This window comes from Klebsiella sp. YJ (genome assembly GCF_002108615.1).
GTDB classification, from domain to species: domain Bacteria; phylum Pseudomonadota; class Gammaproteobacteria; order Enterobacterales; family Enterobacteriaceae; genus Klebsiella; species Klebsiella planticola.
The window spans coordinates 53,578-168,920 of the sequence record NZ_MTEG01000002.1; the positions used below are offsets into that span (position 1 = coordinate 53,578).

At 55.8% G+C, this 115,343-nt stretch carries 97 protein-coding genes (2 of these 97 only partly in view); 38 read left to right on the forward strand and 59 right to left on the reverse strand.

Annotated features, from left to right (window positions below):
- The 4 genes in view from mukB to cmoM are tightly spaced (at most 3 nt apart) and all read right to left on the reverse strand, a layout consistent with a single transcriptional unit that may run on beyond the window.
- Nucleotides 1-4,015, reverse strand: the 5' portion of a protein-coding gene (gene mukB, locus BV390_RS02565) for a chromosome partition protein MukB (RefSeq protein WP_032695668.1). 434 nt of this gene lie to the left of the window's left edge; the window shows 4,015 of its 4,449 coding nt (coding positions 1-4,015); its start codon is at nucleotides 4,013-4,015; the stop codon falls past the left edge of the window.
- Nucleotides 4,015-4,719, reverse strand: coding sequence for a chromosome partition protein MukE (gene mukE, locus BV390_RS02570; protein WP_004860098.1), 705 nt, complete (start codon nucleotides 4,717-4,719; stop codon nucleotides 4,015-4,017). The genes mukB and mukE overlap by 1 nt, the downstream gene beginning before the upstream one ends.
- On the reverse strand, nucleotides 4,700-6,022 hold the full coding sequence (gene mukF, locus BV390_RS02575; protein WP_032688584.1) for a chromosome partition protein MukF: 1,323 nt from the start codon (nucleotides 6,020-6,022) through the stop codon (nucleotides 4,700-4,702). The genes mukE and mukF overlap by 20 nt, the downstream gene beginning before the upstream one ends.
- Before the next feature lie 3 nt (nucleotides 6,023-6,025).
- Complete coding sequence (cmoM, locus tag BV390_RS02580; protein WP_032695666.1) at nucleotides 6,026-6,805, reverse strand: tRNA uridine 5-oxyacetic acid(34) methyltransferase CmoM; 780 nt, start codon at nucleotides 6,803-6,805, stop codon at nucleotides 6,026-6,028.
- A 121-nt stretch (nucleotides 6,806-6,926) separates the two neighbouring features.
- Here cmoM and elyC point away from each other — a divergent pair, with 121 nt between their 5' ends.
- Nucleotides 6,927-7,706, forward strand: a complete 780-nt coding sequence (elyC, locus tag BV390_RS02585; RefSeq protein ID WP_032688586.1) for an envelope biogenesis factor ElyC — start codon at nucleotides 6,927-6,929, stop codon at nucleotides 7,704-7,706.
- Here the strand turns inward: elyC and BV390_RS02590 are convergent.
- From BV390_RS02590 to BV390_RS02650, 13 genes are all read right to left on the reverse strand, one after another.
- Nucleotides 7,683-8,576 carry a YcbJ family phosphotransferase gene (locus BV390_RS02590; RefSeq protein WP_085396542.1) on the reverse strand — a complete coding sequence of 298 codons (894 nt, stop codon included), beginning with the start codon at nucleotides 8,574-8,576 and terminating at the stop codon, nucleotides 7,683-7,685. The two genes, elyC and BV390_RS02590, sit on opposite strands and share 24 nt — an antisense overlap.
- 142 nt (nucleotides 8,577-8,718) lie before the next feature.
- Nucleotides 8,719-9,465: a 3-deoxy-manno-octulosonate cytidylyltransferase gene (kdsB, locus tag BV390_RS02595; RefSeq protein WP_032688588.1), complete on the reverse strand. Its 747-nt coding sequence runs from the start codon at nucleotides 9,463-9,465 to the stop codon at nucleotides 8,719-8,721.
- A complete protein-coding gene (locus BV390_RS02600) occupies nucleotides 9,462-9,644 on the reverse strand; it encodes a Trm112 family protein (RefSeq protein WP_004860086.1) in 183 nt (60 codons plus the stop codon). Before BV390_RS02600 ends, kdsB begins: the two co-directional genes overlap by 4 nt.
- A 101-nt stretch (nucleotides 9,645-9,745) precedes the next feature.
- A complete protein-coding gene (locus BV390_RS02605) occupies nucleotides 9,746-10,975 on the reverse strand; it encodes a winged helix-turn-helix domain-containing protein (protein WP_085396543.1) in 1,230 nt (409 codons plus the stop codon).
- Between the two features lie 55 nt (nucleotides 10,976-11,030).
- Nucleotides 11,031-12,011: a tetraacyldisaccharide 4'-kinase gene (gene lpxK, locus BV390_RS02610; protein ID WP_085396544.1), complete on the reverse strand. Its 981-nt coding sequence runs from the start codon at nucleotides 12,009-12,011 to the stop codon at nucleotides 11,031-11,033.
- A complete protein-coding gene (gene msbA / locus BV390_RS02615) occupies nucleotides 12,008-13,756 on the reverse strand; it encodes a lipid A ABC transporter ATP-binding protein/permease MsbA (RefSeq protein WP_032688592.1) in 1,749 nt (582 codons plus the stop codon). The genes lpxK and msbA overlap by 4 nt, the downstream gene beginning before the upstream one ends.
- Nucleotides 13,757-13,792: 36 nt before the next feature.
- The gene (locus tag BV390_RS02620; protein WP_085396545.1) at nucleotides 13,793-16,057 is read right to left on the reverse strand and encodes a ComEC family protein; all 2,265 of its coding nucleotides are present in this window, start codon (nucleotides 16,055-16,057) and stop codon (nucleotides 13,793-13,795) included.
- A gap of 209 nt (nucleotides 16,058-16,266) precedes the next feature.
- The gene (gene ihfB, locus BV390_RS02625) at nucleotides 16,267-16,554 is read right to left on the reverse strand and encodes an integration host factor subunit beta (RefSeq protein WP_004100704.1); all 288 of its coding nucleotides are present in this window, start codon (nucleotides 16,552-16,554) and stop codon (nucleotides 16,267-16,269) included.
- 151 nt (nucleotides 16,555-16,705) lie between these two features.
- Nucleotides 16,706-18,379 (reverse strand): 30S ribosomal protein S1, encoded by a 1,674-nt coding sequence (rpsA, locus tag BV390_RS02630; RefSeq protein WP_004860074.1) that lies wholly within the window; start codon nucleotides 18,377-18,379, stop codon nucleotides 16,706-16,708.
- A 136-nt stretch (nucleotides 18,380-18,515) separates the two neighbouring features.
- Nucleotides 18,516-19,199 (reverse strand): (d)CMP kinase, encoded by a 684-nt coding sequence (gene cmk / locus BV390_RS02635; protein WP_032688594.1) that lies wholly within the window; start codon nucleotides 19,197-19,199, stop codon nucleotides 18,516-18,518.
- A gap of 204 nt (nucleotides 19,200-19,403) precedes the next feature.
- Nucleotides 19,404-20,687 carry a 3-phosphoshikimate 1-carboxyvinyltransferase gene (gene aroA, locus BV390_RS02640; RefSeq protein WP_032688595.1) on the reverse strand — a complete coding sequence of 428 codons (1,284 nt, stop codon included), beginning with the start codon at nucleotides 20,685-20,687 and terminating at the stop codon, nucleotides 19,404-19,406.
- A 72-nt stretch (nucleotides 20,688-20,759) separates the two neighbouring features.
- Nucleotides 20,760-21,848, reverse strand: coding sequence for a 3-phosphoserine/phosphohydroxythreonine transaminase (gene serC / locus BV390_RS02645; protein ID WP_032695660.1), 1,089 nt, complete (start codon nucleotides 21,846-21,848; stop codon nucleotides 20,760-20,762).
- A gap of 187 nt (nucleotides 21,849-22,035) precedes the next feature.
- Nucleotides 22,036-22,728, reverse strand: a complete 693-nt coding sequence (locus BV390_RS02650) for a DUF421 domain-containing protein (protein ID WP_032700446.1) — start codon at nucleotides 22,726-22,728, stop codon at nucleotides 22,036-22,038.
- 115 nt (nucleotides 22,729-22,843) lie between these two features.
- Between BV390_RS02650 and ycaO the strand changes: the two genes are divergently transcribed.
- From ycaO to pflA, 4 genes are all read left to right on the forward strand, one after another.
- Entirely contained in the window at nucleotides 22,844-24,604 is a 1,761-nt protein-coding gene (gene ycaO / locus BV390_RS02655; RefSeq protein WP_004860065.1) for a 30S ribosomal protein S12 methylthiotransferase accessory factor YcaO, read from the forward strand.
- A 385-nt stretch (nucleotides 24,605-24,989) separates the two neighbouring features.
- Nucleotides 24,990-25,847: a formate transporter FocA gene (focA, locus tag BV390_RS02660; RefSeq protein WP_032688598.1), complete on the forward strand. Its 858-nt coding sequence runs from the start codon at nucleotides 24,990-24,992 to the stop codon at nucleotides 25,845-25,847.
- A 51-nt stretch (nucleotides 25,848-25,898) separates the two neighbouring features.
- Nucleotides 25,899-28,181: a formate C-acetyltransferase gene (pflB, locus tag BV390_RS02665; RefSeq protein WP_032688599.1), complete on the forward strand. Its 2,283-nt coding sequence runs from the start codon at nucleotides 25,899-25,901 to the stop codon at nucleotides 28,179-28,181.
- A gap of 201 nt (nucleotides 28,182-28,382) precedes the next feature.
- Nucleotides 28,383-29,123 (forward strand): pyruvate formate lyase 1-activating protein, encoded by a 741-nt coding sequence (pflA, locus tag BV390_RS02670; protein ID WP_032688600.1) that lies wholly within the window; start codon nucleotides 28,383-28,385, stop codon nucleotides 29,121-29,123.
- A gap of 112 nt (nucleotides 29,124-29,235) precedes the next feature.
- On the opposite strand, the gene BV390_RS02675 is transcribed toward pflA, so the two are convergent.
- The 9 genes from BV390_RS02675 to lrp all read right to left on the reverse strand — a co-directional run bounded on the left by BV390_RS02675 (nucleotide 29,236) and on the right by lrp (nucleotide 42,960).
- Nucleotides 29,236-30,384 (reverse strand): MFS transporter, encoded by a 1,149-nt coding sequence (locus tag BV390_RS02675; RefSeq protein WP_032688601.1) that lies wholly within the window; start codon nucleotides 30,382-30,384, stop codon nucleotides 29,236-29,238.
- A gap of 271 nt (nucleotides 30,385-30,655) precedes the next feature.
- Nucleotides 30,656-31,519 carry a dimethyl sulfoxide reductase anchor subunit family protein gene (locus BV390_RS02680; RefSeq protein ID WP_032688602.1) on the reverse strand — a complete coding sequence of 288 codons (864 nt, stop codon included), beginning with the start codon at nucleotides 31,517-31,519 and terminating at the stop codon, nucleotides 30,656-30,658.
- Between the two features lies 1 nt (nucleotide 31,520).
- Nucleotides 31,521-32,138 carry a DMSO/selenate family reductase complex B subunit gene (locus BV390_RS02685; RefSeq protein ID WP_015584801.1) on the reverse strand — a complete coding sequence of 206 codons (618 nt, stop codon included), beginning with the start codon at nucleotides 32,136-32,138 and terminating at the stop codon, nucleotides 31,521-31,523.
- A gap of 10 nt (nucleotides 32,139-32,148) precedes the next feature.
- Entirely contained in the window at nucleotides 32,149-34,587 is a 2,439-nt protein-coding gene (gene dmsA, locus BV390_RS02690) for a dimethylsulfoxide reductase subunit A (protein WP_032688603.1), read from the reverse strand.
- 201 nt (nucleotides 34,588-34,788) lie between these two features.
- Nucleotides 34,789-36,081, reverse strand: coding sequence for a serine--tRNA ligase (serS, locus tag BV390_RS02695; RefSeq protein WP_032688604.1), 1,293 nt, complete (start codon nucleotides 36,079-36,081; stop codon nucleotides 34,789-34,791).
- A gap of 91 nt (nucleotides 36,082-36,172) precedes the next feature.
- Nucleotides 36,173-37,516 (reverse strand): replication-associated recombination protein RarA, encoded by a 1,344-nt coding sequence (gene rarA / locus BV390_RS02700; protein ID WP_015584803.1) that lies wholly within the window; start codon nucleotides 37,514-37,516, stop codon nucleotides 36,173-36,175.
- Between the two features lie 8 nt (nucleotides 37,517-37,524).
- The gene (lolA, locus tag BV390_RS02705; RefSeq protein ID WP_004860037.1) at nucleotides 37,525-38,136 is read right to left on the reverse strand and encodes an outer membrane lipoprotein periplasmic chaperone LolA; all 612 of its coding nucleotides are present in this window, start codon (nucleotides 38,134-38,136) and stop codon (nucleotides 37,525-37,527) included.
- 123 nt (nucleotides 38,137-38,259) lie between these two features.
- Nucleotides 38,260-42,330 carry a DNA translocase FtsK gene (gene ftsK / locus BV390_RS02710; RefSeq protein WP_085396546.1) on the reverse strand — a complete coding sequence of 1,357 codons (4,071 nt, stop codon included), beginning with the start codon at nucleotides 42,328-42,330 and terminating at the stop codon, nucleotides 38,260-38,262.
- Between the two features lie 135 nt (nucleotides 42,331-42,465).
- The gene (lrp, locus tag BV390_RS02715) at nucleotides 42,466-42,960 is read right to left on the reverse strand and encodes a leucine-responsive transcriptional regulator Lrp (RefSeq protein WP_000228469.1); all 495 of its coding nucleotides are present in this window, start codon (nucleotides 42,958-42,960) and stop codon (nucleotides 42,466-42,468) included.
- 535 nt (nucleotides 42,961-43,495) lie between these two features.
- Here lrp and trxB point away from each other — a divergent pair.
- The 5 genes from trxB to infA all read left to right on the forward strand — a co-directional run bounded on the left by trxB (nucleotide 43,496) and on the right by infA (nucleotide 49,534).
- The gene (trxB, locus tag BV390_RS02730) at nucleotides 43,496-44,464 is read left to right on the forward strand and encodes a thioredoxin-disulfide reductase (protein ID WP_004860029.1); all 969 of its coding nucleotides are present in this window, start codon (nucleotides 43,496-43,498) and stop codon (nucleotides 44,462-44,464) included.
- A gap of 114 nt (nucleotides 44,465-44,578) precedes the next feature.
- Nucleotides 44,579-46,345, forward strand: coding sequence for a heme ABC transporter permease/ATP-binding protein CydD (gene cydD / locus BV390_RS02735; RefSeq protein WP_085396548.1), 1,767 nt, complete (start codon nucleotides 44,579-44,581; stop codon nucleotides 46,343-46,345).
- Nucleotides 46,346-48,067 (forward strand): heme ABC transporter ATP-binding protein/permease CydC, encoded by a 1,722-nt coding sequence (cydC, locus tag BV390_RS02740; protein ID WP_032700451.1) that lies wholly within the window; start codon nucleotides 46,346-46,348, stop codon nucleotides 48,065-48,067.
- 159 nt (nucleotides 48,068-48,226) lie between these two features.
- Nucleotides 48,227-48,931: a leucyl/phenylalanyl-tRNA--protein transferase gene (gene aat, locus BV390_RS02745; RefSeq protein WP_032700452.1), complete on the forward strand. Its 705-nt coding sequence runs from the start codon at nucleotides 48,227-48,229 to the stop codon at nucleotides 48,929-48,931.
- A 384-nt stretch (nucleotides 48,932-49,315) separates the two neighbouring features.
- A complete protein-coding gene (gene infA, locus BV390_RS02750; RefSeq protein WP_002211347.1) occupies nucleotides 49,316-49,534 on the forward strand; it encodes a translation initiation factor IF-1 in 219 nt (72 codons plus the stop codon).
- A 130-nt stretch (nucleotides 49,535-49,664) separates the two neighbouring features.
- Here infA and clpA read toward each other — a convergent pair whose 3' ends face one another.
- Both clpA and clpS read right to left on the reverse strand, forming a co-directional pair.
- Nucleotides 49,665-51,944 carry an ATP-dependent Clp protease ATP-binding subunit ClpA gene (gene clpA, locus BV390_RS02755; RefSeq protein WP_032688638.1) on the reverse strand — a complete coding sequence of 760 codons (2,280 nt, stop codon included), beginning with the start codon at nucleotides 51,942-51,944 and terminating at the stop codon, nucleotides 49,665-49,667.
- A 30-nt stretch (nucleotides 51,945-51,974) separates the two neighbouring features.
- On the reverse strand, nucleotides 51,975-52,292 hold the full coding sequence (gene clpS / locus BV390_RS02760) for an ATP-dependent Clp protease adapter ClpS (RefSeq protein ID WP_004860017.1): 318 nt from the start codon (nucleotides 52,290-52,292) through the stop codon (nucleotides 51,975-51,977).
- Between the two features lie 325 nt (nucleotides 52,293-52,617).
- On the opposite strand from clpS, the gene cspD reads away from it, so the two are divergent.
- Nucleotides 52,618-52,839 carry a cold shock-like protein CspD gene (gene cspD, locus BV390_RS02765; protein ID WP_004860015.1) on the forward strand — a complete coding sequence of 74 codons (222 nt, stop codon included), beginning with the start codon at nucleotides 52,618-52,620 and terminating at the stop codon, nucleotides 52,837-52,839.
- Between the two features lie 68 nt (nucleotides 52,840-52,907).
- Here cspD and macB read toward each other — a convergent pair whose 3' ends face one another.
- From macB to BV390_RS02780, 3 genes are all read right to left on the reverse strand, one after another.
- On the reverse strand, nucleotides 52,908-54,854 hold the full coding sequence (gene macB / locus BV390_RS02770) for a macrolide ABC transporter ATP-binding protein/permease MacB (RefSeq protein ID WP_032700453.1): 1,947 nt from the start codon (nucleotides 54,852-54,854) through the stop codon (nucleotides 52,908-52,910).
- Nucleotides 54,851-55,966 (reverse strand): macrolide transporter subunit MacA, encoded by a 1,116-nt coding sequence (macA, locus tag BV390_RS02775; protein ID WP_032688640.1) that lies wholly within the window; start codon nucleotides 55,964-55,966, stop codon nucleotides 54,851-54,853. The genes macB and macA overlap by 4 nt, the downstream gene beginning before the upstream one ends.
- Before the next feature lie 101 nt (nucleotides 55,967-56,067).
- Nucleotides 56,068-57,726: an ATP-dependent endonuclease gene (locus tag BV390_RS02780; RefSeq protein WP_032688641.1), complete on the reverse strand. Its 1,659-nt coding sequence runs from the start codon at nucleotides 57,724-57,726 to the stop codon at nucleotides 56,068-56,070.
- A gap of 394 nt (nucleotides 57,727-58,120) precedes the next feature.
- Here BV390_RS02780 and aqpZ point away from each other — a divergent pair, with 394 nt between their 5' ends.
- The 4 genes from aqpZ (at nucleotide 58,121) to hcr (ending at nucleotide 62,698) form a co-directional block, all read left to right on the forward strand.
- Nucleotides 58,121-58,816 carry an aquaporin Z gene (aqpZ, locus tag BV390_RS02785; RefSeq protein WP_047664489.1) on the forward strand — a complete coding sequence of 232 codons (696 nt, stop codon included), beginning with the start codon at nucleotides 58,121-58,123 and terminating at the stop codon, nucleotides 58,814-58,816.
- Between the two features lie 127 nt (nucleotides 58,817-58,943).
- Nucleotides 58,944-59,843 (forward strand): LysO family transporter, encoded by a 900-nt coding sequence (locus BV390_RS02790; protein ID WP_032688644.1) that lies wholly within the window; start codon nucleotides 58,944-58,946, stop codon nucleotides 59,841-59,843.
- 222 nt (nucleotides 59,844-60,065) lie between these two features.
- The gene (gene hcp / locus BV390_RS02795; RefSeq protein WP_046852925.1) at nucleotides 60,066-61,718 is read left to right on the forward strand and encodes a hydroxylamine reductase; all 1,653 of its coding nucleotides are present in this window, start codon (nucleotides 60,066-60,068) and stop codon (nucleotides 61,716-61,718) included.
- A gap of 11 nt (nucleotides 61,719-61,729) precedes the next feature.
- Complete coding sequence (hcr, locus tag BV390_RS02800) at nucleotides 61,730-62,698, forward strand: NADH oxidoreductase (RefSeq protein WP_032695651.1); 969 nt, start codon at nucleotides 61,730-61,732, stop codon at nucleotides 62,696-62,698.
- Nucleotides 62,699-62,850: 152 nt separating this feature from the next.
- Here the strand turns inward: hcr and BV390_RS02805 are convergent, their stop codons facing one another.
- Nucleotides 62,851-63,285, reverse strand: coding sequence for a DoxX family protein (locus BV390_RS02805; protein ID WP_085396549.1), 435 nt, complete (start codon nucleotides 63,283-63,285; stop codon nucleotides 62,851-62,853).
- Nucleotides 63,286-63,437: 152 nt separating this feature from the next.
- On the opposite strand from BV390_RS02805, the gene poxB reads away from it, so the two are divergent.
- The 4 genes from poxB to BV390_RS02825 all read left to right on the forward strand — a co-directional run bounded on the left by poxB (nucleotide 63,438) and on the right by BV390_RS02825 (nucleotide 68,861).
- Complete coding sequence (gene poxB, locus BV390_RS02810; RefSeq protein WP_032688647.1) at nucleotides 63,438-65,156, forward strand: ubiquinone-dependent pyruvate dehydrogenase; 1,719 nt, start codon at nucleotides 63,438-63,440, stop codon at nucleotides 65,154-65,156.
- Nucleotides 65,157-65,305: 149 nt separating this feature from the next.
- Nucleotides 65,306-66,307, forward strand: coding sequence for a low-specificity L-threonine aldolase (ltaE, locus tag BV390_RS02815; protein ID WP_032688648.1), 1,002 nt, complete (start codon nucleotides 65,306-65,308; stop codon nucleotides 66,305-66,307).
- Nucleotides 66,308-66,317: 10 nt separating this feature from the next.
- Entirely contained in the window at nucleotides 66,318-67,751 is a 1,434-nt protein-coding gene (locus BV390_RS02820) for an SDR family oxidoreductase (protein ID WP_032695648.1), read from the forward strand.
- Between the two features lie 96 nt (nucleotides 67,752-67,847).
- Nucleotides 67,848-68,861, forward strand: a complete 1,014-nt coding sequence (locus BV390_RS02825) for an NAD-dependent epimerase/dehydratase family protein (protein WP_032695647.1) — start codon at nucleotides 67,848-67,850, stop codon at nucleotides 68,859-68,861.
- Nucleotides 68,862-68,868: 7 nt separating this feature from the next.
- Here BV390_RS02825 and BV390_RS02830 read toward each other — a convergent pair whose 3' ends face one another.
- Nucleotides 68,869-69,696 carry an N-acetylmuramoyl-L-alanine amidase gene (locus BV390_RS02830; protein ID WP_046852926.1) on the reverse strand — a complete coding sequence of 276 codons (828 nt, stop codon included), beginning with the start codon at nucleotides 69,694-69,696 and terminating at the stop codon, nucleotides 68,869-68,871.
- A 404-nt stretch (nucleotides 69,697-70,100) separates the two neighbouring features.
- On the opposite strand from BV390_RS02830, the gene yahO reads away from it, so the two are divergent.
- The 6 genes from yahO to artM all read left to right on the forward strand — a co-directional run bounded on the left by yahO (nucleotide 70,101) and on the right by artM (nucleotide 75,405).
- Nucleotides 70,101-70,373, forward strand: coding sequence for a DUF1471 family periplasmic protein YahO (gene yahO, locus BV390_RS02835; protein WP_032688756.1), 273 nt, complete (start codon nucleotides 70,101-70,103; stop codon nucleotides 70,371-70,373).
- Between the two features lie 1,419 nt (nucleotides 70,374-71,792).
- Nucleotides 71,793-72,311, forward strand: coding sequence for a lipoprotein (locus BV390_RS02850; RefSeq protein WP_032688652.1), 519 nt, complete (start codon nucleotides 71,793-71,795; stop codon nucleotides 72,309-72,311).
- Between the two features lie 223 nt (nucleotides 72,312-72,534).
- Nucleotides 72,535-73,263, forward strand: coding sequence for an arginine ABC transporter ATP-binding protein ArtP (gene artP, locus BV390_RS02855; RefSeq protein ID WP_004859977.1), 729 nt, complete (start codon nucleotides 72,535-72,537; stop codon nucleotides 73,261-73,263).
- Nucleotides 73,264-73,282: 19 nt separating this feature from the next.
- Nucleotides 73,283-74,014, forward strand: a complete 732-nt coding sequence (artI, locus tag BV390_RS02860; RefSeq protein WP_032688653.1) for an arginine ABC transporter substrate-binding protein ArtI — start codon at nucleotides 73,283-73,285, stop codon at nucleotides 74,012-74,014.
- A 6-nt stretch (nucleotides 74,015-74,020) separates the two neighbouring features.
- Nucleotides 74,021-74,737: an arginine ABC transporter permease ArtQ gene (gene artQ / locus BV390_RS02865; protein WP_032688654.1), complete on the forward strand. Its 717-nt coding sequence runs from the start codon at nucleotides 74,021-74,023 to the stop codon at nucleotides 74,735-74,737.
- On the forward strand, nucleotides 74,737-75,405 hold the full coding sequence (artM, locus tag BV390_RS02870; protein WP_032688655.1) for an arginine ABC transporter permease ArtM: 669 nt from the start codon (nucleotides 74,737-74,739) through the stop codon (nucleotides 75,403-75,405). The genes artQ and artM overlap by 1 nt, the downstream gene beginning before the upstream one ends.
- Nucleotides 75,406-75,444: 39 nt before the next feature.
- On the opposite strand, the gene BV390_RS02875 is transcribed toward artM, so the two are convergent.
- Genes BV390_RS02875 through BV390_RS02890 form a run of 4 tightly spaced genes read right to left on the reverse strand, consistent with a single transcriptional unit; the run spans nucleotide 75,445 to nucleotide 80,057 of the window.
- On the reverse strand, nucleotides 75,445-76,941 hold the full coding sequence (locus tag BV390_RS02875; protein WP_085396551.1) for a GntP family permease: 1,497 nt from the start codon (nucleotides 76,939-76,941) through the stop codon (nucleotides 75,445-75,447).
- A 48-nt stretch (nucleotides 76,942-76,989) separates the two neighbouring features.
- Nucleotides 76,990-77,985, reverse strand: coding sequence for a 4-hydroxythreonine-4-phosphate dehydrogenase PdxA (pdxA, locus tag BV390_RS02880; protein WP_085396552.1), 996 nt, complete (start codon nucleotides 77,983-77,985; stop codon nucleotides 76,990-76,992).
- Between the two features lie 18 nt (nucleotides 77,986-78,003).
- Complete coding sequence (locus BV390_RS02885) at nucleotides 78,004-79,308, reverse strand: four-carbon acid sugar kinase family protein (protein ID WP_032688659.1); 1,305 nt, start codon at nucleotides 79,306-79,308, stop codon at nucleotides 78,004-78,006.
- A 29-nt stretch (nucleotides 79,309-79,337) separates the two neighbouring features.
- The gene (locus tag BV390_RS02890) at nucleotides 79,338-80,057 is read right to left on the reverse strand and encodes a DeoR/GlpR family DNA-binding transcription regulator (protein ID WP_032700460.1); all 720 of its coding nucleotides are present in this window, start codon (nucleotides 80,055-80,057) and stop codon (nucleotides 79,338-79,340) included.
- Nucleotides 80,058-80,228: 171 nt separating this feature from the next.
- Here BV390_RS02890 and BV390_RS02895 point away from each other — a divergent pair, with 171 nt between their 5' ends.
- Nucleotides 80,229-81,230, forward strand: a complete 1,002-nt coding sequence (locus tag BV390_RS02895) for a KpsF/GutQ family sugar-phosphate isomerase (protein WP_032688660.1) — start codon at nucleotides 80,229-80,231, stop codon at nucleotides 81,228-81,230.
- A 103-nt stretch (nucleotides 81,231-81,333) separates the two neighbouring features.
- Nucleotides 81,334-82,065, forward strand: coding sequence for an arginine ABC transporter substrate-binding protein ArtJ (gene artJ / locus BV390_RS02900; protein WP_032688661.1), 732 nt, complete (start codon nucleotides 81,334-81,336; stop codon nucleotides 82,063-82,065).
- Between the two features lie 80 nt (nucleotides 82,066-82,145).
- Here the strand turns inward: artJ and BV390_RS02905 are convergent, their stop codons facing one another.
- From BV390_RS02905 to BV390_RS02960, 12 genes are all read right to left on the reverse strand, one after another.
- Nucleotides 82,146-83,624 (reverse strand): sensor histidine kinase, encoded by a 1,479-nt coding sequence (locus tag BV390_RS02905; protein WP_085396553.1) that lies wholly within the window; start codon nucleotides 83,622-83,624, stop codon nucleotides 82,146-82,148.
- Complete coding sequence (locus BV390_RS02910; RefSeq protein ID WP_032688664.1) at nucleotides 83,621-84,337, reverse strand: response regulator transcription factor; 717 nt, start codon at nucleotides 84,335-84,337, stop codon at nucleotides 83,621-83,623. The genes BV390_RS02905 and BV390_RS02910 overlap by 4 nt, the downstream gene beginning before the upstream one ends.
- 78 nt (nucleotides 84,338-84,415) lie before the next feature.
- Nucleotides 84,416-85,546, reverse strand: coding sequence for a 23S rRNA (uracil(747)-C(5))-methyltransferase RlmC (gene rlmC, locus BV390_RS02915; RefSeq protein WP_032688665.1), 1,131 nt, complete (start codon nucleotides 85,544-85,546; stop codon nucleotides 84,416-84,418).
- Between the two features lie 42 nt (nucleotides 85,547-85,588).
- Entirely contained in the window at nucleotides 85,589-86,062 is a 474-nt protein-coding gene (locus BV390_RS02920) for a YbjO family protein (RefSeq protein ID WP_032688666.1), read from the reverse strand.
- A gap of 75 nt (nucleotides 86,063-86,137) precedes the next feature.
- Nucleotides 86,138-86,983: a putrescine ABC transporter permease PotI gene (gene potI, locus BV390_RS02925; protein ID WP_004859959.1), complete on the reverse strand. Its 846-nt coding sequence runs from the start codon at nucleotides 86,981-86,983 to the stop codon at nucleotides 86,138-86,140.
- Nucleotides 86,980-87,933, reverse strand: a complete 954-nt coding sequence (potH, locus tag BV390_RS02930; protein WP_032688667.1) for a putrescine ABC transporter permease PotH — start codon at nucleotides 87,931-87,933, stop codon at nucleotides 86,980-86,982. The genes potI and potH overlap by 4 nt, the downstream gene beginning before the upstream one ends.
- Before the next feature lie 10 nt (nucleotides 87,934-87,943).
- Entirely contained in the window at nucleotides 87,944-89,077 is a 1,134-nt protein-coding gene (gene potG, locus BV390_RS02935; RefSeq protein WP_032688668.1) for a putrescine ABC transporter ATP-binding subunit PotG, read from the reverse strand.
- A 186-nt stretch (nucleotides 89,078-89,263) separates the two neighbouring features.
- Nucleotides 89,264-90,376: a spermidine/putrescine ABC transporter substrate-binding protein PotF gene (potF, locus tag BV390_RS02940; protein WP_004859954.1), complete on the reverse strand. Its 1,113-nt coding sequence runs from the start codon at nucleotides 90,374-90,376 to the stop codon at nucleotides 89,264-89,266.
- A 348-nt stretch (nucleotides 90,377-90,724) separates the two neighbouring features.
- Nucleotides 90,725-91,204 (reverse strand): type III secretion system chaperone family protein, encoded by a 480-nt coding sequence (locus tag BV390_RS02945; RefSeq protein ID WP_004859952.1) that lies wholly within the window; start codon nucleotides 91,202-91,204, stop codon nucleotides 90,725-90,727.
- Nucleotides 91,205-91,292: 88 nt separating this feature from the next.
- A complete protein-coding gene (gene rimK, locus BV390_RS02950; RefSeq protein WP_004859950.1) occupies nucleotides 91,293-92,195 on the reverse strand; it encodes a 30S ribosomal protein S6--L-glutamate ligase in 903 nt (300 codons plus the stop codon).
- 113 nt (nucleotides 92,196-92,308) lie between these two features.
- Nucleotides 92,309-93,031, reverse strand: coding sequence for an oxygen-insensitive NADPH nitroreductase (gene nfsA, locus BV390_RS02955; protein ID WP_032688669.1), 723 nt, complete (start codon nucleotides 93,029-93,031; stop codon nucleotides 92,309-92,311).
- Nucleotides 93,015-93,302 (reverse strand): YbjC family protein, encoded by a 288-nt coding sequence (locus BV390_RS02960; protein ID WP_032688670.1) that lies wholly within the window; start codon nucleotides 93,300-93,302, stop codon nucleotides 93,015-93,017. Before BV390_RS02960 ends, nfsA begins: the two co-directional genes overlap by 17 nt.
- A gap of 209 nt (nucleotides 93,303-93,511) precedes the next feature.
- Here BV390_RS02960 and BV390_RS02965 point away from each other — a divergent pair, with 209 nt between their 5' ends.
- Nucleotides 93,512-93,775: a GrxA family glutaredoxin gene (locus tag BV390_RS02965; protein ID WP_004859945.1), complete on the forward strand. Its 264-nt coding sequence runs from the start codon at nucleotides 93,512-93,514 to the stop codon at nucleotides 93,773-93,775.
- A gap of 6 nt (nucleotides 93,776-93,781) precedes the next feature.
- Here the strand turns inward: BV390_RS02965 and BV390_RS02970 are convergent, their stop codons facing one another.
- A complete protein-coding gene (locus BV390_RS02970; RefSeq protein WP_032688671.1) occupies nucleotides 93,782-94,165 on the reverse strand; it encodes an inner membrane protein YbjM in 384 nt (127 codons plus the stop codon).
- Nucleotides 94,166-94,433: 268 nt separating this feature from the next.
- Here BV390_RS02970 and BV390_RS02975 point away from each other — a divergent pair, with 268 nt between their 5' ends.
- The 3 genes from BV390_RS02975 (at nucleotide 94,434) to BV390_RS02985 (ending at nucleotide 98,276) form a co-directional block, all read left to right on the forward strand.
- Nucleotides 94,434-96,119 carry an aspartate:alanine antiporter gene (locus BV390_RS02975; RefSeq protein WP_004859941.1) on the forward strand — a complete coding sequence of 562 codons (1,686 nt, stop codon included), beginning with the start codon at nucleotides 94,434-94,436 and terminating at the stop codon, nucleotides 96,117-96,119.
- A 461-nt stretch (nucleotides 96,120-96,580) separates the two neighbouring features.
- Nucleotides 96,581-97,396: a DUF6216 family protein gene (locus tag BV390_RS02980; protein ID WP_085396554.1), complete on the forward strand. Its 816-nt coding sequence runs from the start codon at nucleotides 96,581-96,583 to the stop codon at nucleotides 97,394-97,396.
- Nucleotides 97,397-97,475: 79 nt separating this feature from the next.
- Nucleotides 97,476-98,276 (forward strand): SDR family NAD(P)-dependent oxidoreductase, encoded by an 801-nt coding sequence (locus BV390_RS02985; protein WP_046852867.1) that lies wholly within the window; start codon nucleotides 97,476-97,478, stop codon nucleotides 98,274-98,276.
- A gap of 43 nt (nucleotides 98,277-98,319) precedes the next feature.
- Here the strand turns inward: BV390_RS02985 and BV390_RS02990 are convergent, their stop codons facing one another.
- Nucleotides 98,320-98,868, reverse strand: a complete 549-nt coding sequence (locus tag BV390_RS02990) for a TetR/AcrR family transcriptional regulator (RefSeq protein ID WP_032697664.1) — start codon at nucleotides 98,866-98,868, stop codon at nucleotides 98,320-98,322.
- A gap of 158 nt (nucleotides 98,869-99,026) precedes the next feature.
- Here BV390_RS02990 and BV390_RS02995 point away from each other — a divergent pair, with 158 nt between their 5' ends.
- Nucleotides 99,027-100,229: an MFS transporter gene (locus tag BV390_RS02995; RefSeq protein ID WP_032688673.1), complete on the forward strand. Its 1,203-nt coding sequence runs from the start codon at nucleotides 99,027-99,029 to the stop codon at nucleotides 100,227-100,229.
- Complete coding sequence (locus BV390_RS03000; protein WP_032700498.1) at nucleotides 100,229-101,041, forward strand: Cof-type HAD-IIB family hydrolase; 813 nt, start codon at nucleotides 100,229-100,231, stop codon at nucleotides 101,039-101,041. Before BV390_RS02995 ends, BV390_RS03000 begins: the two co-directional genes overlap by 1 nt.
- 47 nt (nucleotides 101,042-101,088) lie before the next feature.
- On the opposite strand, the gene BV390_RS03005 is transcribed toward BV390_RS03000, so the two are convergent.
- Nucleotides 101,089-102,327, reverse strand: coding sequence for an MFS transporter (locus BV390_RS03005; RefSeq protein WP_032697667.1), 1,239 nt, complete (start codon nucleotides 102,325-102,327; stop codon nucleotides 101,089-101,091).
- Between the two features lie 325 nt (nucleotides 102,328-102,652).
- On the opposite strand from BV390_RS03005, the gene ybjG reads away from it, so the two are divergent.
- Together ybjG and deoR are read left to right on the forward strand one after the other, a co-directional pair.
- On the forward strand, nucleotides 102,653-103,246 hold the full coding sequence (ybjG, locus tag BV390_RS03010; protein ID WP_032700499.1) for an undecaprenyl-diphosphate phosphatase: 594 nt from the start codon (nucleotides 102,653-102,655) through the stop codon (nucleotides 103,244-103,246).
- A gap of 70 nt (nucleotides 103,247-103,316) precedes the next feature.
- Nucleotides 103,317-104,075, forward strand: coding sequence for a DNA-binding transcriptional repressor DeoR (gene deoR / locus BV390_RS03015; RefSeq protein ID WP_032688678.1), 759 nt, complete (start codon nucleotides 103,317-103,319; stop codon nucleotides 104,073-104,075).
- A 28-nt stretch (nucleotides 104,076-104,103) separates the two neighbouring features.
- On the opposite strand, the gene dacC is transcribed toward deoR, so the two are convergent.
- On the reverse strand, nucleotides 104,104-105,306 hold the full coding sequence (gene dacC / locus BV390_RS03020; RefSeq protein ID WP_015584824.1) for a serine-type D-Ala-D-Ala carboxypeptidase: 1,203 nt from the start codon (nucleotides 105,304-105,306) through the stop codon (nucleotides 104,104-104,106).
- Nucleotides 105,307-105,562: 256 nt separating this feature from the next.
- Here dacC and BV390_RS03025 point away from each other — a divergent pair, with 256 nt between their 5' ends.
- Nucleotides 105,563-106,189, forward strand: a complete 627-nt coding sequence (locus BV390_RS03025) for a glutathione S-transferase family protein (protein WP_064384481.1) — start codon at nucleotides 105,563-105,565, stop codon at nucleotides 106,187-106,189.
- A gap of 2 nt (nucleotides 106,190-106,191) precedes the next feature.
- On the opposite strand, the gene BV390_RS03030 is transcribed toward BV390_RS03025, so the two are convergent.
- Together BV390_RS03030 and bssR are read right to left on the reverse strand one after the other, a co-directional pair.
- Complete coding sequence (locus BV390_RS03030; protein ID WP_369804289.1) at nucleotides 106,192-107,280, reverse strand: PQQ-dependent sugar dehydrogenase; 1,089 nt, start codon at nucleotides 107,278-107,280, stop codon at nucleotides 106,192-106,194.
- A gap of 140 nt (nucleotides 107,281-107,420) precedes the next feature.
- Nucleotides 107,421-107,804, reverse strand: coding sequence for a biofilm formation regulator BssR (gene bssR, locus BV390_RS03035; protein WP_032688759.1), 384 nt, complete (start codon nucleotides 107,802-107,804; stop codon nucleotides 107,421-107,423).
- Nucleotides 107,805-108,203: 399 nt separating this feature from the next.
- Here bssR and BV390_RS03040 point away from each other — a divergent pair, with 399 nt between their 5' ends.
- Together BV390_RS03040 and rimO are read left to right on the forward strand one after the other, a co-directional pair.
- Nucleotides 108,204-109,442, forward strand: a complete 1,239-nt coding sequence (locus BV390_RS03040) for an oligosaccharide MFS transporter (protein ID WP_162180119.1) — start codon at nucleotides 108,204-108,206, stop codon at nucleotides 109,440-109,442.
- A 128-nt stretch (nucleotides 109,443-109,570) separates the two neighbouring features.
- Complete coding sequence (gene rimO, locus BV390_RS03045; RefSeq protein ID WP_032688683.1) at nucleotides 109,571-110,896, forward strand: 30S ribosomal protein S12 methylthiotransferase RimO; 1,326 nt, start codon at nucleotides 109,571-109,573, stop codon at nucleotides 110,894-110,896.
- A 232-nt stretch (nucleotides 110,897-111,128) separates the two neighbouring features.
- Here the strand turns inward: rimO and gsiD are convergent, their stop codons facing one another.
- The 4 genes from gsiD to gsiA all read right to left on the reverse strand — a co-directional run.
- Nucleotides 111,129-112,040, reverse strand: coding sequence for a glutathione ABC transporter permease GsiD (gsiD, locus tag BV390_RS03050; protein WP_032688684.1), 912 nt, complete (start codon nucleotides 112,038-112,040; stop codon nucleotides 111,129-111,131).
- 1 nt (nucleotide 112,041) lies between these two features.
- On the reverse strand, nucleotides 112,042-112,962 hold the full coding sequence (gene gsiC / locus BV390_RS03055) for a glutathione ABC transporter permease GsiC (protein WP_015584828.1): 921 nt from the start codon (nucleotides 112,960-112,962) through the stop codon (nucleotides 112,042-112,044).
- Between the two features lie 91 nt (nucleotides 112,963-113,053).
- Nucleotides 113,054-114,595 (reverse strand): glutathione ABC transporter substrate-binding protein GsiB, encoded by a 1,542-nt coding sequence (gene gsiB / locus BV390_RS03060; RefSeq protein WP_032688687.1) that lies wholly within the window; start codon nucleotides 114,593-114,595, stop codon nucleotides 113,054-113,056.
- A 37-nt stretch (nucleotides 114,596-114,632) separates the two neighbouring features.
- A protein-coding gene (gsiA, locus tag BV390_RS03065; protein WP_032688688.1) for a glutathione ABC transporter ATP-binding protein GsiA crosses the window boundary here: on the reverse strand, nucleotides 114,633-115,343 show its final stretch. It continues 1,146 nt past the right edge of the window; the window shows 711 of its 1,857 coding nt (coding positions 1,147-1,857); its start codon lies off the right edge, out of view — the gene reads right to left on this strand; its stop codon occupies nucleotides 114,633-114,635.

Consider the following 115,343-nt stretch of genomic DNA (forward strand, 5'->3'; position numbering starts at 1 on the left):
CGAGCAGCTCTTCGCCGATGGTCTGCGGCGTGCGTTGCCCCATATCGATCTGCGGGTTCAGACGCTGATACAGCTTCGCCAGCGCTTCCGAGAAGCTCAGGCGGTTGCTGTTAAACAGATCCTGATGCTGCTCGTGCTGTTCGGACAGCACATCAAGCAGCGTCGAGTGGGTTTCCCGCACGTTGACATTCAAGCGCACGCTGTTGACCTGGCCGAAGGAGACGCTTTGCAGCCCCTGGTTGAGCATCCGGATGCGGTTCTGCTCGCGCTGGATCGTTTTGCGAATAATGTTGGCCACGCTGCGGGAGCTGATGGCCAGCTTCTGCTCGCGGTTGGTCAACTCTTCCGTCAGACGGCTCAGTTCGATTTCCATCTGTTCAATCGCTTCTACCGGGTCGTCGGTGCGGATAATATCCTGACGGATACGCTCGCGCAGATGCTGGTAGACAGCGACAAAGAACTGAATTTTACGTTCAGGACGTTTCGGATCCTCGGAAACACGCAGCACATCGCGCAGATGTTCGTTATCCGATACGGCCAGACGCAGCGCACCCAGCGCTTTATCCGACATCGAGCGTAGCTCGTCAGCGGAGAGGTAGGCCAGCTCGCGGCGATGCAGACGACGTTCGACCCCGTTATCTTTCACCAGCCGCATAACCGCACACCAGCCCGCCTTGGCGCTCACTACCTGCTCACGCATTTCGCAGTAGTCGCGCTCAAGTTTACGCAGCCTGCGGGTCAGGTTGTCCATTTCGGCTTCACAGAAAGTCAGCGCTTTTTCCAGCTGATTCCGGCGTGAGCGGTTGTTGCTTAACTGCGTATGCAGCTGATCGCGGCGCGCACGCGCACGCTCTTCCGCACCGCTGTCGGCGCGTACGCCGATATCCTGCAGCTCTTTGTACAGATCGCTCAGCAGCTCTTTTTTGGTATCAAAGGAGCTTTTCAGCGACGCCAGCACCTGATTGTACTGGTTCAGCTGCGCGGAATGGGTACGCATCGCGTCGCGGGCGCGGCTGCGTTCAGCCTCCGCCTGCTCCAGGCGCTGACGCAGTTTTTCATTGAGATCGCTGTTGCCGTTCAGCATTTCCGCCGAATCGGAATAGCTGAAGTGGGCACGACGCTGAACCACTTCGCTCAGCGCAAACGCCTGCTGCCGTGCATCGCGCTGCATCTGCTGCGCATAGGCATAGTCTTCTTTCAGCTGTTCAAACTGTTCCGGGTCGCTCTGCAGGACGGAAACGATCGGCTCCAGTTTCGCCAGCTGATTGCCATACTGTTGAATAAAGCGCGCCGCTTCCTGGGCTTCATCCAGCCGTTCCTGAATTTCGTCAACGCGGTCGGCCAGCGTATCGTCCGCCAGCAGGTTAAGGCGCGGCAGCAGGCGGTTAAGGGCGGAAACCCCCTCTTTCGCCTGCTCAAACTGCACCCGGTTCTGCTGGTTGTCGCTTTCGTGCGCGCTGAGCGCGCGCTCCAGCTCGCCGCGGCGGCTGTTGAGCTTACGGATCTCTTCTTCCGGATCGTCTTCAAACGCGACGGCCAGGTGGCTGCCGATAAAGCGGCTGAAGGCCTGATGCTGACGCTGCGTTTTCTGCACGTCAAAAGAGAGGGTCGCAAAACGCTCTGACAGATCCTCACGCTCGGCATGCAGACTCTCGATGCGGCTTTCACGCGCGGCGCGGCCAAACAGCGGCAGGGTCGGGAAACGCGAGTAGCGCCACTGGCGATCGGCTACCTTAACGACAACCGCTTTTTCCAGCTCATCGACGCTGAATACGCTGTCATCGAAGGATTGCGGATCGCCCTCGATCAGATAGAGATCTTCCGGGCAATCTTCCAGCCCTTCCAGCTGTTCGGCGATCTGCGCCAGATTGGGTACCACGATCGCGTGACGCGACGGGCCATACAGCGCGGAAAAGTACGGGGCGTCTTCAAGGCTGACATCGTCATAAATTTCCGACAGCAGTACGCCACCAAAACGTTCAGCCAAGGCGTTCAGACGGGGATCTTCAGACCCTCCCGGCTGGCTGAGGCGCTCGATCTCTTCGTCGATGGCGCGTTTACGGGCGCCCACTTCGTCACGTTCGACGATGGCTTCGCGCTCGCGCTCCAGCAGCTGCTGGAGATATTCAGTGACATCCTGGCTTGATTCAAACTGCTCACCGCTCTGCTCGCAGAGCTGGTTGAGGCTATTTTGCGCGGCCAGCCAGATCGGCGCCCGACGCAGCAGAGACTGAGTGCGCGACTGCAGCTGCTCCAGTTCCTGACGCAGGTTCATGCGCTGTTCACTGGCAGAAGAGACGCTGTCGGACAAGGAGGCGATGCGCGCTTCCAGCTCCTGATGCAGCGCTTCCAGATCGTCGATCTCGTAGCGTTTACCCTGACGCTTGCAGAATTCACTCAGCTGGCGTTCGGCATCCTGCTGCTCGCGCAGACGTTGTTCCAGCTCGGTCAGACGGCTGCGCAACCCTTGTGCCTGCCCGGCGAGGTGACGCTGATTGACGCCATCGCGCAGCAGCTCGCGCGCCACGTCCCAGGCCTCATTACGCGCCAGCGGGCCGTTGATGGCCGCCACCAGCTGGTAAGCCTGCTCAAACTGACCGTGGGCGGTCTGCGCCACGCTCATTTTTTGTTCCAGCGACAGCATTTTTTCCGTCGCTTCTTGCTCTTTGGCCTGGAATGTTTCCAGCCATTCGTCGGCGCTTTCCGGCGTTAAATCCGGTAAATGACACAGCGCCTTCGCACGTTCCAGCGCCTGCAGCGCCTGGTTGTACTGAATGGCACGGGTCTGCTGCACATCCAGCGCCTGCTGGTAGTCGGCGAGCTGGCTTTTCAGCTCATCCACTTCCAGTTCAGCGGCCTCTGCGCGGGCTTCGTTCTCTTCCTGCAAATCGGTCGCTTCGGCGACGACTTCATTCTGCTCTTCAAGACGAATCTGCAGTTCATCGAGATCCGCTTCATAGCGCTCGATTTTTTCCTGCTGGCGCAGCGCGGTTTGAACCAGATTCAGGTGGTCGCTGGCCGCCTGATAATCGGCTTCCAGATCGCCTTCAGCGCCGTTATGTTCCTGCAGTTCACGGGCCATATCGACGTGCTTATACTGCTCTGCCGCCAGCTGCGCCCGCGAGGTAAAGAGATCGCGACGATACTCCAGCGCTTTGTCCAGATGCACGCGACGTTCGTTGGCGTGACGCATATAGTCCGCCGCAACATAGTTCGTCGCTTCGCTGATCAGGTGTTTAAACAGGTCGCGATCGGACTGGGTGACGCGAATGGCTTCGAGCGTCATGCGGTTTTCGCGCAGCGCGGCTTCCATATCCTGGAACGCTTTACGCACGCCGCTGTTTTCCGGCAGCAGGTAGTCGCGCAGCGAGCGGGTAATGGTGTTGGAGATCCCGCCGTACAGCGAGGCTTCAATCAGGCGATAGTATTTGCTGCGGTCGGAGGCCGAACGCAGACGACGCGCGACAACACCCAGATCGAACATCAGCGAGTGATAATCGGTTATCGAGTTGAACTGCTTGAACTGCACCCCTTCCATCTCTTCAAGCTTGTCTTTCAGCTCGTTGAGGCTCAGCACGCGCGCCTGGCGCTCGTTAAGGGTTTCCGTCAACAGCTGGGTCGGCTGAATGGACATCGGCAGTCCCTGGATAGCAAACGGCTTGATATCCACTTTACGATCGCGACCGGCGATCTGCTGCAGGCGCACGCCCACGACCACGCGCTGGTGGTGCGAGTTGACCACGTCCAGTACCGAATAACACACCCCGGCCCGCAGCTTCCCGTGCAGACCTTTATCGCGCGAACCGCTGGTGGCACCCGCTTCGGTGGTGTTACGGAAGTGCAGCAGGGTCAGATCCGGAATCAGCGCCGTGACGAAAGCCGCCATGGTGGTCGATTTCCCGGCGCCGTTGCCGCCGGAGAGGGTGGTGACCAGCTCATCCAGATCAAAGGTGCGGGCAAAAAAACCGTTCCAGTTAACCAGCGTCAGCGAGCGAAATTTACCGCGTTCTATCATTACTCTTCCTCCCCGCTATCCGGCTGATTCTCTTCATTCTCGTCATGGAGCCGCAGATGGTTTTCCAGCGCCATCGCTTCGCCGTCGCGAATCATGCGCAGCTGTGCCTCACGCGGATCGTCGCCGACGCGAACGTCAGCACCGAAGCGGAAGACCGACTCGGTGATACGAAATTTGCTGCTGTCATGGCCCATAAACCAGACCATGCCCAGGCGGCGCAGACGGTTGAGCGACGCGCGCATTTTTTCCTGCAGCTTCTGGCGGTCGAGATCGGACCCGGTAGAACGGTTGTTCACCAGCTTCAGCAGTTTAGCCTCGTCCGCCAGGGTCAGAAGCTCGTCGTAAAGCTCCTGCTGGGTAAAGATCCCTTCGTTGGCCAGCCGTTCCGGGCTGAGATAGAGGTAGCAAAGAATTTTGCCGACCATCATATCCAGCTCGGAGAGCACCGAGCGCGGAATCAGCGTCGTGGAGCGCGGGCGCAGATAGAAAAACCCTTCCGGCGCGCGAATCAGCTCAACGTTATAACGCGCGTAAAACTCTTCCAGGTAATCCTGGAAATCCATCAAAAATGCGTGATTATCCAGTTCGTCCAGGCCGATATGGCGGCCTGCTCGCAGGGCGCTATCCAGCGCCGGAAATAACGGATTGCCCAACGCCAGCGCCAGTTTAACTGGCATCACTTGTTCAATATTTGTCGATGACATGCGCCTGTACCTTGGCTCCGTAATCATTAATCGGCTGCCATTTTGCCGGCAGTCCGGTGAAATCTGCTTGTGCGACGCCCAGGCGTACCGCCTGATCGACGACGATTCGCGCCACATCAAAATGGCGAGCTCGCGGATACTGCGCCAGATATTCGCGCACCACCAGACCAAGGTCCAGCGGGACGCCTTTGTCTTTGTAAACCACCAGCTGCGCTTCAATCAGCGCGGCGAGCTGCTCGCGAATTTCGTTAAACTCTTCGTATTCCAGATCCGCCGGGAGCTCCCCGGTGACCTCTTCGTCACGCAGCGCCATCTCTTCATCGCGCATATCCAGCAGACGATCGGCGCTGGCGTGAGTCAACGCCCACGGGGCGTCAAAGTAGGTCTGGATCGACTGACGCAGACGCTGGGCGAAGACACGGTTTTTATCCATATCGATAGCGGTACGGATAAATTTGTGCACATGGCGATCGTAACCGATCCACAGGTCGATAGCCTGCTGCCCCCAGCTGACGATACGGTCCAGTTTACTTTGCAGATCGAAGACTAAGCGGTCGACAAAATGCAGGTCGTCGCGTGCAATTGTCGCATCCTGAATTCTCAGCAGATTTGCCTGCAGCTTATCGCCTGCGGCATCCAGCGTATCCTGCAGCTCGCGCAGGGTGCCGGAGGTTTCTGACAGCAGCAGCTCACAGCTGGAGATCGCCGCGCGCCAGTCTTTGTTCAGCAGCTGAGCGATATCATCTTTGACCAGCTGCTGCTGCTCATCCATGATGCGCTGCGTCAGATCGATACTGTCGAAAATCTCAGCAACCGAATATTTCAGCGGCGCAAAGACGTTGCGATGCCAGTGAAACTCATCGCCGCCCTCTTCTGCCGAGTCGGCTGCGCGCTTGAGCTCGCCGGCGACGATCGACAGCTGCATCGACAGACGCAGAGTGGAAAATTCGCGTTGCCGAATATAGTAGTCGGTAATACCGATACCCAACGGCGTCAGGCGATAAATCGCGTTGCCTTCCGTGATTTCGCTGGTAAAGCGGTTCAGCAGACGTTGGCGCACCATATCGTTGATCGCATTATTGGCGCGCTGGCTGATGGTTTCGCTGGTCTGCTCAAACGCATCACTGACGTGGCGGAACGCATCCACCAGTTCTCCCTCGGTCATTTCCCCTTCGAGCCGCTCGCCGTTCAGCGTAGCAACCGCCAGCAGAAACGAGAGTCTGTCTACCGGCAGCGAAATAGAAAAATCATTTTTTCTGGCCCAGGCAACCAGTTCGGGGACTGTCTGGGAAAATTCACTCATAGTTTATCCTTGCATCTGCGGCTTAAGCGCTGTGACATGAATGTAGCGACCCAGGCTGATATACGGCTCCTGGCGACAGTAGCGCGTCTCCAGCTCCAGCAGCGCCGCAAAATTGTCGCGCTGTTTGCGTTTTTCACGCAGATAATCATGAAACACCCGCACGCCGGTCTTACCGGTAATGTGCCAGCCCTGCTCTTCCAGCCAGCCATAAACCTGCTGCGGGGAACGCGGATAGTCCGGCGACAGCGTACGTTTTTTCTTTTTCGGCATGCCGAGTTGTACGTAGTCGAAGTTCCCGACGACCATGTTATGCATCAACAGACCGTTAGCATTGTAGAACATTAACGATAACGCACCGCCGGGTCGTAAAACCGACCACAGCGTACGTAGCATCTCCTGCGGCTCGGCCACCCACTCCAGCACCGCATGAAACAGTATCAGATCGACCGGGCTTTCCAAATGCTGCGCAATATCCTGAGCGGCGCATTGTACAAAATGCATGTTGTCGATCACACCTTTATCGGCAGCAGCCTGCCGGGCGCGCGCCACCATTTCAGCCGAAAGATCGCATAACGTCACATGGTGGCCCATTTCCGCGACTTTTACCGCCGTTTGCCCTTCGCCGCCGCCCGCGTCAAGAACCCGAAGCGGCCCTGGCCCCAGCTGGCTCAACAGCGGTTGCAGATCCTGCCACAGAATGGCCTGACGCAGTTCACCCTTGGTGGTGCCGTAAATATTGCGCGAAAACTTTTCAGCCATGTCATCGAAATTACGATCTTTCACGGACGGATCCACCTGCCAACACAAAGCCGCTATTTTGTCATACCCACGCTGAGAATGAAGCGATCTGTTATAAGATCCGGACATAACTTTGGTTATATGGTTAAAAAAGGACCCATCTGGCATGCTTTTTACACTGAAAAAGTATTTAGGCGGCATGATGCTGCCGCTTCCCCTGCTGCTGTTGCTGATGGCGGTCGGCATCGCGTTACTGTGGTTTAGCCGTTTCCAGCGTACCGGCAAGCTCTGCGTCAGCCTCAGCTGGCTGCTGTTGCTGCTGTTGAGCCTGCAACCGGTAGCCGATAGTTTGCTCAAACCAATCGAAGATAAATACCCGACGTGGCGCAATGCAGAGCGCGTGCAGTACGTCGTCGTACTTGGCGGGGGCTACACCTGGAATCCGGAGTGGGCGCCCAGTTCAAATCTCATCAACAACAGCCTGCCGCGGCTGACGGAGGGAATCCGCCTGTGGTATGAGAATCCGGGCGCGAAACTCATCTTTACCGGCGCAGCGGCGAAGACGAATCCCGTCAGCACGGCAGAAGCCGGCGCCAGAGTTGCGGAGAGTCTGGGGATACCGCGCAGCGAAATTATCGTTCTGGATAAACCCAAAGATACCGAAGAGGAAGCCGAGGCGGTGAAACAGGCCATCGGCGATGCGCCGTTCCTGCTGGTAACTTCCGCATCGCATTTACCCCGGGCGATGATTTTCTTCCAACATGTCGGGCTAAACCCGCTGCCGGCGCCCGCCAATCAGCTGGCGATCGCGTCACCTCTCAATCCGTGGGAACAGGCGATCCCTTCTCCCGTCTGGCTGATGCACAGCGATCGCGTCGGCTACGAAACGCTGGGACGCCTCTGGCAATGGTTAAAAGGCAGCTCAGGCGAGCCAGGGGAGGATTGATTTAGCGGCCAGGTCAAACCGGGCGCGGTCAAAGCGCCCGGTATTGACGAGATTATCCACCTCATCCCACAGCAGATAGAGCCAGCGTCGCCACAGGAAAGATTCAGCCACCGGCGCACGGCGTAGATAGTGCCACAGCAGCTGCTCCGCCTGCCCACCGTCGGACAGGCGAAACAGTTCATATTCTCGCGGCGCCCACAACATCATGCCCGGCCCGACCATCGCCAGCAGCTGATCGCTACGCGCATCTTTCAGCATACTGCGCAGCGTGAAGTTGCCGTGGACCAGCACACAGTTATCATTAAAGTCTTTCAATAAATCCGGAAGGCACTCGCGGGCGCGGAACAGAATCCGTTTATCCTGCATCGTCAGGCCGGTATCCTGATACAAATTAAGGGTACTCCACAGCATCTCTACCCGCTGGCGGTACCAGTGCGGCCACAGGTTTTCCTGGGTGCTGTCCACCATACCGACGCAGCCGCCGCTATCGTGCCGGTGCCAGGCCAGAAGAGCTTCCACGATCTGCTCCTGCAGCTGTTCCCAACGCTCAGGCGTACGGGCCGGCGCTTCCGCAGAGACTCCGCGCAGCCGCTCAATCAGCAACACGTCCGGGCCTGGATGCTCTTCATGCGTCAACACCCCATAGACCACCGGCATGCGCGCGGTACCGCTGCGCGCCAGCATGGAGATTTTCCACGCCAGCTGGCGGGCAACCCCGGGCGTGGTAAAGCTTCTCGCCAACAGCGGCAGCGGGTTTCCCTGCGCATCATACAGCGACCACAGCGCCGAGCAGGGTTTCTCGCTGATACACTCCACGCGGCTCAGTTTTTCTCCCAGCAGGTGGCTAAGTTCGGTTCGCAGCTGTTCCATCTCTGATTACCCCTGTGAATACTACTGGTTTTATAATGAGCGCCAGCCGCAGGGATGTCATCAGGTGAGATCAAAAAATTTGGGGAAAAAGTATGGAAAAATAGCTTGAGGATATCCCCTCACGACGGAGGGGATGAACGGATTAACGCAGCTCTGCGCGCACGCGCTCCAGATCTTCTGGCGTATCGACACCGGTCCCCGGGACAACTTCGGCCACCGCGACATGGATTTTTTCGCCGTACCACAGCACCCGCAGCTGCTCCAGCATTTCGATCTGTTCCAGTGGACTCGGCGCCCAGCTGACGTAACGACGGATAAAGCCGGCACGATAACCGTAAATACCGATATGACGCAGCAGAGAATCACCGATAGTCTCGCGTGATTGCGCAAAGCGATCGCGATCCCACGGAATGGTGGCGCGGGAGAAGTAGAGCGCATAGCCCTGCGCATCCATCACCACTTTCACAGCATTCGGATTAAATGCTTCCTCTGCGTCGTGAATCGGAACGGCGAGCGTTGCCATGCCGCAGGTATTGGCCGCCAGATTCTCAGCCACCTGGCGTACGATCGCCGGCGGGATCATCGGCTCATCGCCCTGGATATTAACGATGATCGTGTCATCACTGAAGCCGCACTTTTCAACAACTTCGGCCAGACGCTCGGTCCCGGATTGATGGTCCGCACGGGTCATGCACACTTCGCCGCCGGCAGCTTCGACCGCACGCGCAACATCGTCATGATCCGTCGCGACGATAATACGATCGGCCCCGGATTCGCGCGCGCGCTCCAGAACATGAACGATCATCGGCTTACCGTTGATATCCTGTAGAGGCTTGCCCGGCAGACGCGTGGAGGCAAAACGCGCAGGAATGATGACCACGAAACTCATGAATGGCTCTCTCCCACGGCTAGTGCGCGGGCTTCGGTTTCCAGCAAGACGGGAATGCCTTCACGGAAAGGAAAGGCCAGGCTGTCAATTTTGCAGATCAGCTCTTGCTTATCCTGGCTGTAGTAGAGTTTACCGTTGCAGACAGGACAGGCGATGATTTCTAGTAAACGGTGATCCATGATTCCTCCTGATGGACCGAATAGATTCCGCAGCAGCATATCACATGATGGCAAACTCAGGGATCCGTTTGCGGCAAAGGCTGAGCGGGGTGTGGCCTTGTTCAAGCCGGGGAAATCTCCCAGCCCTGCTGACGGTCAGAGAAAAGCCCCGGTGGCAAACGACCGAAGGTTATACGTTGAGCCGACTGCCAGAGAGCAAACTCTTCAATCGCCCGGTGCAACCCTTTCTCCAGCCCCGAGGTGACCCTGACCCCTTCTTCCAGCCACAGCGAAAAAACCTCCAGAACTCCGGTTTTCCGATGCACCTTGCTGTCCATTCTGCCCACCAGTTTTCCCTGGTGCAGCAGCGGCAGAACAAAGTAGCCATACTGACGCTTCGGCGCCGGCGTGTAGCACTCGAGGCGATAGCTAAAATTGAAGAGTTGCTCAGCGCGTTTACGGTCCCAGACTACCGGGTCAAATGGCGAGAGCACCGCGCTATGGCTGGCGGCAAGTTTGCCGCCGGGCGCCGATTCCAGCTGCCCGAGCGCTTCGTGGTGGAGCCACATGTCGCCCAGTTCCTCGACCTTCACCGGGACCACCATGCCTTCCTCCTGCCAGTTCGCCAGCAGCGTCGATAAAGCGGGCTGGCGGAGCCGATAGTAATCAGCCAGCCACTGGGGGCGAAAAATGCCGAGGCTCCGGGCACTGTTGCGCAGCATTAACGCCTCCGCCTGCGGCTGCGTCAGCGCATCGCGCTCATCGTCCCAGTGCGGCATCACGCGATGCGTCAGGTCATACACCCGCTGAAAGTTACGCCGCTCCACGACCATCACTTTACCTGCGGTAAACAGGCCTTCCAGATGGCGCTTATGCGGTTTCCATTCCCACCAGCCGCTGGCGCCTTTGCGCGGATGTTCAAAGTCAGCCGAACGAACCGGACCATTCTGCGCGATATGCTCCAGCAGCAGCTGAATATCGTCCGCATGTTCCGTCATCCACGCCTTGTGATACTTCCAGCCCATATCATCGGGCGTCAGCATGCGGTGGCGCACCAGGGCAAAGTCGCTACGGGGCAGGAAACAGGCTTCATGAGCCCAGTATTCCATCAGCTCCCCGCTGCGCAGGGCGTCCTCCAGCCAGCTTTGCGGATAGCGACCAAGACGGCTAAAAAGCACAAGATAGGGGCTGCGGGCAACGACGTTGATGGTATCGATTTGCAGCAAGGACATCTGCTGAACAGTTTGCAGAATATCGCTGGCGCGGGCACGTCGCCGGGGCTTCTTCAGCAATCCCTGCGCCGCAAGGTGGAGATGACGGGCTTCTTTAAGCGACAGTTGTAATACCGACATGCAGGTTCTCCGTAAAGGACTCCGGCACAGCGTTATTGAAGCGAGCGTGGCAGAACTAACGTTGCGCCAGCGTCACCAGTTCCGTCAGCAGCTGCTGTGCGCGTTCATCCGTCATTATGGCGTCGACAGGTAAATACCACCAGTTTGATTCGGCAAACCCGCGACATTTCACCGCATCTTTCTCGGTCATCAGCAGCGTTTGCTGTGGGTTCACAAGGGCGGAAACGCTCGCCTGAGTCAATGCCTGGTGATCGGCAAGCGCGACGGTTTTTACCGGCAGGACGCCGCAGCTTTCCAGCGTGGCGAAAAAGCGCGGGGGATGGCCGATCCCGGCCATGGCAACGACATTCTCGAAAGAAGCCACGTCACGCCGTTCGCCGCTGCGTAAATTCACCGCCAGTCCGGGTCGCAGCTGCATGGGGATCTCCCCCGCCTGCGCGACGCCGCCGTTAACAATGATGGCGTCGACGCTACGTAAACGTGACGCGCGTTCACGCATCGGCCCGGCCGGTAGCCACCAGCCATTGCCAAAACGGCGCTCGCCATCAATCACGACAATTTCTTTGTCCCGTGCCAGTTTGTAGTGCTGCAGGCCATCATCGGTGATGATGAGCTGCAAATCATGTGCATGAAGCAGCGCCTGTACCGCATCACGACGCTCTGGTGAGACCGCAACCGGCGCGCCGGTGCGTTGAAAAATGAGTACCGGTTCATCGCCGGCTTCCGCGGTACTGGTGTCATTGCTGAGCAATAATGGATAGCTCGCTGCTTTCCCGCCATAGCCGCGGGAAACAACGCCAACGCGAATACCGCGCTGCTGGAGCTGTTCCACCAGCCAGATGACCACCGGCGTTTTGCCGTTGCCTCCGGCGGTGAGATTCCCCACCACCGCCACCGGAACCGGTGCTCGCCAGGCTTTCTTCAGCCCCAGCCGATAGCTGAGACGAATCAGCCCGCTCACCAGGCCATAGAGCAAGGAGAGCGGCAGCAAGAGTCGCCATACGGGCGACTCACCGGACCAGATACGCGCAATCATTGGCCAAACTGCATCTTATGTAGCTGAGCATACACGCCGCGGTGTTCCAGCAGATCGGCATGGCTACCGCGCTCGACAATGCGGCCATCTTCCACAACCACAATTTCATCGGCTTGTTCAATGGTGGAAAGACGGTGGGCAATGACCAGCGAAGTGCGGTTTTTTTGCAGTTCATCGAGGGCAGCCTGAATCGCGCGTTCAGACTCGGTATCCAGCGCCGATGTCGCTTCGTCCAGAATCAGAATCGGGCTGTTACGCAGCAGCGCACGCGCGATGGCAATACGCTGGCGTTGACCGCCAGAGAGCAGTACGCCGTTTTCCCCGATAACGGTATCGAGGCCATTATCCATTTTGCTGATAAAGTCCATCGCGTAGGCCATACGCGCCGCTTCTTCGATCTGCTCGCGGCTGTACTCTTCCGTGCGCGCATAGGCAATGTTGTTGGCCACGGTATCGTTGAACAGATGCACGTTTTGCGACACCAGCGCCACCTGGTCGCGCAGGGATGCCAGAGTGTATTCACGCAGATCGTGGCCATCCAGCAGAATCTGACCGTTATCGATATCATAAAAACGCGTAATCAGGCTGGCGATGGTCGATTTACCCGACCCCGAACGCCCGACCAGGGCGACCGTTTTACCTTCCTGGATGTTGAGGTCGATATTTCGCAGCGCCGGCGTTTCACGGCCCGGATAGGTAAAGGTGACGTCTTTGAATTCCAGGTTGCCCTTCGCACGCTCGATAACCAGCTTGCCTTCGTCTTTTTCCTGTTCGGAATCAAGAATCGCAAACAGCGTCTGGCAGGCGGCCATCCCGCGCTGGAACTGAGCATTGACGTTCGTCAGCGATTTCAGCGGGCGCATCAACGCAATCATTGAGGAGAAGACGACGGTGATGGTACCGGCAGTTAACGTTTCCATGACGCTCGGGAAGCTGGCGGCATAGAGGACAAATGCCAGCGCCAGTGACGCAATCAGCTGAATAACCGGGTCAGAAATAGACGACGCAGAGACCATTTTCATCCCCTGCAAGCGCATTTTGTTGCTGACCTTATCAAAACGTTTGGTTTCTACCGCCTGACCGCCAAACATCAGCACTTCTTTATGCCCTTTCAGCATCTGCTCTGCGCTGGTGGTGACCTGACCCATGGTGTTCTGCATATTCTTGCTGATATTACGAAAACGCTTCGATACCACGCGAATCGCCATGGAGACAATGGGGGCCAGGACGATCAGAATCAGCGACAGCTGCCAGCTGTAGTAGAACATCATCACAAACAGGCCGATGATCGAGGCGCCTTCACGCACGACGGTAATCAAGGCGCTGGAAGAGGATGACGCAACCTGTTCGGAGTCATAGGTGATACGAGACAGCAAGGTACCCGTGGACTGTTTATCAAAGAAGGAGACGGGCATCCCCATCATGTGGCTGAACAGACGGCGGCGCATCGTCATGACGACTTTGCCTGAAACCCACGAGATACAGTAGCTCGAAATGTAGCTGGTGACGCCACGCAGTAACATCAGCCCAATCACGACCAGCGGCATCCATAGCAGCACTGAGCGATCCGTTTTACCAAAACCATCATCCAGTAACGGTTTAAGAAGCGATAGCATGAAGGTATCACTAGCGGCGTTAAAGACTAACGCAACTGCCGCGACGATCAGTCCGGTTTTAAATGGCGCAATAAGTGGCCAGAGGCGGCGGAAGGTCTGCCACGTGGAGAGATCTTTATCATTCTGCATTCAATAAACCAGCTTATGTTGAAATAGCCGCATATTCTACCCGTTATCCACGGTCTCGCCAAACCACTGATGATACCAACGCGGTAAAAGTTGATCTCGTAAGCTTTGGATTTGCCAACCTTCTGTAGAAAAAATAACCGTAATTTGTCCCTGATGCGGCGTATCGAGCCAGCGATAGCCCTGCTGACGGTAGCGCTGTACCACTTTGGCCGCAGGCATACGCCAGGTATTATATCGCGAGGCCGACGCCAGCGCCGCCGCACCTCCGGTTCGCTGCAATAGTGCCAGCGAAGAAGAGGTATTGCTGCCATGATGCGGAACCTGGATAAGTGTAGACGCAAGATGCTGCCAGTAGTGGCTCATCATCGCCCGTTCCGCCGGAATTTCAATATCCCCGGTCAGCAGAATGCTCTGCTTTCCGTCATCAATACGGACCACGCAGGAGCGGTTATTGCCCGTCATGCCGGAATCCGGCAGCGGCCACAGCACGCGAAAAGTTAATCCACGCCATCGCCAGCTTTCGCCTCGCCGACAGGGAAGATGTCCCTGCCAGCCCAGCGGACTGCGGATCCAGAGCTCGGGCCAGGCCTTCAGCAGCGAATTGAGACCACCGCGGTGGTCAAGGTGTTCATGGCTCAACAAAACGCCCTCCGGGCGCAGGTTATGCCAGCGTAGCCAGGGAATAATAATCTGCTGACCGCTGTCGCCATCGGGCCAGGCCAGTCCGGTATCATACAGGATTGCCGCCCCCTCCCGCTCAATGACCATGGCCAGCCCCTGCCCGACGTCCAGCATCGTAACCCGCCATTCATCTTTCACTCCGTGACGCCAAAAAGGCCAGCTCAGCAGCAGCGTACTGCTAAGACAAAGCGCCGGTAGCGAACGCCAGGCATGAAAACGCCATACCAGCAGCATCAGCCAGGGCAATGCGCTGAGCCCCGCCCAGCGAAAATCCAGACTGAGCCAGCCCTGCGGCAACAGACGCAAAAACCAGAATAATGCTGCCAGCAGCCGATCAGCCAACCACCACACCGTCATTTCAACCCCGACGGGCCCGCTGAGATGCAGCAGCATCGCCAGCAGAATAGCGGGAACAACCGCAAAGGTGACCAAGGGTACGGCTATCAGATTTGCCGCCCAGGAAGTCAGGCTGATGCCGTGGAAAAGGAGAATCTGAATCGGCAATAGCAGAAACATCAGCCCAAGCTGCAGATGGCCTAAAGCGAGCACTTCGCGCCATGGCCAGCGCCACGCGTGCAGCCGCAGCGGCACCAGCTGATACCAGAAAATCAGCGTTGCGACAGCGAAGATGGACAGCCACAAACTATCAGACAACACCGCCAGCGGATCGGCAAATAAGATCGCGCCAATACAACAGAGCCAGACCTGCCAGGACGACCAGCGTTTAGCAGATAGCCGTAGGCCCACCACGCAGCTCAGGGCTACGCAGGTCCGCAGCGCAGGCGGCTGCATACCGGTCAGCCAGGCATAAAATAGCGCGCAGGCCAGACCGACAAGTAGCGGCATTCTCCAGCCAATCCATCGGCACGGGAAAAAGAATTGCAGGCCCCGAACCACCAGTCCACCGAGTATGGCGCCTAGCGCAATATGCAAACCCGAGATCGCCATCAGGTGCGATGTACCGGTCTCCTGCATCAGACGTTTGATATCCCCCGGTACAACCAGTCTCTCCCCCATGCCGAGCCCGAGTATCACCGACTGCCAGGGAAAAGCGTCCAGAGTGCGTTCCAGCGATGCCAGATAGCGTGCGCGGTAGCTGCACGTCGGATCTGATGCTTCAGCCGACGTAAAGCGCCCGGTTAGCGAACGATGTTGCGCCAGGGCAAAACGCTGGCCGTCAAAGCCCCCTTCGTTGAGCTGGCTATGGATGGGGCGAAGACGAACGGTCATCTTCCAGCGCTGCCCGGCACATGGCAGGCCAGGCAGCGCGTTACCATAAAGAGTCACCCCTGGCGCAGGCCATAGCCTCTGCCCGTTGAAACGGAGAATATTTCCCTGGTAGGTGGTCTCCCCTTCGACTGCCGTTAGCTTAATCACAACCTGCCGGTTGCCACCAGGTAGCACCTGCATCGGCCACAGCACCTGACGTGCGCTCAGCACGCCCCAGGCAAAAAACAGCATAGTCAAAGCCAGGTAACGTGCTGGCCCCCAGCGGTAAAACGCTATCAGGATAGCACCACCGATAATAACCTGAACGGTGAGCGGTGTGGGCAGTTCTGGCAAGAACAACAGTGGGCAGATCCCGACAACCACGCACCCGGCAAGCTGTGATAAACGCATGTCCCCTCCCTGTTGACGGAGAGTATCGCGTGAAAGCTAAAGGTCGTCAGCGGTCGGCGGGCGGGTATGGATTTCGGCTTCCGAAAAACCTACGGGGTTGCAGCAAAACGAAGATGCTGCCGTGAGGCGGGGCAAACCAGAGACATAAAAAAAGCACCGCAGAGGTGCTTTTTTTATCATCGGAGTACGTTGTCGCGGCTCTGCGAAACTTACTCTTCGTAAATATTGGCGCGGTCGCGTAATTCTTTCCCTGGCTTAAAGTGCGGAACGTACTTACCTTCCAGTTCAACTTTATCGCCGGTCTTCGGGTTACGCCCGGTGCGAGGTGCTCGATAATGCAAAGAGAAACTGCCGAAACCGCGGATTTCAATGCGCTCACCTTGAGCAAGCGTTGAGGCCATATGTTCCAGCATTTCTTTAACAGCATCTTCGACCGCTTTCGCAGGAATGTGAGATTGCTGGCTGGCAAGTCTTTCTATCAATTCTGACTTGGTCATTATTCCTCCGGTTTCCTTCAAGGCAAAATTAGCTAACTGCTTTAAACAAGGGCGGCCGTAGCCGCCCTTTGTGCTTGATTACAGGACGAATCCTGCAATCTGTCAAGTAAACTCGTCGTAATTCAGGTTGTTGTAACCTGAATGACTAAGATTACTCGCCTTTAGCTGCTTTGAAAGCTTCAGCCATTGCGTTGTTAGAGAAGTTTGCATCTTCCTGTTTGTTAACAGTTGCGATGGCATCTTTCTCATCAGCTTCGTCTTTAGCACGAACAGACAGGCTGATTGCACGGTTTTTACGATCAACGCCGGTGAATTTAGCTTCAACGTCGTCGCCAACGCTCAGAACCAGAGTTGCATCTTCAACGCGGTCACGGGAAGCTTCAGAAGCGCGCAGGTAACCTTCAACGCCGTCAGCCAGTTCTACGGTTGCGCCTTTAGCGTCAACTGCAGTGACTTTACCGTTGACGATTGCGCCTTTCTTGTTCAGTGCAACCCAGTTGTTGAACGGATCTTCTGCGAGCTGTTTAACGCCCAGAGAGATACGCTCACGCTCTGCGTCAACCTGCAGAACAACTGCTGCGATTTCGTCGCCTTTTTTGTATTCACGAACTGCTTCTTCGCCTGCAACGTTCCAGGAGATGTCAGACAGGTGAACCAGGCCGTCGATGCCGCCGTCCAGGCCGATGAAGATACCGAAGTCAGTGATAGACTTGATTTTACCTTCAACACGGTCGCCCTTGTTGTGGGTTTCCGCAAACTGCTGCCACGGGTTGTTTTTGCACTGCTTCAGACCCAGGGAGATACGACGACGTTCTTCGTCGATATCCAGAACCATAACTTCCACTACGTCGCCAACGTTAACAACTTTGGACGGGTGGATGTTTTTGTTGGTCCAATCCATTTCGGAAACGTGAACCAGGCCTTCAACGCCTTCTTCGATTTCAACGAAGCAGCCGTAGTCGGTCAGGTTGGTCACGCGACCGGTCAGTTTGGTACCTTCCGGATAACGCTTAGCGATAGCTACCCACGGATCTTCGCCCAGCTGTTTCAGGCCCAGAGATACACGAGTACGCTCGCGGTCGAACTTCAGCACTTTAACAGTGATTTCGTCGCCAACGTTTACGATTTCGCTCGGGTGTTTAACGCGTTTCCACGCCATGTCGGTGATGTGCAGCAGGCCGTCAACGCCGCCCAGATCAACGAATGCGCCGTAGTCAGTGAGGTTCTTAACGATACCTTTGACTTCCATGCCTTCCTGCAGGTTTTCCAGCAGCTGATCGCGTTCTGCGCTGTTTTCGGATTCGATAACGGCACGACGGGAAACAACAACGTTGTTACGCTTCTGGTCAAGCTTGATGACTTTGAACTCAAGCTCTTTGCCTTCCAGGTGCAGGGTGTCGCGAACCGGACGAACGTCAACCAGGGAACCCGGCAGGAACGCGCGAATACCATTCAGCTCAACAGTGAAGCCACCTTTAACTTTGCCGTTGATAACACCGACTACAGTTTCAGCTTCTTCGTAAGCTTTTTCCAGCGTGATCCAAGCTTCGTGACGTTTAGCTTTCTCACGGGACAGCAGGGTTTCACCGAAGCCGTCTTCTACTGCATCCAGAGCAACGTCAACTTCGTCACCGACCTGGATTTCCAGCTCGCCCTGGGCGTTTTTGAACTGCTCTGCCGGAATGGCAGACTCAGATTTCAGACCGGCGTCAACCAGTACGATATCTTTGTCGATAGCAACAACAACACCACGAACGATGGAACCCGGACGGGTTTCGATTGTTTTTAAGGATTCTTCAAATAGTTGAGCAAAAGATTCAGTCATGTTTAATCTTCAGGTTTCATATTTAACGTCCACCTGGCTCCGTGCCGGATGGGGTTGTTTAACATACCCGCTAACACTCCATTGCTGCGGGGGTACTGCTATAATCCTGAGGCCGTTTCGCTTCACCGCTTAGCGGTCAGGCGACTGCCAGTTTTTCGCGCGCATAGTGTAGCGCTTTTTCAATAACTTGCTCAATGTTTAGTTCAGTAGAATCGAGAACTAAAGCATCAGCGGCCGGGACAAGCGGCGCTACGCTGCGATTACGATCGCGATCGTCGCGCTCTTTTATCTCGGACAAAAGACGTTCAAAGTTAACACTAAAGCCCTTTTCCTGCAACTGCAGCATACGCCGATGGGCGCGCTCTTGTGCGGATGCATCAAGGAAAATTTTCACTGGCGCATCGGGAAACACGACGGTTCCCATATCGCGTCCGTCGGCAATCAGGCCGGGCAGTTCACGAAATGCGCGCTGACGACGAAGCAACGCTTCGCGCACGCGGGGAAAAGCGGCAACTTTCGATGCGGTATTGGCCACTTCCTGAGTACGAATGGCGGCGCTGACGTCTTCGCCTTCAAGAATCACTTCCAGACTGCCGTCGGTGGAGATAAACCGCACATCCAGGTGCGCCGCTAACGGTACCAGCGCCTCTTCAGATTCGACATCAACATGGTGATGCAGCGCCGCGAGGGCCAGAACACGATAGATGGCCCCGGAATCCAGCAGATGCCAGCCCAGCGCTTCCGCCATTGCCTTGCACAATGTGCCTTTACCTGCACCGCCAGGCCCATCAATGGTGATTACCGGAATATTTGCCGTCATCTTTTTCTCCTTCAGCAAGGCGCATAGAATATAAACGCCGCGCATTATACGCATCTCTACGCCGGAAAGTGAGCATTGCTTGCAAATTACGGACTACCAGAAATGAAACGCAGAAGAATTGCGCAATTATAGCGGGCTGACGGAGCGCCAGCCCGGAAGATGACAATATTTTACTTTTTCGTTTTGCTTTTGCGAAGGCGAACGTTACGCCAGCGTGCTGATCCGCGCCAGCTGCCCGAAGTAATCCGGGAAGGTTTTCGCCGTGCATTTCGGGTCAAGAATAGTCACCGGCGTATCAGACAACGCCACCAGTGAGAAACACATTGCCATACGGTGATCGTTATAGGTGCCAATCTCGGCAAACTGCAGCGTCAGCGGAGGCGTAATGCGAATGTAATCCTCTCCCTCTTCCACTTCGGCGCCCACTTTACGCAGTTCGGTGGCCATCGCAAACAGACGGTCGGTCTCTTTGACGCGCCAGTTATAGATGTTGCGTAGCGTGGTAGTGCCCCTGGCAAACAGCGCCGCGGTGGCGATAGTCATCGCCGCATCCGGAATATGGTTCATATCCATATCGATAGCATTCAGCTCGCCGCGGGTACAGGCAATATAATCCTCACCCCAGGTGACGGTCGCCCCCATTTTTTCCAGGACATCGGCAAAACGAATATCGCCCTGCACGCTGTTGCGGCCGATACCGGTAACTTTTACCGTTCCACCTTTGATGGCGCCGGCAGCGAGGAAATAAGATGCCGACGAGGCATCCCCTTCCACCAGGTAATCACCCGGCGACTGGTACTGCTGATTGCCGCGGACAATAAAGCGCTGATAGGCCTGATTTTCGACCTCAACGCCGAATGTTTTCATCAGATGCAGCGTGATGTCGATATACGGTCTGGAAACCAGCTCGCCTTTAATCGCGATGACGGTATCCTGCGGCGCCAGTGGCGCAGCCATCAGCAGCGCGGTCAGGAACTGGCTGGATACGCTGCCGTCCACTTCAACGTCGCCGCCGGTAAAGCCGCCGCGCAGGCGCAGAGGCGGATAGTTTTCCTGCTCCAGATAATCAATCTGCGCGCCGCCCTGGCGCAGAGCGTCAACCAGATGGCCAATCGGGCGCTCTTTCATGCGCGGCTCGCCGGTCAACACGATATCGTTGCTGCCCAGACACAGCGCGGCGGCCAGCGGACGCATGGCGGTACCTGCGTTACCGAGGAACAGCTCCAGCGCACTGCCGGCCTGCAGCGGCCCACCGTTGCCGGTCACTTCACAGCGGGTACGGTCAGAAGACAGAACGTAATGAACTCCCAGGGCGCTCAGGGCATTCAGCATATGGCGTACATCGTCGCTGTCCAGCAGGTTGGTCAGCACCGTGGTGCCACGGGCCAAAGCCGCCAGCAGCAAAGCACGGTTAGAGACACTTTTTGACCCGGGCAGGTTCACGGTGCCATCGACTCGCGCAATGGGTTGTAACGTCAGGGATTCCATCAAACTTAACTCTCAAACAAACAGAATAAAAACCCCGCAGACCAGCCGCGGGGATGAAAAACAGGAGGATGATTAGCCGTGGCGGCGTTCAAAATCCTGCATAAAGTCGGTCAGTGCCTTCACGCCCGCCAGCGGCATCGCGTTATAGATAGAGGCACGCATGCCGCCCACTACGCGGTGGCCTTTCAGTGCATGCAGACCTGCGGCAAAGGACTCTTCAAGGAACAGTTTATCCAGCGCACTGTCGGCCAGCTGGAACGGGACGTTCATACGGGAACGGTTAGCCGCTGCCACATCGTTACGATAGAAGCTGCTGCGGTCGATCGTACCATAGAGCAAATCGGCTTTTTGCTGGTTGATTTTGTCCATAGCCGCCACGCCGCCCTGCTCTTTCAGCCACTTGAACACCAGACCGGCCAGGTACCAGGCAAACGTCGGCGGGGTGTTGAACATGGAGTCGTTGGCATCCAGTACGGTGTAGTCGAGGATTGACGGACAGGCGATGCTGGCTTTACCCAGCAGGTCTTCACGTACAATCACCAGCGTCAGGCCCGCCGGACCGATATTTTTCTGTGCGCCCGCATAGATAACGCCGTAACGGCTGACATCAATCGGGGCAGAGAGAATCGTGGAGGAGAAATCCGCCGCAACCACGACGTCGTCAGCAAAATTCGGCGTTTCATCAATCGCGATGCCGTCGATGGTTTCATTCGGACAGTAGTGCAGATAGGCCGCGCCTGGCGTCAGCTGCCATTCGCTCATCGGCTTAACTCCGCGCAGGCCGTCAACCGTGATTTTCGCGTCAATGGCATTCGGCGAACAATATTTTTTCGCTTCTTTAATCGCGCTTGCCGCCCAGTAACCGGCATCGACATAGTCAGCGGTGGTTTTATCACCCAGCAGGTTCAGCGGAACGCCCGCGAACTGACCGCGACCGCCGCCGTGGCAGAATAATACTTTGTAGTTGGAAGGGATATTGAGCAGATCGCGAAAATCCTGTTCTGCCGCCTCGGCCACCTGGATAAACTCTTTACCACGGTGACTGATTTCCATGACCGACGTACCCAGACCATGCCAGTCACACAGCTCCTGCTGTGCCAGTTTGAGAACTTCCGCCGGCAGCATTGCCGGGCCCGAACTAAAGTTATAGACCTGAGCCATTTCCCCTCACCACGTTGCTATGTTGTCTGTCCGCGAACCATCGCGGGCATAAGTTATTCCTGTGGCTATCGGTTTTATCATTCAGTGACACGCACCGCAACGAGTAAAACTAAGCAGCCACGAAATGTGGCTGCCGTCACACAAAAGAATCTGCCGGCTTGACGTCATAAAACCGACATAATTGCTGTCAGGTGACTCTTTTCGCCCTGCTGGCCCGCGACCATTCTGCATTTGCGCAGCGCGGACATAATTGTTTATCCCCGGCGCGGAGCTTAAGAACTGCGCTACAACGTACGCAGGCATATTCATCGTCGCGCGGAATGGTGGCGAAGCTTGCATTATGGGGCGGAGGTAAAATAGAAAGACCGGCTTTGACGTCCCGATCCGCATAGTAGTAGAGACTAATTTGCCCGTTCGTTTCCAGAATAGCCAACCGGACCTGTCCCAGCTGTTCGACGCCGTTGATTCGCAGCTCCATAAAAAACTCGAATTCGGTCATGTTTTCCGCCTGTAAATTCTTCCAGGCCAGTTCCCCCTGTTCGATGACCGGGATCGGTTTACCCTCAAGCAGGTTCTCCAGCTTCTCGCTTTTGCCCATCAGCCACATAATCAGCCGGTAAAGCAGCGCCAGAGTGACAAAAACCACCAGCACCGGCAGCATCGGGACATCGTCATAGAAAGCGACATCCCCCGCCGCGGAACCGAGGGTCAGGATAATGAGCACTTCAAACAGCGACATCTGCCGCACGCCGCGTCGGCCGGTGATTTTGAGAAAGATAAATACCAGGACAAAGGTGTATACGCTCCTGAGCGCCACCTCAGCCAAAAAATCCACTGGCACTTTATCCAACGCCATACGATGCCAATCAAATGCCTTCATGGTTAACGCCTGTACAGTTATCGGGTGTCAGTAAGGATAGCCAGACGATGGAGATAGCGCCGGTCATCTAAAAGCCGTATCATTGCGCGCTTTACGTACGATAAAAGTGATCGCCATGACTCAAACGTTTATTCCCGGCAAAGATGCCGCCCTGGAAGATTCCATCGCTCGCTTCCAGCAGAAATTGCTCGACCTCGGATTTGATATTGAAGAGGCCTCATGGCTGAATCCCGTACCGCACGTGTGGTCAGTACATATCCGTGATAAAGAGTGCTCGCTGTGTTTCACCAACGGCAAAGGGGCGACCAAAAAAGCGGCGCTGGCTTCGGCTCTTGGCGAATATTTCGAGCGTCTGTCCACCAACTACTTTTTTGCTGACTTTTGGCTGGGCGAAACCATCGCTAACGGACCGTTCGTCCACTATCCCAATGAGAAATGGTTCCCGCTGACTGAAGACGATGAGGTGCCGGAAGGTCTGCTGGATCCTCGTCTGCGCGCATTTTACGATCCTGACGATCAGTTGACCGCCAGCATGTTGGTCGACCTGCAGTCGGGCAACGACGAACGCGGCGTTTGCGGCCTGCCGTTCACCCGCCAGTCCGATGGCGAAACCGTCTATATCCCGATGAATATCGTCGGCAACCTGTATGTCTCTAACGGTATGTCAGCGGGCAACACGGCGAACGAAGCGCGCGTTCAGGCGCTGTCGGAAGTCTTCGAGCGTCATATTAAAAACCGCATCATCGCGGAGAGCATCAGCCTGCCAGAAATTCCGGCAGAGGTCATGGCGCGTTATCCTGGTGTGGTGGAGTCCATCAATAAGCTGGAAGCCGAAGGTTTCCCGATTTTTGCTTACGATGGCTCGCTGGGCGGCAAATATCCGGTTATCTGTGTGGTGTTGTTTAACCCGACGAACGGAACCTGCTTCGCCTCTTTCGGCGCACATCCGGACTTCGGCGTCGCCCTGGAACGTACCGTCACCGAGCTGCTGCAAGGCCGTAGCCTGAAAGACCTCGATGTCTTTACCCCCCCTACCTTCGATGACGAAGAAGTGGCCGAACACGCCAATCTTGAAACCCACTTTATTGATTCCAGCGGTCTTATCTCCTGGGATATGTTCAAACAGGATGCCGACTACCCGTTCGTCGACTGGAGCTTCTCCGGCACGACGGAAGAAGAGTTCGCCACCCTGATGGCTATCTTTAAAGAAGAAGATAAAGAAGTTTACATCGCCGATTATGAGCACCTGAGCGTCTACGCCTGCCGCATCATCGTTCCGGGAATGTCAGACATTTATCCGGCGGAAGATCTGTGGCTGGCCAATAACAGCATGGGCAGCCATCTGCGCGAAACCCTGCTCTCCCTGCCGGGCAGTGAATGGGAAAAAGAAGATTATCTGGCGCTGATCGAGCAACTGGACGATGAAGGGAATGATGACTTCACCCGCGTACGCGAGCTGCTGGGCCTGGCGACGGGCAAAGACAACGGTTGGTATACGCTGCGTATTGGCGAACTGAAAGCCATGCTGGCGCTGGCCGGCGGCGATCTGGAGCAGGCGTTGATCTGGACGGAATGGACCATTGAATTCAATGCGTCTATCTTCAGTGCGGAACGCGCAAATTACTACCGCTGCCTGCAGACGCTGCTGCTGCTCAGTCAGGAAGAAGAGCGCCAGCCTCTGCAGTACCTGAATGCCTTTATCCGTATGTACGGCGCTGATGCGGTTGAAGCCGCCAGCGCGGCGATGAGCGGTGAAGCGCCGTTCTATGGCCTGCAGGCGGTAGATAGCGATCTCCAGGCTTTCCCGGCCCATCAGTCTTTACTGAAAGCCTATGAAAAACTGCAGCGGGCAAAAGCGGCATTCTGGGCTAAATAAGGCTTCATTTTACTGCCAGCCACATTATTTACGGGGTCGATAAAGACCCCGTTTTTCATCGCTAAGTAGACCCGCGGCTAATTTGTGGTTGCAACGTTAATTTACAGTAAACTTTTTTTACGCATCAGCTTGGGATTGTTAATTTTAATAAAAAATACCCCATTTTAATTAACCGTCCGGAGCGGCCCAAAATGAAAAAAATCAACATAAGTTGTAAATTTTAAAATTTATTTTTTCCATCTAAAACAATCATTTATTTCCATAATAAGTCAAAACCACACATATTCAGGGCTTATAGTTCCGGTGGGATATGATCTACATCAATTTCCCTTCTATAATGCTTTGTTAGTATCTCACCGCCAACTTTTATAAAGAGAGAGTTAGTGTGAAAGCTGACAACCCTTTTGATCTTTTACTCCCTGCAGCCATGGCGAAAGTCGCCGAAGAAGCAGGTGTCTACAAAGCGACAAAGCACCCGATGAAGACGTTTTATCTGGCGATTACCGCTGGTGTTTTCATTTCCATTGCTTTTGTCTTCTATATTACGGCGACAACCGGCACTGCCGCGATGCCTTTCGGGATTGCTAAACTGATCGGGGGGATCTGCTTTTCACTCGGCCTGATTCTTTGCGTCATTTGCGGTGCCGACCTGTTTACCTCCACCGTTCTTATCGTCGTGGCGAAAGCCAGCGGACGAATTACCTGGGGTCAACTGGCAAGAAACTGGCTCAACGTCTATGTTGGTAACCTGATAGGCGCACTGCTGTTTGTATTGCTGATGTGGTTATCTGGCGAGTATATGACCGCCAACGGTGCCTGGGGCCTTAACGTCCTGCAAACCGCCGACCACAAAATGCACCATACATTTATTGAAGCCGTGTGTCTGGGGATCCTGGCTAACCTGATGGTCTGTCTGGCGGTGTGGATGAGCTACTCCGGCCGCAGCCTGATGGATAAAGCCATGATAATGGTTTTACCCGTGGCTATGTTTGTTGCCAGCGGCTTTGAGCACAGTATCGCTAACATGTTTATGATCCCGCTGGGTATCGTAATCCGCGACTTTGCAAGCCCGGAATTCTGGACCGCTATTGGTTCTGCTCCGGAAAATTTCTCTCACCTGACCGTGATGAACTTCATTACTGATAACCTGATTCCGGTAACTATCGGGAACATTATCGGCGGTGGTCTGCTGGTTGGGTTGACATACTGGGTCATTTACCTGCGTGGCGACGACCATCACTAAGGGCCGTTTCAGGCAGTAAATAAAAAATCCACTTAAGAAGGTAGGTGTTACATGTCCGAGCTTAATGAAAAGTTAGCCACAGCCTGGGAAGGTTTCGCGAAAGGTGACTGGCAGAAAGAAGTCAACGTACGTGACTTTATCCAGAAAAACTATACCCCGTATGAAGGCGACGAGTCCTTCCTGGCTGGCGCAACTGAAGCGACAACCAAGCTGTGGGACAACGTTATGGAAGGTGTTAAACAGGAAAACCGCACTCACGCGCCTGTTGACTTCGACACTTCCCTCGCATCCACCATCACTTCTCATGACGCGGGCTACATCAACAAAGCTCTTGAGAAAATCGTTGGTCTGCAAACTGAAAAGCCTCTGAAACGTGCGATTATCCCGTTCGGCGGCATCAAAATGGTTGAAGGTTCCTGCAAAGCGTACGATCGCGAACTGGACCCGATGCTGAAAAAAATCTTCACCGAATACCGTAAAACCCATAACCAGGGTGTATTCGATGTCTACACCAAAGACATTCTGAACTGCCGTAAGTCTGGCGTTCTGACTGGTCTGCCGGATGCGTATGGCCGTGGCCGTATCATCGGTGACTACCGTCGCGTTGCGCTGTACGGTATCGACTTCCTGATGAAAGACAAATACGCACAGTTCCTGTCTCTGCAGTCTGACCTGGAAAACGGCGTAAACCTGGAAGCGACTATCCGTCTGCGTGAAGAGATCTCTGAACAGCACCGTGCTCTGGGTCAGATCAAAGAAATGGCAGCGAAATACGGCTGCGATATCTCTGGTCCGGCAACCAACGCACAGGAAGCTATCCAGTGGACCTACTTCGGCTACCTGGCCGCCGTTAAGTCTCAGAACGGTGCAGCAATGTCCTTCGGTCGCGTATCCACCTTCCTGGATGCCTACATCGAACGTGATATCAAAGCAGGCAAAATCACTGAACAAGACGCTCAGGAAATGATTGACCACCTGGTCATGAAACTGCGTATGGTTCGCTTCCTGCGTACTCCGGAATATGATGAACTGTTCTCCGGCGACCCGATTTGGGCAACGGAATCCATCGGTGGTATGGGCGTTGACGGCCGTACTCTGGTCACCAAAAACAGCTTCCGCTTCCTGAACACCCTGTACACCATGGGTCCTTCTCCGGAGCCGAACATCACCGTTCTGTGGTCTGAAAAACTGCCGCTGAACTTCAAGAAATTCGCCGCTAAAGTGTCTATCGATACCTCTTCTCTGCAGTACGAGAACGATGACCTGATGCGTCCGGACTTCAACAACGACGACTATGCTATCGCATGCTGCGTAAGCCCGATGGTTGTTGGTAAGCAAATGCAGTTCTTCGGTGCTCGCGCTAACCTCGCGAAAACCATGCTGTACGCTATCAACGGCGGCGTTGATGAAAAACTGAAAATGCAGGTTGGTCCGAAATCTGAACCAATCAAAGGCGACGTTCTGAACTTCGACGAAGTTATGGAGCGTATGGATCACTTCATGGACTGGCTGGCTAAGCAGTATGTCACCGCCCTGAACATTATCCATTACATGCACGACAAGTACAGCTACGAAGCCTCTCTGATGGCGCTGCACGACCGTGACGTCATTCGTACCATGGCATGCGGTATTGCTGGCCTGTCCGTTGCGGCTGACTCCCTGTCTGCTATCAAATATGCGAAAGTTAAACCGATTCGTGACGAAGACGGCCTGGCCGTTGACTTCGAAATCGAAGGTGAATATCCGCAGTTCGGTAACAACGACTCTCGCGTTGATGACATGGCGGTTGACCTGGTAGAACGTTTCATGAAGAAAATTCAGAAACTCACTACCTATCGTAACGCTATCCCGACTCAGTCCGTTCTGACCATCACCTCTAACGTGGTTTATGGTAAGAAAACCGGTAACACCCCTGACGGTCGTCGTGCTGGCGCGCCGTTCGGACCAGGTGCTAACCCAATGCACGGCCGTGACCAGAAAGGTGCTGTTGCCTCTCTGACCTCCGTTGCTAAACTGCCGTTTGCTTACGCTAAAGATGGTATTTCTTACACCTTCTCTATCGTGCCGAACGCACTGGGTAAAGACGACGAAGTGCGTAAAACCAACCTTGCTGGCCTGATGGATGGTTACTTCCACCACGAAGCGTCAATCGAAGGCGGTCAGCACCTGAACGTCAACGTGATGAACCGCGAAATGCTGCTCGACGCGATGGAAAACCCGGAAAAATATCCGCAGCTGACCATCCGTGTATCTGGCTATGCAGTACGTTTTAACTCCCTGACTAAAGAACAGCAGCAGGACGTTATCACTCGTACCTTCACTCAGACCATGTAATGGTTGTGACTGAAATCGCGATTTAAAAAGCGTACAATAAAGGCTCCACGCAAGTGGGGCCTTTTTAGCACCTCCCGTACTACAGTCTCTTTTGCCCGCTATCTATACTGCATGGATAACAGCCAAAACAGACTTAACACAGCCGGTTTGAGCTGTGCATACACAGGCCCCGGACGGGCCGAATCTGGAGATATCACCGCAATGTCAACTATTGGTCGTATTCACTCCTTTGAATCCTGCGGCACTGTCGATGGCCCAGGGATCCGCTTTATCACCTTTTTCCAGGGCTGCCTGATGCGCTGCCTGTATTGCCACAACCGTGACACCTGGGATACCCATGGCGGCACCGAAGTCACCGTCGAAAGCCTGATGAAAGAGGTTGTGACCTATCGCCACTTTATGAACGCTTCCGGCGGCGGCGTGACGGCATCGGGCGGTGAGGCAATTTTGCAGGCCGAGTTCGTGCGCGACTGGTTCCGCGCCTGCCGCAAAGAAGGCATTCATACCTGCCTTGATACCAACGGCTTTGTCCGGCGCTACGACCCGGTGATTGACGAGCTGCTTGAAGTGACCGATCTGGTCATGCTCGACCTCAAACAGATGAATGATGAGATCCATCAGAATCTGGTTGGCGTGTCTAACCACCGTACGCTGGAGTTTGCCCGCTACTTATCGAATAAAAACATCAAAGTCTGGATTCGTTACGTGGTGGTTCCCGGTTGGTCAGACGATGATGATTCCGCGCACCGCCTCGGCGAGTTTACCCGCGATATGGGCAATGTCGAAAAAATCGAACTGCTGCCCTATCACGAGTTAGGCAAGCACAAATGGGTGGCGATGGGTGAAGAGTACAAGCTCGATGGCGTACACCCGCCGAAGAAAGAGACGATGGAGCGGGTCAAAGGCATTCTGGAGCAGTATGGCCATAAGGTGATGTACTAATCCACGCCCCTTCCCCTACATTACGGCTGCCGCTTCAGGCAGCCGTTTTGCTTTCTGTCGGGGAAAACAGCGGACGGGAAACGATAGACGCTCCCTTTTTATGATCACAATATCAGGCGTGCGCCACCGGCGTCGGATGGTGCCCCGCTTTTCGCAGCAGCGTCAGCAGATAAATAAACGACACGCTGGCAATCATGATAAATAGCAGATTGTCGGAGAAATTCTGCATCAGCATGGCGGTGAAGGTTGGCCCGAGCAGACTGCCGACGGTATAGCTCATCAGTAACGCCTGGTTCATGGCGACCAGCTGATGGCGCTCGACTTTCTCACAAGCCCAGGCCATTGCCACCGGGTACAGCGTGAAGCCCGATGCGCCAAGGATAAACAGCGCCGGAGCCATTGCCGCGCCGCTAAGCATAGCCAGGCACCCTAAAATCACCACAAAAACCTGAACGCGCAACACCAGCAAGCGCCCATAGCGGTCGGCCATACGGCCGATCGGCCACTGGCCCAGAATACCTGCGCTGACCATAACCGCCATCCAGAAACCGATGCCGGAGTCACTTACGCCCTGATGGTTCAACCACAGCGGCATCAATCCATACAGCGACCCGAGAACAATTCCGGAGATAATGCAGCCGTTCACGCCATGGCGGGCCTGACGCAGCCTGAGCATTGGCCAGATCCGCGCCGGCTCATGCTGTTCATCACTTTGATTCACTACGCGGGTAAACAGCAGAGGCAGAATCGCCGCCAGCGCCAGCGCAGTCACCCACGGCAGCACGCTCATCAGGTCCGTCGGCAGTTTGCTGACCATCAGTTGACCCAGCACGGTTCCCACATAGTAAACCATCATATAGGCGGCCAGCAGACGACCGCGGCTACGCGACGTTCCGCTGCACACCAGGGCGCTTTCGACCACGACCCAAATCATCGCGCAGCCAACGCCAGCGAGAAAGCGCCAGCTGAACCAGGTCCAGAAACCGAGGGTAATACCCAGTCCGACGCAGCCCACCGCAAAGATCAGCGACGCAAGATAATAGCTGCGGTTAAATCCCAGACGCTTAATCACCCATCCGGCCAGCAGCGTCCCCACCAGGTTACCGGTGAAATAGGACGAGCCCACCATTCCGACCTGCCAGGTTGGCATATTTTCATGGGCGAGCCAAAGCGGGACGAGGGTATTTAAAACCGCAATCGCCAGCGTCAACAGAAGCAGGCCGCAGAGCAACATTTGCACCGGCCGGGTGTAGATGGACATGGATATAACCGTGAGGAAGTTTAGATTTCGTGCGCATCATGCCACCGCTAAAAACATTGTCAATCCACCAGAAATCAGGCGGGACGCGGTTTCACGGGCAACGATAGAAGTTTTTCATCCAGCGGAGCGACAACAGAATTATTCTTTATATTATTCCATTGTTTTTATTAATTTATTGAAAAAAAACGGCGGGAATATCAGTAGAAAAATTTCATGAATCAACAGCACTTTTTTGTTGCGCCAGAACCGGATGTTCTGGCGCAACGGATAATCAGCTGGCGATAGCCATGCCGACCGTCATATGCAGACCGTAGAAGATGCCACGCCCTACCATCTCGCCCACCAGTACCAGCACAAATGCCAGACTTAACAGCGGCACGGCGGGCTGATAGCCTTTGAGCAGCGGAACAACCCAGCATGCCAGAGCCAGTACCAGCGCAACCACACGCCAGGCCATCAGTGAGCCATAATCCGGCACCAGCGCGGAGGCTTGCTGAATAGAGCTGTGAATCGTCGGCAGCTCGCTGCCTTGCATCAGGGCCACAATCACGCTGGCCACCAGCGCCAGCAGCGTGACCACCGGCAACAGACGCATCGCCCAACCGTCAACTCCCGCCACGCGCAGCAGCAGATAGCCCAGCAGCGGGCCGCCGAGAAACAGGGTCAGGAAGAAGCTCAGCGGCGTCCAGACGGTATACCAGGTCGGTACGGTATCAATGGTGTTATACACCCGCACCATCATCCAGACGAAGATAATACCCAGCGCCATCGTCGCGACCAGCCAGAGGCTGCGCAGCCCGGCCGGCAGTCTCTTCATCACCGCCAGCAGCCAGCCAATTCCGCCGACGGCGAAAAAGAGGGCACCGCTGGCAATTTCGTTACTCAACGACGACGCACCAATCCGGTTAAGCGAGTTAAAAGCCCGCATCGGCGATCCCAGGTGCATCGTGGAGGCGATAAACCCAATCCCCATCAGCACCCACAAGCCAAACATGCTCAGCACCACGCGCTGCTGCTGCTCATTCGACAAACCGCCTTTCATCAGCGCCAGTGCCAGGACGATAAAACCGCCCGCCACACATTGTCCAAAGACCGTGAAGATCATCAGCGGCCATTCATGCCATCCACTTCCCATCTCACACCTCCTTCGGGTTGGCCAGATAGCCGGTTGTATCACCGCACGGACGACTATTGGCGTTCGGTTTAATGACAATGCTGGGTTTTGTAAAGTGCGCGGATGGCAGCGGCGCAACCGCAGCCAGTTCGCCGTGTTTCTTGCGCAGTTCTTCGATAGGGCCAAAGTCCAGCGCGCGCAGCGGGCAGGATTCGACGCAAATGGGTTTTTTACCCTCGGCAACGCGCTGGTAGCAGCCATCACACTTGGTCATATGCCCTTTCGCGGCATTGTACTGCGGCGCACCGTACGGGCAGGCCATATGACAATAGCGACAGCCGATGCACACATCTTCATCAACCACGACAAAACCGTCATCGCGTTTATGCATAGCGCCGCTCGGGCACACTTTGGTGCAGGCCGGGTCTTCGCAATGGTTACAGGCGATGGATAAGTAATAGGCAAAGACGTTCTGATGCCAGACGCCGTTGTCCTCCTGCCAGTCGCCGCCCGCATATTCATAAATGCGGCGGAAGCTGACGTCCGGCGTTAAGTTTTTGAAGTCTTTACAGGCCAGCTCGCAGGTTTTACAACCGGTGCAACGAGCAGAATCGATAAAAAATCCGTATTGAGTTGTCATCGGTTATTCCTTACAGCTTCTCAACCTGGACCAGGTTGGTGTGCGATGGGTTACCTTTCGCCAAAGGCGACGGGCGTTGGGTGGTGAGCACGTTGATGCTCCCCGCCTGATCCACGCGTCCTGCGTCCGGGTTATACCAGGCGCCCTCACCCAGCGCGACAACGCCAGGCATCATCCGCGGCGTCACTTTGGCTTCGATATGCACTTCGCCGCGATCGTTGTAAATACGGATGCGATCGCCGTTGGCAATGCCGCGTTGTTTCGCGTCGAGCGGGTTAATCCACATCTCCTGACGACAGGCGGCCTTCAGCACATCGACGTTGCCGTAGGTGGAGTGAACGCGCGACTTGTAGTGAAAACCGGTCAGTTGCAGCGGGAATTTCGCCGTCAGCGGATCGTTATAGTTTTCGAAACCTGGCGTATAAATCGGCAGCGGATCGATCACATCGCCATCGGGGAGTTCCCAGGTGGCGGCAATTTTCGCCAGCGCCTGGGAATAGATCTCAATTTTGCCCGACGGGGTCTCCAGCGGATTAGCCTGTGGATTGTCACGGAATGCCTTATAGGCGACATGATGCCCTTCCGGGTCGCGCTGCTTGTAAATCCCCTGCTGACGGAAGGTATCGAAGTCAGGCAAATCGGGAATAGCCTTGCGGGAAAGCTCGTGCAGATAGCGCATCCAGCCTTCCTGAGTGCGGCCTTCGGTAAACTTCTGCTCCACGCCCATGCGTTTTGCCAGTTCCGTGGTCATGTCATAAATCGTTTTGCACTCAAAACGCGGTTTAATCACCTGGTCGGTGAAGATGACGTAGGACATGTTGCCGCAGGAAGCATCCAGCGCGAAGTCCATCTGTTCGGAAGCGGTGCAGTCCGGCAGCAGGATATCGGCATATTTTGCCGACGATGTCATGTGGCAGTCGATCACCACGATCATTTCGCACTTCTTATCATCCTGCAGGATTTCATGGGTGCGGTTGATATCAGAGTGCTGGTTAATCAGACAGTTACCGGCATAGTTCCAGATCATTTTAATCGGGACGTCCAGTTTATCTTTACCGCGCACGCCGTCACGCAGCGCCGTCATCTGCGGACCACGTTCAATCGCGTCGGTCCACATAAACATCGAGATGCTGGTCTCAACGGGGTTCTCCAGCGTCGGCATACGCTCAAAAGGCAGGTCGTACGAACCTTCACGCGCGCCGGTATTACCTCCGTTGATGCCAACGTTACCGGTCAGAATCGACAGCATCGAGATAGCGCGGGTGGCGATTTCCCCATTCGCATGACGCTGCGGCCCCCAGCCCTGGCTGATAAAGGCAGGTTTGGCTGTCGCAATTTCGCGTGCCAGCTGCACAATACGCTCGACCGGAATCCCGGTAATCGTCGATGCCCACTGCGGCGTTTTGGCAGTACCGTCGCTACCCTGACCGAGGATGTAAGCCTTGTAGTGGCCGTTGGCCGGCGCATCGGCAGGCAACGTTTTCTCGTCATAGCCGACGCAGTATTTATCGAGGAACGGCTGATCGACCAGGTTTTCGGTGATCATCACCCAGGCGAGCGCGGAAACCAGCGCGGCGTCGGTACCCGGTCGAATCGGTATCCACTCATCTTCACGACCGGCGCCGGTATCGGTATAGCGCGGATCGACGATGATCATCCGGGCATTGGATTTTTGCCGCGCTTGCTCCAGGTAGTACGTTACCCCGCCGCCGCTCATCCGCGTTTCGCCGGGGTTGTTGCCGAACAGCACCACCAGTTGGCTGTTTTCGATATCCGATGGGCTGTTACCGTCGGCCCAGCCGCCGTAGGTATAATTCAGGCCCGCGGCAATTTGCGCCGATGAATAATCGCCATAGTGGTTAAGGTAACCGCCGCAGCAGTTCATCAGACGTGCGATGAGCGTTTTTCCCGGTGGCCAGGAGCGGGTCATGGTGCCGCCAAGAGTACCGGTACCGTAATTCAGATAGATAGATTCGTTACCGTAATCTTTAATCAGGCGCTGCATATTGCTGGCGATAGTATCGAATGCTTCTTCCCAGCTGATGCGCTCAAATTTTCCTTCCCCGCGTTTGCCAACGCGCTTCATGGGATACTTCAGACGATCGGGGTTGTAGACACGGCGACGCATGGAACGCCCGCGCAAACAGGCGCGTACCTGATGCAGGCCGTCATAGTTGTCGTCGCCGGTATTATCCGTTTCAACGTATTTAATTTCGCCATCAACCACATGCATACGCAGCGGACAACGGCTGCCGCAGTTCACGGTACAGGCACTCCAGGTGACCGTTTCATTCACCGGTGCCAGAGCGTCTGCAGCATGGGCAATGCGTGTAAACGGTAGGGTAAATGCGCTGCTGGCCATCGCCAGACCGCCAATTGCCGTGGTTTTCATTAAACCACGCCGGCTTACTTCGGCAGCCAGTAAAGCATCGGGGGCTTTAATTTTCATGGATACTCGCTTTGGTTGCTCACAATTCACTGACAATCGTTATATAGATACATATATAACGAATTTAATCTTTTATAGTTTTTTATGCTGCGCTAACACCAAGGGAGTATGGGGGGAATCGCCAGAGGGATTATTGCCCGGCATCAATAAGGGGATAAAAAAAAAGCGCCCGAAGGCGCTTTTGAGAAACAGGTAAAAAAATCAGCCGATAAATTCGAGGCCGCGCATATAGGGGCGCAGAATTTCCGGGATTTCGATACGACCATCCGCCTGCTGATAGTTTTCCATCAGCGCGACCAGGGTACGACCTACCGCCAGCCCGGAACCGTTCAGCGTATGCACCAGACGGGTTTTCTTGTCGGACTTGCTGCGGCAGCGTGCCTGCATACGACGCGCCTGGAAGTCCCAGACGTTAGAGCAGGAGGAGATTTCACGATAGGTGTTCTGTGCCGGAACCCAGACTTCCAGATCATACGTTTTGCATGCGCTGAAGCCCATATCGCCGGTGCAGAGCGCCACTTTGCGGTATGGCAGACCCAGCAGCTGCAGAACTTTTTCCGCATGGCCGGTCATCTCTTCCAGCGCCGCCATCGAATCTTCCGGACGCACGATCTGCACCATTTCCACTTTGTCGAACTGATGCATGCGAATCAGACCGCGGGTATCACGGCCGTAGGATCCCGCCTCAGAACGGAAACACGGCGTGTGAGCGGTCATTTTGATCGGCAGATCGTCTTCGTCGATGATCTCATCGCGAACGAGGTTGGTCAGCGGTACTTCCGCAGTGGGAATCAGCGCATAGTTGCTGCTATCCGCTTCTTCTTCCAGCGGGCGCGTATGGAACAGATCGCCGGCAAATTTCGGCAGCTGACCGGTACCGTACAGCGTCTCCTGGTTCACCAGGTACGGCACATAGTTTTCACTGTATCCGTGCTGTTCGGTATGCAGATCCAGCATGAACTGCGCCAGCGCACGATGCAGACGGGCCAGTTGCCCTTTCATCACCACAAAACGGGAGCCGGTCAGCTTAACGGCTGCGGCAAAGTCCAGCCCGCCGTGCATTTCGCCCAGCGTCACGTGATCGCGGACGTCAAAATCGAACTCGCGCGGCGTACCCCAGCGGCTGACTTCAACGTTGTCGTTTTCGTCGCGACCGGCCGGAACGTCGTCGTGCGGAATGTTCGGGATAGTCAGCGCGATATCGCGGATCTCTGCCAGTAACACGTCCAGTTCGGCTTTCGCCGCATCCAGCTGTTCGCCAAGTTTGTTGACTTCCTGGCGTAATGGCTCGATATCTTCCCCGCGCGCTTTCGCCTGGCCAATGGATTTCGATCGGGAGTTACGCTCCGCCTGCAGGTTTTCCGTTTCAACCTGCAGAACTTTACGACGCTCTTCCAGAGCGCGCAGTTTATCTACATCCAGCTTAAAGCCCCGGCGTGCCAGTTTTTCAGCGACTGCGTCTGGCTCGGTACGCAGCAGATTGGGATCGAGCATGCTTATCCTGTGCTTATCGAATAAATAAAAGAAAAGTGGCCGCAGACTACGACCACCGGGATATCTTGATAACCTTACCGCAACGTCTCTGTTAGCGGTAGCGTTTTATGGGGCTATTTTGATCCTGTTCGGTAAGCCAGGCGAGCTTTTCGCCAATTTTCCCTTCGAGCCCCCGATTTGTTGGCCGATAATAACGAGTTTGAGCCATTTCCTGCGGGAAATAGGCTTCCCCGGCAGCATAGGCGTTTGGCTCATCATGGGCATAGCGATACTCCTGCCCATAGCCCATCTCTTTCATCAAGCGGGTCGGCGCGTTGCGCAGATGCACCGGCACATCATAATCCGGACGCTCGCGGGCATCGGCCATGGCGGCTTTAAATGCCGTGTAGACCGCGTTGCTCTTCGGCGCGCAGGCGAGATAAACGATGGCCTGCGCAATAGCGCGCTCGCCCTCCGCGGGCCCGACTCGGGTAAAACAGTCCCAGGCAGAGAGCGCGACCTGCATAGCTCGCGGGTCAGCATTTCCGACATCTTCTGAAGCGATCGCCAGGCAGCGTCGGGCCACATACAGCGGATCGCCGCCGGCGGTGATGATACGTGCGTACCAGTACAGCGCCGCATCCGGCGCGCTGCCGCGCACGGACTTGTGCAGCGCGGAAATCAAATCGTAGAAACGGTCGCCTTTATTATCAAACCGCGCGCTGCGTTCACCGGCAATTTCGGTCAGCAGTTCCGCTTTCAGCACCCGGTTGCCGGAGGCATCCGTCTCTGCCATATCGGCCATCATTTCCAGCGTATTCAGTGCCCGGCGCGCATCGCCGTTAACCAGCCCGGCGATAGCCTGGCGGGTATCATCCGGCAGCACGATATTTTGCCCGCCATAGCCACGATCTTTATCGTTCATCGCCTGCGTGAGCACATGCTCAATATCCTCGCTGGACAACGATTTCAGCAGATACACGCGCGCCCGGGATAGCAGTGCGGAATTGAGTTCAAAAGAAGGGTTTTCCGTCGTCGCGCCGATGAAGGTGATGGTGCCGTCTTCAATATGCGGTAAAAATGCATCCTGCTGGCTTTTATTGAAACGATGGACTTCATCAACGAACAGAATGGTGCGGCGTCCGGCATTGCGGTTCTGTCTGGCGCGCTCGATCGCTTCGCGGATCTCTTTTACGCCGGAGGTCACCGCCGAAATCCGTTCAACATCGGCGCTGGCATAGCGAGCAATCACTTCAGCCAGCGTAGTTTTACCGGTGCCAGGCGGCCCCCATAAGATCATCGAATGCAGATGCCCGGCCTCAATCGCCCGCGGCAAAGGTTTCCCCGGCGCCAGCAGATGCTGCTGGCCGATGTACTGCGCTAAATTTTCTGGCCGCATGCGGGCGGCCAGAGGTTGAAACGCATTGTCGGAAAAATCGAGCGACAGATTGCTCACATTCGCCTCTACTTACGTTGATCGTCCACCGTCACCCCTTTCGGCGGTGTAAAGGTGAACTTCGATGCATCGACCGCACCGTTTTGCTGAGACTTCAGCTGGTAGCTGCTGCGCTGGTCATCCTGCTCTACCGCGCTGAACTGATGGATAGTCCCGTCGCGGCCCACGTTAATCGTAAACTGCTTCAGGTTGCCGCCGCCGCTTTTTGGCGTCAGGACAAAATCATCGCCGTTTTGCTTGATGTTGTACTGCTGCCAGTCGTTGGACTGGTTGCGGGCAATCAGCATAAACGGCGTGTTGCTGGTGGCGTCTTTCAGCCAGGTGACGGTTGCCTGCTCCACAAACGGGTTGTAGAACCACAGGGTCTTCCCGTCAGAAACCAGAATGCTTTCATCCGGCTGGGTCATATGCCAGTTAAACAGATTCGGACGTTTAACCCACAGGTCGCCCTGTCCGTCCTGTACGGCGTTACCGCTGCCATCGGTCACTTTTTGGGTGAAGCTGGCATGGAAGCTGCTCACTTTATCGAGGCGGCTTTTCAAATCACTGGCGGCATCCGCCCAAACCTGGCTCACGACAAATCCAGACAGTAATGCACAGGTGATTGCGAGTTTTTTCATTGTTATTCCTTAATGTGCGTCACTCCCGACGCGGGAGCCTCTTCTGCCTCCTAATTTAGGGCCGCCTGGCACGGCGGAACAGCAGAACAGGCTGATTTTGCGCTTATTTACCCAACTTTGCACTTACTCGAAGGGCGGCGGCGCCAGCACTTCACGGTTACCATTATGGCCCTGCTCGCTGACGATACCCTGCGCTTCCATCTGTTCGATAATACGTGCCGCACGGTTATATCCGATGCGGAACTGACGCTGAACGCCGGAAATCGAGGCTTTACGTTTTTCAGTGACGAAGTTTACGGCCTGATCGAACAACGGATCCAGCTCTTCACCACCGTCAAAGCCGCCGCTGCCGCCTTCGCTTTCACTATCTGACGTAATGCCGTCAACATACTGCGGACGCCCGCGCGCTTTCCAGTCCTGAACCACGGCGTGGACTTCCTGGTCGCGAACAAACGCGCCGTGGACACGAACCGGCATGGTCGAGTTCGGCCCGGAATAAAGCATATCCCCCATCCCCAGCAGTGATTCCGCACCGCCCTGATCGAGGATGGTACGCGAGTCAATTTTGCTCGAGACGGTGAAGGCGATACGCGTCGGAATGTTCGCTTTAATAAGACCGGTAATCACGTCAACCGACGGACGCTGGGTTGCCAGCACGAGGTGAATACCCGCCGCACGCGCTTTCTGCGCCAGACGAGCAATCAGCTCTTCGACCTTCTTGCCGACGGTCATCATCAGGTCGGCGAATTCATCCACCAGAACGACGATATACGGCAGTTTTTCCAGCACCGGATGGACGGCATCCATACTGTCGCCCGGTTTCCAGTACGGATCCGGAATCGGACGGCCCATACGCGCCGCTTCGGCGATTTTCTCGTTGTAACCCGCCAGGTTACGCACACCCAGCGCCGACATCAGCTTGTAGCGACGCTCCATTTCGTTCACGCTCCAGCGCAGTGCGTTAGCGGCGTCTTTCATATCGGTGACGACTTCGGTCAGCAGATGCGGGATCCCTTCATAGACCGACAGTTCAAGCATTTTCGGGTCGATCATAATGAAGCGCACATCTTCCGGCTGCGCTTTATAAAGCATGCTGAGGATCATGGCATTCACCCCAACCGATTTACCGGAACCGGTGGTACCGGCAACCAGCAGGTGCGGCATTTTTGCCAGATCGGCAACGACCGGATCGCCAGCGATGTCTTTACCCAGCACCACGGTGAGCGGCGATGGGTTATCGCGGAATTTGGTGTTATCCAGCACTTCACGCAGATAAACGGTCTGACGTTTTTTATTCGGCAGTTCCAGACCCACGTACGGTTTACCCGGAATCACTTCCACGACGCGCACCGCAATGGTGGACAAGGAGCGGGCCAGGTCACGCGAAAGGTTTGAAATCCGCGCGGCCTTCACGCCCGGCGCCAGATTCAGTTCGAAGCGAGTGATAACCGGGCCTGGCGAGTAGTTCACCACATCGGCTTTAATACGGAAGTCAGCCAGACGGGCCTCAACCAGGCGCGCCATTTGCTCCAGCGCGAAGGTATCCACCGGCTCGACCTCGCTCGGCGGCGGGGTCAGCAGATCCAACGACGGCAGCGGCGTCGTCGGCCGTTGCATCGGCTGGCTGTTGCCGTTACGCATCAGCAGCGGGTGAATCAGGCTATCCTGCGGCGGCACTGCGGCTGCCTGCTGCGGCATGTGGCCCTGATGGGCTTGCTGCGGCTGATAGCTCTGTGCGGCAGGCTGAGGCTGCTGCGCCATCTGCGGAGGTTGAACCGGCTGCACAGGTTGTTGATACGGTTGTTGTACCGGCGACGATTGCGCCGGTTGTTGATACCGTTGGACGGGCTGCTGGTACTGCTGCACCGGCGGCTGAGTCTCCGGCATCGGCGTGAACAGCGGTTCGCTCGGACCGTCATCGACCAGCGCTTTCATCGGCGAGAAATCATAATCCGCAGGAGAGAACGGCGTTGCGCCCTGCGGCTGTTCGCTGCTGTAGCGCTGCTGCTGCGACGCCGCAAACTGACGGGCCAGTTCAGCTTCAGCTGCGGAGTCATCCTCTTCATCCTGCGCGTAGACTTCGCCGTAACGCTGCTGCTGGGTGGCGGCAAACTGGCGCGCCAGTTCGTCCTGTTCCAGCGCGTCCGCTTCTTCATCCGTTAACGGCTCGTCGTCATAGGCATGATTCAGCTCCGCTTTACGCGCCCGCTCTTCAGCCATACGTTGCGACGGCAGTTTAATACCATACGATGCCAGCTCACGGCGCGTAGGGACGCGGACATGATTAGGACGCGGCAGTTTTGGACCAATCCCCTCTTTCACCTGCGCACGCGGCCCACCGGATGCCGGACTGAATAGCGGCGCAGCAGATGATGCGGCGGAAGCAACCGTCGCCGCCGTTGCACCAGCGCTCGTCGCCTGGTGTACACCGGCGGCAAGGGTGGTCACCGCTGCGGCTTCGACCGGAGAGGCTGGCGGTGGTGTAACAGGCCGTGTGGCGACCGGGCTTGCCGGCTCAGGGATCGGCTGATACCAGGCGGCCAGCTGCTCACGTTCGCGCGCACGTTTTTCTTCGACTTCTTCAAAATAATACATCGGCGGACGCTGCGGCTTCACCTCTTCCTGCGGCGCTTCAGGCGCTACGGCAGGGGCGGCTGCCGGCGGATCCGGTTGGTAAACCGGCTGCTGTACCGGCGCCTGCTCAGGCTGATACGCCTGATGCTGCGGGTAGGACGGCTCCGGCTGGTAAACCGGCTGCTGTACCGGGGCCTGCTCAGGCTGGTACGCCTGATGCTGCGGGTAGGACGGCTCCGGCTGGTAAACCGGCTGCTGTACCGGGGCCTGCTCAGGCTGGTACGCCTGATGCTGCGGGTAGGACGGCTCCGGCTGGTAAACCGGCTGCTGTACCGGGGCCTGCTCAGTCTGGTACGCCTGATGCTGCGGGTAAGACGGCTCCGGCTGATAAACCGGCTGCTGTACCGGCGCCTGCTCAGGCTGATACGCCTGATGCTGCGGGTAAGACGGCTCCGGCTGGTAAACCGGCTGCTGTACCGGCGCCTGCTCAGGCTGATACGCCTGATGCTGCGGGTAGGACGGCTCCGGCTGGTAAACCGGCTGCGGCGCGTGCTCAGCTACCGGTTCAGCCCATGCCTGTGGCGCTGCGGTTGCAGCAGCTGCCGCTGCCAGCGGATCGGCAATGCTGTGACCATTTAATAGCGGATCGTAAGGGTCAAAATCCCCCGGCCGCGCGGCGCTGGCGCCAGAGAACAACACATCGTCAGCATCGCCAGGACGTGCGGCGCTGGAGCCCGAAAAGAGTACATCGTCCGCCGCTACGGGCGCGCCGTTGGCGCTGAACTGTACATCCTCTTCGGCATCATCCATACGCTTGCCAGAGAACAGCGCGGCATCGGTTTTACGCCCCATCGGATTGGAGAATTTCTCCGCCAGACGCTGACGGCGAGCGAGCGCGCTGCGTAAAATGCGCGCACGACGAGATTCCTGCGGTTTGACTGCATCGTCGTAGTCGTCTTCATCGTCTTCGTATTCGTCCTCATCCACCCAGGTATCGTCCCGTCGGGTACGGTTGCTGGCGAAGGTCAGAACAGACAAAATCGCACCGCCGAGTTTTTCGGCAATGCTGACCCATGACCAACCGGTAAACAGCGTTAAACCGGCCGCCCAGATGCAGAGCAACGCAATAGTGCCGCCGCTGCTGTGCAGCAACGGTTGCAGAGTGGTACTCAGTAAACTGCCGATCACGCCGCCGGAGGCAAAATACCAGATATCATCAGCGTTAATCGCGGCCAGGCCGCAGGAGGTCAGAATCAGCGCCAGTGCGCCAATTAAGCGTAGCGAAACGGCGAAGTAGTCGATGTACTCGTCGCTGGCCTGATTACGCCAGGCGAACCAACAACCGCCGATAATAATCACGGGAATGGTGTAAGCCATTACGCCAAAAATGAAAAATAGCGTATCGGCAAGCCAGGCTCCCGGAATGCCACCTATGTTATGAATAGGTTCATGCCAGGCCGTTTGCGACCAGCTAGGATCCGAGGGATTAAAGCTCAGTAATGCCGCCATCAGCCAGATGGCAAACAGGGAGCAAAGGATGAGTAACGCCTCAAGGAGTCGGCGCCCGCTGCTTAACTTGGTCAGTTTGACTTCTTTGTCTTCGGTGTATTCCTGGCTCAAAAAAGGCTCTCCAGGTATCAGGCTGTTTCCTGCCTGCTGCTAAAACGGACAACAGTGCCGGGTCACCCCGGCACTGTTGCTGTATGGATTAACAGGAGTGTAATCAAACTACATCGATTTTGCACCTGTTCCGTGTTAGCGCGTCTTAATTACCAGACGATTACTTTGCTTGACTTCTTCCATTACCACGTAGGTACGGGTGTCGTTCACGCCCGGCAGACGTAGCAGGGTCTCGCCCAGTAATTTGCGATACGCTGACATATCCGGTACGCGGGTTTTCAACAGATAGTCGAAATCACCGGATACCAGATGACACTCTTGAATTTCTTCAAGTTTTTGCACAGCGGCGTTAAATTGCTCAAACACATCCGGCGCGCCACGATTCAGAGTAATCTCAACAAATACCAGAAGTGATGCATCCAGATAGTGTGGGTTGAGCAGCGCCGTATAGCCCTGAATAAAACCCTGTCTTTCCAGTCGACGCACGCGCTCAAGGCAAGGCGTCGGGGAAAGTCCCACCCGTTTAGAAAGTTCGACGTTTGAAATACGCCCGTCTTTTTGCAGCTCATTCAAAATATTACGATCGATGCGGTCGAGATCTTTGCCAGGGCGCTTCTTGCTATCTACCATTATTATTGTCTCTCTGTATTCCTTCCCTACTCCTGTTCCGACTCAGAGCCTTCACTGCCCGAGTCCATCCTGTTCTTACCCGTATACGACATTGAGTAACCCCAGGGGTACGTGAGAAGCCCGTTGCCTGACGGCAGCCACCGACATCACGCATGGCGTCTGTCCACACCATGCGTAGATTTCGCTAACCCGGATAAAAATGGCATTTGCGTGCATGAAAATTCGCCGCACGCGAAACACTGCTTTTTGTCTTCCATGAATGTTTTCGCAAAAGCACAGGGGATTGTCAAAGCAAAACATCGATTTTTAGTACAAGATGCCAGATATTCATTATCCGCCCCCGGTGATTCTCATGTTTTCCTCTTATAATTGTCCCGACGACAGTAGAATTAGTTATATTCTTCGCACGTAAAATCGCCAGTTCATTGGCGGCCTCTATTGCACATATCGTTAACAAAACTGCTGCGCTCTTTTTTTACGTCAACAAATTCCCTACAATCCAGCCCAATGTATGCCAATAAATTATGGGGATCTCATGGGCACGACCAAACACAGTAAACTGCTTATTCTTGGTTCTGGACCTGCGGGATATACCGCTGCAGTCTACGCCGCGCGCGCAAACCTGCAGCCGGTACTGATAACCGGCATGGAAAAAGGCGGTCAGCTGACCACCACCACGGAAGTGGAAAACTGGCCGGGCGATCCCAACGATCTGACCGGGCCGCTGCTGATGGAACGGATGCACGAACATGCGACGAAATTCGATACCGAAATTATTTTCGACCATATCAATAGCGTCGATCTGCAAAACCGTCCTTTCCGCCTGGTCGGCGACAGCGGCGAGTACACCTGTGACGCGCTGATTATCGCCACCGGCGCTTCGGCACGCTATCTGGGGCTCCCGTCAGAAGAAGCCTTCAAAGGACGCGGCGTTTCCGCCTGTGCGACCTGCGACGGATTCTTCTATCGCAACCAGAAAGTGGCCGTCATCGGCGGCGGCAATACCGCGGTGGAAGAAGCCCTGTACCTTTCTAACATCGCCTCCGAAGTCCACCTGATTCACCGCCGTGATACCTTCCGCGCCGAAAAAATCCTGATTAATCGTCTGATGGATAAAGTGGCCAACGGAAATATCGTGCTGCATACCCATCGCACGCTGGAAGAAGTGACGGGCGACCAGATGGGCGTCAGCGGTCTGCGCCTGCGTGATACGCAGAATGCCGACAATGTCGAGTCTCTGGAGGTCGCGGGTCTGTTTGTGGCGATTGGCCACAGCCCCAACACGGCCATTTTCGAAGGCCAGCTGGCGCTGGAAAACGGCTATATCAAAGTGCAGTCCGGGATCCACGGCAATGCCACCCAGACCAGCATTCCGGGCGTATTCGCCGCAGGTGATGTGATGGACCATATCTATCGCCAGGCCATCACCTCTGCCGGTACCGGCTGTATGGCGGCGCTGGATGCTGAACGTTATCTTGATGGTTTAGCTGACGCGTGCAAATAATCTTTACAAGTCAGTAACAAAGGTAAAGAAGGCGACGAAAAGTCGCCTTTATTTTTTCCTCGTTGTAACATTGCGTGGCCTAAAAACCTCATAACTACACCTGCTAAGTGCGCAATGAATAAAACCCGTCAACAAGAGTTAACACGCTGGTTAAAAGAGCAAAGCATTCTCTCCCGTCGCTGGTTGATGATTTCCCGCGCGCTGGGCGTCATTAGCGGCCTGCTGATCGTCGGTCAGGCCTGGCTGCTGGCGCGGATCCTTCATCGCATGATTATGGAGAATATTCCGGCGACGGCGCTGGTATTGCCGTTTATCGTCCTGGTGCTGATTTTTGTTCTGCGGGCCTGGGTGGTATGGCTGCGCGAGCGGGTAGGTTTCTATGCCGGGCAGCATATTCGCTATGAAATACGCCGCCAGGTGCTCGATCGCCTGCAGCAGGCCGGTCCCGCGTGGATTCAGGGGAAACCCGCCGGAAGCTGGGCGACGCTGGTGCTTGAGCAAATTGACGATATGCACGACTACTACGCGCGTTATCTCCCGCAGATGACCCTCGCCGCCAGCGTCCCGCTGCTGATTGTCATCACCATTTTCCCGATAAACTGGGCGGCGGCGCTAATTCTTCTCGGCACCGCCCCGCTGATCCCGCTGTTTATGGCGCTGGTCGGCATGGGCGCGGCGGAGGCTAATCGCCGCAACTTTCTGGCGCTCGCTCGCCTGAGCGGCCACTTTCTCGACCGTCTGCGCGGGATGGAAACGCTGCGTCTCTTTCACCGTGGCGAAGCGGAGACGGACAATATTCGCCATGCTTCCCAGGATTTCCGCCAGCGGACGATGGAAGTGTTACGCCTCGCCTTTCTCTCCTCCGGCGTACTGGAGTTTTTCACCTCGCTTTCCATTGCTCTGGTTGCGGTTTACTTCGGTTTCTCCTATCTCGGAGAGCTCAACTTTGGCCACTATGGCGTAGGCGTCACCCTGATGTCAGGTTTCCTGGCCCTGATCCTGGCGCCGGAGTTTTTCCAGCCGCTGCGTGATTTAGGCACCTTTTACCATGCCAAAGCACAGGCCATCGGTGCCGCAGATAGTCTGAAAACGTTTATGGAAAAGCCGCTGGCGCAGGAAACTCGCGGCGAGAAGCTCCTCAGCGACAACGAACCGATCGGTCTCGAAGCGCGCGATGCGATCGTCAAATCGCCGGAAGGCAAAATCCTGGCGGGGCCGCTGAACTTTACGCTCCCTGCCGGTAAACGCGTCGTGCTGGTCGGTCAGAGCGGCTCCGGCAAAAGTTCGCTTTTGAATGCATTGACCGGTTTTCTCCCTTACGACGGCTCGCTGTTGGTCAACGGCGTTGAACTGCGCGATCTTGACGCCAGCCGCTGGCATCGTCTGCTCAGCTGGGTGGGGCAGAACCCGCAGCTACCCGCCGCCACGCTTCGCGAAAACGTTCTGCTGGCCTGGCCGGAAGCCAGCGAAGCACAGCTTCAGCTTGCGCTGGATAAAGCCTGGGTGAGCGAATTCATCTCGCAACTGCCGCAAGGGATTAATACGCCGGTCGGCGATCAGGCGGGTCGTCTGTCCGTCGGGCAGGCGCAGCGTATCGCCGTGGCGCGGGCGCTGCTGGTACCGTGCCGACTGTTATTGCTGGATGAGCCGGCCGCCAGCCTTGATGCGCATAGCGAACAGCGGGTCATGCAGGCGCTCTTTAATGCCTCTTCGCAGCAAACAACGCTGATGGTGACCCACCAGCTGGAAGGTATCGCCGACTGGGATGTCATCTGGGTGATGCAGGATGGGCAGATAGTCGAACAAGGGACGTATAGCCAGTTGGCGATGGCAAACGGGCCTTTTGCCGCCCTGTTAGCCCACCGTCAGGAGGAGATTTAAATGCGCGCACTATTACCTTATCTGGCGTTGTATAAACGCCATATCTGGCTGCTGACTCTCGGCGTGGTACTGGCTATCGTCACCCTGCTGGCCAGTATCGGCCTGCTGACGCTATCAGGCTGGTTCTTATCCGCTTCTGCCGTCGTTGGCGTCGCCGGTATTTACAGTTTCAACTATATGCTGCCGGCAGCCGGCGTTCGCGGTGCGGCGATTATCCGTACCGCCGGTCGCTATTTCGAACGTCTGGTCAGCCACGATGCCACCTTCCGCGTGTTACAGCATCTGCGGGTGTTTACCTTCAGTAAACTGCTCCCCCTCTCCCCTGCCGGGCTGGCGCGTTTTCGTCAAGGTGAACTCCTCAACCGGGTGGTCGCCGACGTCGACACCCTTGACCATCTCTATCTGCGGGTCATCTCGCCGCTGATCGGCGCACTGGTTGTCATTGTGGTGGTCACCGCAGGCTTAAGCATTCTCGATGTCACGTTGGCGCTGACGCTAGGCGGTATTATGCTGGTGACTCTACTGGTCCTGCCGCCGCTGTTTTATCGCGCCGGGAAACCCGCCGGTGAGAGTATCACGCAAATGCGCGGGCAATACCGTCAACAGCTAACCGCCTGGCTGCAAGGACAGGCTGAACTGATGCTGTTCAGCGCCAGCGACCGCTACCGCAAGCAGCTGGAAAAAACCGAGCAGCGCTGGCAGGATGCCCAGCGTCGTCAGGCGGAGCTGACGGCGCTGTCGCAGGCGCTGATGCTGCTGATCGGTGGCGTTGCCGTGGTTGCGATGCTGTGGCTCACCTCTGCTGGGGTAGGCGGCAACAGCCAACCCGGCGCGCTGATCGCCCTTTTTGTCTTCTGCGCGCTGGCGGCATTTGAAGCGCTGGCGCCGGTAACCGGCGCCTTTCAGCATCTCGGGCAGGTGATTGCTTCCGCCCGCCGAATTACGCAGATTACCGCGCAACAGCCGGAGGTCACTTTCACCGCCGGCAACGGGCAGGCGTTCGGGCAGGTCTCATTGACGTTGAACCAGGTCACCTTCAGCTATCCACAGCAGCCTTCTCCGGCGCTGGAAAATATCTCATTGCAGGTCGGCGCAGGGGAGCATATTGCCATTCTTGGCCGCACCGGCTGCGGTAAATCTACGCTGCTGCAGCTTCTGACCCGCGCCTGGGATCCGGCTGATGGCGAGATTTTACTCAACGACCAGCCGTTAACCCGGCTTAACGAGGCCACTTTGCGTCAGGCGATGAGCGTGGTTCCACAGCGCGTGCATCTGTTTAGCGCCACGCTGCGCGATAACCTGTTGCTGGCCGCTCCCGGCGCCAGCGATATCCAGCTGATGAAAGCTCTGGAGCGTGTCGGACTGGAAAAACTACTGGAAGATAGCGGTCTCAACGCCTGGCTGGGCGAAGGCGGCCGCCAGCTTTCCGGCGGTGAACTGCGCAGACTGGCCATTGCCCGTGCGCTGCTGCACGATGCGCCGCTGATGTTACTCGATGAGCCGACCGAAGGCCTTGATGCGACGACGGAGAGCCAGATTCTGGATTTACTGGCTGAAGTGATGCGTGAAAAAACCGTGCTGATGGTAACTCACCGCCTGCGCGGACTGGCGCGGTTTAATCGGATAATTGTCATGGACAACGGCAAGATTATTGAGCAAGGTAGTCACGCGGAACTGCTGGCTGAACAAGGGCGTTACTACCAGTTTAAGCAGCGTCTGTAGTCCGGCTGTTTCACGCCGTTTTGCGTATATACTCTATGAGTTTCAGGCGTGCTGAAAGAGCGGTCCGCTGCGTCCTGGCGTTGCCGGTATGGCGACGGACCATCCGCTTGAACCACAGCGAATATATTGAACAATTGCCTGGTGCGTATTGAGGTTAAAATGCGTCTGGTTCAGCTCTCCCGTCAGTCCATTGCCTTCCCTTCCCCGGAGGGAGCGTTACGCGAACCCAATGGCCTGCTGGCGCTCGGCGGCGATCTCAGTCCGTCGCGTCTGCTTATGGCCTATCAGCACGGGATTTTCCCCTGGTTTTCGCCGGGCGACCCGATTTTATGGTGGTCCCCCGATCCGCGGGCGGTGCTGTGGCCCGATCAGTTCCATCTCAGCCGCAGCATGAAGCGTTTTCACCAGCGATCGCCCTATCGCGTGACGCTGAACCACGCGTTTGGTCAGGTGATTGAAGGTTGTGCCGACAATCGCGATGAAGGGACATGGATCACCTCCAGCATCGTCAAAGCCTATCACCAGCTGCATGAGCTTGGCCATGCGCACTCGATTGAAGTGTGGCAAGGCGAGACGCTGGTGGGAGGAATGTACGGCGTAGCGCAAGGCGCGCTGTTTTGCGGCGAGTCAATGTTCAGCCGCGCGGAAAATGCGTCGAAAACGGCCTTGCTGATATTCTGCCAGGCGTTTATCCGCGACGGTGGGAAATTAATCGATTGCCAGGTCCTGAATAAGCACACGGCATCGCTGGGCGCCATCGAAATCCCCCGCCGCGATTATCTTGATGCGCTGTCGGTATTGCGCGCCCGTCGCCTGCCGGAAAGATTCTGGGTGCCCCGGGTGCTATTTACCGGCGATGTGTAAATGTTTTCAGCACATTTTTTACCGTGATGGTATAATTGCGCAGTAGAGTAGCTTCTGCCTGTTGCCCCGCCGCCGTTTGGGAATAATAAGAGTCAGATAACGCCCATCGTTCTGTCGCTCCCCTTTACGTTTGCGCCTGTCATGCGGCTTATCCGTGTGAATTCCGGGCAATGCGCCAAAACTACTTCAATGATTTTACCCTTAATAATTTTGGATGCGTCAGGTGGCACCGCAAAGCGCCTGGCTGCGTCAATAACTATGTAACCGAGTGAGCGAAGGCAGCCTGAAAGATAAAGTGCACAAACGTAAACCTTTACTTACTCGCTGAACTTCGGCATTATCTTGCCGGTTCAAAACTACGGTAGTGATACCCCAGAGGACTAGATGGCCAAAGAAGACAATATTGAAATGCAGGGCACCGTACTTGACACGTTGCCTAACACAATGTTCCGCGTAGAACTGGAAAACGGTCACGTGGTAACTGCGCATATTTCCGGTAAAATGCGTAAAAACTACATCCGCATTCTGACGGGCGACAAAGTGACTGTTGAGCTGACCCCGTACGACCTGAGCAAAGGCCGCATTGTCTTCCGTAGTCGCTGATAGTTTTCCGCCCTCGTGGCGTCAGATGCTGAAGGCCGGGATAATTCCCGGTCTTTTCATATCTGCAGCCGGCTAAAAGCGGCATAAAAAAACCGGCCCGCAGGCCGGTTTTTGCTATCACGAAGCGGCATTAATGTGCCGTTTCTGGTTTGTGCTTCTGCGCGCTCTGGAAGTCATAAGTCAACGCGCCCTTCTCTTTATCCAACGCAACGGTGACCTGTCCACCGTCCACCAGTGAGCCGAACAGCAGTTCGTTAGCCAGCGGTTTCTTCAGGTTATCCTGAATCACGCGCGCCATCGGACGTGCGCCCATTGCCCGGTCGTAGCCTTTTTCTGCCAGCCAGTCACGCGCTTCCTGGCTCACTTCCAGCGAAACGCCTTTCTGATCCAGCTGAACCTGCAGCTCGACGATAAACTTATCTACCACCTGATGGATCACCGTCGTGGACAGATGATCGAACCAGATAATGTTGTCGAGACGGTTGCGGAATTCCGGGGTAAAGATCTTCTTGATCTCATCCATCGCATCCGGACTGTTATCCTGCTGGATAAGACCAATCGATTTACGCTCGGTCTCACGCACGCCGGCGTTGGTCGTCATCACCAGCACCACGTTGCGGAAGTCCGCCTTGCGGCCGTTATTGTCGGTCAGCGTACCGTTATCCATCACCTGCAGCAGCAGGTTAAAGACGTCCGGATGCGCTTTTTCGATCTCATCAAGCAGCAGTACCGCATGCGGATGTTTAATCACCGCATCGGTCAGCAGCCCGCCCTGATCGAAACCAACGTAGCCCGGAGGCGCGCCAATTAAGCGGCTGACGGTATGACGTTCCATATATTCAGACATATCAAAACGCAGCAGCTCAATGCCCAGCGCTTTCGCCAGCTGCACGGTAACCTCGGTTTTCCCGACTCCGGTCGGCCCGGCGAAGAGGAAAGAGCCGACGGGCTTGTGCTCGTGACCGAGGCCCGCACGCGCCATCTTAATCGCTTCGGTTAACGCTTCGATCGCTTTGCCCTGGCCGAAGACCAGCATTTTCAGGCGGTCGCCGAGATTTTTCAGCGTATCGCGATCGCTCTGCGAGACGCTCTTCTCAGGAATACGGGCAATACGCGCCACCACGGACTCGATATCCGCAACGTTGACGGTTTTCTTCCGTTTGCTGGCCGGCATTAACCGAGCCCGCGCACCGGCTTCATCAATGACGTCAATAGCCTTATCCGGCAGATGGCGATCGTTAATGTATTTCACCGCCAGCTCCACCGCCGCACGCACCGCTTTCGCGGTATAGCGCACATCGTGGTGCGCTTCGTACTTCGGCTTCAGGCCGTTGATAATCTGCACCGTCTCTTCCACGGAAGGTTCGGTAATGTCTATCTTCTGGAAGCGACGAGCCAGCGCCCGGTCTTTTTCGAAGATGTTGCTGAATTCCTGATAGGTTGTGGAACCCATCACCCGAATCTTGCCGCTGGAGAGCAGCGGTTTAATCAGATTAGCGGCATCGACCTGGCCGCCTGACGCCGCGCCCGCACCGATAATGGTGTGGATTTCATCAATAAACAGAATGCTGTTGGTATCCTGCTCAAGCTGTTTAAGCAGCGCTTTGAAACGTTTTTCAAAATCGCCGCGATATTTCGTGCCCGCCAGCAGGGAGCCAATATCCAGCGAGTAGATGGTGCAATCGGCCATGATTTCCGGCACGTCGCCCTGAACGATCCGCCAGGCCAGACCCTCGGCAATCGCGGTCTTACCCACGCCGGACTCACCCACCAGCAGCGGGTTATTTTTACGGCGGCGGCACAGCACCTGAATCGCGCGCTCCAGCTCTTTGTCGCGGCCGATCAGAGGATCAATTCCGCCGACGCGAGCAAGCTGATTAAGATTGGTGGTGAAGTTTTCCATACGTTCCTCCCCGCCTGCTTGCTCTTCATTGCTGGGCTGGCTTCCGCTGTTATCGGAAGACTGGCTCGGCTCGTCTTTGCGTGTACCGTGAGAGATGAAGTTGACAACGTCAAGACGGCTCACTTCGTGTTTACGCAGCAGATAGGCCGCCTGTGATTCCTGCTCGCTGAAAATCGCGACCAGAACGTTAGCGCCGGTCACTTCGCTGCGGCCGGAGGATTGTACGTGGAAGACGGCACGCTGCAGCACGCGCTGAAAACTCAGCGTCGGCTGGGTGTCACGCTCTTCTTCCGTGGCGGGCAGAACGGGTGTGGTCTGTTCGATGAAGGCTTCAAGTTCCTGACGCAGCGCCACCAGGTCCACGGAACACGCTTCAAGCGCCTCGCGGGCCGAGGGGTTGCTGAGCAGCGCCAGCAGCAAGTGCTCGACGGTCATGAACTCATGACGGTGCTCGCGCGCTCTGGCGAAAGCCATGTTTAAACTGAGTTCCAGTTCTTGATTGAGCATAGGCACCTCCCCCAATTTTCACGCCTGTCTTCAGGCTTTCTCTAGCGTACACAGCAATGGATGCTCGTTCTCCTTCGCGTATTCATTCACCATCGCGACTTTGGTCTCCGCCACTTCTGCGGTAAATACACCACAAATCGCTTTACCTTGATAGTGAACCGTCAGCATCAGTTGCGTTGCACGTTCTACATCATAAGAAAAGAATTTTTGTAACACGTCAATAACAAACTCCATTGGAGTGTAGTCATCATTGAGCAATATCACTTTATACATAGATGGTGGTTTAAGCTCATTACGAACTTCGTCTTCTACCAGCTGGTCGAAGTCCAGCCAATCTCTCTTACTCATCGTCAGTATTCATCATCGGTTGCTGTTGCCAACAGGCGGCGGCCTGTCGATGACCAGAGGCTATGCACAACGCAAATCTACAATAGATCATAGATAACTATCATCTATTACTTCCATCCGCGATGTCTGTCACATTCCCCGGCAATAGCGTTAACTGCTTCAAATTTTGACGCATTTTTCGCCTCCCACTACCGTCAATTGCTTGACGCATTTCCGTATTTCTCTAAATTGTACTAGCGAGAGTTGGCGAGCATTTGAACAACTCGTCACTCCACCACCGGTTCATTCCATCTTACTTATAAAGATTTACGAAGGATGTCGAAGTATGGAAATGGGTACTGTTAAGTGGTTCAACAATGCCAAAGGGTTCGGCTTTATTTGCCCTGAGGGCGGCGGCGAAGACATTTTCGCCCATTACTCCACCATCCAGATGGATGGTTACAGAACGCTTAAAGCCGGACAAGCCGTTCGGTTTGATGTTCACCAGGGGCCGAAAGGCAATCACGCCAGCGTGATTGTTCCTGTGGAAGCAGAAGCGGCTGCATAACTCTTTTGCTTCATTGTGTACATCCTGCCAGTAAAATGCCAGTCCTTCTGACTGGCATTTTTTTGTTTCTACTCGCGGGCCAGCGCATCTACCGGATCGAGGCGCGCGGCATTTCGCGCCGGCAGCCAACCAAACAGCACGCCGGTTAGCGTCGAGCACAAAAACGCCGTCAGCAGCGCCAGCGGAGAAAAACCGATCTCCCAGCCGGGTAAAAACAGCTGCAGAACCACCGCGATCATCAGCGATAAGGTCACGCCGAGCGCGCCGCCGACCAGACAGACTAAAACAGCCTCAATCAGAAACTGCTGCAGTACGTCGCTGGCCCGCGCCCCGACCGCCATCCGAATCCCAATTTCACGCGTTCGTTCGGTCACCGACACCAGCATGATATTCATAACGCCGATACCGCCCACCACCAGCGCAATCACCGCAACCAGCGTCAGAAACAGCTGTAATGTATGTGTGGTCCGTTCCGCCGTTTTCAAGATGCTGTCCATATTCCAGGTAAAAACATCTTTTTTGCCATGGCGCAACTCAAGCAAACGCAGCAGCTGCTGTTCGGCGGCGGCGCTGTCATACCCTTCCCTCACGCGAACGGTAATCGAATTGAGCCACGATTGCCCCATCACTCTCCCGGCCATGGTGGTGTACGGCAGCCAGACACGGAGGATTTTACTGCTGCCGAACATCGACTGCTTCTCATCCGCTACCCCGACGATGGTCGCCGGCATATTGCCGACGAGGATTATCTCCCCGACAACTCGCGTTTTGTGCGGAAACAGCTGGCGACGCGTATTGCTATCCAGCACCACCACCTGCGCCCGACTGTTGAGCTGCAGCTCGTTAAACGTATTGCCTTCGCTAAAGGTCATGCCGTAGACATTAAAATACTGTGGCCCGACCCCTTCCGCGCTGGCGGCAACATCGATGTTGTCGGCACGCAGACGCAGGCTTTTCGACACCGCGGGCGTCGCCGAACTCACCCACGGCTGCTTCTGAATGGCCAGCAGATCGTCATATTTCAGCGCCTGCTGATAGCGGGGGTCGTCATCGCCAAAATCTTTACCGGGATAAACATCGATCGTGTTGGTGCCAATCGCACGAATATCCGCCAGCACCATCTGCTTCGCCGCATCGCCGACCACCACGATCGACACCACCGACGCGATGCCAATAATGATGCCGAGCATGGTCAACAGCGTGCGCATTTTATTCGCCGCCATCGCCCGCCAGGCCATCACCAGCGCTTCACGAAAACCGCTGGTAAACTGGCGCCATGCGGAAGGCTCTTCACCGCCCAACGGCCGGGCTACCCCGCCGCTGACCGGACCTTTCGCCGGCGGGTTACGCACAATTTCCCCATCGTGGATCTCAATGATCCGTTCGGCCTGCGCCGCCACCTGCGGATCATGGGTGACGATAATCACCGTATGCCCCTGCGATTTCAGCTGGTGCAGAATCGCCATGACCTCTTCACCCGAGCGGCTGTCCAATGCGCCGGTCGGCTCATCGGCCAGAATCACCTCCCCGCCATTCATCAGCGCGCGGGCGATACTGACCCGCTGCTGCTGGCCGCCGGAGAGCTGCGAAGGTTGATATTCCGCTCTCTCTCCCAGACCAAGCCGCACCAGCAAATCATGCGCCCGGGCCAGACGTTCTCGTCGCTCGGCCCCGGCATACACCGCCGGGACTTCAACATTCTGCGCTGCCGTCAGGTGCGAGAGCAGATGGTAACGCTGGAAAATAAAACCAAAATGTTCCCGTCGCAGGCGGGCCAGCGCATCACCGCTGAGCGAGGAGACATCGGTTCCGGCAACGCGGTAGCTGCCGCTGGTCGGCTTATCGAGACAGCCAAGAATATTCATCAGCGTCGATTTTCCTGAACCCGATGCCCCGACAATCGCCACCATTTCACCAGCGGCAATGCTCAGCGTCACGCCCTTGAGCACGTCAACACTGCCGTCGCCGGAGAGGTAGCTGCGGCGGATATCACGCAGTTCCAGCAACGCCGTCATTTTGCCGTCCCGCTACGACTTTCGCCGACGATCACCTCATCGCCTTCTTCCAGCCCTTTCACCACCGCCACATCGGTATCGTTGCGCGCGCCGATAGTCACTTCGCGCTCTTTCACCTCGCCGGTGCGCAGCAGCCGCACGTGGTAACGGTTATCGCCGATGGCATCGCCCAGCGCGCTGAGCGGGATGGTGATGACATTTTTGACTTCCGCCATCTGGATATGTACCTGGGCCGTCATCTCCAGGCGCAGGATCCCCTGCGGGTTCGGCACTTCAAAGCGAGCGTAATAGAAAATGGCGTCGTTGACTTTTTCCGGGGTAGGTAAAATATCCTTCAGGCTCCCCTCGTAGCGGGTCAGCGGGTCGCCGAGCACGGTAAACCAGGCTTTTTGCCCCGGGCGAAGGTGGATCACGTCCGCCTCAGATACCTGAGCTTTGACCAGCATCGTACTGAGATCGGCCAGGGTCAGAATATTGGGCGCCTGCTGGGCGGCAATCACCGTTTGCCCCTGCAGGGTGGTAATTTGCGTCACTTCCCCAGACATCGGCGCCAGAATCCGCGTGTAGTCGAGGTTGGTTTTGGCGGTATCCAACGTCGCCTGATTACGCTTTATCTGCGCTTCAATGGTACCAATCTGCGCCTCTTTCACCGCCAAATCCGTCGCCGCCGTATCCAGCTCCTGGCGGGAAACCAGCTGGCGTTGGGCCAGCTGCTGCTGGCGAGCCAGGGTGACCGCGGCAAGCTTACGTTCGGCGCGCGCCTGATTCAGCTGGGCGCGCAGTTCCATCAACGTCGCGTCGACTTCTTTGATCTGGTTTTGCGCCTGCTCGGGGTCAATCACCCCCAGCAGCTGATCCTTCTGAACCTTGTCGCCGATATTCACGCGCAGCGTTTTTAACTGTCCGCTGACCTGCGCCCCGACATCGACTTTGCGCAGGGCGTCCAGTTTGCCGGTGGCCAGCACGCTCTGCTGTAAATCGCCTTTACGCACCACTAATGTCTGATACTGCGGCAGCGGCGCATTGAGTATCCGCCATCCCCAGAAGGCCAGCGCCAGCACGATAACGACCAGCAGCCACCAGACTTTCCTGCGTTTTCCATTGAGCTTCATAAAAATTCCTGATGTTTTCACTCGCAGAGCCAGGTGGTGATTCTATCCGCAGAGGGTAAAAACATAACGCTAAATTTGAATCATTCTTATTGTCACCACGCTTAGTCTGCCCGACCGCGCGCCAGCCACAGCACGCGGGAGAACATTTTTTTCAGCAGCGTCGGCACCGACTCCACGCCGCGGCGACCGGCCTCCATCGCCACCTCAATGGCCAGATCCGGTTTTGACGAGCGGTGAATCGCCTTGGTAATCACCCGTCGCATATTCATCGGCACATTCGCCGGTAGCTGCGCCACCCGATGATAAACATCGTTAAAGCCCTGGCGATACATAAAGTGCTCCATGTCCAGCGCCGGAAGCGTGGTCAGGTGCTCGCGTTCAAGATCGCGATCATCGTTGAGCAGGCCACGAACCGTCGCCGCATATTTTTTCCCCGCCTCATCGCCGTCGACCAGCACGTGCCATTGAATTCCCATCCGACGGGCAAACTTGATCAGCGGCTTCAGCCCCGACTGAGCAAATTCAATGACCTTGACCCCTTCAGCATCAAAATGATGCCCGCACTGCCGGGCCAGTTCGTTGATAACCCAGGTCTCGGTCTCCCCTTCAACCAGCAGCCAGCAGCGGGCAAACAGTGAGGAGGAGCGGTTAAAGCGAATGTGAAAAGCGATGCGCCGGCTGTCTTCCGCATTCATCCCCCCAGGCCCAAGCCGCCAGGCCGATACGCGCGAGGATTCGCGCACCAGTCGGCAGACGTGTTCCACCGGCGTCAACGACAGGAGTTCGCCGGAATTGGTGGTTGTGACGCGCTGCAGCGGCAGCAAATTCAGTAAATGCCAGGCTACCGACAGCATAATGGGATGCAGACGCGTTTCCGGATCTTCAATCAACAGCAGAGGCCGCGCGTCGCGGTCGAGCCTTACCGTCCCTTTGGCCTGTAGCAGGGTTGAAAACAGACCAAGCAGGATCACCCGATGGCTACGGCCGCCGGGCTTATCAATCATCCGGTTAATAATATCCAGGTAACGCCAGCTACGCTGTTCGTCATGCGAGTGACGACGCATCAGGCGGTGACGAGATTGCGCGCTACTCTGCTCGGCAAAATAGTGCTCCAGCAGTTGCACCATAGCCGATAGCCCCTGGCGTATCTGACTATCGGTTAAATTTTGCGGGTGATTCACCAGCTCACGAGAGAGAAAATCCAGCTGGCGAGCGGTTATCTCAATCTGCGGCGAGTGCGGCACGGCATCATTATGAATGCGCCGCATAAAGCGCGCATCGCGCAGACGCAGAACCGGCATCAGCCGCACCAGGTGGCGCACCATTTCGTCAATATCGTCCAGCGCCAGCGCCTCGCCTCTGCTGTTGATAAAGCTGCGCAGCGTCATGACGCTGTTGTCATCGGTCAGTTCGCCTTCCAGGCGATAAAAAATACGCTGATAGCCATCCTCGCAGGGCACCCAGCAGTCGCTCAGCGGACGAAAACGGCGCACCCGATGGTGGCCTGGCTCATTCTCGCGGAAGGTCAAAATGATATGCAGATGATGTTCACGTCCCTGAACATCGCCCGGCGGAAACCAGAAATCATCGCGGACGAAGTGATAGAGCTCAAATTCCGGCGAAAGCAGTAGCGTCAGCGCATCCAGCAGGCTGGATTTACCCCATGCATTCTCGCCGATCAGAACGTTATTTTGCTCCAGCATCAGCGATAAACGATTGATGCCGCGAAAACCGACGATTTCTACCCGCTCAAGATGCATATCTCCTCCGCTCAGTCACCACTTTCTCCTTCAATAATCAGCAGTATAGCGAGACATGCGTAAACATGACACTACCGGCCCAAACGCGGCCCCGAGCCGACGAGTGACATTGCCCAGGTTATGATTATTAACCGTGCTATTTATTTTGAAAATAATTCATTCGCCAAAGTGGTTATCTTTATTATTTTTGTTCTACACTTTTGTGCAATCACCAATGGTGCAAGGATTAAGATCACATTGCCCTAAATCAAATTAAATCTAGTTATTTAGCTAGCCGCAGGATGACGATCGTCCATAAAATAGCGTCGCTTTATTTTTATCGTTATCCTTTATGTCGATAAATAAAGATCGGCACACAATCCGTGCCCGTTTACATTATTCTTTTGAGGTGGTTATGTTCAGAAAATTAGCAGCGGAATGCTTTGGTACATTCTGGCTTGTGTTTGGTGGGTGCGGTAGCGCCGTGCTCGCCGCAGCCTTCCCGGAGCTGGGAATTGGGTTTGCCGGGGTGGCTTTAGCCTTCGGTTTAACTGTATTAACCATGGCATTTGCCGTCGGTCATATTTCCGGCGGGCACTTCAACCCGGCGGTCACTTTAGGTCTGTGGGCCGGCGGTCGTTTCCCGGCGAAGGACGTGATTGGCTATATTATTGCCCAGGTGGTTGGCGGTATTATTGCCGCTGCCGTTCTGTATGTGGTGGCCAGCGGTAAAGCCGGTTTTGATGCCGCAGCCAGCGGCTTTGCTTCCAACGGCTTCGGAGAACATTCGCCTGGCGGCTACTCCATGCTGTCCGCCATTGTGATTGAAATTGTCCTGACCTGCGGCTTCCTGCTGGTCATTCATGGCGCAACGGATAAAAACGCACCGGCCGGCTTCGCACCCATCGCGATTGGCCTGGCGCTGACCTTAATCCACCTGATCAGCATCCCGGTCACCAATACCTCGGTTAACCCGGCGCGCAGCACCGCCGTGGCGATTTTCCAGGGGGGTTGGGCGCTGCAGCAGCTGTGGTTATTCTGGGTGATGCCTGTTATCGGCGGTATCCTCGGCGGCGTGTTGTACCGTACTCTGCTGGAAAAACGCAATTAACCCTTTATCTGGTTTCACGCAAGGCCCGGCAATGCCGGGCCTTTCTTTTCAGGCACAGCTTTACTCGGTTCTCTGATTTGGGTAGTGTCAGTGGCGCTCACCTCATTCTGCAAGGACCAGATCGTTCATGTTTTCGGGATTATTAATCATTCTGCTGCCATTGGTTGCCGGCTACCTTATTCCTCTGCGTCACCCTTCAGTACTAAAACTTATTACGCGACTGTTGAGCTGGATTGTCTATGTGATCCTCTTTTTCATGGGGATTAGTCTCGCCTTCCTCGACAATCTTTCCAGCAACCTGCTGTCCATTCTTCATTATGCGGTGGTCAGCGTGGTGGTTATTCTGCTGTGTAATATTGCCGCATTAATGTGGCTCGAGCAGAAAATGCCGTGGCGTCACCAGCACCGGCAGGAGAAATTACCTTCGCGCGTCGCAATGGCCATGGAATCTCTGCAGCTGTGCGGCGTGGTGCTTATTGGTTTCCTGATTGGTCTGAGCGGTTTGTCATTTTTACAGCATGCCACCGAGGCGAGCGAATATACGCTGATCTTCCTGCTGTTCCTGATTGGTATTCAGCTGCGAAATAATGGAATGACTTTACGGCAAATAGTACTTAATCGTCGCGGCATGATTGTGGCGGTGGTCGTCACGGCGAGTTCATTAGCCGGCGGGGTGATTAACGCCTTTATTCTCGACCTGCCGCTGAAGACCGGTCTGGCCATGGCCTCCGGGTTCGGCTGGTATTCGCTCTCCGGGATCCTGATGACTGAATCCTTTGGACCGGTCATCGGCAGCGCCGCATTCTTCAACGACCTTTCCCGCGAGCTGCTGGCCATCATGCTGATCCCGGGCCTGGTTCGCCGCAGTCGCTCCACGGCATTAGGGCTATGCGGCGCCACCTCAATGGACTTTACCCTGCCGGTTTTACAGCGTTCCGGCGGCGTCGAGATTGTCCCTGCCGCCATCGTCCACGGTTTTGTTCTGAGCCTGCTGGTGCCGGTGCTGATCGCCCTCTTCTCGGCCTGAAGCATTCAGCGCCCTCACTCTGCCCCCGGCGATGGTATTCGCCGCGCCCGGGGGCACATCGCCCTGGTCTTGATCTGTACCTCCGTGGCGGTAGCCCACCGCGGCCAAATTTGCGCTAAATCAATCTCCCTTTAAATTGTATCAGAAATACCTTTTCTCCCTTCTTTTACCGGCATAACCTTAAACATGTATCTCAAATATAACTTTAAAAAAGGTGTGACCATGTTTTGTGTGCAATGTGAACAAACCATCCGTACCCCGGCAGGGAACGGCTGCTCTTACGCGCAGGGTATGTGCGGTAAAACGGCAGAAACGTCCGATCTCCAGGATCTGCTGATTGCTTCCCTACAAGGTCTGTCCGCTTGGGCGGTAAAGGCCCGTGAATATGGCATCATCAATCATGATGTTGATAATTTTGCCCCGCGCGCATTTTTCTCCACGCTGACCAACGTTAACTTCGATTCCCCGCGTATTGTTGGCTACGCGCGTGAGGCGATTGCCATGCGCGACGCGCTGAAAGCACAATGCCTGAGCGTTGATGCGACCGCCAGCGTCGATAACCCGATGGCCGATCTGCAGCTGGCGAGCGACGATCTCGGCGACCTGCAGCGCCAGGCGGCGGAATTTACCCCCAACAAAGACAAAGCGGCTATTGGCGAGAACATTCTCGGCCTGCGTCTGCTGTGCCTGTACGGCCTGAAAGGCGCAGCGGCCTATATGGAACACGCGCACGTTCTCGGTCAGTACGACAATGACATTTATGCGCAGTACCACAAAATCATGGCCTGGTTAGGCACCTGGCCCGCCGATCTGAACGCTCTGCTGGAGTGCTCAATGGAAATCGGCCAGATGAACTTCAAAGTAATGAGCATTCTGGATGCCGGTGAAACCACTCAATATGGCCATCCGACCCCGACTCAGGTCAACGTCAAAGCGACCGAAGGCAAGTGCATCCTGATCTCTGGCCACGACCTGAAAGATCTCTACAATCTGCTGCAACAAACCGAAGGCACCGGCGTCAATGTCTATACCCACGGTGAAATGCTGCCGGCGCACGGCTATCCGGAGCTGCGTAAATTCAAACATCTGATCGGTAACTACGGTAGCGGCTGGCAAAATCAGCAGGTAGAATTTGCCCGCTTCCCTGGCCCTATCGTGATGACCTCGAACTGCATTATCGACCCGACCGTTGGCGCCTATGATGACCGTATCTGGACCCGCAGCATTGTCGGCTGGCCGGGCGTCAATCACCTCGAGGGGGATGATTTTGCTCCGGTTATCGCTCAGGCACAGCAGATGGCGGGCTTCCCGTACAGCGAAATTCCACACCTGATCACCGTCGGCTTCGGTCGCCAGACGCTGCTCGGCGCCGCGGATACCCTTATCGACCTGGTGAGCCGTGAAAAACTGCGCCATATCTTCCTGGTCGGCGGCTGCGACGGCGCGCGCGGTGAACGTAACTACTTCACCGATTTCGCCACCAGCGTCCCGGATGACTGCCTGATCCTGACCCTGGCCTGCGGTAAATACCGCTTTAACAAACTGGACTTCGGCGATATCGAAGGTCTGCCGCGTCTGGTCGATGCCGGTCAGTGCAACGACGCCTACTCGGCGATTATTCTGGCAGTCACCCTCGCGGAGAAACTGGGCTGCGGCGTCAACGATCTCCCGCTCTCGCTGGTGCTCTCCTGGTTTGAGCAAAAAGCGATTGTTATTCTGCTGACCCTGCTTTCGCTGGGGGTGAAGAACATCGTGACCGGTCCAACCGCGCCGGGCTTCTTCACGCCGGACCTGCTGGCGATTCTCAATGAGAAGTTTGGCCTGCGTTCAGTGACCACCGTAGAAGAAGACATGCAGCAGCTGCTAAGCGCGTAAGGAGCGAGAGAATGACCATGCCAACCCATCAGTGCCCGTGGCGGATGCAGGTTCATCACATCCATCAGGAGACGCCGGATGTCTGGACGATTTCGTTGCTCTGCCACGACTATTATCCGTACCGTGCCGGGCAGTACGCGCTGGTGAGCGTGCGCAATTCGGCAGAGACGCTGCGCGCTTATACCCTTTCGTCGACGCCGGGGGTCAGCGAATACATTACGCTGACCGTTCGCCGGATTGACGAGGGAGCCGGCTCACAGTGGCTGACCCGTCAGCTCAAACGCGGTGATTATCTCTGGCTGTCCGACGCGATGGGTGAGTTCACCTGTGAAGATAAAGCGGAAGACAAGTTCCTGATGCTGGCCGCCGGCTGCGGCGTGACCCCGATTATGTCGATGCGCCGCTGGTTGGCAAAATATCGTCCACAGGCCGATGTGCAGGTGATTTACAATGTTCGCTCGCCTCAGGATGTGATTTTCGCCGATGAGTGGCGACAGTACCCGGTGACGCTGGTGGCGGAAAATAACGCTACCCACGGTTTTGTCGCCGGGCGTCTGACCACGGAGTTACTGAAAAGCGTGCCGGACCTCGCAACCCGTACGGTAATGACCTGCGGACCTGCGCCCTATATGGATTGGGTCGAGCAGGAAGTGACCGCCCTTGGCGTAACGCGTTTCTTTAAAGAAAAGTTCTTTACGCCGGTTGCACAAGCGGCCACCGCCGGACTGAAGTTCACCAAACTGCAGCCAGCGAAGGCGTTTTATGCACCGGTCGGCACCACGCTGCTGGAGGCGCTGGAAAGCAACCAGGTGCCGGTGACCGTCGCCTGCCGCGCGGGGGTGTGCGGCTGCTGCAAAACCAAAGTGGTTTCTGGTGAATATACCGTCAGCAGTACCATGACGTTAACCGATGCGGAAATCGCTGAGGGTTACGTGCTGGCCTGCTCCTGCCATCCGCAGGGGGATTTGGTTCTCGCCTGATCGTAGACTTGTCCGACCTACGAGAGCCGTTGTCGTTTTGTCGGTCGGGTCAACACCGCGCCACCCGACACAAATGCCCGGTGGCGCTAACGCTTACCGGGCCTACGAGAGTCGCTGTAGGCCGGATAAGCGCAGCGCCATCCGGCAATTCCTCATCGCCAGACCGAATTTCCCACCACCGAGAAACGCCCCGCCCCAAGACAGGCAATCGCCAGCGCGCCAATAAAGAAATAGACCAGACTCTCAATTGCCCAGGCCCCGGTTTTATCCAGCGATCCGGTTTCGCCCATTCCCACCATCAGCCACGCCACGATCATCGTAAACGCCAGTACCAGCGCCGCCGGGCGGGTAAGGATCCCCAGAATCAGCAGACAAGGCGCAACCACCTCCCCCACCAGTACGCCATAGGCGATAAAACCGGGCAATCCTTTGGCCACCAGCATACCGCTAATGCCGTCCACGCCAGCAACAAGCTTATGCAATCCGTGAAACAGCATCAGCCCACCCACTGCAAGTCGTAACAAGAGTTTGCCGACATCATCATGTGAAAACATTTTATTAACAGAATTTAACAGCGATTTAACCATTTGAAATGATTCCTGTTTACCGTCTGGTGTGTCGACACAATATGCGGGATTGGCGAACAATAATACCAGCGGAAAATGAGGGGGACTGGCGGGCGGAACGGTCAGTTTCATCTAAGCTTGTAAGCGTTATCACAAAAAGGAGATGGAGAACCATGAAGCAAACTGTGGCGGCATACATAGCAAAAACACTTGAACAGGCCGGCGTAAAACGCATATGGGGCGTCACCGGCGACTCCCTCAATGGACTGAGCGATAGCCTGAACCGGATGGGCACCATTGCCTGGATGCCCACCCGACATGAAGAAGTCGCCGCCTTTGCGGCAGGCGCCGAAGCGCAGTTAACCGGTGAACTGGCGGTTTGCGCAGGTTCGTGCGGCCCGGGTAACCTCCATCTGATTAACGGTCTTTTTGACTGCCATCGCAACCACGTTCCCGTGGTGGCCATCGCCGCCCATATTCCCTCCAGTGAAATCGGCAGCGGCTATTTTCAGGAAACCCATCCGCAGGAGCTGTTCCGCGAATGCAGCCACTATTGCGAGCTGGTCTCCACGCCAGAGCAAATCCCGCAGGTGCTGGCAATAGCGATGCGCAAAGCGGTGATTAACCGTGGCGTATCGGTGGTCGTGCTGCCCGGCGACGTGGCGCTGAAAGCCGCGCCGGAGAACGCCAGCACTCACTGGTACGCTGCGCCGCTGCCGACGGTCACGCCGCCGGAAGAGGAGATCAAAAAGCTGGCGCAGGTACTGCGCTATTCCAGCAATATCGCCCTGCTGTGCGGCAGCGGCTGCGCTGGCGCGCACGCCGAGCTGGTCCAATTTGCCGCGAAATTAAAAGCCCCTGTCGTTCATGCCCTGCGTGGCAAAGAGCACGTTGAGTATGACAACCCCTATGATGTCGGGATGACCGGACTGATTGGCTTCTCCTCAGGTTTCCATACCATGATGAATGCCGATACCCTGGTGCTGCTTGGAACCCAGTTCCCCTACCGGGCCTTCTACCCCACCGACGCCAAAATCATCCAGATTGATATCAACCCCGGCAGCATCGGCGCCCACAGCAAAGTCGATATGGCGCTGGTCGGCGATATTAAATCCACGCTCGGCGCGCTGCTGCCGCATCTGGAAGAGAAAACCGACCGCGCGTTTCTGGATAAAGCCCTTGAGCACTACCGCGAAGCGCGTAAAGGACTCGATGACCTGGCGAAACCAAGCGACAAAGCGATTCACCCGCAGTATCTGGCGCAGCAGATCGGCCATTTTGCCGCCGACGACGCAATTTTCACCTGCGACGTCGGGACGCCAACCGTCTGGGCCGCCCGCTATCTGAAAATGAACGGCCGACGCCGCCTGATCGGGTCGTTTAACCACGGTTCGATGGCTAACGCCATGCCGCAGGCGATTGGCGCCAAGGCGACAGCGCCGGATCGCCAGGTGGTGGCGATGTGCGGCGACGGCGGTTTCAGCATGTTAATGGGCGACTTCCTCTCGCTGGCGCAAATGAAGCTGCCGGTAAAAATTATCATTTTTAACAATAGCGTCCTCGGCTTCGTGGCAATGGAAATGAAAGCCGGAGGCTATCTGACCGACGGCACCGAATTGCACGACACGAATTTCGCCCGCATTGCTGAAGCCTGCGGGATCACAGGGATCCGCGTCGAAAAAGCCAGCGAGGTCGATAGCGCGTTACAGACCGCGTTTAGTACCGATGGTCCGGTACTGGTGGATGTTGTCGTCGCCAAAGAGGAGCTGGCCATTCCGCCACAGATCAAACTGGAGCAGGCCAAAGGGTTTAGTCTGTACATGCTGCGCGCCATTATCAGCGGACGCGGCGATGAGGTAATCGAACTGGCGAAAACCAACTGGCTCAGGTAAAACATTCTTTTAGTTAATACCTGAAATCATGCCCGATGCCGTGATGCGGCGCGCCCGAGAATCCCCGACGACAGCACCACGCCTGTCGCCGGGGTCAGAAAAGGCGCGCCACAGCCGCCTGCGGGATGAGCCACCCAGAAGGAAATGCCGTGATAGATTTACGCAGTGATACCGTAACCCGCCCAGCACCCGCCATGCTGGAGGCGATGATGGCCGCCCCGGTCGGAGACGACGTGTATGGTGACGATCCAACGGTAAATGAACTTCAGCGCTACGCCGCCCAGCTGGCCGGTAAAGAAGCCGCGCTGTTCCTGCCCACCGGTACCCAGGCTAATCTGGTCGGCCTGCTGAGCCACTGCCAGCGCGGCGAAGAGTATATCGTCGGCCAGGGCGCGCATAACTATCTGTATGAAGCGGGCGGTGCGGCGGTACTGGGTAGCATTCAGCCGCAGCCGATAGACGCCGCCGCAGACGGCACTCTGCCGCTGGATAAAGTCGCCGCGAAGATTAAACCTGACGATATCCACTTTGCCCCAACTCGCCTGCTGAGCCTCGAAAATACCCATAACGGTAAGGTTCTGCCGCGCGACTATCTCAAAGAAGCCTGGCAATTTACCCGTGAGCGCAATCTGGCGCTGCACGTTGACGGCGCGCGTATCTTCAATGCGGTCGTGGAATACGATTGTGAGCTGCGGGATATCGCCCAATATTGCGACTCTTTTACTATCTGTCTTTCTAAAGGATTGGGCACGCCGGTCGGCTCGCTGCTGGTCGGTAGCCACGAGTACATTCGCCGCGCCACCCGCTGGCGGAAAATGGTCGGCGGCGGCATGCGCCAGGCCGGTATTCTGGCGGCGGCAGGCCTCTATGCCCTGCAAAACAACGTCCAACGGTTAAAAGAGGACCACGACAATGCGGCGTGGATGGCCGGGCAGCTCAGCGCAATGGGCGCCGACGTGACCCGGCATGATACCAACATGGTGTTTGTCCGCGTGGGAGAAGAACACGCCGAAGCGCTGGGCGCATTTATGCAGCAGCGCGGCGTGCTGATCAATGCCTCGCCGATCGTGCGCCTGGTCACCCATCTGGATGTCAGCCGCCAGCAGCTTGCGGACGTCGTCGGCCACTGGCAGGCATTTTTGCAGCGCTAAGGAGCCCGGCGTGTCGCAACGAATTCTGGTGCTCGGTGCCAGCGGCTATATCGGCCAGCATCTGGTGCAGGCATTAAGCGAGCAGGGTTACCCGGTGCTGGCGGCGGCACGCCATGTCGACAGGCTGCAGAAACTCAATCTTCCGGGCGTAAGCTGCCATCCGCTCGATCTTAACCAGCCGCAGGGGCTTTCCGCCCTGCTGGCGCAGGTGGATACCGTTTATTATCTGGTGCACGGGATGGGCGAAGGCGGCGATTTTATTGCGCACGAACGTCGGGTCGCGGTCAACGTTCGCGATGCCCTGCGCGTCACGCCGGTCCGGCAGCTGATTTTTCTCAGCTCCCTGCAGGCGCCGGAAGCCGAACAATCGGATCATCTGCGCGCCAGGCAAATCACCGCCGACATTCTGCGGGAATCCGCCGTACCGGTCACCGAACTGCGGGCGGGAATTATCATCGGCGCCGGCTCCGCCGCTTTCGAAGTGATGCGCGATATGGTCTACAACCTGCCGATCCTGACGCCACCGCGCTGGGTTCGCTCGCGAACGACGCCTGTCGCTCTGGAAAACCTGCTCTATTATCTGGTGCAGCTGCTTCACCATCCGGCCAGCGCTCATCGCGTACTGGAGGCCGCCGGCCCAGAAATATTAAGCTACCAACAGCAGTTCACTCGCTTTATGGCAGTGAGCGGCAAACATCGCCTGTTAATCCCGATTCCCTTCCCCACCCGCTGGATTTCGGTGTGGTTTCTCAACGTGATTACGTCGGTCCCTCCGACTATCGCCCGGGCATTGATTCAGGGGTTAAAGCACGATCTGATCGCCGACGATCGCACCCTGCGCGCGCTGATCCCCCAGACGCTGCTCTCCTTTGATGAAGCGGTGCGCCGCACGCTAAAAGAGGAAGAGCAGCTCGCCAACTCCAGCGACTGGGGCTATGACGCCCAGGCGTTTGCCCGCTGGCGGCCGGAGTATGGCTACTATCCTAAACAGGCCGGTTGTACGGTGAGCACCCACGCCAGCGCGGCGGCGCTGTGGCAGGTGGTCAATCAAATCGGCGGCAAAGAGGGTTACTTCTTTGGCAATATTCTGTGGCGGATCCGCGGGGCGATGGACCTGTTGGTCGGCCACCGGCTGGCGAAAGGTCGTCCCGATCGTGCCAACCTACGGACCGGTGATACGGTGGACAGCTGGAAGGTCATTATCGTCGAACCGCAAAAGCAGCTAACCTTATTATTCGGCATGAAAGCGCCGGGTCTTGGGCGCCTGAGTTTTACGCTGAGCGATAAAGGCGATCGCCGCGAACTGGATGTCCGCGCCTGGTGGCATCCTCACGGCATGCCCGGGCTGTTCTATTGGCTGCTGATGATCCCGGCGCATCTGTTTATCTTTCGCGGTATGGCGCGACGCATTGCCCGGCTGGCCGAACAAATCACAGGCAAATAGGCAGTATGTGTGGCATTCTTTCATCATTCTCATTGCATCATGAGGAGAATCACGGAAAAATGCGCACGAAATTCTTTTCTGGGACAGTAGGTTGATATGAAGGTACTGGTTACCGGTGCGACCAGCGGATTAGGCCGCAACGCGGTGGAATATCTGCGTCATCAAGGCATCAGCGTCAGAGCCACCGGGCGTAATGAAGCGATGGGCAAGCTTCTGAGCAAAATGGGCGCCGAGTTTGTGCCTGCTGATTTAACCGAACTGGTTTCTTCGCAGGCCAAAGTGATGCTCGCCGGTATCGATACCCTGTGGCACTGTTCAAGCTTTACCTCTCCCTGGGGTACACAGCAGGCTTTTGATCTCGCTAACGTGCGGGCTACCCGCCGTCTCGGAGAGTGGGCCGTTGCCTGGGGCGTGCGTAATTTCGTTCATATCTCCTCCCCGTCGCTCTACTTTGATTATCACCATCATCGCGATGTGCAGGAAGATTTCCGTCCGCAGCGTTTCGCCAATGAATTTGCCCGCAGCAAGGCGGCCAGCGAAGAGGTCATTCATCTGCTGGCCCAGGCGAACCCCAACACCCGCTTTACCATTCTGCGTCCGCAAAGCCTGTTCGGCCCCCATGATAAAGTGTTTATTCCTCGCCTGGCGCAAATGATGCAGCACTACGGTAGCGTCCTGCTTCCGCGCGGCGGCAGCGCGCTGGTTGATATGACCTATTATGAAAATGCGGTACATGCGATGTGGCTCGCCAGCCAGCCACAGTGCGATCATTTGCCCTCTGGCCGCGCCTGGAATATCACCAACGGCGAACCGCGCACGCTGCACAGCATCGTGCAGAAGCTGATTGATGAACTGGGCATTAAATGCCGGATCCGCTCAGTGCCCTACCCGATGCTGGATATTATCGCCCGCAGTATGGAGCATTTTGGCAACAAGTCCGCCAGGGAACCCGCCTTTACCCACTACGGCGTCTCCAAGCTGAACTTTGATTTTACCCTCGATATCTCCCGCGCTCAGCAAGAGCTGGGCTATCAACCCGTGGTCACGCTGGATGACGGCATTATTCGCACCGCCGCCTGGCTGAAGGACCACGGGAAATTACACCGCTAGCCTCAGGTTATCCCTGGCCATACTTTTCCAACAGCGCATCGGCGATGGCCTGGGTTTCAGCATCGGCGACGCCATCCCAGCGCGCCGGGCGGAAGTGCATCTGAAAGGCCATAATGACTCGTTTCTGTTGCGCCGGGGTCATCTCTGGCGTGACCTGATAGCCATAGCGGGAGAGCGTATCCAGCAGTTCAGCGCTATCAACCGGTTGATACGATGGCCGACCGTTGAGATAAAACGCCACCCGACTGGCATCCGGCCATGCGCCAATACCTTGCCCGGCCAGCTGCCGCCATGGGAATAACGGCCCGGGGTCGTCCTTACGCTGCGGGGCAATATCGGCGTGGGCAACCACGTTTTGCGGCGCAATGTGGTAGCGGGAAATAATATCTTTTGCCAACGGAATCAGTGCGTTAATCTGTGCCGGGTTGAACGGTGTAAAGCTTTTCCCCCCCACGCTCTTCTGCCAGCCGCGGTTCTCCAGTTCAATGCCAATAGACGTATCGTTAATGCGCGTACTGCCGCGCCAGAAGCTAATCCCGGCATGCCAGGCCAAATCTTGTTCCGGCACCAGTTGCCAGATCCGCGGTTTGCCCTGATACAGCGGCGGCTGCTCGGGGATCAGATAGTGGGAGCTGACCTGATTGTCCGTCAGGGTCGCCAGGGAAACGTCAAAGTCATCGGCGGTATAGTGAATGACTAAGACTTTCACTCTCGGGTAGGCTGCCTGCGCCGGATGGCGGGTATCGAGCTGGTAACCGTCGCGGTCAATAATCCCTTTTTCTGCGCTACAACCGGCCAGCAGCAGTAAGAGCGCGATAAGTCCAGAACGTTTCATCGGGAGGTCATCCCCCAACATACGGTGAGTCGGGCCATCAGTCAGATCCTTATATAAACCACCTTCCGCCAATGTCGATAGCGGCTTGACTCATGATAAACCATGAACTCAACGCTGTCTGCCGGTGCCATTTTGCAAATTTCACAGCCGTAATACATAAGGTAAATTTATACTAACCACTGTTTAAAATGAGATTAAGTAGAGTCTTAACTACTCTTTTGAAAAAAGACGCCACAAATCATAAACCCGGAGTCATCTTTTCCTTATCAGTACACGAGTTAGCGATCATAGTTTTGTAGTATTTAGCTTGAAAAAAAAATTCACTTGATTCAATCTGGAGCCGCTCATTGGTTAGTTAAAACAAGGGCATGATGATAGCAAGTTAAACAATGGAGATTAAAAATATGAAATATGCAGCTTTAGTGGCAGGTGCAGCATTGTTTTTAACCGCAAACGCATTCTCAGCGGAAATTTTGTCCAAAGAAGATTTCGCCAAAGTGCAGACCCAGTATCAAAAAGTGGGTACCATTTCCTCTACAGGCCAGACCGCTCCTGGCGATGCGCGTGCAGAGTTGCTGAAAAAAGCTGAAGAAAAAGGTGCTGATGTTGTCGTTCTGTCTTCCGGCAACACCGACAAGAAACTTCATGTTTCTGCCAATATTTATAAGAAAAAATAATTAACTTTTCTTTCTGAAGGGGGATTATCGCCAAATGGCGATAATCCCCCTTGTGTATTCCTGACAAGGTTTATTTTTAGATAGCATTTAATATTTACAGCCCCTGCATATCATTATCAGATAGCGCCCCGCGCAAGACCAGCATACTCAAATTCAGATCGACACATTTTAAATTCCGCCGAAATGATTGTGGTACCACGCCACGAAATGATGTTTAACAACCGAAGTTCATTCTGGCACCGGCGAGTTGGCTATACTTTGCGGAGATAAAAACGAGACTAAAATTTACAACCCTGCAGCTGGCAGGCGGCCAAGGAAAAAAGTCATATCGAGCTTCTCTGGGTTGGTCTGTAGCAGTGGTGCGCACACGAGTGCACTCGGTTTTATGAAATCGGTACGGAAGATGTCGATCTGGCGGGAGTCTGCCAGACGGCGCGGGCGCAAGATGCCTTTACTCTCGCCCCAGCGCTGCGGGGATCGCCAGCCTGCCGTAGAGAAGTGCAAGCGCTTCATCCAGCGTGATGCCTGCCACAGGATTTGACGGGCGCCGCCTTACGAACTCATACACAATTAAACGCAATAGGAATACACGCTCCTGACTGGTGAGTTCACGCGCCTGGAATGGGGAAACATGAGCGCAATTTCCCTATAAGGGCAAAGTATTGCCATCAATAATATGCAGCGAATCGTTAATGGCGTTAAAGAAATCGATTCTGATATGATCTTGCCATATTTTTATAGTGCACAGTTTGGCTTTCCATCCCGAGCCGGCGGGAAACGAGGAATTTTCCCGTTTGCATATTATCAGACACCGATACGGCCAGACGCTCAACATGGACGTCATGCCCCTTAAACCCGTCGAGCCAATAGTGCTGCCTGCCGGCATCGGAAAAATATACCGCATAATCATCATCCCGGTTCACCGTCCGGTCGTTTTTTTTCACAAAGCGAGGTAATAATTTCGCCCGCACTGGAGTTTATTATTTGCTATTAAATAATAATACCATTGCAGCGGCGGGCTGTGCTTAGAGCTTATCCCGGCAGGTGTAATTGTTGCCGCCCGTCCGGACACCGACAGGGAGTACGTGAGGAGGGTGAGCACCGCCTGGTTCTGAAATGGCAAATACCATAGTCTGAGGAGACAGGAGCTCTATTTTAAATATAAATCCTATCGCGCCTGATTATTGAATATTTAAGCAGATATATAGTTTTCATTTTACGGAAAACAGATTGTATTGGCGAAAATAAATAGCGTGTGATCGCTGATAAAAAATAGCGCGATCGCTGACAACGCATGGGCAAAAATACACTTTGGGGAAAAATGTATTGCCTGAGCTCTAAGAGTCAAGCACATTCCGGAGCCAGTACGCTATGCTTGAACAGAAACTAATAACGTAGTGAGCTTATAAGGAAATCATCATGCGCTACAAACTCGTTGCTTTTATTATCCCGTGCGCGCTCGCGCTGAGTGCCTGTACCACCGTCACACCCGCCTATAAAGATAATGGCACCCGCAGCGGGGCCTGCATCGAAGGTGGGCCGGATGAGGTGGCGCAGAAATTTTACGATTATCAGGTCCAGCATCGGAACAACGACCTGACGGCCCTGCGTCCTTACCTCAGCGACGATCTGGCCAAACTGTTAAACGATGCCCGCCAGGATCCGTCACGCAGCTCGCTGCTGCAATCGAACCTCTTCTCCAGCTCGACAACCCCGGCCGATAGCGCCAGCGTGGCCAGCGCCTCGACCATTCCAAACCGCGATGCCCGCAATATCCCTCTGCGCGTCGATTTAAAACAGGGCAGTCAAAGCTGGCAGGATGAAGTGCTGATGATTCAGGAAGGCCAGTGCTGGGCCGTCGACGACGTGCGTTATCTTGGCATTAACTCCCATGCCCCGGCCGGTTCCCTGCAACAGAGTCTTGAAAAACGCGGATAAGGGCGTGGAACCCACGCCGCTGAAACGATAACCCCGGTAAAATGTCGGTATTTCTCCAGGTTATGCCGACATTTGTGCCTCCCCACCCCACGAACCCATATTTTGTGCTAAGTTTAGAGGTAAATGTGGTTTACATTTAACTTTTAACGCATAAATATTGCATAACTATTCTGTCAAAGGTAGTATTTGCGGCCTCAATAGCTATTCGTATCAGACAGCCCAGATGAGTATTAAACTAAACGGCATTAACTGCTTCTACGGCGCGCATCAGGCGCTGTTCGACATCACGCTGGATTGCCCGCAGGGGGAAACGCTGGTGCTGCTCGGCCCCAGTGGCGCCGGGAAAAGCTCGCTGCTTCGCGTACTCAACCTGCTGGAAATGCCGCGCTCCGGGACATTACATATCGCCGGTAACCACTTCGACTTTACCAAAGCGCCTTCTGACAAAGCCATTCGTGAGCTGCGCCAGAACGTGGGTATGGTTTTCCAACAGTATAATCTGTGGCCGCACCTGACGGTGCAGCAAAACCTGATTGAAGCCCCCTGCCGCGTGCTGGGGTTAAGTAAAGACATGGCGCTCGCTCGCGCCGAAAAACTGCTGGAACGTCTTCGTCTCAAGCCCTACAGCGATCGCTATCCGCTGCATCTTTCCGGTGGCCAGCAGCAGCGCGTCGCCATTGCGCGGGCGCTGATGATGGAACCTCAGGTTCTGCTGTTTGATGAACCTACCGCCGCACTCGACCCGGAAATCACCGCTCAGATCGTCAGCATTATCCGCGAACTGGCCGGTACCGGCATTACGCAGGTTATCGTCACCCACGAAGTGGAAGTGGCGCGTAAAACGGCAAGCCGGGTGGTGTATATGGAAAATGGTCACATCATTGAACAAGGGGATGCCAGCTGCTTTACGCATCCTCAGACCGACGCGTTTAAAAACTATCTTTCACATTGATGTTTTCGGGGAAATGACGATGAAAAAAGTACTGATTGCCGCGATCCTGGCCAGCATGAGCCTGTCAGCTACTGCCGCCCAGACCATTCGTTTCGCCACTGAGGCCTCCTACCCTCCGTTTGAATCGATTGATGCCAACAATAAAATTGTCGGTTTTGATGTCGATCTGGCCAACGCGCTGTGTAAAGAAATTGATGCCACCTGCACCTTTACCAACCAGGCCTTCGACAGCCTGATCCCCAGCCTCAAATTCCGCCGCGTCGATGCGGTGATGGCCGGGATGGATATCACGCCTGAGCGTGAAAAACAGGTGCTGTTCACGACCCCTTACTACGAAAACTCGGCGCTGTTTGTCGGCCAGCAGGGTAAATACACCAGCCTCGAACAGCTGAAAGGCAAAAAAGTCGGCGTCCAGAACGGGACCACGCACCAGAAATTTATTAACGACAAACACCCTGAAATCACCACCGTGCCATACGACAGCTACCAGAATGCGAAGCTGGATCTGCAAAATGGCCGTATTGATGCCGTGTTTGGCGATAATGCCGTCGTCACCGAGTGGCTGAAAAGCAATCCGAAGCTGGCCGCGGTGGGCGATAAAGTCACCGATAAAGACTACTTCGGTACCGGTCTGGGCATTGCGCTTCGTCAGGGCAATACCGAACTGCAGCAGAAATTTAATGCTGCGCTGGAAAAAGTGAAAAAAGATGGGACTTACCAGACCATCTATAGCAAATGGTTTCAGAAGTAACGCTAAATGAATGAAATTTTTCCATTAGCAAGTGCCGCCGGGATGACCGTCGGCCTTGCCGTTTGCGCGCTCATCATCGGCCTTGTGCTGGCGATGCTGTTTGCCGTGCTGGAGTCAGTGAAATGGCGCCCGCTGGCATGGCTCGCAACCGGCGTGGTCACGGTTCTGCGTGGACTACCGGAGATTCTGGTGGTCCTGTTTATCTATTTCGGCTCCTCACAGCTGCTGCTTACGCTCTCCGACGGTTTTACGATCAATCTTGGCTTTGTGCAGATTCCGGTACAGATGCAGATTGAAAACTTCGACGTCAGTCCGTTCCTGTGCGGCGCCATCGCGTTGTCCCTGCTTTACGCCGCTTACGCCTCGCAAACTCTGCGCGGAGCGCTTAAGGCGGTACCTCAGGGACAGTGGGAGTCCGGCCAGGCGCTGGGGCTATCGAAAGGGGCGATCTTCTTCCGTCTGGTGATGCCGCAAATGTGGCGTCATGCGTTGCCGGGCCTCGGCAACCAGTGGCTGGTTCTGCTGAAAGATACCGCGCTGGTCAGTTTAATCAGCGTCAACGATCTGATGCTGCAAACCAAAAGCATCGCCACGCGCACCCAGGAGCCGTTTAACTGGTACATCATCGCGGCGGCGATCTATCTGGTCATCACCCTGCTCAGTCAGTACATCCTCAAACGTATTGACCAGCGTGCGACGCGCTTCGAACGGAGACCAGGCTGATGCTCGATTATTTACCCGAACTGCTGAAAGGGCTGCATACCAGCCTGACGCTGACGGCGGCTTCGATCGTCGTGGCGCTGATTCTGGCGCTGGTTTTCACCATCGTCCTGACGCTGAAAACGCCGGTACTGGTGTGGATTGTTCGCGCTTACATCACCTTATTTACCGGTACGCCGCTGCTGGTGCAGATCTTCCTGATTTACTATGGTCCAGGTCAGTTCCCCTCTTTGCAGAACTACCCGGTGCTGTGGCATCTGATTTCTGAACCCTGGCTGTGCGCCATGATAGCCCTGTCCCTCAACAGCGCAGCCTACACCACCCAGCTGTTTTATGGTGCGATCCGCGCCATCCCTGACGGCCAGTGGCAATCCTGCAGCGCGCTGGGCATGAGCAAGAAAGACACGCTGGCGATTCTGCTGCCGTACGCCTTTAAACGCGCCCTCTCTTCTTATTCCAACGAGGTGGTGCTGGTGTTCAAAAGTACCTCTCTGGCTTACACCATTACGCTGATGGAAGTCATGGGGCACGGCCAGCTGCTGTACGGACGTACCTACGACGTGATGGTGTTTGGCGCGGCCGGTATTGTCTATCTCATCGTCAACGGTCTGCTGACGCTGCTGATGCGGTTGGTGGAGCGTAAAGCGCTGGCGTTTGAACGACGGAACTAACCCCAAAAGGGATCCCGTTGGGATCCCTTTTTTTATTCCTTAAAAGAACAGCGCGTTAATCAGCAGTAAGGTGACCGACCCGGTCGCCCAGAGGATAGTTGAGGTGATACTCCACACCTTGATCTGTTCCTGAACTTCAGTCACGCCAAGGGAGCGGTTGACGACCCAAAAATAGGCGTCGTTAAAGTAGGAAAACATGAAGGAGCCAACCGTACAGCCCAGGCCAGCAATAACAGGATCCACGCCTAACGTCCCAATCATCGGGGCGGTAATACTTGCAGCGGTAATCATCGCCACCGTACCAGACCCCTGAATTAAGCGCACCAGCGTCGAAATGGTCAGCGGCAGCAAGACGCCCGGCACGCCTGTCTGGATAATGTAATCGGCGATCATATTACCGGCACCAGAATCACGCAGCACCATCCCCAGCGCCCCTCCCCCGCCGATAACCAGAAAAATGATCCCCGCCGAGCGAATCGCATTTTCCATGTTTTGGGTCACTTCTTTACGCTCGTAACGGCTGCCCAGCCCAATAATGGCGATCAGTAACCCGGTCCCCACCGCCGTCACCGGATGACCGATTGCGATGACCATCTGCACTAACGACTGCTGCCACGCATGACTATCGGGCTCAATATAGCCGAACTCCTTGAAGAAAGTGGCCAGCAGAATAAGCACAATCGGCACCATCAGCGGAGCAAACGAAATCACTTTGCCCGGCAGAGATTCCTCCTGCTGCACACTTTCCTTTGCGGAAACGGGGCGTTCACGGGTAAATCCACTGCCGTCTTCCGTCGGGATCAGGAAAATAGCGTTGCCAAGTCGTCGGGTATACAGGAATCCGGCTATCGCTACCGGTACCGCCACGACCATACTCCAGAGCATAAAGCGGCCAATAGGCATATTGAACTGTGATACCACGCCAAACGGACCAACGGCGGGCGGGATCATGCTATGACTGATCACCAGTCCAGCCGCAAGCGTTGCCCCTAACCCTACCACCGATTTCCCCGTTGAACGGGAGATCGCCTTAACCAACGGTACCAAAACGATAAATGCCGAATCACAGAATACGGCCATTGAGACGATTAGACCGATCATCACCAGCGCCAGCTCCTCGCGCCCCTTGCCCAGCAGGTTGATAAACGAAATCGCCATGCGCTTTGAGGCCCCGCTCATCTGCAACAGCGATCCCATCATCACGCCAAAGCCAATCACGATACCGATATTCCCTAGCGTCCCACCAAAGCCCCGGGTAACAGAAGCGATCATCATTTCGCTTTTCATCCCGCCTAACGAACCGGTAATCACCGCGGCAATGATCAAGGCGGGAAATGCCGGAATGCGCGTTTTAAGGATCATAAAGAGCAGTGCCGCTATTGCGACCAGCAGCCCACCAATCACGCGGAAACTGTCGAGCTCCTCCCCGCTGGTACTTCCAGGATTAAAAATGATTAACCCAATGCCAAGAACTAATGCCCCCTTCAATGCCGGACTCATTCCCGCCGCGGCGGCTTCCACTGGTTTATCAGACATACTCACCTCGGATTATTGAGCGGCGGGCGTCACGCCCGCCGCAGGTTATTATTTTTTGTAATAGGGCGCGTAGAGTGCAGCCAGCCTGACCGCTTCAATCAGGCTAACCGGATCGGCAATCCCCTTACCCGCAATATCATTTGCCGTACCGTGATCAACGGAGGTTCGCAGGACAGGCATGCCGCTGGTGATAGAAATGGTGCGGTGGAAGTCCACCATTTTGGTGGCGATATGCCCCTGGTCATGGTACGGCGACAGTACGGCATCCCATGCCCCCAGCAGAGCAAAATGGAACACGCTGTCGGCCGGTTTTGGCCCCTCAATCGCTATACCTTGTTCGCGCGCAAGCTCAATACCCGGCAACAGGACTTCATCATCCTCATGGCCAAACAGACCGTGTTCGCCGCCGTGGGGATTAATCGCAGCCACCACCAGTTTGGGCTGCGGCACGCCAAGCTGCTGCAGCGCGCGGGTACAGCGCACCGCGTAATCGCACACTTTCTCCGGCGTCAGGCTGCGGATCGCCTCCACCAGAGAGAGATGACGCGTCAGGAAGAAAACCCGCAGCGTGCGCACCTGAAACAAAGTCAGCGGATCGCGGGTATCAGTGAGATGAGCAAATATCTCGGTGTGGCCAATAAAATCAACGCCTCCGGCCCGCAGTGACTCCTTATTAATCGGGGTCGTCGCCACCGCGTCAACGTCGCCGCGTAGCGTCATCTTTACCGCTTTCTCAATACAGTCATAGGCCGCCCTGCCGCACTGCCCCTGAATCTCACCCGGTTGGAACACATCAATATTAAGATCCCCGCACTCAATGAGATTCATTAATCCCGGCCGATCGAGATACTCATTCACACCAGTAATGACGTTAATAACTAACGACACGCCGGAAAACTTCAGCGCCTGTTCAAGAATATGTTTATTTCCGACAACGACCATTCTGGCATATTGTTGCGCGTGCTCAGAGGCCAGGGTTTTTACGGTAATCTCCGGGCCGATGCCAGCAGCATCCCCCATTGGAATAACCACCAACGGTCTCATAATTAACTCCTTTTATATTTACACAGTTTCGGTAATGGCGGTATTGCCCGATACTTTAGTCACTAAATAATCAATACAGTGCACCAGGGTGTTATCATTACCGATAAATCCACCTTTGGTAATTAACGGCAGCCCATCAGCCAATCCCCCGACTAACTTTCCATAGACGGCCAGCGGTTCAACTTCGTCTTTTAATACTACGCCGCTACCTTTTAATCGTCTGGTAATACTGACCATCACATCGCCGCCGCTGCCGTAGAGTCCGCTGATCGGCGATTTTTCTTTCTTCAACACCTGAGCGACGACTTCGGCGATACCACTATTAATCATGCAGCTGACCTGATGATTGTCGACTGCGAATTTTTTAGCGAGAGTATCCAGCCTGAAAATATGCTCAGGAGCCTCGACAGAATCAATGCCTATAACATCAAAGGTCCGGGTTTTATCAATTAACCGATCAACGACCTGGGCGGCACTTTCCGGGTTAAGGGAAAAATTGATTAACTCCTCTGCCGACAGCGTCTCAATATAGACTTCACGCTCGTAGCGTAATTTCTTTATTTGCCGCTGGGTTAAATCAGAAACACTGCCAATGGCCAGAAAAACTTTATTGGTCCGTCTGCGCCCGGATGAAAATTTTAACCATGCCAGCTGCGCGGTGAACACACCGGGGTCGACGCAAAAACAGGGAATTTTTGCTTTCTGTACCGCCTGCGCTATCTGCTGAATATCATCACCGGTTGTCGCATCAATGATGACAATCCGGACGTTGCCACAATACAACTCCTTCAGTTTTTTAGTCAGCGTGATTTCGCCACGCAGCACATCGCGCAGACAAATATAACTGACATTTTTATTGGTCTGCTGGCGGAACAACTCCACTACCGACGATTCCAGCATTGGGTTTTTAGGATCGTTGCGCATTGCGGTATTCTGTAGCGGAATGCCGTCCACCAGCAGCGATCCTCCCACGCAAATACGCCCGCTGGAGGGATAAACGGGGACGACGATAGCCATCAGATGGGGAAAGCTATCGATGACCGCATCAACTTCAGCGCCTAAATTACCGCGCAGCGTTGAATCAATGCGCTTACTGATCAGCGTCTGCTCCGGGTTAATCCGCGCGACGCATTCCGCTACCCGCCTGTAGGCTTCGGCAGAAGAAACTGAGCGGGAATCTGTAGAAAATGAAACCACGTCAAAGCGTTCCGCCTCTTTCGCGTCGTTATCCAGACAGGTCATGGTCGTAAACCCTTTGGTACTTAACAGCGCGGCGGTCGCATTTGCGCCGGTTAAATCGTCCGCAATTATTGCAATTTTCACAGTGCTTCCCTCTCCGTATCGGGTTGATGTCACCTCATCAGCGAATCGCTATTGACGATGACCTGACTGAATTCCGCCAAATCGGTTATTTTGTAATGGCAGAAGACATTGCGTTTACTCTTATCCACCAGCAGAACTGACTTTGCGGCGCGGCTCATTGCCATCCACTTACAGTCCGCTTTACTTTGCGTGGTGGTCATTGCGCCATAATTCTCATCAAAACCATCCGCGCCGATAAAAGCGAGGTCGGTATAATGCTCGCTCAGGTAACGCAGCGTCTCAGTACAATAGGCTGAGCGACTTTCTCTGACTAACTCACCTGGGCAAATAAGCAATTTAATGTTGGGGCGGTCATTCAGAATATAGGCAGTTGAAATATCATTAGTGATCACCGTTAGTGGAATATCTATTAGCCAGGCCAGCTGTTTCACCGTGGTGCCACCGTCCATAAAGACGATCTCTCCAGGACGCAAGAGTTTATAGGCCTGGAGCGCTATCTCCTTTTTCCATGCAATATGGTGTTGCGCTTTATCTTTATATTCTGGACTTTCATTAATGAATCCCTTAATAACTTGACCACCGAATATAACCTTGACCTGCCCGTTCTTCTGGAGTTCCTCAATATCACGGCGAATGGTCATATGTGAAACTGTAAAGTATTCAGCTAACTGGTTAATAGTAGTGGAATGATTAACGTCAAGCATCTCAATAATACGACGCACCCTTTGCGTTTTTGAATAGCGTGTCATGACATTATCTCGCTGAGTGTTAGCTTCACTCGATTTTTAAGCTAACCGTTTTTTAAATATGGAGATGTGAATAAAATCACAAATTCACAGCTCATTCACTCAATCACAGAATAAAAAGAGTACTGTGATCGGACCTACCATAATAACGATAAACGCCTAAAGGAACTCGTTATGAATAATAAAACAAGAAATACATCGGAAATAATTAATCGAGGCCGTAACGTATTGCATGAAGAGGCCAAGGCAATTATTAGCGCAACCTCTAATATTAATGATAACTTTGCACAAGCGATAAATATTATATTAAATGCGCCTGGCAAGGTGGTGTTAAGCGCCATGGGTAAACCCGGCTATATCGCGCATAAAATTTCGGCCACCCTCGCCAGCACCGGCACGCCCTCATTTTATCTGCACCCGGCCGAAGCGTTGCATGGCGATCTGGGAAGAGTCAGCCGCGAAGATGTGGTGATCCTCATCTCCAACAGCGGCGAGACGACAGAAGTCATCAATATGCTCCCCGCGCTCAAGCGAACAGGCGTGCCCATTATTGCGATATGTGGCGCCCCTGATTCCCCGCTGGCAAAATACAGTGACGTTGTTATTTCTTCACAGGTTGAGCATGAATGCTGCCCTCTGGATCTTGCCCCGACAACCAGCACCACGCTGGCGTTGGCCATCGGAGACGCCCTTGCCGTAACCCTGATGCAAGAACGAAACTTCAGCAAAGAGGAGTTTGCCCTCTATCATCCCGGCGGTTCACTCGGCAGGAGGCGGCTATTAACGGTCGGGAAAGCGATGCGCAGCGGCGAAAAAGCCTGCCTGATCGGTCGGGAGTCGACGATTCTGGATGCGCTGTTCATCATGACCCGCTATCTTTCGGGGGCAGCGCTGATTGTTAATGGCCGCAATGAACTGGAAGGCATCATTACCGATGGCGATATCCGCCGCTATATCATGTACAACAACCTCTTCTTACAGACTCCGGTGAGGGAACTGATGAACCCTTTCGCGACCTGCATTGGTCAGCATCAGTTGATTGATGAGGCGATCAGAATCATGGAGCAGCACCAGCCGGCCCCCATTACCGTGCTACCGGTGATTAACGACGACAAACAGGTTGTCGGATTACTCCATTTAACCGATCTCCTGCGCATATTTCCGCCGGAAAAATAAATAAAAATACATTTATATTGAATATAAATTCATTTTTTGGCATGGTTATTCCACGTCAGGAAACGACGAACGACCACAATATTGACAGACGGGAGCAACACGCATGAAGAAGTTACTGTTAGCCGCAATGTTCGCCGCTACCGCATTTAACGCGGCCGCGGCAGAGAAAATCAGCTTCGGCGTTTCGGCAACCTACCCCCCTTTTGAATCCATGGATGCTAACAATCAGATCGTTGGTTTCGATCTGGATCTGGCGAAAGCGCTGTGCAAACAGATGCAGGCTGACTGTACCTTTACCAACCACGCTTTCGATAGCCTGATCCCGGCGCTGAAATTTAAAAAATATGACGCGGTGATTTCCGGGATGGACATTACTCCGGAGCGCAGCAAACAGGTCGCATTTACCGATCCGTACTACGCTAACTCGGCGCTGGTTATCGCTAAAAAAGACGCCTTCCACTCCTTTGCCGATCTGAAAGGCAAACGTATTGGTATGGAAAACGGCACCACCCACCAGAAATACCTGCAGGACAAACATCCGGAAGTTAAAACCGTCGCCTATGACAGCTATCAGAATGCGATTATCGACCTGAAAAATGGCCGTATTGACGGGGTGTTTGGCGATACTGCCGTGGTGAATGAGTGGCTGAAGACCAACCCGCAGCTGGGCGTCGCCACTCCGAAAGTGACCGATCCGCAATACTTCGGCACCGGCCTCGGCATCGCGGTACGTCCGGACAACAAGGCGCTGCTGGAAAAACTCAATACCGCGCTGAAGGCGATTAAAGCGGACGGCACGTATCAGAAAATCAGCCACCAGTGGTTCCCGGAATAATCCCCGGCTGACCCGGGTCGCGGCGAAATGCCTTGCCCGGGCGGTTCCCCGGCCAGCACCGCCTGGCCGGGGAACCATCGCTACGAACGCAACGGCAGGGTAAAGCGGAAGCTGGCTCCTGCCGGCACATCCACCAGCTGAATATCACCGCCGTGCAGCTGCAGCATTCGCCGCACAATCATCAGTCCCAACCCGCCTCGCGATTCCGGGCTCTGACCGGGTTCAAGCACCGAAGGCCGCTCAAACAGTGTCGCCCGCAGCTCACCGCTAACCCCAGGACCGCTATCGGCTACCTCAACCACCATCTCCGCACCCTGCTGACGGGCCGTCAGGCTGATACTGCCGCCATCCGGCGTATGGCGAATCGCGTTATCCAGTAAATTGGTCAACACCCGCTCCATCATCGATAAATCCGCCACCACCGGCGGCAATCCCCCGGCCAGGGAGAGCTGTAAACGGATGTGGCGGGTGGCAATCGCCAGGTCGAACTTCTGCGCCACGTCCTGGACCAGCTCCGCCAGCACAAATTTCTCCGGCTGCAGCTTGATCCCGCCATGTTCCAGGCGCGCCAGCTCAAACAGCTGCTGGGAAAGAGAGCGGACTTTATTCCCCTGGCGCAGCGCAATATTGAGATAGCGCTTGCTCTCTTCCGCACTCAGCCGATCGGCTTTCAGCGTCAGCGTCTCCAGATAACCGAGCAGCGAAGTCAGCGGAGTCCGCAGATCGTGAGAAATATTGGCGATAAATTCACGCCGCTGGCGATCGCTATCGGCCAGTCGATCCCACTGCCCGGCGATCTGCCGGGCCAGGTCGATAAACCGGTTATGCAGGATCGCCACTTCATTGCCGGGATGCGGATCCGGCGCTTGCGCCGCCAGCAGTTTAATCGCTCCCATGCTGTCTTCTCCGGGCATCCCCACCTGTGCAGTCAGCTGGCGTACCGGGCGCGTCACCCAATACCAGGCAAGACCGCCGGCCAGCAGACCAAACAGGGCCACCAGCAGCAGCGTCCAGATAAGCAGGCTTCCCAACGTCTTCTGCCAGGCGCTGGCCGCCAGCTCATTAAAGGTTTCCCCTTGCAGGATAATATAGAGATAGCCGCGCAGCTGGCCGTCGACATTCAACGGCGCCACGCTGAAGACCTTGCGCTGATCCTCGCTACGCGGATCGTCACCGTACACCGGCCAGGTGCCGCCGGAGAGAAACGTCTGTATCGGCACGATGTCAACGCGCTGGCGTTTGATATGGCCCGGCGGCGCAGCATCGGCCAGCAGCTCGCCGTCAGGTGAGATCAAGTAGAGCTCGACGCTGGGGTTGAAGACCATCAGGCGATCGAAAAGCGGTTTCAGCGCCTCGCGATTGACCTGGCCCCGCGCATCGAGCAGCGGTTCACGGGCAACAATCTGCTGTGCCAGCCCGACCGAAAGACGCTGGACCATCGCATTACCGTATTGCGCGCTGCTATACAGCTGAACCACACACACCGCCGCCGCACAAAGCAGTAGCAGCGAAGTGAAGACCAGCGCCAGGCGCTGGCTCAGGCTTAATCGCCGCATCATTGCTCCGCTCCTTTACGCACAGGCGCGAATTTATAGCCCTTGCCCCAGACCGTCAGAATGATTTCCGGCTCCGCCGGGTCGCGTTCAATTTTACTGCGCAGGCGGTTGATATGGGTATTGACCGTGTGCTCATAGCCCTCGTGCTGGTAACCCCAGACGCGGTCAAGTAAGGCCAGGCGGGAGAAGACCTCGCCGGGATGGCGGGCAAAGTAGTACAGCAGGTCAAATTCGCGCGGCGTTAAATCCACCGGCTCACCGCGCAGTCTGATTTCACGCGCAAGCGGGTCGATGCTCAGGCCGTGGCAATCGATACGCCCGGAATCCATCAGCAAATTGAGCCCCATCGCCTCCTGGCGACGAAAGAGCGCTTTGACTCGCGCCACCAGTTCGATAACCGAAAACGGTTTGGCCAGGTAGTCGTCCGCCCCCATTTCCAGTCCCAGCACGCGGTGCGTCTCGCTGGAACGGGCGCTGATAATAATCACCGGCAGATAGCGGGTCATCTGGCGAATGCGCCGGCAAATCTCCAGCCCATCGACGTTGGGCAGCATCAGGTCGAGAATCGCCGCATCCCAGCCGCCCTTTTCCAGCTGCACCAGCGCCTGCGCGCCGTCCGCTTCATGCACAATCTGATATCCCTCATCCTGCAGATTTAAACGCAGCAATGCGGCAATATCGTCGTCATCTTCGACCAACAGGATTTTCTTTGCCATGGGTATTGCTCCGCTAATTTCACGCTGTTATTAGCCAAGCTTACCCGATTTACGTCGGCAGAAGAGTTCACATTTTGTTTAAACTTCGCGAACCAGCAGCGTCAGCACTTCGTAGTGGGCGGTGTGGGGGAACATATCAAACAGCTGCACCCGCTCAACCCGATAGCCCGGCAGCCGCGCAATATCTTTCGCCATCGTCTGCGCGTTACAGCTGGAGTAGATAATAAAGGGCGGCGCCATACGACTTAAATAGTCGCACAGCTCGCGGCCGATACCGCGGCGTGGCGGGTTGACCAGCACCAGGTCAGGAATCTCTCCCTCAGCGGTGGCAAACTGCGTCGAGTCCAGCGCCTGAAAATGGAGGTTGGTCAGGCCCAGTTCGGCGGCAGACTGCTTCGCGCTGGCGATCGCCTCCGGCGCAATCTCAATCCCGGTCAGGCGCATTTCCGGCGTGGCGCAGTGCAGGCCAAAGCCCCCCACTCCGCAGAACAGGTCCCACATATGATTGACCGGCAGCTGGCGTACCCAATCGCGGGCGGTCGCATACAGCTGGCTGGCAACGGCAGGATTCGTTTGAAAAAAGCTCTGCGGGCGGATCCACAGCGGTACGTCGTTAAAGTTTTCCGCCAGCGCCGCCTGCTCGCTGAGGAGAATCTCCTCTTCGCCTTCCATAATGGCCATATGCACCGGCTGAATATTGGCGGTAATCACCTTCAGCTGCGGCAGCTGCGCCTGCAGCCACGGCAGCGCGGCGCGCAGCTGCGCAAGTTTTGTCGGGGAACGCAGCACAAAACGCAGCATCATGCCGCCGTCGAGCTGGCTTTCCGTCAGCAGCAGATACTTCAGCTCGCCGCGCCTGCGGGCGACGTGATAGGGCGTTAATCCGGCGCGGGCGATAAACGGTTTCAGCACGGCAAAAACCGGCGCAAAACTGGCCGGATAGAGCGGACATTCGGTCAGGTCTTCCGGACTGCCATCGCGGTGCAACATCCCCAGCAGCGGGCGTTCAACGCTGCCGCTGACCACCATTTTAGCTTTGTTGCGAAAACCGGCTTGCGGGCCGGAAACCGGCGCTAACCATGTCGCCACCGGGCTGTCCGCCAACAGCGTTTCGAGATCGGCCATTTTACTGGCGAGCTGTTGTGTTAACGGCCGTTCCAGCCACTGACAAGAGCGACAGCGACCCGCGTCATAGAGTGGGCAGTGCATAAAAAGACCTTCCAGAAATCAGGGGCGGGGATTGTATCACCGTTATTGCAGTCGGAAAAACCGTCGACACGACGCCGGAACAAACAGCAGCGCCAGCACCAGAAAATCGGGCAGTTTTTGCATCACCAGAGAACGCAGAATTTCACGTTTTGACTCGCCGGCAATACTGAACAGCTCCGGATAGCCATACCCCAGCGAGGCCGCCCAGAGATAAGCGGTGACGATAATTTGCGTCAGGAGAAAGATCCAGCGCGCCAGATTACGCCCTTTCACCAGTGAAAATGCGCACCAGATCTCAATAAAGACCAGCAGCAGGCTGGAGAGAAACACCAGCGTCAAGGTCCATGTCTGCACGCTACGCTGAATAAACGCCTCTATCCCACCGATACCCAGCTGATTGAGGATCATCAGCAGATCCACGGCACGAATCAAAATAATGGCGAACGCCGCCACCTGCACCAGTGCAGGGACGTTAAGACGCGCATGCGATGAACGAGTTTTTGTAAACAGTCCCAACGGAAACGTCTTCCATGAAAACGGCGTCGCACCATCGCGACGCCGATACCAGTTTTACCGTAGATTTTAGGGGCTTCAGCTCCGTCTTGCACGCTGGATATCGCGCACCCGCTGCTTTTCTGCGCGCGCCATCAAATACCAGGCGATAAAACCAACAATCCCCACGACGCCGAGGATTAAGGTTGCCAGGGCGTTGATTTCCGGGTTCACCCCCATACGCACGCTGGAGAAGACCAGCATCGGCAAGGTGGTGGCTCCCGGGCCGGAAACAAAGCTGGCGATGACCAGATCGTCCAGTGATAAGGTAAACGCCAGCAGCCAGCCGGAGATCACCGCCGGCATGATCATCGGCAGCGTAATGATGAAAAAGACCTTCAGCGGCGGCGCGCCTAAATCCATCGCCGCCTCCTCAATAGAGTGGTCCAGTTCACGCAGTCGCGACGAGATCACCACCGCCACGTAGGCGGTACAGAAAGTCACGTGCGCCAGCCAGATGGTCAACATGCCGCGATCCGACGGCCAGCCGATGGCGTGCCCGAGCGCGACAAACAGCAGCAGCAGCGATAGCCCGGTAATGACATCCGGCATTACCAGCGGCGCCGTAATCATAAAGGCAAAGCCGTTTGATCCCCGAAAGCGACCAAAGCGCACCATCACCACCGCGGCAATCGTCCCCAGAATCGCCGCCGCCGTCGCCGCACAGGTGGCGATGGTCAGACTCAGCCCGACGGCGCTCATCATCGCATCATCATGGAACAACTCGCTGTACCAGCGTGTCGACCAACCCGCCCATACCGTCACCAGCTTCGAGCTGTTGAATGAGTAAATCACCAGCATTAGCATCGGCGCATATAAAAAGGTAAAGCCGAGCACGAGGATTAAAATTCGCCACGGCGAACGGACTACCGGCAAATCGTTCATCCATGATCCCCCATCTGTTTTTGCTGATGTTTATGGAACCACATAATCGGCACGATCAGCAGGAGCAGCATCACGATGGCCACCGCTGAAGCGACCGGCCAGTCGCGGTTATTAAAGAACTCCTGCCACAGGACCCGCCCGATCATAATGCTGTCCGGACCGCCCAGCAGTTCCGGGATCACGAACTCCCCAACCGCCGGGATGAAGACCAGCATTGAACCGGCGATAATCCCGCCTTTGGTCAACGGGACGATCACCTGGAAGAAGGTTTTCAGCGGCCGGGCCCCCAGATCTAAAGAGGCCTCGACCAGCGAGTAGTCGATACGCGTCAGCGCGGTATAGATCGGCAGCACCATAAACGGCAGATAGGCGTACACAATACCGATATAGACCGCCAGATTGGTATGCAGGATCTCCAGCGGCTGATCGATAACCCCGAGCCAGATCAGGAAGTTATTCAGCACGCCGTTGCTTTTCAACAGCCCCATCCACGCATAGACGCGGATCAGGAATGAGGTCCACGATGGCAGGATCACCAGCAGCAGCAGGATATTTCGCGTTGACGGTTTACTGTGCGCCACCGCCCATGCCAGCGGATAGCCCAGCAGCAGGCAGCAGAAGGTTGAGATCCCCGCCACCTGCAGCGACTGCAGATAGGCTTCAAAATAGAGCGGGTCGTCGGTCAGCTGCAGGAAGTTGCCGAGATTCAAGGTGAGCGTGAGCTGGCCGTCCGCCCACTCCCACAAATCGGTGTAGGGCGGGATCGCCCGCGCCATCTCCGCGAGGCTGATTTTAAACACGATCAGGAACGGCAGCAGAAACAGCAGGATCAGCCACAAATACGGCAGCGCGATTACCAGCTTGCGGCCATGCGCCATCTGCAACCGGGTGAGCCATTGGGCAAAACCGCCGGTTTTTTTCACCCCGGCCGGTGGTTCTAATGCACTCATCGCCCTCTCCTTACACCGTCAGAACAACGCAGCTGTCGGCATCCCAGCACAAACGCACTTCATCACCCCAGGTTGGCGTGCCCTTACGGTGGCGGTGTTCGTTCTGTAGCTGGGCGCTGATCATCTGCCCGCTTTGCAGCCGCACGTGGTAGATAGACAGGTCGCCGAGGTAGGCGATATAGATCACCTCTCCTACCGCAAAGTTGTAGCCATCCGCCGGCGGCTCATCGCAGAGCATAATTTTTTCCGGGCGCAGAGCGACCCACACCGGCACATTGTCTATGACGGAGGCATCAGGATCGACCTTCAGCGGGTGCGTCAGCCCCGGTGAACTCAGCACCAGACCATCTTCCAGACGATCTTTTACCACCCCTTCAAACACATTGACCGAGCCGATAAATTCCGCACTGTAGCGGGTTGTCGGATGCTCGTAGATCTCCTCCGGCTCGCCGATTTGCACGAACTTCCCGCGGTTCATAATGGCGATACGTCCCGCCATGGTCATCGCCTCTTCCTGATCGTGGGTCACCATGACGCAGGTCGCCCCCACGCGCTCGAGGATATCCACCACTTCCAGCTGCATACGATCGCGGAGCTTTTTATCCAGCGCGCCCATCGGCTCATCAAGCAGCAGCAGCTTTGGTCGTTTCGCCAGGCTACGGGCCAGCGCCACGCGCTGCCGCTGACCGCCGGAAAGCTGATGCGGTTTGCGTTTAGCGAACTCCTGCATATGCACCAGCGCCAGCATCTCCTGCACCCGGCTGGCGATTTCGGCTTTCGGCAGCTTGTCCTGCTTCAGACCGAAGGCAATGTTCTGCTCCACCGTCATATGGGGGAACAGGGCGTAGGACTGAAACATCATATTGATCGGCCGCTGGTAGGGCGGCACGCGCGACAGGTCAACGCCATCGAGCATAATTTGCCCGGCCGTCGGCTCCTCAAAGCCGGCCAGCATACGCAGCAGCGTCGATTTTCCACAGCCGGATGCGCCCAGCAGGGCGAAGATTTCACCTTTATAAATCGTGAGGTTGACGTCATCGACGGCGTGCTGCCCGTCGAAAGACTTCGTCAGATTACGGATTTCCAGCAGCGGGGTCAGCGCTTTGGGGGTTTTCGCTTGTGGGCGGGGAATTGCGTCGTTCACTCAGGTGCTCTCCGGCAAAAAACTACCACCGTATGGCCCGGTTGCCATACATTGAACTTTACAGTGCAGGTGCACCATCCTGGTGCATGTATTCGCTGCACTTTAATCCGTTTGTTGCCCGACCACGCGGAGAAACCACCCGGCCGGGTCAGACCTTTCAGGCCCGGTGAACCGGGCCATCAGGTTTTATTTCCCGCTTTTGACTTTCGTCCACGCCCGCGTACGTACGCGGTCGATTTTCGGATCCTGCACCTTCAGGGTGAACAGTTTGGCGAACACATCGGCCGGCGGGTAGATAGCCGGGTTATTACGGATGGTTTCGCTCACCAGCGGCGTAGAGGCTTTGTTGCCGTTAGCGTAGTACACCTGATCGCTGATTTTGGCGATCACTTCCGGGCGCATCAGATAGTTAAGGAACTGATAAGCCTCATCTTTGTTTTTCGCATCCGCCGGCATCGCGAAGACATCAAAGAACGCCAGCGCCCCCTCTTTGGGAATGAAGTAGGAGACGTTTACGCCGTTCTTCGCTTCTTTTGCCCGGTTCGCCGCCTGCCAGACATCGCCAGCCCAGCCGATGGCGACGCAGATATCGCCGTTAGCAAGATCGTTAATATATTGCGAGGAGTGGAAGTAGCGGATATTCGGCCGCAGTTTCAGCAGCAGGTCGGTCGCCGGACCGGTATAATCATCGGCTTTTGTACTGTTCGGATCTTTGCCCAGATAGTTCAGGACGGTGGCAAAAATCTCTTCCGGCGCATCAAGGAAGGAGACGCCGCAGCTTTTCAGTTTTTCAAGGTTCTCCGGCTTAAGCACCAGATCCCAGCTATTCAGCGGCGCATCTTTACCGAGCACGGCTTTCACTTTATCGACGTTATAGCCAATGCCGGTGGTCGCCCACAGGTACGGCATCGCGTACTTGTTATCCGGGTCGTGTTTGGCGACCAGCTTGAGGACTTCCGGGTCAAGATTCTTCCAGTTCGGCAGCTTGCTTTTGTCCAGCGGCTGGAAGACGCCTGCCGCCAGCTGACGTTCGAGGAAGCTGGCGGACGGGACCACCAGGTCAAAGCCGGTGCTGCCCGCCATTAATTTGCCTTCCAGTACTTCGTTGGAGTCAAAAACGTCGTACACCACTTTAATACCGGTCTCTTTTTCAAAATTTGCCACCGTATCCGGCGCAATATAATCAGACCAGTTATAAACATGCAGGGTTTTTTGTTCAGCGGCGAGTGAACCGGCAGAGACGGCCATCAACGCACCCGTAACCAGACCTGTTAACCATTTTTTACCAAAGGCGGTCATATCTCTTTTTCCTTCTCAATGCCCGTTAACAAGCGGGCTTAATATACGCACTTGTCTGCATGCAATAATCATGCATATTTTCTCATTGCCTAAGAAAAGGAGAGAGGACCTCTCCCGGAATGGTTGCCCGCAACTGGAAGCATCGTCAGAATAACTGTAGCCAGAATAAGAGGCTATAGCCCAGGTAAAATAACGCCTTTTATCAATTTTTTATGCAATAACGGTCTACGTGATAAGCCAAAAGCGGCTGAATGGCGGTGAAAAATTCTTGAAGGAAAGGTTAAATGCAGAATAAAAGCACGTAATACGCAGCCGCTATGGCAGTGGCTGCGCTATTCATCGGCAGGTTTAGTGAAGAAAATGGTGCTGAATATCTTCAGCGACGTACTCTTCTTCTTCGGCTTTATAGAGCACCTGGTTGGCTGCCGCTTCGAGGATAACCATAGAAATCTGCTCTTCGCTCTGGCGGAAGAACCAGCCAAACTGTTCGACGGTAATGCCGACGCCGACGGATAGCGCCTGACACACCACCAGTTTGGGCAGATTGTCATCCTGAATATCGAGGAAGGCTTTGACGGTCAACGAACTGGCGTTAATTGCCGAAAGATCCGCGGAAAGTCCGAGCAGCGCCGAAGGCTTCACTTCAGCCAGGGCGGAAAAGAGCACGACGTTATCCACCAGATCGAGCTTCGCATCAAAAATGCCGTCGAAATTCTGCATATGCGGCAGATGCAAGGCCTGGCAGGAATCACACTCAAAGAAGTTGATACCTAACTCATCGAGCCAGTGACGTAGCGTATCCAGACCCGGAACGACCAGTGAATCCATATGACCTGTGACCTCTTACTATAGAAAAACGACGCCATAGCTTACGCAAAAAACGCCGCGCATACCATGAAAGTGTCGCCCGCGCCGGTTATCCGCCCATTTTCAGACAAAATTCTGGCGTGGCCTGACGCTCAATCCAGGCGATCATACGCCCGGCAATATCAATTCCGGTGGTCGTTTCAATGCCTTCCAGACCCGGAGAGGCGTTCACCTCCATGACCAGCGGCCCACGGGTCGCGCGAAGGATATCCACCCCGGCGACATCCAGCCCCAGGGTTTGCGCCGCCCTGATGGCCATCTCACGTTCCTGATCGCTGATCGTGGCCACCGTCGCCACACCGCCGCGGTGCAGGTTAGAGCGGAAATCGCCCTCTTTCGCCCGCCGCTCGATCGCCGCCACCACTTCATTACCCACGACCAGGCAGCGTACATCCCGCCCTTTCGCCTCGGCGATATACTCCTGAACCAGAATATGCGCGTTCAGGCCGCGGAAAGCGTCGATCACGCTCTCTGCCGCCTGGCGGGTCTCCGCCAGCACCACGCCGATGCCCTGCGTCCCTTCCACCAGTTTGACCACCAGCGGCGCGCCGCCGACCATGGCAATCAGGTCGCTGGTATCGTCCGGAGAGTGCGCAATACCGGTCAGCGGCAGATCGATCCCCTGCCGCGCCAGCAGCTGCAACGAGCGCAGCTTGTCACGGGCGCGGGTTATCGCCACCGATTCATTGAGCGGATAGCTACCGAGCAGTTCAAACTGACGAAGGGCGGCGGTCCCGTAATAGGTAATTGCGGAACCAATGCGCGGGATCACGGCATCGAAATGCGGGAGCTGGCGTCCCTTATAGTGAATCGATGAGGCCACCGGACTCACGTTCATATAGCAGGAAAGCGGATCGAGAATTTCCACCTGGTGGCCGCGTTTTTGCGCGGCTTCGCGCAGGCGACGACATGAATAAAGCGTTCCATCCCGGGATAATATAGCAATTTTCACCCTGCACCTCTGCAACAAGGCCCGCTCCGGCGGGCCTGCAATATGTTAATTGCGCCACGACCGCCCGGTGCACCAAATGGCGGGGCGGAAAGCAGGCAGCAGTGTACACGCAATCAGCGCGTTGCCCACCCCTGCTTATGCAGATAGTCGAGAATAAACGGGCGACTTTCTTTAATGATAGTGCGCCGAATATGGTCGCTCCAGGTATCACGGCGGGTGTTGCTGCCGCGCGACAGGTAGTACTGCGCCATCTGCTCATCATATTGTGCCAGCACCGCCTCATCCACCGGCTGGTACGCATTTTCATGCACCAGCAGCGCCGCAGGCATGCGCGGCTTCACCCCCGGGTTATCGGCGGGCCATCCCAGGCACAAGCCAAACAGCGGCAGGACGTGCTGCGGCAGCTTCAGCAGTTCGGTCACCCCTTCAATACTATTGCGGATCCCGCCGATATAGACGCCGCCGAGGCCCAGGGATTCGGCGGCAACCAGCGCATTTTGCGCCATCATTGCGGTATCCACCGCCCCCAGCAGCAGCTGTTCGGCCAGCCCCAGCTGGGCGTCCGGACAGATTTGCAGGAGGCGGTTAAAGTCGGCGCAAAATACCCAGAACTCCGCCGCGCGCGCAACGTGCTGCTGGCCGCCGCTCATCGTGACCAGCTGCTCACGAAGCTGAGGATCGGTGACGCGAATAATGGAGCTGCATTGTAAAAAGCTCGAGCTTGAGGCCCCCTGCGCACTGGCGATGATAGCTTCGCGCTGTTCGTCGCCGATCGGCGCATCGGTAAAGTGGCGGATGGAACGGTGGCTACGCAGCAGATCAATGGTCGGCGTCATCTTGTTTTTCTCTGTCTGGTGAAGAAGTTGGTTTTGGAGTGTGAGTCAGCTGTGGCGCGACGATCCTGGCCATTCGCCACATTAATGCTATCGCCGCCGGGAGCATCAGCAGGATCCCGGAAAAGATCATCAGCATCGCCGCCGTCGGGCTGGAAAACGGCGCCGGCAGCTGCAGGTACTGATTGAGCGAGAGCCAGGCGAGGGTCAACAGCACAATCCCGATGATCTCTACCAGCAGAACGCTTTTTGGCAAAACGGCAGGCGATCGCATAGCTCTGCTCTCCTCCAGTCAATATTATTCGCGCGCTCCGCAGGCTAATCGCGCGCGACCGACACAGTATAATGATTTAACCACGAAGACATTTATCAAACATAGCCTTAAACCATCGAAGAAAAAGGCAGAACCTTCTTTTCCTCGCCAGCATAACGCGTCATCATAGCTGCCATTCGCCATCCGGCTGAGATTTAAGGAGAGAAAGTATGTTTACCGTTATTTTTGGTCGCCCTGGTTGCCCGTATTGTGTTCGCGCTAAAGAACTGGCAGAGAAACTGACCAATGAACGCGATGACTTCAACTACCGCTACGTTGATATTCACGCCGAAGGCATCAGCAAGAGCGACCTGGAAAAGACCGTAGGCAAACCGGTTGAGACCGTTCCGCAGATTTTTGTCGATCAAAAACATATCGGCGGCTGCACCGATTTTGAAGCCTGGGCGAAAGAGAATCTCGGTCTGTTTGCCTGAGCCGACTCATTCCTCTGACGAATGATTGCGTCTGGTATCCAGCCAGGCGCAGATAAACAGAAAGCACAGCGCACCCAGCGCACACCAGAATACCGCGCTAAACAGCCACGCCAGCTGTTGCCAGAAGGTACGCTGAGCCGCAAAAAAAATCCGCATGATCAGCAGACAGACGGGAGTCGCCAGAATCGCCCCCACCAGCGGCTGGATGACGCGTCGCCCCGGAGAGAGGCAGCTGGCGGCCGCACCGGGCAGCAAAAAGTAGAGCAGTCCAACCTCAGGATTACCGGTAGCCCGAAAGACGCCTTTCATATGCAGTAACAACAATAAACACACTACGATAAACAGAAAGAACCCACAGGTAATACCCACCCAGGCACGCTCAGATTTCACAATATCCTCCTGATTCTGCTTCTAACCCACTTCACTTCGTCCAGTCAGATAAAGCATTCCGGCAATCCATGCCAATTTAGCTCCCCATCGGCGTAAAAACGATTGTGACTAGCCGCAGCATCCAGGAAGGATTAAACTACCGGCTCTGTTTTTACTGGTTATAACGGGATGCCAGAACAGGGTTCGGGACAACGCGAACACTGGACCAACCTTAGACCAAATAACCATTTCCTTCAACAACTTACTAGTAAATGAGAAGTTGGCTTTCGTGAATATAAACGTCGCAGATTTGTTAAACGGGAATTACATCCTGTTATTATTCGTTGTACTTGCCCTGGGGCTTTGTCTCGGGAAACTTCGTCTCGGGTCAGTACAACTTGGTAATTCTATTGGCGTTTTAGTGGTTTCATTATTATTAGGTCAGCAGCATTTCAGTATTAACACTGATGCGCTAAATCTGGGCTTTATGCTGTTTATTTTTTGCGTTGGCGTGGAAGCGGGTCCCAACTTTTTTTCTATTTTTTTCCGCGACGGAAAAAACTATCTAATGCTCGCCCTGGTGATGGTCGGCAGCGCGATGTTGCTGGCGATGGGGCTGGGAAAACTGTTCGGCTGGGACATCGGTCTGACCGCCGGGATGCTCGCAGGTGCGATGACATCAACGCCGGTGCTGGTCGGTGCGGGGGATACGCTACGGCACTTTGGCCTGCCCAGCGATCGGCTGGCGCTCTCCCTCGACCACCTGAGTCTGGGCTACGCCCTGACCTATCTGATTGGTCTCGTCAGTCTGATCGTCGGCGCGCGCTATATGCCGAAGCTGCAGCATCAGGATCTGCAAACCAGCGCCCAGCAGATTGCGCGTGAACGCGGGCTCGATACCGACTCCAAACGTAAAGTCTACCTGCCGGTGATCCGGGCCTATCGCGTCGGCCCGGAGCTGGTCGCCTGGGCTGACGGTAAAAATCTGCGCGAGCTGGGGATTTACCGGCAAACCGGCTGCTACATTGAGCGTATTCGCCGTAACGGTATTCTGGCGAACCCGGATGGCGATGCCGTCCTGCAGATGGGCGATGATATCGCGCTGGTGGGTTACCCGGACGCCCATGCCCGCCTTGATCCCAGCTTCCGTAACGGCAAAGAGGTCTTCGACCGCGATCTGCTGGATATGCGCATCGTCACCGAAGAGATCGTGGTGAAAAACCACAACGCCGTAGGCCGCCGTCTGGCGCAGCTGAAGCTGACCGATCACGGCTGCTTCTTAAACCGCGTCATCCGCAGCCAGATTGAAATGCCGATCGACGATAACGTGGTGCTCAACAAAGGCGACGTGTTACAGGTCAGCGGCGATGCGCGACGCGTCAAAACCGTTGCCGACCGCATCGGCTTTATCTCCATTCACAGCCAGGTGACCGACCTGCTCGCCTTCTGCGCCTTCTTTATCGTCGGGCTGATGATCGGCATGATCACCTTCCAGTTCAGCTCTTTCAGCTTTGGTATCGGTAACGCGGCGGGGCTGCTGTTTGCCGGGATTATGCTCGGTTTCCTGCGCGCCAACCACCCGACCTTCGGCTATATTCCGCAGGGCGCGCTGAATATGGTGAAAGAGTTCGGCCTGATGGTCTTTATGGCCGGGGTCGGTCTGAGCGCCGGCGCCGGGATTGGTCACGGCCTGGGCGCCATCGGCGGCCAGATGCTGGCGGCGGGTCTTATCGTCAGCCTGGTGCCGGTGGTAATTTGCTTCTTGTTTGGCGCCTATGTGCTGCGTATGAACCGCGCGATGTTGTTTGGCGCCATGATGGGGGCGCGCACCTGCGCTCCGGCGATGGAAATTATCAGCGACACCGCGCGCAGCAACATTCCGGCGCTGGGCTACGCGGGCACCTATGCGATTGCCAACGTGCTGCTGACCCTGGCAGGGACGCTGATTGTCATCATCTGGCCAGGGCTACAGTAAATATTTAAGAAAAAAATGGATAGAGGCAGAACTTTTCTCTTGGGCATCAGTCATAAGTAGTGCCACTGCTTTTCTTTGATGTCCCCATTTTGTGGAGCCCATCAACCCCGCCATTTTGGTTCAAGGTTGATGGGTTTTTTGTTGCCTGAATTTTATCATCTTTAAAATTATTCAGTGACAACCGCCGGGTGCTGCCATTGGCGATAGCACGGCGACCACCGCCACATCAGCCGGGCATCCTCCCGGGACCGTGCTCCTCACCCCACCATTTCTGCTGTGCCGGGCCTCACGAATGCGTTGCCCTCCCCTTAACCACCAGGTGATGTACACTGGTACGCCGGGTGAAGCGCCAGAGTTGCACGCGTCATCAGCCAGGAACAGGGCGATTCGTTCGCGACTCCTCCCGCTTGCCCCACAGGTCAAATCATACCAATAAGGAATGTTTACCACAGGAGATGTTGATGCCCGCTTTCCCCTCTGACTTTACGATGTTTGTTTCTGAGTTCTCCGGCGCACCGCTGAGCACGACTGTCGCTGCCCTGACCGTTCTCGCCTTTCTGTTCCAGCCAGTGCGAAAAGCAGTCAATGGGATTTTCAAATATAAAAAAGGCCACAGCATCGTGTTAAAGAATGCAGGGGTGCCCCCCTTCATTTTGAACTTCTTTGCCATCTCCATCCCATTGAAAAAACTGCCCTCGACAGGCAGGCCCGAGAAATTAATCACCCTCTTGTTCTCAGCTATTTTTGGATGGTCTTTGTGGTATTTTGTCCCACCGCTTATGCAAACGATTACCGCCCCGCCAGACACGGCACTGTTGATTTGGAAAAAGTCAGGCGATCGCTTTTATGTTTCTAAAACAACCGCAACGGAGGCCACGGTGCTGGCGGCACCTCGATGGACCATCTCAGCAAACGACTGTCAAGCCAATACAGCCCCGCCGAAAAACACCGCCAGCGTCCTGGACCGCGAATACCGTCATGATCTTTGCCGCTTGCTGACAACAGCCGAAGGCAAGGAGTATTTAGACGAATCAATAAAAAACTTCAATAAAGAAATAATGATCACTTACTCATTCATTTTTATTATTGAATTTATGCTGCTATGGCTGATGTCAGGATTCTGGTTAATGATTCACTACACCAATAAAGTCAGGCGCTTTATTTTGCTTGAACAACAAAAAGCGATTCATTGCGTCCAGGGCAACTTCGCACCGACAGGTATTTACGCCATCTATCAGGAGCTGGCGGAGAGGGACGCTCGCAGGCCCCGGCGGTAACGGCATTCTCCGTCGCATTGGCATCCTCCCGGTTATTGCGCATACTTTGACGAGTTCAGTCCGGTGAGAGGGAAAGGCGATGCTGGTAAAAGATAAAGTTGCCGCCATCTTCGGCGGCAGCGGTGCGATAGGCTCCGCCGTGGCGCATGCTATGGCGCGCGAGGGGGCGCGAGTCTACCTCGGCGCGCGTGATCGGCAGAAGCTGGATCGGGTGGCGGGTGAAATTCGGGCGGCGGGCGGCAGGGCCGAAACCTTTATCGTTGATCTCCTCGACGAACGATCGACCGCCGAGCGGATAGCGCAGCTGACGCAGCAGAGCGGCGGGCTCGACATCGTCGTCAATGCCACCGGCTTCGTCCATAATCAGGGCAAGGAAATCACGACGCTATCCCTCGCCGAGTTTATGCAGGGCATCACCCCGTTCCTGGCGGCCCAGTTCAACCTGGCGAAAGCCGTTACCCCCTATATGGGCGGCGCTCGCCCGGGCGTCATTATCACCGTCGTAGCTCCGGCGGCAACAATGGCCATTCCGGGCCACCTGGGCCATATCGTCGGCTGTGCGGGTAGCGAAGCTTTTATCAAAGCGCTCGCCAGCGAACTGGGGCCGAAGAATATCCGCGTCCTCGGCGTACGCTCGCACGCCATTACCGGCGCGGTGGAGGCCGGCTCTTACACTGCGGAAGTCTTTGCTGCAAAAGCGCAGGCGATGGGATTAACGGTCGAACAGTGGGTTGGCGGCGCAGCACACAGCACTATGCTCAAACGCTTGCCGACGCTGGCGCAGGTGGCCGATGTCATCACCTTTCTGGCATCCGATCGTGCCGACGCCATGACGGCAACGGTGGTTAATATGACGGCCGGCGCCACGACCGGCGGATAATCCTCGGGCAGGGCAATATCTCTGCGCGCAGCGCTTTAGCGGGCTACTCCCCCTCTCCGGCCAGGCGTCCGACCATCAGGCGGATAGCCTGCTTTGAGAGCGGCGCGCTATCGGTGACAAAATGCAGGGTCATTCCCTCGATAAACGCATCCAGCCCGCGAGCCGTAGCCGGCTCAAACCACTGCTCCAGCGTTTGCTGACTGCGCCGCATCCAATGCTGCATCACCGCCTTCAGCGCCGGCTGGCTGCTGCAAAACGCATACAGCTGATACATCAACTCCATATTTCGCGCGGTCGTCACCTGGGCGCTGAAAATCAGCTCGGCAATCGCATCGCAGGCCTCTTCACGGCTGCTGACCGAGGTAAAAAACTGCTGGTACTGTACGGACATATCGCGGGTAAAAATGCGAAACGCCTCTTCTATCAACGCTTCAATACCGCTGAAATAGTAGGTCAGCGAGCCTAGCGGAACCTCCGCGCAACTGGCAATTTTACGATGGGTGACCGCGTGAATCCCGTGGGTGGCAATGGTATCCAGCGTGGCCTGTAAAATGCGCTCCCGGCGCTGCGGATCGTTCGGTCGACGGGCCATATCTTTCCTCTTAGTCGCTGTCATGCGCATGCTATCGGTAGCAATGTCGCGCTCCCAGGCGCCCGGTTCTTGTCCGAATACGCATTCTGAAGAATATGTACAAATGTACACAGCCTTGCTACTGTTGTCTCCATCTTCTCATTCACAGGCGTTTACGGATGACAGCGCAAACCTCCCGCCGGGCCTTACAGCTCCGACTCTGGGCCCTCTTCATGTTCTTCTTTATCCCTGGATTGCTGATGGCCTCATGGGCTACCCGTACTCCGGCGATCCGTGACCTGCTGACGCTGTCAACGGCGGAAATGGGCATCGTTTTATTTGGCCTGTCGATTGGTTCGATGAGCGGGATTCTCTGCTCGGCGTGGCTGGTCAAACGTTTTGGCACCCGCAAGGTGATTCGCACCACCATGTCGTGCGCCGTGGTCGGCATGATAGTGCTCAGCGTGGCGCTGTGGCTCACCTCGGCGGTCCTGTTTGCCATCGGGCTGGCCATTTTCGGCGCCAGCTTCGGTTCGGCGGAGGTGGCTATTAACGTCGAAGGCGCCGCCGTCGAGCGCGAAATGAATAAAACCGTCCTGCCGATGATGCATGGATTTTACAGCTTCGGTACGCTGTTCGGCGCCGGCGTGGGGATGGCGGTGACCGGTTTTGGTCTGCCCGCCGCACCGCATATTCTGCTGGCTGCGCTGGTGGCGATTGCCCCGATTGCCATTGCGATTCGTGCCATCCCGGACGGGACCGGAAAAAATGCGGCAGAAAGCGCGCATCATGAAGAAAAAGGTCTGCCGGTATGGCGTGATGTTCAGCTGTTGCTGATTGGCGTCGTGGTGCTGGCGATGGCCTTTGCTGAAGGGTCTGCCAACGACTGGCTGCCGCTGCTGATGGTGGACGGTCACGGCTTCAGCCCCACCTCTGGCTCCTTGATTTACGCCGGCTTCACCCTCGGGATGACAATCGGTCGCTTTACCGGCGGCTGGTTTATCGATCGCTACAGCCGGGTCACGGTAGTACGCGCCAGCGCCCTTATGGGCGCGCTGGGCATCGGCCTGATCATCTTCGTCGACAACCCGTGGGTGGCAGGCGTCTCGGTACTGCTGTGGGGCCTTGGCGCATCGCTCGGTTTCCCGCTGACCATTTCCGCCGCCAGCGACACCGGCCCCGATGCGCCGAAGCGCGTCAGCGTGGTGGCGATAACCGGCTATCTTGCCTTCCTGGTCGGGCCGCCGCTGCTGGGCTTCCTTGGCGAACACTTCGGCCTGCGCAGCGCCATGATGGTGGTGCTGGGTCTGGTCATGGTAGCGGCGTTGGTCGCCAGAGCGGTGGCAAAACCACACAATGAACCTGTCATGGAGAACAGTTAATGAGCATCAAACTGATTGCGGTAGACATGGATGGCACCTTTTTAAGCGATGCCAAAACCTACAATCGCCCGCGTTTCCTGAACCAGTATCAGCGTATGCGCGAACAGAATATTCGCTTTGTCGTCGCCAGCGGCAACCAGTATTACCAGCTGATTTCATTTTTCCCGGACATCGCCCACGAGATAGCCTTTGTTGCTGAAAACGGCGGCTGGGTGGTCAGCGCCGGCGATGACGTTTTTAACTGTCAGTTGCCAAAAGATCATTTCCACACCGTCATCGACTATCTGCAGACGCTGTCCGATATTGAAATTATCGCCTGCGGTAAACGCAGCGCGTATACCCTGAATAGCTATAACGATGAGTTAAAGACGGTCGCCGCGAAATATTACCATCGCCTGCAGTTGGTGGATGACTTCAACCATATCGATGACGTGATACTGAAATTCGGCCTCAACGTGCCTGACCAGCTGATTCCACAAATCCAGCCGCAGCTACACGCGGCGTTGGGCGATATGGTGACCGCCGTGGCAACCGGCTACGGCAGCATCGATCTGATTATTCCCGGCGTGCACAAAGCCAACGGTCTGCGTATTTTGCAACAGCGCTGGGGCATTGATAATCATGAAGTCGTCGCTTTTGGCGACAGCGGAAACGATATTGAAATGCTGCAACATGCCGGATTTGGCTTTGCGATGGCCAACGCGGCAGCACCGGTGAAAGCCGTCGCCGGCTTCGATGCGCCGCATAACAATGAAGAAGGTGTGCTGCACATCATCGACAAAGTGCTGAATCGCGAAGCGCCGTTCGCCTGATCGTTGTCCGGGTGCGGCAGCCGTGCCCCACCCGGAACGCTTCGCCGCTAAGCCTGCGGGTCGTTGGAATTGCCGACGCTCTTATCTTTGAGGAAATAGACAATCATCGCCAGCCACATCACGCCGCTGAGCAAGTTAAACAGGCTGAATACCCCGCTACCACCCAGCTCATAGGCATGCTTACTGACCTCTATGCCGACGGTAAATATCAGCATCTGCAGCATCCCCATCGCGGCCGAAACCGTGCCTTTACTCATGTCACTGGCAAACAGCGTCAGGCGGACTAACCCGGCGTTCGCCAGACCAATCCCGAAGGCGTAGACGCTCAGCCCGGCGGTCATCCACAAATAAGCATGGGTCGATACCACCGTCGCCACCGCAGAGAGCAGCAGCCCGAACATAATCGGCCAGCCGCCGAGAATAATCAGCGAGCGCACCGTCCGCCGCGAGGTCAGTCGCGCCAGCACCAGGTTACCGGCAATCAGCGCGCCGAAAATCGGCACCTGCAGCAGGCCATACTCATAGCTGGTGGCCTTTTCGCCACTGATGATAATCACCGGTGACTGGGCAATCCACGCCAGCAGCGGCAGGCTGACAAAACCGGTCGCCAGCGCGCCGGCGACGAAGCGCAGATTCTTCAGCACCAGGCCATAATCGCGGCCCAGCTCTTTCATCGACAGCTTCTCGCCCATCCGCGTCGCGGTTTCCGGCATCGCGCGCTGCAGGCCCACAAAGGCAATAGCGGCCAGCACGGCAAACAGCACGAACATCATTTCCCACGGCAGGATGTGGACCCAGGCCGCCCCCACCAGCGGCCCCAGCAGCGGGGCAATCAGCGCAACGTTCGCCATCAGGGCGGTGATTTTGATGCACATCGCCTCCTCAAACGACTCCTGAATGGCGGCATATCCCACCGCGCCGATGAAGCACAAACTAATCCCCTGCAAAAAGCGCAGCAGCGTGAACTGCTCAATCGTCTGCGCCAGCAGCGTGGCCAAACAGGTGACGATAAACCACACCACCCCGGTGAGCATCACCGGTCGACGGCCGATACGATCCGACAGCGGCCCCAGCAGCCACTGCAAAAACATACCGCCGGCGAGATAGGCGGTCATCGAGGTCGGTACCCATTCATTACCGACCTGAAACTCTTCCACCACCGAGAGCATTCCCGGCTGGATCATGTCGTTGCCGATATAAGTGGAAAATTCGTATAACACCAGGCAGAGCGGGAAAAGAAGCGCCTGCCGTCCGAGGCGTTTGCCTGAAAGCGAATAGTTCTGCATGCAATCTCTTAGTTAAACAAAAATCGCGCAAAGTTTAATGAAAGTCTTGCGGAGGAGATAGTGAATTGTGAGTGACAATTAAAAATAGCGCAATCCGCCCTCAGCCGGCGGATATCGCCGCCATTTTAATTAAATCTGTCTATATTTCGTTTATATTTCAATTAGGTTACAGGCGATATACTCATCCTCTGCGGCATATTCACCACCACATGCCGCGCCACGGCTTCTTAACAAGCTGATAATTAAGACAATACTGCTTTACCTTATCGCCACCGTTTTTTAAGGTGGGCGGCTGATTGCTATCGGATACCAAGAGCCTGAATCTATGCTGGAAAATATCAACGACGCGCTGTTTGCCTTCATCAACGCCACCCCTGCCTCGCCCTCATGGGTCATCGCACTGGCAACATTCATTGCCAAAGACGTGATTCTGATTGTGCCTCTGCTGGCCGCGGCGCTGTGGCTCTGGGGACCAAACCAGCGGCAGCTGGTGTTTAAAGTACTCCTGGCGCTGGCGATTAGCCTGAGTCTGTCATGGATTTTTGGCCTGCTCTTCCCCCATGAGCGGCCGTTTGCCGCAGGCATCGGCTATCAGTTCCTGCATCACGCGCCGAATAACTCCTTCCCCAGCAATCACGGCACCATCAGCTTTACCTTTGCGCTGGCTTTCTTGTTCTGGCATCGCCTGTGGTCCGGGATCGCGCTGCTGGCAACTGCCGTGGCGATCGCCTGGTCCCGCGTCTATCTTGGCGTTCACTGGCCGCTGGATATGCTGGGCGGCCTGCTGACCGGGATGTGCGGCTGCCTGGCCGCCGGATTACTGTGGCAGGCCGGCGGTCAACCGCTGTATCAATACCTGCAGCAGCTGTATCGGGTTTGCTTTTCCCTGCCGATTCGCAAAGGCTGGGTGCGTGACTAACCCTCTTCCGGCAGGTAAAATTGCCCACTGACGCCCTGCCAATGCAGGGCGATTTCAGCGTAGAGGGAATATGGAAACACGTCGTGATGAACGTATCAGCCAGCTCATTCAGGCGCTCAAGCGCAGCGATAAGCTTCATTTAAAAGAGGCCGCCGCGCTCCTTGGCGTATCAGAAATGACCATTCGTCGCGACCTGAACGGCCATAATGGCCCGGTGGTGTTGTTAGGCGGCTATATCGTTCTCGAACCGCGCAGCGCAACCCATTACCTGCTCAGCGACCAGAAAACCCGTCTGGTGGATGAAAAACGCCGTGCCGCTCGTCACGCTGCCGCGCTGCTTGAAGCCCATCAGATGGCTTTTTTCGACTGTGGGACAACCACGCCCTGGATCATTGACGCGATCGATAACGCCCTGCCCTTTACCGGCGTCTGCTATTCGCTGAACACCTTTCTGGCGCTGCAGGAAAAACCCCAGTGTCGGGCCATTCTCTGCGGCGGCGAGTTCCATGCCAGCAATGCCATTTTTAAACCGCTCAGTCTGCAGGATACGCTCAGCCATCTGTGCCCGGACATCGCCTTTTATTCAGCGGCCGGCATCGACTGTGCGCAGGGCGCCACCTGCTATAACCTCGAGGAGCTGCCGGTTAAACACTGGGCGATGAGCAGCGCGCGCTATCACGTGCTGGTTGTCGATCACAGTAAATTTGGCAAAGTCAGACCGGCGCGGATGGGCGATTTATCGCGTTTTGATGTGATTGCCAGCGATGTCTGTCCGGATGAGGATCTGCTTGCGCTGGCGAAAGAAAAGCAGATTTCACTGCTCTACTGACCGCGCCCCGCAGGGCGCGGCCTGTCGGTTAAGAGAACCAGCTACCGAACCAGCCGTGCAGTTTCATCAGCACGAAGTCCATCATCCGGCTAAAGAAACCGCCTTCATTGACCGCTTCCATGACGATAAGCGGGCGCTGCTCGATGGTTTTATCATTGAGCTTAAAGTCGATGGTGCCGACCACCTGTCCTTTGCTAAGCGGCGCCGTCAGCTGCGTATCCGTCAGGGTATAGCTGGCTTTCAGGTTTTTCAGCTGCCCGCGCGGCAGGGTAATCGAACCGGCTTCGCCGGCCCCGAGTTTGGCTTCGTTGCTGTCGCCAAACCAGACGCGCTGGGTGATAAAGGTGGCATCCGGCTTAATCGGCGTCACGGTCTCATAGAAACGGAAGCCCCAGGTCAGCAGCTTTTCGGATTCATTAAAACGAATACGGTCGGTCTTGGTACCGAGCACCACGGCAATCAGACGCATGTCTCCCTGGGTAGCCGAGGAGACCAGGTTGTAGCCAGCGCCGGCGGTGGTCCCTGTTTTGACGCCATCCGCGTTCAGGTTTGAGCTCCACAGCAGGCGGTTACGGTTCGGCTGACGAATCTTATTGAAGGTGAACTCTTTCTCTTTATGAATGGCGTACTCTTCAGGGACGTCATGAATCATCGCTTTGGTCAGCAGCGCCATGTCACGCGCGGTACTAAACTGGCCTGGCGCATCCAGGCCGTGCACGGTCATAAAGGTGGTATTGGTCAGCCCCATTTTTTGCGCATAGCCGTTCATCAGGCTGACGAATGCATCCTGGCTCCCCGCCACGTAGTCGGCGATCGCGATACTGGCATCGTTGCCGGACTGGATAATCACGCCTTTATTCAGGTCTTCGACCGAAACCTGCATCCCCGGTTTAAGGAACATCACCGATGACCCGCGCAGCGCCGGGTTACCGGTAGCCCAGGCATCGCGACCGACGGTGACCATATCGGTGGACTTAATCTTGCCCGCCTTCAGCGCCTGCCCGACGACATAGCTGGTCATGATCTTGGTCAGACTTGCCGGGTCGAGTTTTTCATCGGCGTTGCCCTCGCTCAGCACTTTACCGCTGGCGTAATCCATCAGGATCCAGGCTCGGGCATCGATCGATGGGGCATCGGGGAGTTGTTCCGCAGCCTGCACCGCAGGTGCCACAAGAACGAGAAGAGCGCAGCCTGCCACGAGGCCGCGAAGGGAAAAAGCGTCATGCGTCATAAGAGCCACCCAAGTATCCTTTCCAAACAAAATATGCCGCAGCACTCTATCGGCGCAACAGCAGCCGGTGAGTAAAGCGTACAAATGACCTTAAAGAAACAGCGAGTTGGTAAAGTTTTTAAAGTTTACGCAATAACCTCGCCCCCTGCTGAAAACAGAGCAATTTTTTTGATCATGATTGCCTAAATATTATCTTTATTCCAACATGATTGCTCACCATGCTGCAACGGCGGCTCAATAACAGGCAGGAACCAATATGATTACGCTATGGGGCAGAAATAACTCGACGAATGTGAAGAAAGTACGCTGGGTGCTGGCGGAGCTGGGTCTTCCCTATCAGCATATTATGGCAGGGCTGGAGTTTGGCTTAAATCATGACCCGGAGTATCTGGCGATGAACCCGAATGGTCTGGTGCCGCTGTTGAAAGATGATGCCAGTGATCTCGTCCTTTGGGAATCGAATGCCATTATTCGCTATCTGGCCGCCGAGTATGGCCAGGATCGTTTATGGGTCACTTCGCCGCGCAAGCGCGCGCAGAGCGATAAATGGATGGACTGGGCAAACGGTTCGCTGTCTCCCGCCCACCGTCCGGTATTAATGGGGCTGGTCAGAACGCCGGCGGATAAGCGTGACCCGGCGTCCATCGCCGCCGGTATTGCCGCCTGTGAAGCGCTTTTGGCGATTCTTGATGATGAGCTGGCAACCTCTCCCTGGCTATCCGGAGAGGCCTTTGGCCTTGGCGACATCGCCGTAGCACCGTTCGTTTATAACCTGATGACGATTGTTGACAACTGGCAGCCGCACCCGCACCTGCAGCGTTGGTACCAGCAGCTTAACCAACGCCAGGCGTGGCGCGATGTGGTGATGATTCCGGTCACCTGATGCTAGTCGGCCGGACTGACCTTCAGCAGTTCGCCGTTGGACTCGTCGGTTAACACATACAGATAGCCGTCGGGTCCGACGCGCACATCGCGGATCCGCTTGCCGCGATCGCCCAGAATACGCGCCTCTTCGCTCACTTTATCGCCATCCACCTTCAGAACAATCAGCGACTGGTCCTTCAGCGCCCCGATAAACAGCTTGTGCTGCCACTGCGGGAAGGTCGGCGCTGCGTAGAAAGCCATCCCGCTTACCGCCGGAGACCGCTTCCAGACGAAAAGCGGCGCTTCAGTTCCGGCGACCGCCGTGCCCTGTGCTTCGGGAATCGCCAGACCGCTGTAGTTGACGCCATGGGTCGCCAGCGGCCAGCCGTAGTTCTTGCCCTTCTGCGGAATATTGATCTCGTCGCCGCCGCGCGGCCCGTGTTCGTTGAGCCACAGCGTATCGGTCCACGGATTCATCGCCATTCCCTGCGGATTGCGGATGCCATAAGACCAGATCTCCGGCCTCGCCCCCGCGCGATGAACAAAAGGATTATCGGCAGGCACTTTGCCGTCCTGGGTCAGACGCACCACTTTTCCCTGCAGTTTATCCAGATCCTGCGCCGTGGGACGTTGGTTATTTTCGCCCAGGCCGATGAATAAATATCCTTTGCCATCAAAAACCAGGCGCCCGCCGAAATGGTTGCCGGTGGAGAGCTTCGGCTGTTGGCGGAAGACAACCTGAAAATGTTCCAGCTGCTGAAGGTTGTCGCTCAGGCGGCCATAACCTACGGCGGTACCGGCTTTGCCGTCATCGCCGACTTCAGCAAAACTCAGCCAGACCCGGCGGGAGTGGGCGAAATCCGGCGCCAGCGCCACGTCAAGCAATCCTCCCTGGCCGCTGGCCCAGACCGGCGGGACGCCGGTTATCGCGGCCGAAAGACCTTCCCCCTGCCGCCAGCGCTTCAGTTCGCCCGAACGCAGGGTAATCAGGATTCCCTGGTCATCGGGCAGAAAGGCCAGCGCCCACGGATGGGCAAGCTGATTTTGCAATACCTCAACGCGCACCTTCCCGGCGAGGGTCACGGCGGGAAATAACAGGGTGGCGAGCATCAGCGAAATGGCAACCTGGCGCATAGCATTCTCCTTTCATCGGCAATAGTTTCGGCAATGCGCTAAGGGTAGCCAGCGGGGAACATCAGGAGGGGATTTTTACATAACATTAAGCAGGGGGAGCTCGCCTCCCCCTGAATTCAGACGTGGGTCACTGACGCCTGTTTATTCAGTTTATGAATATTCATCGTCAGCTCTGCCAGACAGCGTTCTAGCGTCTCTACGTTAACCGCAATATACGACGGGCAATCATGATGCCCGCTCATCAGGCAAACCGCCGCAGACGCGATGGCTCCACCAGCAAGACGGAGAGCGTCCTTTTCTTCCGGTGCAAGAACGTGCTGCAACTGCAGCCCGTACTCACGCATTTCACCACACAGTTCGAACAAGTTATCACGCAGATGCTCATTTTCGCTGACTGACATATAGCCTTTCGCTTTGCGTAACTGCAAATAAGCGTCGAGATCAATATTGGCATTAATCAGCTTATTCAGAAGGTTACGATACAGTCTGTCAACGCTCATCATGGTTCCTCCTCTGTCATCCATTACCATTATTAGAATATGGTTATTTTTCGTACAAAAGGATGCGCGAGGTCAATAATTTCTGGTTAATTAACATCATTTACAATGTTACATTTATGTTCAAACTCGCGACCGCCCCTCTCTTTCATGCCCATGAACAAAACCAAAGAAAATGTTATACGCTCTCACAAAATAACCCGTCAACATGAACGTGTGAATGTCGATAAATAACTCTTTTTTGTCTCTAAGATCACAAATAACCATCATTTCAATTGATCAAAATTTCCAGCGGGTGTCATATCAGCGACATCAATGTAATACGTATAACATTTAATAAAAACACAATCTGCGGCCATTGCCCGCAGCACTAACTCCGATCCGCCTGAAGGAACTGAAATGATTACGCCCGGCAAAAGAAACTACATATTGTTGAGTCTTTTCGATTTCCTCTATCTATTCGCCTGGTCATCCACCATGGCGTTCTTTGTCATCTGGACGACACAGCATCTCGGCATCAGCGCCACCAAAACCGGTCTGCTGTACTCCGTCAACGCCTTTATTGCGCTGTTGATGCAGCCCTTTTTTGGCTTCATTGCCGATAAATTTGGCCTGAAAAAACGGCTTATCTGGATCCTGCTGGCCATGCTGCTGCCGGTCGGCCCGTTCTTTATTTATCTCTATGCCCCGCTGCTGGTCCACAGCTTCTGGCTGGGGGCCTTGTTGGGCGGTATCTACCTGGGGATGATTTTTAACTCCGGCTGCGGAGTGATCGATTCGTATATCGACAAAATTTCGCGTCGCTATCACTTTGAGTATGGTCGGGTGCGGATGTGGGGCTCGTTAGGTTGGGCCGCCGCCGCGTGGATTGTGGGAAAATACATCGACAGCAACCCCAATCTTGCCTTCTGGCTGGCCAGTATTGCCATTGTGATTGCCGCCTTCTGCTTCATGCTGACTAAAATTGAACTCACCGAAGCCGAGATGGAAAAAACCAGCGCGCTGAAGGTCTCCCATGCGCTGGAGCTGGCAAAAAACGGGCAGTTCTGGATGCTGCTGATCTTTACCTTATTCGTTACGCAGATTTATGACACCTACGATCAGCAGTTTGCGCAGTACTTCTCATTGCAGTTCCCTACTCCGGAAGAAGGCAACCGCTGGTACGGAATTCTGGCCTCCATCCAGGTCTGCGGTGAAACGCTCTTTCTGTGCCTGATGCCGTGGTTTGTTAACCGTACCGGGGCCAAGTGGGCGCTGATTATTGCCGGATTGATTATGTCGGTACGCATCGTGGGTTCCGCCATCCCGCTTGGTCCGGTGTGGATTGGCGCGGTGAAAATGATGCACGCGCTGGAAAAACCACTCATCCTGGTTTCAGTATTTAAATTCATCGCCGCCAACTTCGACCATAAGTTGTCATCAACGGTCTATTTGCTGGTGCTGTTTGTAGCCTCCATCGCCACTGCGATTTACTCGCCGCTGGCCGGCTACCTGTATGACACCATCGGTTTCGCGCATACTTATTATATTCTCGGCGGCATCGCCGGACTCTTCACCCTGATATCGATTTTCACCCTCCGCGATAAGCGAGAACCCACCGCCCCTGGCGCGGCACCGGCAGGAGGCGTCGCGCAGCCATAACGAACCAGCCGCCCGGGAGGATCTCCCGGGCTTTTTCATCATCTGTCACACCGTGGCTATACTCTTTTTCATAAAGATCTGTAAAATTCCTGCCCTGACCATTCCAATAATCGAACACTTTTTAAACTATGAGCAATGTAACGCATCAGCCGAAGATCGGCTTTGTCTCTCTGGGCTGCCCGAAAAACCTCGTGGACTCAGAACGCATCCTGACCGAACTGCGTACCGAAGGTTATGACGTGGTCCCCACCTACGACAATGCCGATATGGTTATCGTCAACACCTGCGGCTTTATCGACAGCGCCGTTCAGGAGTCTCTGGAAGCCATTGGCGAAGCGTTAAAAGAAAATGGCAAAGTAATTGTGACCGGCTGCCTGGGCGCGAAAGAAGACCAGATTCGCGAAGTGCATCCGAAAGTACTGGAGATAACCGGGCCGCACAGCTATGAACAGGTTCTGCAACATGTCCACCACTATACGCCGAAGCCTAAACACAACCCGTTCCTGAGCCTGGTGCCGGAACAGGGCGTGAAGCTCACGCCGCGTCATTACGCCTACCTGAAAATTTCCGAAGGCTGTAACCATCGCTGCACCTTCTGCATTATCCCGTCGATGCGTGGCGATCTCGTCAGCCGTCCAATTGGTGAAGTGCTGTCCGAGGCCAAACGTCTGGCCGATGCCGGCGTCAAAGAGCTGCTGGTCATCTCTCAGGATACCTCCGCCTACGGTGTCGATGTGAAGCACCGTACCGGCTTCCACGACGGCGCGCCGGTTAAAACCAGCATGGTCAGCCTGTGCGAAGAGCTGGCTAAACTGGGTATCTGGGTCCGTCTGCACTACGTCTACCCGTACCCGCACGTCGATGACGTCATTCCACTGATGGCGGAAGGTAAAATTCTGCCGTATCTGGATATCCCGCTGCAGCATGCCAGCCCGCGCATTCTGAAACTGATGAAACGCCCGGGTTCTGCCGACCGTCAGCTGGCGCGCATTAAGCAGTGGCGTGAAATCTGCCCTGACCTGACCCTGCGTTCGACCTTCATCGTTGGCTTCCCGGGCGAAACGGAAGAAGATTTCCAGATGCTGCTCGACTTCCTGAAAGAGGCTCGCCTTGACCGCGTTGGCTGCTTTAAGTACAGCCCGGTCGAAGGGGCGACCGCTAACGAGCTGGCGGATCAGGTGCCTGAAGAGGTGAAAGAAGAGCGCTGGAACCGCTTTATGCAGCTGCAGCAGCAGATCTCCGCCGAACGCCTGCAGGAGAAGGTCGGCCGCGAGATCACGGTGCTGATCGATGAAGTGGACGAAGAAGGCGCCATTGGCCGCAGTATGGCCGATGCTCCGGAAATCGACGGTGCGGTCTACCTGAACGGCGAAACGAAGGTCAAACCTGGCGACGTAGTCCGTGTGAAAGTCGAACACGCCGACGAATACGATCTGTGGGGCAGCCGGGTTTAATTCCACCCTCTGATCGTATCCCGGACGGCGGCGCTAAAGCGCCTTATCCGGGCGACACAAAACCGCACTAATCCGTAGCCCCGGTAAGCGACAGCGCTACCGGGAGAATAAGCCGCAGAGGATTAACGTGCGGAGCGGGTTCCCGGATGTGGTGCTAACGCACCAGCCCGGGCGACAAAACCGCACTAATACGTAGCCCCGGTAAGCGACAGCGCCACCGGGGAATAGCACGTTATCCCTTTAGCTTCGGATCCAGCGCATCACGCAGACCGTCTCCCAGCAGGTTAAACGCCAGCACCGTCAGGAAAATCGCAATCGCCGGGAACAGCGCCACGTGCGGGGCCATCACCATATCCGCCCGCGCTTCATTGAGCATTGCTCCCCATTCCGGAGTCGGCGGCTGCGCCCCGAGCCCCAGGAAAGAGAGACTGGCGGCGGAGATAATCGACACCCCGATACGCATGGTGAAATAGACCACGATCGACGATACCGTACCGGGCAAAATATGACTGAACAGGATCGTCATATCGCTGGCGCCGATGCTGCGCGCCGATTCAATAAAGGTCTGCTGCTTGAGTACCAGAGTGTTACCGCGCACCAGGCGGGCAAACGCCGGGATCGAAAAGATCGCCACCGCAATGATCACATTCGACATGCCGCTGCCCATCACCGCCACCACGGCAATCGCCAGCAGGATCCCCGGGAAGGCGAACAGCACATCGCAGATGCGCATAATGATGCGATCCCACCAGCCTTCATAATACCCGGCCAGCAGACCGAGCACGGTACCGATCGCCGCGCCGATCAGCACCGCCAGCACGCCGGCGGCCAGCGAAATCTGCGCTCCCACCAACACCCGGCTAAAAATATCGCGCCCGAGCGAATCCACCCCGAACCAGTGCATCATCGACGGGCCGTCGTTGAGCCGGTCATAATCAAAATAGTTTTCCGCATCGAACGGCGCTATCCACGGTGCCGCGAGAGCAACTGCAATCAGCAGCAGGACAAATACACCGGCGCCCATCGCCACCGGCTGACGACGAAATCGCCGCCAGAACTCACGCCACGGCGTGCGTATTTGTCCGGGCTTAACTCCCGGCATGGCGTTAATAACCGCCTCTCTTCTCCAGTTGAGCAATCGCACCTTACTTGTACCTGATAGCCGGGTTAATGGCGGCGTACAGAACATCCACCACTAAATTGATAAGAATAAATTCCAGCGAAAAGAGGAGGACTTCCGCCTGAATAACCGGATAGTCGCGCATCTCCACCGAATCCACCAGCAGCCGTCCAAGACCTGGCCAGTTAAAGACCTTCTCGACCACGATCGACCCACCGAGCAAAAAACCGAACTGCAGTCCCATCATGGTCACCACCGGGATCATGGCGTTGCGCAGACCGTGTTTCAGCACCACCCGGGTCTCACTGACCCCTTTGGCGCGCGCCGTGCGCATATAATCTTCGTGCAGAACATCAACAAATGAGGCGCGGGTAAAACGAGCCATCACCGCGGCAACGGCGGCCCCCAGCGTCAGGGAGGGCAAAATATAGTGCCGCCAGCTGTCGGCACCCACCGTCGGCAGCCAGCCCAGTTCCACCGAGAAGACCTGCATCAGCAGCATACCGAGCGCGAAAGCCGGAAACGAAATACCGGTCACCGCCAGCGCCATCCCCAGGCGGTCAGGCCAGCGATTGCGCCACACGGCCGCCACAATGCCCGCCGCCATGCCGAAGATCACCGCCCAGCTCATGCTGGCGAGGGTCAGCCACAACGTCGGCATAAAGCGGCTGGCTATTTCGCTGCTGACCGGACGGCGCGACGCCATCGAGGTGCCGAAATCGCCCTGCAATACGCTGGTGATATAGTGCCAGAACTGCACATGCAGCGGCTGGTCGAGCCCCAGCTGCTGGCGTACCATCGCCACCACCTGCGCATCGGCCTCTGGCCCGGCAATCAGCCGCGCCGGATCGCCAGGCAACATATGCACGAACAGGAACACCAGCACGGCCACAATCAGCAGCGTGGGAATCAGCCCCAGCAGACGCTTAATCACATAGTTGAGCATCGTCCCCCCTCGCCCGGAGGCGCGAATGAAAAGCGGAGCCGCTCGCGCCATCTTCCTCTCCCGCTGCGGGAGAGGAGCAGAGTATCCTCCATCACTGGGTTAAATCCGCCTGCTCGAAGCTGAACCCGGTATCCGGCTGGATATAGAAACCGGTCAGATTTTTGCTGTGCGCCGAGACCAGTTTTTCCACTACCAGCGGTACCCACGGGGACTCTTTCCAGATAGTCTCCTGCGCCTCTTTATAGAGCCGCGTTTTTTCCTTCACGTCGGTGGTTTTCAGCGCATCCGTCAGATCTTTATCCACCTGCGGATTACCATAAAACGCGGTGTTGAACAGGGTCGGCGGCCAGTTTTGCGAAGCAAACAGCGGTGACAGCGCCCAGTCAGCTTCGCCGGTTGAAGCCGACCAGCCGGTGTAGAACATCCGCACCCCGCTCTCTTTCTGTCCTTTACCCTCGACTTCCGCCGCACGCTGCCCGGCATCCATGGCCGTCAGCTGGGCCTTAATCCCCACCTGCGCCAGCTGCTGCTGGGTGAACTGCAGCACTTTCTGCGCGGTACTGTGGTTATGCGACGACCACAGCGTGGTGCTGAAACCGTTAGGGAAACCGGCCTCTTTCAGCAGCTCGCGGGCTTTCGCCGGGTCATACGGCCACGGTTTAAAGCTTTCGGCATAGGCAATAGACGGCGGTACGACGCCGGTGGCCGGTGTCGCATAGCCAGCGAACGCCACTTTGACCAGCGCCTGGCGGTTGATCGCGTAGTTGATCGCTTCACGTACTTTCGGGTTATCGAACGGTTTTTGCGTCACGTTCATGCTGATGTAACGCTGCATGATAGACGGGCTGGCCACCAGCTCCAGCTTGCTGTTTTTCTCCAGCAGCGGCGCCTGCTCATACGGGATGGGGAAAGCGAACTGCGCTTCTCCGGTTTGCAGCATCGCCGCACGAGTGTTGTTATCCACCACCGGACGCCAGGTGATCGAGTCCAGCTTCGGTAGACCCGGCTGCCAGTAACCGGCAAACTTCGTCACCTTCACGAAATCGGTTTGATTCCAGGTGTCCAGCTTATACGGCCCGGTTCCCACCGGATGGAAGCCAATCTCTTTGCCGTACTTTTTCAGCGCCGCCGGAGAGATCATCGCCGTGGCCGGGTGGGCCAGGATATTGATGAACGCGGAGAACGGCTGCTTCAGAGTAATTTTGACCGTCGTCGGATCGAGCGCTTCGGTACTGGCGATATTTTTATACAGGTTGTAGCGCTTGAGATGATTATCAGGATTGCTGGCGCGGTCGAGGTTGACCTTCACCGCCTCGGCGTTAAAGTCGCTGCCGTCCTGGAACTTCACCCCGGAATGGAGTTTGATGGTGTAAACCAGTCCGTCCGGCGAGATGGTATAGCTCTCCGCCAGCACGTTTTGCAGCTTCATCTCTTTATCCAGGCCAAACAGCCCTTGATAGAACGATTTGGCGACGGCCTGGGACAGGGTGTCATTAGCATCATACGGGTCGAGGGTCGTAAAGTTAGAACCGACCGCCACGACCACATCTTTCGCGGCAAAAGCCGGGCTTGCCGCCAGCGCTGACGTGACGACCAGCGCCAGCAACCCTTTGCGTAATACACGTTGTGTCATGTTGTTCTCCTGAAAGGCTGTATTGTTGGTGTCGTTGTTATCTTCCCAGCACGTCGGCGACGGGTTCCCTGGCGACAAAATGGCCCGGCCCCACCTGTTGTAACGGCATGCTGCTAACCTCGGCGCCCCGCTTATAGATATTGCCCGGCAGTTCGTCAGAGAGCAGTACGCGCTGCGGATGACGATGCGTCGGGTCGGCAACCGGTACGGCGGCCATCAATTTGCGGGTGTAAGGGTGCTGCGGGTTTTCAAACACGGCGCGCCGCGGGCCTATCTCGACAATTCGCCCACGATACATCACCGCCACGCGATGGCTGATGCGTTCAACCACCGCCATATCGTGTGAAATAAACAGGAATGCGATGCCCATTTCGCGCTGTAAATCGAGCAGCAGATTAATAATCTGCGCGCGGATTGAAACATCCAGCGCTGACACGGCCTCGTCGGCAATCACCACTTTCGGATTGAGCGCCAGCGCGCGGGCGATACAAATACGCTGGCGCTGGCCGCCGGAAAACTCGTGCGGATAGCGCCAGGCATGCTCCGGTTGCAAACCGACCCTCTCCAGCAGCCAGGCGACGCGCGCGCGGGCGGCATCGCCCTCCGGCATGCCGTGTACGCGCAGCGGCTCCATAATCGAATAGCCCACGGTTTGTCGCGGGTCGAGCGACGCAAACGGATCCTGGAAAATAAACTGAATATCGCGGCGCAGCGCCTGGAGTTTGCTGTTTGCCAGCGTATCAATCCG

What these genes read in the sequence shown, in the direction of transcription:
- mukE (WP_004860098.1), bottom strand. Translation starts at nt 4,719, where the DNA reads ATGTCATCGACAAATATTGAACAAGTGATGCCAGTTAAACTGGCGCTG.
- mukF (WP_032688584.1), bottom strand. Translation starts at nt 6,022, where the DNA reads ATGAGTGAATTTTCCCAGACAGTCCCCGAACTGGTTGCCTGGGCCAGA.
- elyC (WP_032688586.1), top strand. Translation starts at nt 6,927, where the DNA reads ATGCTTTTTACACTGAAAAAGTATTTAGGCGGCATGATGCTGCCGCTT.
- BV390_RS02590 (WP_085396542.1), bottom strand. Translation starts at nt 8,576, where the DNA reads ATGGAACAGCTGCGAACCGAACTTAGCCACCTGCTGGGAGAAAAACTG.
- kdsB (WP_032688588.1), bottom strand. Translation starts at nt 9,465, where the DNA reads ATGAGTTTCGTGGTCATCATTCCTGCGCGTTTTGCCTCCACGCGTCTG.
- BV390_RS02600 (WP_004860086.1), bottom strand. Translation starts at nt 9,644, where the DNA reads ATGGATCACCGTTTACTAGAAATCATCGCCTGTCCTGTCTGCAACGGT.
- BV390_RS02605 (WP_085396543.1), bottom strand. Translation starts at nt 10,975, where the DNA reads ATGTCGGTATTACAACTGTCGCTTAAAGAAGCCCGTCATCTCCACCTT.
- lpxK (WP_085396544.1), bottom strand. Translation starts at nt 12,011, where the DNA reads ATGATTGCGCGTATCTGGTCCGGTGAGTCGCCCGTATGGCGACTCTTG.
- msbA (WP_032688592.1), bottom strand. Translation starts at nt 13,756, where the DNA reads ATGCAGAATGATAAAGATCTCTCCACGTGGCAGACCTTCCGCCGCCTC.
- BV390_RS02620 (WP_085396545.1), bottom strand. Translation starts at nt 16,057, where the DNA reads ATGCGTTTATCACAGCTTGCCGGGTGCGTGGTTGTCGGGATCTGCCCA.
- ihfB (WP_004100704.1), bottom strand. Translation starts at nt 16,554, where the DNA reads ATGACCAAGTCAGAATTGATAGAAAGACTTGCCAGCCAGCAATCTCAC.
- rpsA (WP_004860074.1), bottom strand. Translation starts at nt 18,379, where the DNA reads ATGACTGAATCTTTTGCTCAACTATTTGAAGAATCCTTAAAAACAATC.
- cmk (WP_032688594.1), bottom strand. Translation starts at nt 19,199, where the DNA reads ATGACGGCAAATATTCCGGTAATCACCATTGATGGGCCTGGCGGTGCA.
- aroA (WP_032688595.1), bottom strand. Translation starts at nt 20,687, where the DNA reads ATGGAATCCCTGACGTTACAACCCATTGCGCGAGTCGATGGCACCGTG.
- serC (WP_032695660.1), bottom strand. Translation starts at nt 21,848, where the DNA reads ATGGCTCAGGTCTATAACTTTAGTTCGGGCCCGGCAATGCTGCCGGCG.
- BV390_RS02650 (WP_032700446.1), bottom strand. Translation starts at nt 22,728, where the DNA reads ATGAAGGCATTTGATTGGCATCGTATGGCGTTGGATAAAGTGCCAGTG.
- ycaO (WP_004860065.1), top strand. Translation starts at nt 22,844, where the DNA reads ATGACTCAAACGTTTATTCCCGGCAAAGATGCCGCCCTGGAAGATTCC.
- pflB (WP_032688599.1), top strand. Translation starts at nt 25,899, where the DNA reads ATGTCCGAGCTTAATGAAAAGTTAGCCACAGCCTGGGAAGGTTTCGCG.
- pflA (WP_032688600.1), top strand. Translation starts at nt 28,383, where the DNA reads ATGTCAACTATTGGTCGTATTCACTCCTTTGAATCCTGCGGCACTGTC.
- BV390_RS02675 (WP_032688601.1), bottom strand. Translation starts at nt 30,384, where the DNA reads ATGTCCATCTACACCCGGCCGGTGCAAATGTTGCTCTGCGGCCTGCTT.
- BV390_RS02680 (WP_032688602.1), bottom strand. Translation starts at nt 31,519, where the DNA reads ATGGGAAGTGGATGGCATGAATGGCCGCTGATGATCTTCACGGTCTTT.
- BV390_RS02685 (WP_015584801.1), bottom strand. Translation starts at nt 32,138, where the DNA reads ATGACAACTCAATACGGATTTTTTATCGATTCTGCTCGTTGCACCGGT.
- dmsA (WP_032688603.1), bottom strand. Translation starts at nt 34,587, where the DNA reads ATGAAAATTAAAGCCCCCGATGCTTTACTGGCTGCCGAAGTAAGCCGG.
- serS (WP_032688604.1), bottom strand. Translation starts at nt 36,081, where the DNA reads ATGCTCGATCCCAATCTGCTGCGTACCGAGCCAGACGCAGTCGCTGAA.
- lolA (WP_004860037.1), bottom strand. Translation starts at nt 38,136, where the DNA reads ATGAAAAAACTCGCAATCACCTGTGCATTACTGTCTGGATTTGTCGTG.
- lrp (WP_000228469.1), bottom strand. Translation starts at nt 42,960, where the DNA reads ATGGTAGATAGCAAGAAGCGCCCTGGCAAAGATCTCGACCGCATCGAT.
- trxB (WP_004860029.1), top strand. Translation starts at nt 43,496, where the DNA reads ATGGGCACGACCAAACACAGTAAACTGCTTATTCTTGGTTCTGGACCT.
- cydD (WP_085396548.1), top strand. Translation starts at nt 44,579, where the DNA reads ATGAATAAAACCCGTCAACAAGAGTTAACACGCTGGTTAAAAGAGCAA.
- cydC (WP_032700451.1), top strand. Translation starts at nt 46,346, where the DNA reads ATGCGCGCACTATTACCTTATCTGGCGTTGTATAAACGCCATATCTGG.
- aat (WP_032700452.1), top strand. Translation starts at nt 48,227, where the DNA reads ATGCGTCTGGTTCAGCTCTCCCGTCAGTCCATTGCCTTCCCTTCCCCG.
- infA (WP_002211347.1), top strand. Translation starts at nt 49,316, where the DNA reads ATGGCCAAAGAAGACAATATTGAAATGCAGGGCACCGTACTTGACACG.
- clpA (WP_032688638.1), bottom strand. Translation starts at nt 51,944, where the DNA reads ATGCTCAATCAAGAACTGGAACTCAGTTTAAACATGGCTTTCGCCAGA.
- clpS (WP_004860017.1), bottom strand. Translation starts at nt 52,292, where the DNA reads ATGAGTAAGAGAGATTGGCTGGACTTCGACCAGCTGGTAGAAGACGAA.
- cspD (WP_004860015.1), top strand. Translation starts at nt 52,618, where the DNA reads ATGGAAATGGGTACTGTTAAGTGGTTCAACAATGCCAAAGGGTTCGGC.
- macB (WP_032700453.1), bottom strand. Translation starts at nt 54,854, where the DNA reads ATGACGGCGTTGCTGGAACTGCGTGATATCCGCCGCAGCTACCTCTCC.
- macA (WP_032688640.1), bottom strand. Translation starts at nt 55,966, where the DNA reads ATGAAGCTCAATGGAAAACGCAGGAAAGTCTGGTGGCTGCTGGTCGTT.
- BV390_RS02780 (WP_032688641.1), bottom strand. Translation starts at nt 57,726, where the DNA reads ATGCATCTTGAGCGGGTAGAAATCGTCGGTTTTCGCGGCATCAATCGT.
- aqpZ (WP_047664489.1), top strand. Translation starts at nt 58,121, where the DNA reads ATGTTCAGAAAATTAGCAGCGGAATGCTTTGGTACATTCTGGCTTGTG.
- BV390_RS02790 (WP_032688644.1), top strand. Translation starts at nt 58,944, where the DNA reads ATGTTTTCGGGATTATTAATCATTCTGCTGCCATTGGTTGCCGGCTAC.
- hcp (WP_046852925.1), top strand. Translation starts at nt 60,066, where the DNA reads ATGTTTTGTGTGCAATGTGAACAAACCATCCGTACCCCGGCAGGGAAC.
- hcr (WP_032695651.1), top strand. Translation starts at nt 61,730, where the DNA reads ATGACCATGCCAACCCATCAGTGCCCGTGGCGGATGCAGGTTCATCAC.
- BV390_RS02805 (WP_085396549.1), bottom strand. Translation starts at nt 63,285, where the DNA reads ATGGTTAAATCGCTGTTAAATTCTGTTAATAAAATGTTTTCACATGAT.
- poxB (WP_032688647.1), top strand. Translation starts at nt 63,438, where the DNA reads ATGAAGCAAACTGTGGCGGCATACATAGCAAAAACACTTGAACAGGCC.
- BV390_RS02825 (WP_032695647.1), top strand. Translation starts at nt 67,848, where the DNA reads ATGAAGGTACTGGTTACCGGTGCGACCAGCGGATTAGGCCGCAACGCG.
- BV390_RS02830 (WP_046852926.1), bottom strand. Translation starts at nt 69,696, where the DNA reads ATGAAACGTTCTGGACTTATCGCGCTCTTACTGCTGCTGGCCGGTTGT.
- yahO (WP_032688756.1), top strand. Translation starts at nt 70,101, where the DNA reads ATGAAATATGCAGCTTTAGTGGCAGGTGCAGCATTGTTTTTAACCGCA.
- BV390_RS02850 (WP_032688652.1), top strand. Translation starts at nt 71,793, where the DNA reads ATGCGCTACAAACTCGTTGCTTTTATTATCCCGTGCGCGCTCGCGCTG.
- artP (WP_004859977.1), top strand. Translation starts at nt 72,535, where the DNA reads ATGAGTATTAAACTAAACGGCATTAACTGCTTCTACGGCGCGCATCAG.
- artI (WP_032688653.1), top strand. Translation starts at nt 73,283, where the DNA reads ATGAAAAAAGTACTGATTGCCGCGATCCTGGCCAGCATGAGCCTGTCA.
- artQ (WP_032688654.1), top strand. Translation starts at nt 74,021, where the DNA reads ATGAATGAAATTTTTCCATTAGCAAGTGCCGCCGGGATGACCGTCGGC.
- artM (WP_032688655.1), top strand. Translation starts at nt 74,737, where the DNA reads ATGCTCGATTATTTACCCGAACTGCTGAAAGGGCTGCATACCAGCCTG.
- BV390_RS02875 (WP_085396551.1), bottom strand. Translation starts at nt 76,941, where the DNA reads ATGTCTGATAAACCAGTGGAAGCCGCCGCGGCGGGAATGAGTCCGGCA.
- pdxA (WP_085396552.1), bottom strand. Translation starts at nt 77,985, where the DNA reads ATGAGACCGTTGGTGGTTATTCCAATGGGGGATGCTGCTGGCATCGGC.
- BV390_RS02890 (WP_032700460.1), bottom strand. Translation starts at nt 80,057, where the DNA reads ATGACACGCTATTCAAAAACGCAAAGGGTGCGTCGTATTATTGAGATG.
- BV390_RS02895 (WP_032688660.1), top strand. Translation starts at nt 80,229, where the DNA reads ATGAATAATAAAACAAGAAATACATCGGAAATAATTAATCGAGGCCGT.
- artJ (WP_032688661.1), top strand. Translation starts at nt 81,334, where the DNA reads ATGAAGAAGTTACTGTTAGCCGCAATGTTCGCCGCTACCGCATTTAAC.
- BV390_RS02905 (WP_085396553.1), bottom strand. Translation starts at nt 83,624, where the DNA reads ATGATGCGGCGATTAAGCCTGAGCCAGCGCCTGGCGCTGGTCTTCACT.
- BV390_RS02910 (WP_032688664.1), bottom strand. Translation starts at nt 84,337, where the DNA reads ATGGCAAAGAAAATCCTGTTGGTCGAAGATGACGACGATATTGCCGCA.
- rlmC (WP_032688665.1), bottom strand. Translation starts at nt 85,546, where the DNA reads ATGCACTGCCCACTCTATGACGCGGGTCGCTGTCGCTCTTGTCAGTGG.
- potI (WP_004859959.1), bottom strand. Translation starts at nt 86,983, where the DNA reads ATGAACGATTTGCCGGTAGTCCGTTCGCCGTGGCGAATTTTAATCCTC.
- potH (WP_032688667.1), bottom strand. Translation starts at nt 87,933, where the DNA reads ATGAGTGCATTAGAACCACCGGCCGGGGTGAAAAAAACCGGCGGTTTT.
- potF (WP_004859954.1), bottom strand. Translation starts at nt 90,376, where the DNA reads ATGACCGCCTTTGGTAAAAAATGGTTAACAGGTCTGGTTACGGGTGCG.
- BV390_RS02945 (WP_004859952.1), bottom strand. Translation starts at nt 91,204, where the DNA reads ATGGATTCACTGGTCGTTCCGGGTCTGGATACGCTACGTCACTGGCTC.
- nfsA (WP_032688669.1), bottom strand. Translation starts at nt 93,031, where the DNA reads ATGACGCCGACCATTGATCTGCTGCGTAGCCACCGTTCCATCCGCCAC.
- BV390_RS02960 (WP_032688670.1), bottom strand. Translation starts at nt 93,302, where the DNA reads ATGCGATCGCCTGCCGTTTTGCCAAAAAGCGTTCTGCTGGTAGAGATC.
- BV390_RS02965 (WP_004859945.1), top strand. Translation starts at nt 93,512, where the DNA reads ATGTTTACCGTTATTTTTGGTCGCCCTGGTTGCCCGTATTGTGTTCGC.
- BV390_RS02980 (WP_085396554.1), top strand. Translation starts at nt 96,581, where the DNA reads ATGCCCGCTTTCCCCTCTGACTTTACGATGTTTGTTTCTGAGTTCTCC.
- BV390_RS02985 (WP_046852867.1), top strand. Translation starts at nt 97,476, where the DNA reads ATGCTGGTAAAAGATAAAGTTGCCGCCATCTTCGGCGGCAGCGGTGCG.
- BV390_RS02990 (WP_032697664.1), bottom strand. Translation starts at nt 98,868, where the DNA reads ATGGCCCGTCGACCGAACGATCCGCAGCGCCGGGAGCGCATTTTACAG.
- BV390_RS02995 (WP_032688673.1), top strand. Translation starts at nt 99,027, where the DNA reads ATGACAGCGCAAACCTCCCGCCGGGCCTTACAGCTCCGACTCTGGGCC.
- BV390_RS03000 (WP_032700498.1), top strand. Translation starts at nt 100,229, where the DNA reads ATGAGCATCAAACTGATTGCGGTAGACATGGATGGCACCTTTTTAAGC.
- BV390_RS03005 (WP_032697667.1), bottom strand. Translation starts at nt 102,327, where the DNA reads ATGCAGAACTATTCGCTTTCAGGCAAACGCCTCGGACGGCAGGCGCTT.
- ybjG (WP_032700499.1), top strand. Translation starts at nt 102,653, where the DNA reads ATGCTGGAAAATATCAACGACGCGCTGTTTGCCTTCATCAACGCCACC.
- deoR (WP_032688678.1), top strand. Translation starts at nt 103,317, where the DNA reads ATGGAAACACGTCGTGATGAACGTATCAGCCAGCTCATTCAGGCGCTC.
- dacC (WP_015584824.1), bottom strand. Translation starts at nt 105,306, where the DNA reads ATGACGCATGACGCTTTTTCCCTTCGCGGCCTCGTGGCAGGCTGCGCT.
- BV390_RS03025 (WP_064384481.1), top strand. Translation starts at nt 105,563, where the DNA reads ATGATTACGCTATGGGGCAGAAATAACTCGACGAATGTGAAGAAAGTA.
- BV390_RS03030 (WP_369804289.1), bottom strand. Translation starts at nt 107,280, where the DNA reads ATGCTCGCCACCCTGTTATTTCCCGCCGTGACCCTCGCCGGGAAGGTG.
- bssR (WP_032688759.1), bottom strand. Translation starts at nt 107,804, where the DNA reads ATGAGCGTTGACAGACTGTATCGTAACCTTCTGAATAAGCTGATTAAT.
- rimO (WP_032688683.1), top strand. Translation starts at nt 109,571, where the DNA reads ATGAGCAATGTAACGCATCAGCCGAAGATCGGCTTTGTCTCTCTGGGC.
- gsiC (WP_015584828.1), bottom strand. Translation starts at nt 112,962, where the DNA reads ATGCTCAACTATGTGATTAAGCGTCTGCTGGGGCTGATTCCCACGCTG.
- gsiB (WP_032688687.1), bottom strand. Translation starts at nt 114,595, where the DNA reads ATGACACAACGTGTATTACGCAAAGGGTTGCTGGCGCTGGTCGTCACG.